This window comes from Haloechinothrix halophila YIM 93223 (assembly GCF_000504245.1).
Lineage (GTDB): Bacteria > Actinomycetota > Actinomycetes > Mycobacteriales > Pseudonocardiaceae > Haloechinothrix_A > Haloechinothrix_A halophila.
Map to the genome: position 1 here is coordinate 4,035,859 of NZ_KI632509.1, position 115,343 is coordinate 4,151,201.

The following is a 115,343-nucleotide window of genomic DNA, read 5'->3' on the forward strand; positions in this document are numbered from 1 at the left end:
ACTGACGGCGGTGACACCAGACGCCGTGCACGCCGCGGCGCGGCAGGCACACGACACCGCCGTGCTGATGACGCCGCCGGGCCACGCGCCACCGGAGGACAGATACGCGCCGGTACCGCTGGGTTCACCGGGCACCGTCGACGGCACGGTCCTGACGTCGTGGCGCTCGGCGACGTCGTCCGAGCAGCGCACCATCGGGCCGGACCAGGACGGCCACCTGCGGCTGGTCATCGGCCCGCGCGGGATCAGCGAGGTCGAAGGCCCGGTGTTCACCACGATCCCGTTCGCCGACTGCGGCGCGATGCTCGCGTGGCCGGACGGCGCACGCAGGCTGTACGGGACCGACGGGCTCGTGCTGCACGTCGAACCGAACATGTGGCGCGGCGGCGGCATCCTTCCCGAGCGCATTGACAACGGCGTCGACCCGGACGTGGTGATCCCGCTGCCCCCACGCGAGCCACAAGAGATTCCGCGCCCCACGGTGAGCGCCGTCGAGCGGATCGTCGCCCGCCTGAAGCGCCGCTGACCACGGCGCACACGACACCCACCGCACCCACGAAAGGACCGTCGTCCCATGTTCTCCCTGCTTCGAAGCCTGTTCCGCGCGTGGCGACTGGAGAGGTGGACCGCGATCGACATCAGGAAGGACCCCGAACTCGCGGCGGCAGCCCAGGCCGTGCGCTCCGGCGATCTGGCCACGGGCGTGCGTCAGCTCGCCGCCACCCGCGCCGACCACGAACGGCGCGCGGTCGAGCTCGACGTCCTCCGCGACGCCGCCGTCCAGCACGTCGATGAGCTGGCACGGCTCGCGGACCAGCAGCCGGACGACGCGGACCTCGCGCTGTGGCTGGGTGCCACGCGAATCGCACACGCATGGGACGTGCGCAGCAGTAAGAGGGCGTCCCAGGTCAGCAGGGAGCAGTTCGAGCAGTTCTGGCTGCTCCTCGGCGGCGCCCACGCACCGCTGATGTGCGCCGCCGAGCTACTCCCGAACGACCCGAACCCGTGGGACCAGCTGCAGTGGCGCGGACTCGGACTCCAGGTGGGACGACCCGAGCTGGACGAGGTCTGGCGCCAGCTCACCGAGCGCGGTCCGCGCTTCTACGGCGGTCACGCATCGCGGGTCCAAGTGCTGTGCGGCAAATGGGCAGGTAGCACTACGGAGGTGCTCGAATTCGCCGAGAAGGCTGCCGCGAACGCCGGTCCCGGCAGCCCGATCGCGGCGCTGCCCGTCGCGGCGCACCTCGAAGTCGCGATGGATCGGGACACCTTCCCGAACCACTTCCGGGACCCCGACGTGCAGGCGCAGCTCACCGGCCTGTCGGACGCCTGGTTCGAGCAGGCGGAACCGCACATCCGCACGCCCGAGGTCCACCATCTGTTCGGCGCCGCGCTGTACATGATGTGTGACTACGACCGCGCGGCGCGGCACCTCACGCGGGTCGACAGCCAGACCCTGCCCGCTTTCCTACCGTGGGCGTACGTGAACTACGTGCCCGGCAACGACTTCCTGACCGTCCGGCGGAAGCTGGGGCTGCGGTAGGCGCCGGTCAGCGCCGGACGCCCCCGGCGAGTTCTTCCGCGAGGGCACGGACCGCGCCCGTGCCCTCCTGCGCCGCCGTGACGAACGCCGAGCCGACGATGACGGCGTCCGCGAAGCTCGCGACCTCGGCCGCCTGGTCACCGGAGCGCACCCCGAGGCCGACGCCGATCGGCAGGTCGGTGTGGGCGCGTGTGCGCCGCACCAACTCGGCAGCGCCCGCGCCGACCGACTCCCGCGCGCCGGTCACGCCCATCACGGCGGTGGCGTAGACGAACCCGGACGACGACTTGACGGTACGGACGATACGTTCCTCCGACGACGACGGCGCGACCAGGAAGATCCGGTCGAGTTCGTGGCGCTCGGAGACGTCGAGCCAGTCCTCGGCCTCGTCGGGAACCAAGTCTGGGGTGATGAGGCCGTGGCCACCCGCCGCCGCGAGGTCGCGCGCGAAGGCGTCGACGCCGTAGTGGTGCACCGGGTTCCAGTAGGTCATGACGACCGCGTGGCCGCCGTGGTCGGTGACCGACTGGACGACGTCGAACGTCTGGCGCAGCCGGAAGCCGTTGCGCAACGCCGTGTCGGCGGCGACCTGGATCGTCGGGCCGTCCATGACGGGGTCGGAGTACGGCACACCGACCTCGACCAGGTCACAGCCGCCGTCGATCATCGCGGCAAGGAGTTCCTTCGACTCGGCCACGGTGGGGTACCCGGCAGGCAGGTACCCGATCAGCGCCGCCCTGTCCTCGGCCTTGACCTGCTCGAACAGCGTGTTGAGCCCGCTCACGAGTCCTCCACGTAGCCGAAGTGCTTCGCGGCGGTGTCCATGTCCTTGTCGCCACGGCCGGACAGGTTCACCACGATCAGCCCGTCCGGTCCCAGCTCGCGGCCCAGCACCAGCGCGCCTGCGAGCGCGTGCGCGGACTCGATCGCGGGGATGATGCCTTCGGTGCGGGACAGCAGCTGGAAGGCGTCCATCGCCTCGTCGTCGGTGACCGAGCGATACTCGGCGCGGCCGGTGTCTTTCAGCCAGGCATGCTCTGGCCCGACGCCTGGGTAGTCCAGGCCCGCCGAGATCGAGTACGCCTCAATGGTCTGGCCGTCGTCGTCCTGCAACAGATACGACCGCGCGCCATGCAGCACACCGGGTGTGCCGTGCGAGAGCGTCGCGCCGTGCTCGCCGGAGTCGATGCCGTGCCCGCCGGGTTCGAACCCAACAAGCCGCACGTCCGGGTCGTCGATGAAGCCGTGGAAGATGCCGATGGCGTTCGACCCGCCGCCGACGCAGGCGGCGACGGCGTCCGGCAGCTTGCCTGCCTGCTCCAGGATCTGGCGGCGGGCCTCCTCGCCGATGATCTTGTGGAAGTTGCGCACCATCACCGGGAACGGATGCGCCCCCGCCGCGGTGCCAAGCAGGTAGTGGGTGGTGTCGACGTTGCTGACCCAGTCCCGCAGCGCCTCGTTGATGGCGTCCTTGAGGGTGCGCGAGCCGGTGGTCACCGGGATGACCTCCGCGCCGAGCAGGTTCATCCGCGCGACGTTGAGCGCCTGTCGCTCGGTGTCGACCTGGCCCATGTAGACGGTGCATTCCAGGCCCATCAGCGCACACGCGGTCGCCGTGGCGACACCGTGCTGGCCAGCGCCGGTCTCGGCGATGACCCGCTTCTTGCCCATCCGCTTGGTGAGCAGCGCCTGGCCCAGCACGTTGTTGATCTTGTGGGAGCCGGTGTGGTTCAGGTCCTCGCGCTTGAGGAAGATGCGCGCGCCGCCCGCGTGCTCGGCGAACCGAGGTGCCTCAGTCAGCAGAGATGGCCGGTTGGCGTAGTCGCGGAGCAGCCGGGTGAACTCCTCGACGAACGCCGAGTCCCGCTGCGCCTTGTCGTACTCGGCGGCCAACTCGTCCAGCGCGCCGATGAGCGCCTCCGGCATGAACCGGCCGCCGTACGGGCCGAAGTGTCCCCGCTCATCCGGGTCGTGCGGCTTGCGCTGCTGCTCAGTCACCGCGCCGGCCTCGGACACGCCGGGTGCGAGCCAGCCGTCACCAGCTGCACCAGCGCCGACTTCGGGTCCTCGCTGGCGACGAGGCCCTCGCCGACCAGGACGGCGTCGGCGCCGTGGCCCGCGTAGGTCATCAGGTCGCCTGGCCCGCGCACACCGGACTCGGCGATCTTGAGCACCTCCGGCGGCAGGCCGGGGGCGAGACGGCTAAAGACGTCGCGGTCCACCTCGAGGTTGTGCAGGTTGCGGGCGTTGACACCGATGACCTGAGCGCCGCTTTCCAGCGCCCGGTCGGCCTCCTCGGCGTTGTGCACCTCGACCAGCGCCGTCATGCCGAGCGACTCGACGCGGTCCAGCAGCGCCGCGAGGGCGTTCTGCTCCAGCGCGGCGACGATCAGCAACACCACGTCGGCGCCGTGCATGCGGGCTTCGTGCACCTGGTACGGGCTGACGATGAAGTCCTTGCGCAGGATCGGGACGTCCACGGCCGCACGCACCGCGTCGAGATCCGCGAGCGAGCCGCCGAATCGGCGTTGCTCGGTCAGCACGCTGATCACCCGCGCGCCAGCGTCGGCATAGTCAGTGGCCAGAGCCGCGGGGTCGGGGACATCGGCGAGCTGCCCCTTGGACGGGCTACGCCGCTTGACCTCGGCGATGACGCCGATGCCTGGCTCCTTCAACGCGGCGATGGCGTTCCGAGGCTCGGGGGCCTTCGCGGCCCGCTGCTTGAGCTCGTCGAACGGCAACGCCTTCTCTCGCTCGGCCAGGTCCTCCCTGACCCCCGCGATGATGTCTTCCAGTGCGCTCACCGGGCGCCCTCACGCATTACCGGATCGGACACAGTGCTCGCAAGCTCGATCACAAAACCTTTCCCTTCCCGCCGCAAAGATGCTACCCCGCGCATTTCGGCCGATCCCCGCCCGGGGGTCGGGAGCGGACTAGGACCCCGACGTGGGATCCTCCCCATCCGACAGGGCGCGCCAGAGGTCGTCATCCGAGTCCTTGGCTGGGGATTTGCCGCCGGGAGCGGAGTACTTGGCACCGAGCCGGGGCATCCGGCGCCCGCGCGCCAGCAGCAGCACTCCCGCCGCGAGCAACAACGCCGCCCCCGCGAGCGCAGCGGCCGGACCGGCGAGCGTGCGCTCCGGCTCGCCAGTGACGTCATAGCCCGGTGCTGGTCCCGACCACGCGACGTCGTAGGCGCCTCCGCTCAGGGTGAGCCACAGCACCACCAGTCCCGCCGCGCCAAGCACCACCCCGAGCACCCGCCGCACCTGCCCGGGCAGTGCCAGCACGGCGGCCACGGCGGCCAGCGTGAGCACCGCGAGCCGCACCAGCCAGGTGACCAGGTCCGCTCCGGTGAGGTCGTCGGCAAGACGGCCGTCGATGGTCAGTCCAGCGGGCACCTCGATCCAGGTCAGCCGGGAGGAGCCCCACAGCGCGAGCGCGCCGAGCAGCAGCACCGCGATGGTGACCAGCAGGCTCCGCTTGGCGGACCGCGTCGCGGCTGAGCCGTCGCTGTCAGCGCTGCCGGTGCTGCCGACCCCTGAGCCGTCGGTGCCGCCACGGCTGTCAGGGCTGTCAGGGCTGTCAGCCACGGGGATCTCGCATGGTCGCGGCGGCGGCGACGGCCGAGAGCACCGTGCGGGCCTTGTTCAGCGACTCGTTGTCCTCGTAGTCCGGGTCGGAGTCGGCCACCACTCCCCCACCTGCCTGCACGTAGGCGGTGCCATCGCGCATCAGCGCGGTGCGGATCGCGATGGCGGTATCGGCGTCACCGGCGAAGTCGAAATAGCCGACGACGCCGCCGTACAGGCCGCGCCGAGTGGGTTCGAGCTCCTCGATCAGCTCCATCGCCCGCACCTTCGGCGCGCCGGTCAGTGTGCCTGCCGGGAAGCAGGCGGCTACGGCGTCGAACGCGGACTTGTCGTCGGCGAGCTGCCCGGTGACGGTGGAGACGATGTGCATCACGTGGCTGTAGCGCTCGATGGCGAAGAAGTCCACCACGTGCACGGTGCCCGGCTTGCAGACCCGGCCGAGGTCGTTGCGGCCGAGGTCGACCAGCATCAGGTGCTCCGCCCGCTCCTTGTCGTCGGCGAGCAGATCCTTCGCCAGCAGCGCGTCCTCGTCTGGGTCCTGTCCGCGCCACCGGGTGCCCGCGATGGGGTGGGTGGTCGCGCGACCGTCGCGCACCGTGACCAGCGACTCCGGGCTGGAGCCCACGATGTCGAACGCGATCTTGGTGCCCTCGGTATCGAAGCCGTCGAGCCGCAGCAGGTACATGTACGGGCTCGGGTTGGTGTTGCGCAGCACGCGGTAGACGTCGAGCGCATCGGCGTCGGTGGTCATCTCGAACCGCTGCGAGGGCACCACCTGGAACGCCTCACCCGCGTGAATCGCCTCCACCGCCTCCAGCACGGCCTTGTGATAGTCCAGCTTGTCGCGGCGGCGGGTGAACTCGGGCACCGGCCGCTCGAACATCGCCGTGGTCGGCGGGGCCTGGGTGGTCAGCTGCTCGGTCATGTCGTCGAGCCTGCGCACGGCGTCCTCGTAGGCAGCGTCCACCCGCTCTGGCGAGTCGTCCCAGTTGACGGCGTTGGCGATGAGCGTGACCGTGCCCTCGTGGTGGTCGAACGCGGCGAGGTCGGTCGCGAACAACATGATCAGCTCGGGGATGCGCAGGTCGTTCTCGGCCAGCTCCGGCAGCCGTTCCAGCCAGCGCACCGCGTCGTAGCCGATGTAGCCGACGAGCCCACCGGTCAGCGGCGGCATGCCTGGCAGCGGCTCGGTGTGGAGGATGTCCAGGGACTCGCGGAGGACGTCAAGCGGGTTGCCCTCGGTGGGCAGGCCGACCGGCGGGGTGCCCAGCCAACACGCCTGGCCATCACGCACGGTGAGTGCGGCAGGGCTGCGCACGCCGATGAACGACCACCGCGACCACGACTCGCCGTTCTCGGCCGACTCGAACAGGAATGTGCCCGGCCGGTCCTGTGCGAGTGTGCGGTACAGCGCGATCGGCGTCTCCGCGTCGGCGAGCAGGGTCCGAACCACGGGGATGACCCTGCGGGACGGCGCGAGCGAAGCGAACTCCGCCTTGCTCGGGCTCACCTCGCCCAGGGCGGGACCGGTACTGACCATAAGCGTCATTCTGCCGTCAACTGGCAATCGCCAACGTGTCGGGTGGCGGCATACCAGCGTCGCGTGGTGGCTGACAGGCGCCGCACTCCCGATGCGCGATGATGGACACCGTGAGCGAACAGTCGACAACGGCGAGCGCAACGGGCAGCAAGCGACGTGGACGGCGCCCCGGTGGCAGCGACACCAAGGGCGCGCTGATCGACGCGGCACGCGAGGTGTTCGCCGAATCGGGCTACGACGGCGCCACCGTACGGGGTATCGCGCAGCGCGCCGGGGTCGACGCCGCCATGGTCAACCACTGGTTCGGCAGCAAGGAGGGCTTGTTCGCGGAAGCAGTGCTGCGGCTACCGTTCAGTCCGAAAGACCTGGTCGCTCAGCTGCTCAACGGCGACCAGGACACGCTAGGCGAGCGGATCGTCCGCACGTTCGTCACCACATGGGACGAAGCGGGCGGCGGCACGTTCGCCGCGATCGTGCGCAGCGTGACCAGCCACGAACAGGCCATACACCTGCTGCGGGACTTCTTCATCCGCTACATCTTCAGCGAGGTGTTGCGCTCAACCGGCTCCGACCAGCAGCTTTTCCGCGCCACGCTGGCGGCGTCGCAGATGATCGGGCTCGGCATGGTCCGCTACGTCGTCCAGTTCGATCCGCTGGCCTCGGCGGACATCGACACCGTCGTGACCGCCATCGCCCCGACGTTGCAGCGGTACCTGACCGGCGAGATCGACTGAGGGCGCAGAAACTCGAACAGCACAGTGCAAATCCAGCGAACTGTTACACTTTCTCGCGAAAAGTATAACTCCCTGCGGGAGCTAGGCGATGACGTTCCAGTTTCTCGGCCCCGATCCCATCGAAACCCAGCTCCGCGAGGTGCTGAGTGCACTTGCGGCAGGCCACGCGCCCCGAGACATTGAACTTCTCAATGTCGACGTGAAGGAGGAACCCGCCAGACGGGACTCTCACGGTGGTGTCCTCCCTGGCGAGCGTCAGAACGACGCTGCGGCTCGCTACTTCGCAGGCGAACTCGCATGTCTGGCGAACACACCCGGAGCCGGTGCTCTCATCGTCGGTGTCGCCGATGACGGCACTCGGATTGGCACGAACCTCGACGCACAATGGCTGCGCCCCCGCATCTACCAGTTGAGCACGCAACGCCTCACCGTAGATATCAACGAAGTCGACCTGGACGGCACACGACTTCTAGTGCTACGCGCCCCAGAAGCAATCGAGCCGATTCGGTGGAAAGGCCGCATCCATTGGCGTGTCGATGACCATTGTGTCGAGGTCGACGCGGCCACCTGGATGGCAGGGCGGCTCCACCGAAGTGGGTTCGACTGGTCCGCGCAGCCATCCGGGCACCGGATACAGGATATTCGTCCCAGCGCGATCGAAGCTGCACGCAGGTACCTCACGGAAGCCCGCAACGACCCTGGCGCTCAAGCACTCTCCTCCGCCACGGACACCGACCTTTTGCGGCGACTCAACGTCGTTGACGGTAATGACGTTCTCACCAATGCCGGCGCGCTCTTGTTTGTCACCACACCCTCAGCTGCCATCGACTTCATCCGCCGCGACTATCCCGGAGCGAGCAGCACGATCAGGATCCGCGAGGAAGGACCGCTGCTTACCCAGTTGGCCGCTGTCGAGATCGCGGCACTCGCATCGAACCGCACTGTGCATGTGCCATCAGGACTAGTACAAGGCCAGGTCCGAGCGATCCCGCCGTCGGCGGTGCGCGAGGCGATCGTCAACGGTGTCATACACCGGGACTGGGCCAGTCCCGCGCCGACCGTGGTCGAGCACGTCGGCGACACTCTGACTGTCACATCGCCGGGTGGATTCATCGGCGGCATCTCCCCTGCCAATATCATCACGCATCCATCCGCCCCTCGCTATCGTTGCCTCGCCGAAGCCACTGCCGCACTGCGACTCGCGGAGCGCGAAGGGATCGGCGTGGACCGGATGGTCGCTGACATGCTTGCTCTCGGCCACCGTGCCGTCGAGATCGCCGAACTCACCGGGCCGTATGTGCGTACGGTGCTGCTCGGCGGCGATCCCGACCAGGACTGGACCGAGTTCCTCGCGGACTGCGAGCCCGCAACCCTCGGCAAAGACCTCGATATGCTGCTGATGCTGGACCAGCTTGTGCATCGCGGGTGGATCGACGCTGAACACGCTGCTCCCGTAATTCAGCGTGGTATCTCGGAAACGAATGCCGCCATCGACCGACTCGCCAACGCCCGCTACCGCGGGCACGCCATCGTCGCTCCGATAGCCGGAGTTCCTGACAGCAACTCACCCGCGTGGCGGCTGTCTGACTCGGTCCGCACCAGACTTCGACCTCGGTTGATGTCACTTCTCACTGGCCCTGGACGCACAAAGATGATCCTCGACTGGGCACATGCTCGCGGCAGAGTCTCCACCACGGAAGTTGCCGACCTCGCCAATGTCGCGCAGAACTATGCTGGCAAACTCCTTGGTTCCCTCGAACGAAACGGAGACCTCGTTCCAGGTAGGCCCAACCGCACCGGCCGAGGCTTCTTTTTCCGTCCGGTAACCGCCGAGTCCCCCGACGACTGACCGAAGCTGAGGCTCACTCCCGGGGCAGCAGCACCCGCTCGTCGGTGTCGAAGCAGGTGGCGGCCCCCGTGTGGCAGGCGGGACCGGTCTGGTCGACCCGCAGCAGCACCGCGTCGCCGTCGCAGTCGATGCGCACTTCGCGCACGTGCTGAGTGTGTCCCGAGGTCTCGCCCTTGACCCAGAGCTGTTGCCTGCTGCGGGAGAAGTACGTCGCGCGGCGGGTGGTCAGCGTGCGGTGCAGCGCCTCGTCGTCCATCCAGGCCAGCATCAGCACGTCGCTGCTGGTGTCGTCCACCGTGATCGCGGCGACAAGCCCGTCCTCGGTGCGCTTGAGCCGCGCCGCCAGCTCGGGGTCCAAGCCGGAGTCCTTCGCCGAGCTCACCGGACGACCACTCCCGCCTCACGCATCGTCGTCTTGACCTCGCCAATCGACAGCTCGCGGAAGTGGAACACGCTCGCCGCGAGCACCGCGTCCGCACCCGCATCGACCGCGGGCGGAAAGTGCGCCCGCTCGCCAGCACCGCCACTGGCGATCACCGGCACCCGAACCGCGTTGCGCACCAGCCGGATCAGCTCCACGTCGAACCCCGCCTTGGTGCCGTCGGCGTCCATCGAGTTGAGCAGGATCTCGCCGACGCCAAGCTCCTCGCCACGCGCGGCCCATTCAACGGCGTCGATACCGGTGCCCTTCCGGCCGCCGTGAGTCGTGACCTCGAACCCGGACGACGTCGGCTCGCCACCTTCAGGCACGCGGCGCGCGTCGACCGAGAGCACGATGCACTGCGAGCCGAATCGGCGAGATGCCTCACGCAGCAGTTCGGGGCGTGCGATCGCGGCGGTGTTGATGCTGACCTTGTCAGCGCCGGCTCGCAGCAACCGGTCGACGTCGGAGGTGCTGCGGACGCCGCCACCAACGGTGAGTGGGATGAACACCTGCTCCGCGGTGCGCCGCACCACGTCGTAGGTGGTCTCGCGATCGCCGGATGACGCGGTGACGTCCAAGAACGTCAGCTCGTCCGCGCCCTCGGCGTCGTAGAGCCGCGCCAGCTCGACCGGGTCACCCGCGTCCCGCAGATTCTCGAAGTTGACGCCCTTGACGACCCTGCCCGCGTCGACGTCAAGACACGGGATCACCCTTACCGCGACGGACATGCCCTGAGCCTACTGGCGCACCCGTGCCTGGATGCGCGGGCGGGGTCTCGGCATACGCTTGATCACACCTGGCAGCGATTGGCACTGAAGGGCGGCGTGCATGGCGAAGGCGGGACGGCGACCCGGCCAGACCGAGACCCGCGAGCAGATTCTGGCAGCGGCGCGCGGGCTGTTCGCCGAGCACGGCTTCGACGCGACGACGATCCGCGCCATCGCGGCCGAGGCCGGGGTCAACCCCGCGCTGATCCACCACTTCTTCGGCGCCAAGGACCAGGTGTTCGTCGCGGCGCTGGCGCTGCCGGTCAATCCGGTGGATGTCATCGGCAAGGCGCTCGAGGGGCCCCGCGCGCAGGTCGGCGAGCGGCTCACCCGGTTCTTCCTCAGCGTCTGGGGCAACGAAGACTCCCGGCAGCCGTTCCTCGCGCTGCTGCGCTCGATCGCGTCGAACGAGAACGCCGCCCGCATGATGCGCGAGTTCCTGCACCGCACGGTGATTCGCCCGATCGCGGCAGAGCTGGGCATCAGCGAGCTGGCCATGTCTGCCACGTCGTCCCACCTCGTCGGGATCGCGATGCTGCGCTACGTAGTCCGGGTGGAGCCGCTGGCCTCGGCCAGCGACGACGAGGTGGTGGCCACTGTCGCGCCGGTCATCCAGCACTACTTCGACTGATGCGGGCTTCGGTCGCTGAGAGTGTCGGTGCCTGCGCCTAGCGTGCTGGCATGGTCTCGCAACTGCATGAGGTGCTCGTGGAACTGTTCCACCGGCGGCCAGAGCTGGCGGCAGAGCTACTGGCAGCGGCCGACGGAGTGACCGTGCCGCCGTTCGATCAAGCGAGACTGGAGGCATGCGAGCTGACGGACCTCGCACCAACGGAGTACCGCGCTGACACGGTGGTGTTGTTGTCAGCCCGAGCAGGTCCAGCGTTGGCAGTGGTGGTGGAGGTTCAGCTCTCGCGAGACCAGGGGAAGCGCTGGTCATGGCCGGTGTACCTACCGACACTGCGGGCCCGGTTGCGGTGTCCGGCAGTGCTGCTGGTGCTGTGCGCCAGCGACAGGGTCGCCGAATGGTGCGGCGCGCCAATCGAGGTCGGACATCCCGGGTATGCGCTACGGCCACTGGTGATCGGACCGCACGGGATCCCGCTGGTCAACGATCCCTCGCAAGCGTCTCAGAATCCAGAGCTCGCCGTATTGTCGGCGATGGCGCACGGCGGCGACCCGGGCGGCGAGAAAGTGCTGTCCGCGTTGCTCGCGGGTTTGCAAACGGTCGATGACGACCTTGCCAAGCTGTATGCTGATCAGGTAATGGCGGCGCTGCCTACGGCGGCGCAAGCCTGTTGGGAGGACATGATGGCGATCGGGACCTACGAGTACCAAAGCGACTTCGCCCGCCGGTACTATGGCCAGGGCCGCGCCGAGGGCGAAGCCAACGCGCTATTCGCAGTGCTGGAAGCGCGAGGTATCGCTGTTCCCGACGATGCACGTGCCCGGATCACCGCGTGCACCGACATCGAGCAGCTCGAAACATGGGTTCGCCGCGCCGTCTCCGTCAACTCTGTCGAGGAGCTCTTCGGGGCATAGCCCACTCCAATGCTTTGCGGGCTGAGCAGGGCTCCCTGCTCAGCCCGCAGGTGTTGCGCGATCTGAGCCCGATTCGACGTCGTCTGTCCTGTTCTCGCGACAACATGCCTGGCGAAGCCACGGTACGGGTCGCAGACCAGCGTCCCGGCGACACCACACCACAGCACCCCCGCTTGACAGCGCCATTCAACACGCGCAGAATTAAACGCATGACTAATTCCGCTGTCGTGGTCAATGATCTCCGCGTCAAGCGCGGCGGCCGCGACGTCCTCAAGGGCATCACCTGCGAGATCCCACGCGGCACCGTCACCGGGCTGCTCGGCCCGAGCGGATGCGGCAAGACCACCTTGATGCGCTCACTGGTCGGGGTGCAGATCGTCGAGGGCGGCGAGATCACCGTGCTCGGCAGGCCGGCGGGCCACAAGGACCTGCGCAGCCGCATCGGCTACGCGACCCAGAACCCGGCGGTCTACCCCGACATCACCGTCACCGAAGCGCTGACCTACTTCGCGTCCGTGCTGCGCGCGCCGGCCGACGACGTCGCCCGAGTGATCAACGAAGTCGACCTGACCTCGCACGCCGACGCGATCATCGGCCAGCTCTCCGGCGGCCAGCTCAGCCGCGCTAACCTCGCCGTCGCGCTGCTGGGCAGCCCCGAGCTGCTGATCCTGGACGAGCCCACCGTCGGCCTGGACCCGGTGCTGCGCGACGAGCTGTGGGAGCTGTTCACCGGACTCGCCGAACGCGGCGTGACGCTGCTTGTCTCCAGTCACGTCATGGACGAGGCCAGCCGCTGTGCGCACCTGCTGCTGCTCCGCGAGGGCGAACTGCTCGCCGCCCACTCCCCCGCCGAACTGCGCGAGAACACCGGCGAAGCCGACCTGGAACGCGCCTTCCTCCGACTGATCAAGGACACCGTGCGATGACCGTCATGAATCCCGCCATCACGCTCGCCACCACGCGCCGCATCCTCACCCAGCTGCGCCACGACCATCGCACGCTGGCACTAATGATCATCATGCCGTCGGTGCTGCTCACGCTGCTGCGCTACGTGTTCAACGACGAGCAGATGTTCAACAGAGCCGCGCCAGCACTACTGGCGGTGTTCCCGTTCGCGATCATGTTCATCGTCACCTCGATCACGACGCTGCGGGAGCGGACAACGGCCACGCTGGAGCGGCTGATGACGATGCCGCTGGCCAAGCTGGATCTGCTGTTCGGCTACGCGATCGCATTCGGGCTGATCGCGATCGTGCAGGTCGCCGTCGCCACCACGGTCTCGGTGAGCTGGCTCGGACTGAGCATCACCGGCTCGGTGTGGCTACTCGGCGCCATCGCGGTGCTCGACGCGCTGCTCGGCGCCGCTCTCGGGCTGTTCGCCAGCGCCTTCGCCCGCACCGAGTTCCAGGCGGTGCAGTTCATGCCAGCGTTCGTGATGCCGCAGGTGTTGCTGTGCGGGCTGTTCTCGCCGCGCGAGGAGATGGCGACCGTGCTGGATTGGATCTCCGACGTCATGCCGCTGTCGTATGCGGTTGACGCGCTCACCCAGGTCACCCACTCGACCGAGGTCGACGGCACGCTGGTGAAGAATTTGCTGATCGTGGCGGGGTGCACGCTGGCGGCGCTGGTGCTCGGGGCGGCCACGCTACGACGCAGGACACCGTGAGCCGTTAGCCTGGCGCCATGTCCACCGCGTTACGTCGCCTCGCCGACGAGAAGTACGTCCAGCTGACCACCTTCCGCCGCAACGGCACGCCGGTACCGACGCCGATCTGGGCGGTCGCCGATGACGGCGAGTTGTTCGTCTGGACCGAGCGGAACTCCGGCAAGATCAAGCGCATCCGCAACAACCCGCGCGTCGAGGTCACCGCCTGCGACCTGCGCGGCAAGCGCACCCACGGTGAGAAGGTGTCCGGCACGGCACGGCTGCTCGACGACGCCGAGACCGACCGGGTGCGTAAGCTGCTCGGCCGCAAGTACGGGGTGCTCGGATTCCTTGGCGTGGTGGGCAGCATCGTGCGCGGCGGCAAGAAGCGCACCATCGGCGTCGGGATCACGCTGGAGGACTGACGGCGAGCGCGGGCGGCGTCGCGCCCGGCATTCGGCACCACACCTCGGGCGGGCCTGCCGGGGCGTTACCGGACGGCTGCCAGCGCCTCCGGCAGCGTGAACGCACCCGCGTACAGCGCCTTGCCGACGATCGCGCCCTCGACGCCGTCACCGGTCAGCTTCGACAGGGCCACCAGGTCGTCGACGCTGGACACCCCGCCGGAGGCGATCACGGCGGCGTCGGTGCGGGCACACACGGCGGCGAGCAGGTCCAGGTTCGGTCCGCGCAGCGTGCCGTCCTTGCTGACGTCGGTGACGACGTAGCGCTGCGCGCCGTCGGCGTCCAACCGGGCCAGCGCGTCCCAGAGATCCCCGCCGTCGGTGGTCCAGCCACGCGCGGCGAGCCGGTGCCCCTCTGGCGTGATCCGTACGTCGAGGCCGATGGCGACCCGGTCGCCGTACTCCGCGACCACCCGCGACGTCCACGCCGGGTCCTCCAGCGCGGCGGTGCCGAGGTTGACGCGCCGCGCGCCGGTCGCGAGCGCGGCTTCCAGCGAGGCGTCGTCGCGGATGCCACCGGACAGCTCAACGTGGACGTCGAGCCTGCCGACGACCTCGGCGAGCAGTTCCCGGTTCGAGCCCTTGCCGAACGCGGCGTCGAGGTCGACCAGGTGGATCCACTCGGCGCCGTCGCGCTGCCAGGACAGGGCGGCGTCCAGCGGCGCGCCGTAGGTGGTCTCGGTTCCGGCCTCGCCTTGCACCAGGCGCACGGCCTGGCCATCGGCGACGTCAACAGCGGGGAGCAGCGTCAAAGTCACGGTGTCTCACTCTAGGCGAGTGGTCTGCGTTACGAGAGAGTGCCCAGCCAGTTGCGAAGCACCTGGGCACCGGCGTCGCCGGACTTCTCGGGGTGGAACTGGGTCGCGCACAGCGCTCCGTTCTCCACGGCGGCGACGAAGTCCTCGCCGTGGTGCGCCCAGGTCACCTTGGGTGCCTGCCCGGTCAGCCCGGACTCCAGCTCCCAGTTGCGGGCGGCGTAGGAGTGCACGAAGTAGAACCGGGTGTCGGCGTCGAGCCCGGCGAACAGCACCGAGTCCTCCGGGGTACGGACGATGTTCCAGCCCATGTGTGGCAGCACGTCGGCGTGCAGGCCGTCCACGACGCCGGGCCACTCGCCAAGGCCATCGGCCTCGTCGCCGTGCTCGACGCCGCGTTCGAACAGGATCTGCATGCCGACACAGATGCCGAGCACCGGCCTGCCGCCAGCGAGACGCTTACCGACGATCTTGTCGCCACCGACATCGCGCAGGCCGGCGATGCAGGCGCTGAACGCACCGACACCAGGCACGACGAGGCCGTCAGCGTTCAGCGCGGCATGCGGATCGGACGTCACCTCGACGTCGGCGCCCGCGCGCAGCACGGCACGCTCGGCGGAACGGAGGTTGCCCGACCCATAGTCCAAGATCACGACTCGTGTCACGCTTCCAGCCTACTTCCCGTGTCTGGCCGCGGCGGACACCGGCAACATGGCGAGGGCGAGCACGCCGAGCGCGCCGAACGCGACCGGGTAGCTCGTCGTGGCGACCACCGCTCCGACAGCGACCGCGCCGGCGCCCTGACCTGCGTCGAAGGCGACGTTCCACGCCACGCTGGCGTGCGCGGGCGAGACCCGCGCGAACATGAGCACCAGCGAGTCGTTCTGCACGACGCCGAACCCGGCACCGTAGACGGCGACGCAGCCCGCCGCGACGATCATGGCCGCCGTCGTCGCGATGCCGCTGCCAGCGGCGAATCCGAGCAGGCCCGCAGCGACGGCCGCCAGCCCTGCCAGCAGCAGCCTGCCTGGTGTCGCGGCGCGGTCGCCCCACATACCGGCGAGCCATCGGCCACTCAGCGCCGTGGCGGACATCAGCAGCAGCGCGGCCGAGCCGAGCACGGGGATGTCGGAGAAGACCAGCGGAAGGAACGTGACCATCGCCCCGAACGCGATCGACCCGGCCAGCATCGGCAGCCACGGTCGCCACACCAGCGCAGCGGCAGCGGTGGCCTGCTGGTCGTGGGCGGGTTCGTCGCGCTGGCCATGGGGCAGCACCACCATCGGCGCGACGGCGAGCAGCGGGAACGCGAAGCCCGCCGCGAACACCGGCGTGAATCCGGCGTACTCCGCGATGGCGGTACTCGCGGGCAGGCAGACCAGCAGCGGGACGCCAACGGCGAGGCCGTAGAGCCCGGAACCGCGTCCGAGCGAGCCCGCGGGCAGCAGTTCCGCGATCAGCGCGCTGCCACACACCGTGACGATGCCGAACCCGAGGCCCCGCACGCCGGAGATCGCCAGCACCGGCTGCCACGTCGTCGACAGCGCGAGCAGCGGCACCGGCACCCCGATCAGCAGTGCCCCGGCGATCGACATCGCGCGGTAGCCGAAGCGGCGCACCAGGCCGGTCATCAGCAACTGTGCCAGCACCGTCGTCGCCATGAACACGCCGGTCGATGCACCCGCGGCGAACTCACCGCCGCCGTTGCGCACCACCCACAACGGCACCACAGACACCAGCAGCGAGAACCCGGCAAACAGCCCAATCGAGGCAAGCAACAGCGCGAGGAAACGGCCGTCGCGCAACGGCGACGGGGCGTCCGGCTGGCTCAGCGATGTGGTGGGCACATCTCAGTCCTACACCGACACGCAATCGAGTATTCCGCCGACTGAGACACGAGAGTGCGTCGTGTCCCCCGCTCCCGACGCCGTGTGTGACGCCAGCCGCACGGTCAGGGGCCATTTCAGCTCGAACTTCGACTTAACTGGAGGTCATGGCTAAGCTGGGTGACGTGACGGCACTCGCGCATCATCTCACGATCGGACAGGTCGCCGAACGCAGCGGCGTCCCGCACACGACGTTGCGATTCTACGAGGATCGCGGCCTGATCAGCGCCGAACGAACCACGGGCAACCAGCGCCGTTACCCACGGGCCACGCTGCGCCGGATCGCGTTCATCCGATCCGCGCAGCGCGTCGGACTCAGCCTGGACGACATCGCGGAGGCGCTGTCGACGCTGCCCGCGCACGGCGCACCCACCAAGGCGGACTGGACCAAGCTGTCCAAGCGCTGGCGCAACGAGCTCGACACCAGGATCGACGCGCTGCAGCGGCTCCGCGACAGCCTCACCGGCTGCATCGGCTGCGGCTGCCTGTCGCTGCGGGCATGCGGACTGTTCAACCACGAGGACCAACTCGCGGAGTACGGCCCAGGCGCGCCGAAGTTGAAGGCCGCGTCCGAAGGCGGGATCTAACGCCGCCGAGGCCTGCCGAGGGCACGCCGTCCGGCGTCGAGCAGCGCCGCGCGGAGGTGGTCGTCATCGAGGTCGGCCGCCTCGGGCGCCCCTCCGGTCCCTGACATGCCCAGCACCGCGACCAGCGTGGCCACCCGGGCCTCGGGTGTCGGGTCCGGCCCGACCAGCACCGCCATCATCCGCTCGGCGACACCGCCGTATTCACGCACCGACGCCTCGACGATCCGCTTCAGCCCCGGGTCGCCGTTGAACAGCCGTACCAGAGTCCGGTGACGGATGATCACGTCGACCAACCCGTCGAGCATCGTGTCGACCCTGGCGCCCTGCCGTCGCTGCGCCTCGGCAGCGGTGACGGCAGCCCTGAGGTCGCGCAACCCCGGCTCAACGACGGCAAGTGCGATCTCATCCTTGGTCTTGAAGTAGTAGTACACGGCAGCCTTGGTGACACCGAGCGCGTCGGCGATCTGCTGCAGCGACGTGCCCTCGACGCCGTGCTCGGCGTACAACCCGAGCGCCGTGCCGAGCAACCGCTCCCTGGTGTCAACCGCCTCGGTCATGACAGCCTCCTCACCTGCAGAATCCCGATACCACTGCCCGTGCGTCTGGTCACACGCTAGCCGAACGGCTTGTCGACTACTAGCCGAACGGCTAGCGTCGAATGTGATATTGCTTCGCAATTTCTGCCGCACGACACCCGCGATCGGAGACAGCTGTGGCCGCCTTCCTGCACCAGATTGGACGTTTTTCGTTCCGGCACCGCATTGTGGTAACCGCGGCCTGGATCCTGCTGCTGACCGTGGTCGGGGCGACGTCGGCGACGCTGGCGGGCACGATGACCAATGCCGTCTCCATTCCAGGCACCGAGTCGCAACAGGCCATCGACCAGCTTGAAGAGCGGTTCCCGCAGGCAGCGGCAGGAGCGACGGCGCGTGTCGTCATCGCCGCCCCCGAGGGCGAGACGCTCACCGACCCGGCCAACACCCGCGCCGCGCAGGCGGTACTGGCCCAAGCGCGCGACGCCGCGGGAGTGGTCGACGTCAGCGATCCGTTCGCCAGCCGATCACTGTCACCGGACGGCCGGATCGCGCTGGCGCGGGCGACCTACGACGTCCAGCCGTTCGAGGTCACCGACGCCCAGCGTCAGGAACTGCTCGACGCGGCACAGCCGGGCCGCGACGCGGGGCTGCGGGTCGAGTTCGGCGGTGACGTCATCGCGGGCGCGCCGGAGACCGAGCCGACCGAGGTCATCGGTGTCGCGGTCGCCGCGGTGGTGCTGGCGATCACCTTCGGCTCACTGCTGGCCGCGGGACTACCGCTGCTCACCGCGCTGATCGGCGTCGGCGTGGGCATGGCTGGTATCACGACCGCGTCCGGCTTCCTCGAGCTGAACGCGAACACGCCGGTGCTGGCGCTCATGATCGGGCTCGCGGTCGGCATCGACTACGCGCTGTTCATCGTGTCGCGCTACCGGCACGAGCTGGGCAACGGGCGCACGCCGGAACAGGCCACCGCGCACGCGGTGGGCACGGCGGGCTCGGCGGTCGTGTTCGCTGGGCTGACCGTGATCATCGCGCTTGCCGGTCTGACCGTCGTCGGCATCCCGTTCCTGGGTGAGATGGGACTCGCGGCCTCGCTGACCGTCGCGGTCGCCGTGCTCATCGCCGTGACACTGCTGCCAGCGGTGCTGGGGTTCGTGGGACACCGCGTGCTGGTGCGACGCATCCCCGGCCTGCGCACACTCGGCCAGCCCACCGGTGACACGATGGGACAGCGCTGGGCACGGTTCGTCGCGCGACACCGCTGGCCAGTGCTGCTCGCGACCATCGGGGCGCTCGCCGTGGTAGCGATCCCCGCCGCGAGCATGCAGCTCGGCTTGCCGGACGACAGCATGGCCGCGCAGGACTCCACCCGGCACGCCGCCTACGACCTGGTCAGCGAGGGCTTCGGCGAGGGAGCGAACGGGCAGCTCACCGTCGTCGTCGACACCGCGAACGGCGACACTGGCGCGGTGCGGCAGGCCGCCGCCACGATCGCGGAGCTGGACCACGTCACCGCCGTGACGCCACCGCGGACCAACCCGGCAGGCGATCTCAGCGTGTTCAGCGTGACCCCGGAGACCGGCCCGAGCAGCCAAGCGACGCACGACCTGGTGACCGCGATCCGCGACACGGCCGACGGGCTACGCGAGTCAACCGGCGCCGAACTCACGGTGACCGGGCAGACCGCGATGAACATCGACGTCTCGCAGAAGCTGTCCGACGCGCTGCTGCCCTACCTGGCGCTGATCGTCGGGCTGGCGTTCGTGCTGTTGATGCTGGTCTTCCGCTCGATCGCGGTGCCGGTGAAGGCGACGCTCGGCTTCCTCGGGTCGGTCGCGGCGACGTTCGGCGCCGTCGTCGCGGTGTTCCAGTGGGGCTGGCTGACCGACCTGCTCGGCGTCGACGCGACCGGGCCGATCATGAGCATGCTGCCGGTACTGCTCATCGGCGTGCTGTTCGGGCTCGCGATGGACTACCAGGTGTTCCTGGTGACGCGGATGCGTGAGGAGTACGTACACGGCTCGGCCCCGACCACGGCCATGGTGACCGGGTTCCGGCACGGTGCGCGCGTCGTCGTGGCCGCCGCACTGATCATGATCAGCGTGTTCGCCGGGTTCGTGTTGTCGTCCGAGACCCTGATCCAGTCGATCGGGTTCGCGCTGGCGTTCGGCGTCGCGGTGGACGCCTTCGTGGTGCGGATGACGCTGGTGCCCGCCGTGATGTCGCTGCTGGGTCGGGGCGCCTGGTGGCTGCCGCGCTGGCTGGACAAGGTGCTGCCCACCGTCGACGTCGAAGGCGAAGCGCTGGCGGAGCCGCAGGCCGAGCGACGGGAGCCCGCGCGGGTGTGAGGGGCTTGCCCGGCTTCGCCAGGGATATTGCACGATATGCGCCAGATTCGTCGGCGTTTGTCTGATTATCACAGACATTTGCCCGGCGAAGTCGGCATGCCAACGTCCACAAGCCCCATTCCAGCGAGATCATCCCGTATGCCGCAGTCGCATCTTCCAGACGAGCCGCACCCACCTGATCTCGGCGCGTTCCGCGACGGTAGCCGCATACGTTTGCGGCTCAGGCGCATGGCACGAATGGAAGGAGTCCGGCGAAGCCGACGTCTGGGAGCCGACGACCACTGACGGCATGACGTTGTAGATGCGTCGTACGCAAACCGCTACAGCGAGAACCACCACACGGCCGCGCCGCCCGCGGCGAGAACGGCGGCGGCGAGCAACACCATCGCTATGCCTTTCGCCGTCTTCCAGGTCGTGTAGACCCCGCCAAGCAGGAAACCCGCGAGCGCGATCAGCCCGATGACGACAACTTCGGATGGCACGGCGACGCTCCTCCAGCAGCTCGACTCTGACGTGCCGCGCAGCTTATCCGGGGCGCACCGCGCTTACAGCACGCCCTTCGTCGACGGGATGCCGCCAAGCCGCTCGTCCGGCTCCGTCGCCGCCCGCAGCGCCCTGGCCACCGCCTTGTACTGCGCCTCGGCCATGTGGTGCGGGTCCCGGCCGTGCAACACGCGCACATGCAGCGCGACCTGCGCGTGGAACGACAGCGACTCGAACACGTGCCGAGTGAGCACGAACGGGTAGTTCCCGCCGATGGTGAACGACTCGAATCGCTCCGGCTCACCGAGCTGCACGCAATACGGCCTGCCGGAGACGTCGATGGCGGCGTGCGCCAGCGTCTCGTCCATCGGCACCCAGGCATCACCGAACCGCCGGATGCCGCGCTTCTCGCCCAACGCCTCGCGGATCGCCTGGCCCAGCACGATCGCGGTGTCCTCGACGGTGTGGTGCGCGTCGATGTGGACGTCGCCGGTCGCGCTGACCCGCAGGTCCAGCGCGCCGTGCACGCCGAACGCGGTGAGCATGTGGTCGTAGAACGCGACGCCGGTGTCGATCTCGACCTGCCCGGTGCCGTCGAGGTCGACCTCGACGATGATCGACGATTCCTTGGTGGTGCGCTCCACCTTGCCGATCCGGCTCACGGTACAACCTCCTTGCTCGCCGCCAAAAACGCGTCGTTCTCCTCCGGCGTCCCGATGGTCACCCGCAGGTAGCCGGGAATGCCTACGTCCCTGATCAGTACACCAGCGTCTACATACGACCGCCACGCGGCGGGCGCGTCCTCGAATCGTCCGAACAGGACGAAGTTGGCATCGCTGTCTACCGGCTCGAAACCCAGGTCGCGCAACGATGCCACGACCCGGTCGCGTTCGGACACCAACGTCGCCACCGAGGCCAGCGTCTGTTCACCGTGCGCCAACGAGGCCCGCGCGGCGGCCTGGGTGAGCGCTGACAGGTGATACGGCAGCCGCACCAACTGCAGCGCGTCGACCACGGCGGGCGCGGCGGCCAAGTAGCCCAGCCTGCCACCCGCGAACGCGAACGCCTTGCTCATGGTCCGCGACACGATCAACGTCGCCGGGTACTCGGCAAGCAGTTCCACCGCGCTCGGCTGCCGGGAGAACTCCGCGTACGCCTCGTCCACGACGACGATGCCGCGCGCGGCATCCAGTACCGCCCGCAGGTCCGCCAGCGGGATCGAGCAGCCGGTCGGATTGTTCGGGCTGGTCACGAACACGACGTCCGGGTCGTGCCGCGCGATGACCTCGGTGGCGACCTCGGCGTCCAGCGTGAAGTCGTCCCTGCGGGGCGCCGGCAGCCACTCGGTGCGCGTGCCCGACGCCAGGATCGGGTGCATCGAGTACGACGGTTCGAAGCCCAGCGCCGTCCGGCCCGGCCCGCCGAAAGCCTGCAACAGCTGCTGCAGCACCTCGTTGGAACCGTTGGCGGCCCAGATGTTGCGGGTGGTCAGCGGCACGCCGGTCGCCCCGCTGAGGTACGCCGCGAGGTCGGCGCGCAGGTCGACGACGTCCCGGTCCGGGTATCGGTGCAGCTCCCGCGCGGCCCGCTCGGTGGCGGCAGCGACATCCGCGACCAGCGACGGCGGCGGCGGGTAGGGGTTCTCGTTGGTGTTCAGCCGCACCGCGACGTCGAGCTGCGGCGCACCGTACGGCGTCTTGCCGCGCAGCGCATCGGCCAGCGGCAGATCATCCAGCGTGACGTCGTCCATCAGCGCACCTCACCGCCGAATCGCGCCTGCACGGCCTCGCCGTGCGCGGGCAGGTCCTCGGCGTTGGCGAGCGTGACCACCTTGTCGGCGACCGCGCGCAGGGCGTCCTGCGAGTAGTCGACGACGTGGATGCCGCGCAGGAACGTTTGCACCGACAACCCGCCGGAGTGCCGCGCGTAGCCGCCGGTGGGCAGCACGTGGTTGGACCCGGCGCAGTAGTCGCCGAGTGAGACCGGCGCGTACGGGCCGACGAAGATCGCGCCCGCGTTGCGCACGCGCGCGGCGACGGCGCTCGCGTCGGCGGTCTGAATCTCCAGGTGCTCGGCCGCGTAGGCGTCCACGACGCGGATGCCGTCGTCGACGCTGCTCACCAGCACCGTGCCGGACTGCGCACCCCGCAGCGCCGTCGTGACGCGCTCGGTGTGTTTGGTGGCGGTGGCCCGGCGTGCCAGCTCGGCGTCGACGTCGTCGGCCACCCGCTCGGACGTCGTCACCAGCACGCTTGCGGCCATCGGGTCGTGCTCGGCCTGGCTGATCAGGTCGGCGGCCACGTGCGCCGGGTCGGCGGTCTCGTCGGCCAGAATCGCGATCTCGGTCGGCCCCGCCTCGGAGTCGATGCCGATGAGCCCGCGCAACATCCGCTTGGCCGCGGTCAGGTAGATGTTGCCCGGCCCGGTGACCATGTCCACCGGCTCCAGCTCGGCACCGTCGGTGTCCGTGCCGCCGTAGGCCAGCAGCGCGACGGCCTGCGCTCCCCCGACGGCCCACACCTCGTCCACGCCGAGCAGCGCGGCGGCGGCCAGCGTCGTCGGGTGCGGCCTGCCGCCGAACTCGGCCTGCGGCGGCGAGCAGACGACCAGCGAGCCGACACCCGCGGCCTGCGCGGGGACGACGTTCATCACGACGCTCGACGGGTACACGGCGAGCCCGCCCGGCGCGTACAACCCGACCCTGCCGACCGGCACCCACCGCTCGGTGACGGTGCCGCCGTCGGCGACGGCGGTGGTGACGTCGGGGCGGCGCTGGTCGGCGTGCACGGCACGGGCGCGGGTGATCGCCTCGTCCAGCGCGGCCCTGATGGCGGGGTCGAGCGCATCCAGCGCGGCCTTCAGCTCGGCGTCGGGCACCCGGACGGTACTCGGACGGACCTTGTCGAAGCGTTCGGTGTAGTCAAGAGCCGCCTCGACGCCCCGGTCGCGGACGTCCTCGACGAGCGGGCGCACCTGATGCACCGCCGCGTCCACGTCGACGTCGGCGCGCGGCAGCGTGGCGCGCAGCTCGGCGGCGGAAGGGACACGGCGTCGCAGGTCGGTGCGGTTGAGCATGCCCTAAGGGTACGGGGCGCCCTGACAGGCATACTGCATGGCAGGAGGTGAGGTATGCCCCACGTCGCATTGTGTCAGGTGACGTCGACGCCGGATCCCGCCGAGAACCTGGAACTGGTGCGCTCTGGTGTCCAGCGGGCGGCGGACGCCGGGGCGTCCGTCGTGGTGTTCCCCGAAGCGACGATGGCCCGGTTCGGCACGCCGTTGCGCCCGCTCGCGGAGCCGCTGGACGGGCCATGGGCGTCTGAGGTGGCACGGATCGCCGAGCGCGCCGGGGTGCTGGTAGTCGCGGGCATGTTCACTCCGGCCGACGGAGACCGGGTGCACAACACACTGCTGATCACGGGTCGCGGCCACCACACCGGCTACGACAAGATCCATCTGTACGACGCGTTCGGGTTCTTCGAGTCCCGCACCGTGGCCGCGGGTGAGAAGCTCGTGACCGTCACCGTCGACGACGTCACGCTCGGCGTCGCCACCTGCTACGACGTGCGGTTCCCCGCGCTGTTCCAGGAACTGTCGGATGCGGGCGCGTCGGTGGTGTTGCTGCCCGCGTCGTGGGGCGCTGGCGAAGGCAAGCGCGAGCAGTGGGAGCTGCTGGTGCGCGCCCGCGCGCTGGACTCGGGCTCCTGGGTGTTCGGCTGCGATCAGGCGGACCCGGTGGCGAGCGGCATCACGGACGAGGACGTGCGCCGTGCCCCCACGGGCATCGGCTTCTCGCTGGTGGCCGACCCATTCGGCCGCGTCCGCGCTGGGCTGGACGCCGGGCCGGAGACCCTGGTGATCTACGCCGACCCGGACCTGGCGGACAAGTCCCGCCGCGCCACCGGGGCGCTCGCCAACCGGCGGTCTGTCGGCTGAACCCGCATATCCCACCGTGCGGGTCTGCCGGATGCGGCAGTGCCGAAGGGAACATCCGCGGTGCGGCGCGGGTTGGCACTGGCGAGTCATGACCCACGACGAGGAGGACGAGTGACCGACGCACGAACGACAGCACCAGGTGGGGTGTTCCAGCTTGGGGGTGACCTCCCGGTCCACCGTCTCGGCTACGGCGCCATGCAGATCACGGGGCCTGGTGTGTGGGGCGAGCCAGCGGACCCCGATGGCGCGATCGCGGTGCTGCGGCGCGCGGTGGAGCTTGGCGTGAACTTCATCGACACCGCGGACTCGTATGGGCCGTATGTCAGTGAGGACCTCATTCGCCAGGCGCTGTACCCCTACGCTGACGATCTCGTGATCGCCACGAAGGGCGGTCTGGTTCGGACCGGGCCGAGCGAGTGGGTTCCGGTGGGCCGTCCGGCCTACCTCAAGCAGGAGGTCGAGATGAGTCTGCGCCGTCTCGGCGTCGAACGCATCGACCTCTACCAGTTGCACAGGGTCGATCCTGAGGTTCCGCTCGCCGACCAGGTCGGCGCCCTCAAAGAGCTCAAGGACGCCGGCAAGATTCGCCACATCGGGTTGTCCGAGGTCGATGCCCAGCAGATCAAGGAAGCCTCGGTGGTGACCGAGATCGCGAGCGTGCAGAACCTCTTCAACCTCACCGACCGTCACCACGAGGATGTCGTCGACGCGGCCACCGACATGGGCATCGCGTTCATCCCGTGGTTCCCCATCGCCACCGGGGAACTCGCACAACCAGGCAGCGTGCTGGAGACGGCAGCGCGCGAGCACGACGCCACCCCGGCACAGCTGGCGCTGGCCTGGCTGCTGCGTCGCTCGCCGGTCATGCTGCCGATTCCGGGCACGAAGTCAGTGACACATCTCGAGGAGAACATCGCGGCCGCGGACCTCGACCTCACCGACGACGAATTCGCCTCGTTGTCCGCTCTGGGTGGCTGAGCGTCCGGACCGGCCGGGTGGGTCCGCCCACCCGGCCGGTCGCGGTCGATCGGACCAACGCGCTGCTGACGCCACACCCGGACGCCGCCCGCAGCGCGGGACAGCGGAGAGCTAGCGCAGATCCATGCCGAGATCGAGTGCGGGCGATGAGTGGGTGAGCGCGCCGACGGCGAGATAGTCCACGCCGGTCTCCGCGTACGTCCTGGCGATGTCGAGACGCAGGCCGCCGGATGCCTCCAGCCGGGTCTTCGGTGACACCGCGTCGCGCCGTCGTACGGCTGCAACGCAGTCCGACGGCGCGAAGTTGTCCAGCAGGACCTCGTCCGCGCCCGCCGCCAGCGCCTCGTCCAGCTGCACCAGGGTGTCGACCTCCACCTCGCACGCCAGCGCTGGCGTGCTCTCCCGCGCCGCCGCCAGCGCAGCGGACACCGACCCGGCCGCGACGACGTGGTTGTCCTTGATCAGCACCGCGTCACCGAGTCCCATCCGGTGATTGACCCCGCCTCCGGCGCGGACCGCGTACTTCTGCAGCAGCCGCAGGCCGGGCAACGTCTTGCGGGAGTCGCGGATAGCGCAGCCAGTGCCGTCGACGGCGGCGACCCACGCGGCGGTGGCCGTCGCGATGCCGGACAGGTGGCACAGCAGGTTCAGCGCCGTGCGCTCGGCGGTGAGCAGACCTCGCACCGGCCCTCGCACCACCAGCGCTGGCTCACCCACCGCGAGCGACGCGCCGTCCGGCCGCATGTCGAGCAGCTCATAGTCCGCGCCGAGCACAGCGTCGAAGACCACCAGCGCCACCGGCGCGCCCGCGAGCACGCCGACAGCACGAGGCGTCACCTCGGCGACGGCACGCGCGCCGACGGGCACCGTGGCGTCCGTGGTGGCGTCAGGGCCGTACCGCAAGTCCTCGTCAAGCGCCGTCCGCACCACGCGCAGCGCGTCATCGACGTCGAGTCCAGCGTCGGTGAGCAGGGTCGTGGTGCGGTCGGCCACGGCGTTCATCCGCATCCCACTCACGCCGCGCCACTCGCGAGCGCGGGCGCCAGCACCGCCGGAGCACCGCTGGCGTCGAGCCGCACGCGCAGGCTCCGTTGCCACTGGACGTCGTCCCGCTCGGCGAAGTCGGTGCGCACGTGGCATCCCCGCGACTCGGTGCGTTCGGCCGCCGCGACGAGCAGCGCGTCCGCGAGCAGCGTCAGCGCGGCGTCCTCGACGGCGCGGTGACTGTCCAGCACTCGCTCCCGGCGGGCCGCGGCGATCCGGGTGGCCGCCCCGGACAGCCCCTCGGCGTCCCTGCCGATGGCGGCATGGCGACTCATCAGCCGCTGCACCAGCCCCCGGTCCGCGATCGGCGCGGACACCGCGGCGTCCCCGGGCGTGGCGCGGGTCAGCGGAGCCAGTTCTCCCGCCGCGAGATCCATCGCCACGGCTTCAGCCGCCCGCTCCCCCACGACGAGGCCCTCGAGCAGGCTGTTGGATGCCAACCGGTTCGCGCCGTGCAGGCCGGTGCGCGCGACCTCCCCCGCCGCGTACAACCCGGGCACCCCGGTGCGTCCTTCGGGTGACGTCGCGACGCCGCCGCAGGCGAAGTGCGCGGCGGGCGTCACCGGAATGGGCTCCCGCGCCGGATCGACACCCACCCGCGCGCACGCCGCGTGCACGGTGGGAAACCGCCGCGCGAAGCCGTCGATACCAGTGGCGTCCAGGTACACGTGGTCGACGCCCGCAGCGGCCGTCCAGCGGGTGATCGCGGCGGAGACGACGTCACGCGGCGCGAGGTCACCCAGCGGATGCACGCCAGCCATCACGCGCTGACCAGCGGCGTCAACGAGCACCGCGCCCTCGCCGCGCACCGCTTCGGTCACCAGCGGGCACCGGCCCCGCGCGCCCTTCGTGTACAGCACGGTCGGGTGGAACTGCACGAACTCCAGGTCAGCCGCCGCCGCGCCCGCTCGCAGCGCGAGCGCGAGCCCGTCGCCGGTGGCGATCTCCGGGTTGGACGTCGCTTGGTAGAGCTGTCCGAACCCGCCGGTGGCCAGCAGCACCGCCCTGGCACGCACCACGCCGGGTGTGCCATCTGGGTCGAGCAACACCAGCCCACCGACACAACCGGTCGGCGTGCGCAGCGTGTCCACCGCGATGTGGCGTTCCAGCACGGGCACGCGCTGCCTGCTGACGCCGGCGGCGAGCGCGCGCTCCACCTCGGCGCCGGTCGCGTCACCACCAGCGTGGATCACCCGGAACGCGCTGTGCCCACCCTCGCGGGTGCGGGCCAAGCTGCCGTCGGCGGCGCGGTCGAACACGGTGCCGCGCGCCCGCAACCGGGCGACGGCGGCGGGTCCGCCCGCGACGATGGAGCCGACGACGTCCTCCTCGCACAGCCCGCCGCCTGCCGCGAGGGTGTCCGCGACGTGGTCCGCGACGGAGTCACCGGTGGCCAGGTCCACCACCGCGACGCCGCCTTGCGCCCAGCGGGTGTTGCTGTCGGTGATGGCGGCCTTGGTCACCACGAGCACGGACAGTCCGAGCTCGCGGCCGCACAACGCGGCGGTCAGGCCGGCGACACCAGTGCCGACGACGACCAGATCGGCCGTCGCCTCCCACGTCGGCGACAGCGAAGTTTTCGCCTCTGGGGCACCAACTCCGTCACCGAGCGTGGTCATTCGCCACCGCCAGGCTGACCGATCGCGATCATCCGCTCCACCGAGGCGCGGGCGCGCCGCGCGGTCTCGAGGTCGACGTGCACCTCGTCCACACCCTCGCGCAGCGACCGCAGCAGCGCTGCCGGGGTGATCATCTTCATGTACCGGCAGGACGCCCTGTCGTTCACGGCGGCGAAGTCGATCTCCGGTGCGGCCTTGCGCAGCTGGTGCAGCATGCCGATCTCGGTCGCGACCAGCACCGAACTCGCGTTGGTTGACCGTGCCTGCTTCACCATGTCTCCCGTGGAGAGGATCTTGACCTTCTCGGCGGGCACCGTGCCCTCGCCTGCCAGGTAGAGGGCGGAGGTGGCACAGCCGCACTCGGGGTGGATGAACAGGTCGGCGTCCGGGTTCGCCGCGGCGCGCTCGGCCAGTTCGGGGCCGTTGATACCGGCGTGCACGTGGCACTCGCCCGCCCAGATATGCAGGTTCTCGCGGCCGGTCTCCCGCTTGACGTGCGCGCCGAGGAACTGGTCCGGCGCGAACAGAACGTCCTGGTCAGCGGGGATGGATGCCACCACGTCGACCGCGTTGGACGAGGTGCAGCAGATGTCGGTCTCCGCCTTCACGTCGGCCGTGGTGTTCACATAGGACACGACGACGGCACCGGGGTGCTGGGACTTCCACTCCCGCAACTGCTCGGCGGTCAGCGAGTCGGCCAGCGAGCAGCCCGCGCGCTCGTCCGGGATCAGCACGGTCTTGTCCGGGCTGAGGATCTTGGCGGTCTCGGCCATGAAGTGCACGCCGCAGAACACGATCGTCGACGCTTCCGACTCGGCGGCGATCCGGGACAGCGCGAGCGAGTCGCCGGTGTGGTCGGCGATCTCCTGGATCTCTGGCAGCTGGTAGTTGTGCGCGAGCAGCACGGCGTCTCGTTTCCGAGCGAGGCGGCGCACCTCGTCCGCCCATGCCGCGTCCGCGTCGACGCCACCGTACGGCGTGAGGTCAGGGGCCGTATCCGTCAGCGTCTCGGTCATGACTACTCCCTGTGTTGCGTCAGCCTCGGTTTTCGCCTTAGGATCGAAAACGTGCACAGTCATATTAACACCCGAGCTCCCCTCGCACACGAGGTTCTGTGCGCGGTACTGCACGTGCGATCGAACACACTTCGGGTGCTGCTGTGGCAGCGCGCCCTCGATCCGCACATCGGGCGCTGGTCGTTACCCGGCGGTAGGCTGCGCGCCGACGAGGACGTCGAAACCTCCATTCGCAGGCAGCTGGCGGAGAAGGTCGACATCCGCGAACTGCGCCACGTCGAGCAGCTCGCGGTGTTCAGCGCGCCGGACCGGGTGCCTGGTCCGCGCGTGGTGGCCACGGCCTTCCTCGGGCTGGTGCCCAGCGACGCCGACCCCGTCGTTCCGGAAGACACCGCGTGGCACGACGTCGACGACTTGCCTCGCACCGCATTCGACCACGAGGCGATCGTGCTGCGCGCCCGCGACCGGCTGCGCTCGAAGCTCAGCTACACCAACATCGGCTTCGCGTTGGCGCCGGATGAGTTCACTCTCTCCGCGCTGCGCGACATTTACTCCGCCGCGCTCGACCACAAGGTCTCGGCGACCAACCTGCAGCGGGTGCTCTCCCGCAGGGGCGTGCTCAAGCCGACCGGTACCACCGCCCCACCGGGCCGATCGGGCGGGCGCCCAGCCGCGCTCTACACCTTCACCGACACCACGATGCAGGTGACCGACCCGTTCGCGGTACTCCGTCCGCCCGGGGCACGGTGAGGAACGGGGAACACGCCGTCAGGAACGGGGAACACGACCACCCAGCGAACCTACCGGATCCGACGTAGCGTGATGCGCGTGCCCGCCGACAGTCCTTCCGATCGGTCCCGGGAACAGCTACCGCTGTTTCCGCTGCACACGGTCCTGCTGCCCGGCGTGCACCTGCCGCTGCACGTCTTCGAACCCCGCTACCGACAACTCGTCGATGACGTAGTGCACGGCGTCGTCCCTGACCGCGAGTTCGGCGTCATCGCGATCCGCAACGCCCTGGTGAGCGACGTCGACCGCGTCGGACAGCTGCACCCCGTCGGGTGCACCGCGCGGCTACGCGAGGTCAGCGCCACCAGCAGCGGCGGGTTCGACATCGTTACCACCGGCTCACGCCGTTTCCTGCTGCACGAGCTGACACCGAGCGACACCCCATACTTGATGGGCGAGGTCGAGTGGCTGCGGGACGAACCCACGCTCGACCACGACGGCACCACGGCACAGACGCTGGCCGAGGCGGCACGGACCGCGCACGAGCGCTACTGCGACGCCGCCTGGCACGATGACGACTGGTCGGCGCCCTCGACGTCGACCGACGTGGCAGACCTCGCGTATCTGCTCGCGGCGGACTGCCTGCTCCCGCTGGCGGAACAACAGGCACTGCTCCGCCAGACCGACCCGCTACACCGGCTGCGACTCGTCACCGCGTTGCTCTCCAGGGAAGCGGGGTTCGTCTCCGCGCTGCGCGCCGTTCCGGTGCCGCACGAGCAGCTGGACGACATCTCAGCGGCCGCCAAATTGAACTGAGGCTGGCCTGACCTCGCCCACAGCTTCTGTAGCGGCTCAGACGAACACGACGTACCGCGACACCTCAGTCGGTGGGCTCACCGGAGGCTGCCGACTGACTCTCCGATGCCGACCCTCGGTTGCTGAACTTGTCGCGCACTTTTCCCGCGACATCGGTGACCGCGGTGCCGACATCGGCGAACACCTTCGTCAGCGGGTCCGCCGACTCGGACCACGACGTCTGGTACGAGCGCGCCGCGGCCTTGATGTCGTCTCGCCATGCCGAGTGGGGCTCGTCGTCGTCCCTGCGCGGGTACTCTCCTGCCAGCATCGCCCGATACTCGTCCGAGCCCGCCCACTTCTGCAGCTCGGCAGCACGCACCACGGCCAATGGGTGTGCCATGCTCTCCAGGCTGCGTAGCTTCAGCAGACTGTCGCGCAGGTCGTCGACTCCCTCGTATTCCTCGGCTTGCCGCAGGAAGGATGGGATGTCGATCGTGTCGGGGTCGATCCCACCCGCGAGCTGGATGTGCAACCGCAGCGCCGCGGCGGGATTCTGGCCGCACAGCAGACCCGCTCGGTCGCACGACAGCTCCGCTTTGCGGAACCACTCGTGCAGCGCGGCCAGTACCGCGCGCAGGCCGATACCGCTGATGGGATTCCATGACAGGCTGCGTTGCAGCTCCACCAAGTGAATCATCATCGTCCGGTACACCGCGTGGCCGGACAGCACGTGGCCCATCTCGTGCCCGATGGCGAACCGCAGCCCCTCGGCGTCGGCCATCTCGACCAAGCCCGTCGTGAGCACGATGAACGGTTCTTCCAGGCCAATCGTGTACGCGTTCGGGTTGGGATCGCGCATGACGTACACCGTGGGCACGGTGGGCAGGTCGAGCGTGGCGGCACACTCGTTGCGCAGCCGGTCAAGCTCGGGGTACTGCTCGGGGCCGACGCGGATCGTCGAGGAGAGCGCGCTCAACCGTAGGCCCCGCTCAGTGAAGAACCCGAACAATGCCTTGAGCACCTGGGCGAAGCCAGGCACCGTCCGCAGGGTCGCCAGCGCTCCCCTGTCGACCGGATGCTCGTACGCCCGTGAGCTGATGCCGGGAAAGCTCACCCGCTCGACTCGCCGCACGTCCTCGTTCACGATCGCCCCTCTCACTCGTCGTCCCCCATCAGACGCGGCTACGCCAGCCGACGTCCCAGGTCGTCCTCACCATTCCAGGCGGCGAGCAGTGCGTACACCAGCGCCACCGCGAGCGGCTGCACGATGATCACCCACTGCGAGCTGATCTCAGGGGCGAGCGTGATGACGTCGCCGATCTCGGGCCGCCCGCTGATCGCGTACTCGTCGCCGAGGAACGCGGTACCCATGAGCGTCCCGAGCCAGCCGGACAGCAACGAGCCCGCGACGGCGGCCAGCATGACGACCGGTCCCCGCCGTTCCCGCAGCAGCCACGTCAGCGCGCCGAGGAACAGCCCTGCCCCGAGCAGCAGCAACGCGAAGATCACCAGCGCGTCGAAGGAGTGCCAGCTTTCCAGGTCTATCGGGGTGGGCGTGCCGTCGCGGGTGATGACGGCTTGCTGCGGCGGCGCGAGGCGCGCCCACAACCAGCCGATCGGGATGCCCGCCATGCCGATCGTCGAGGCCACCGTCACCGAGGGCAACAGGTCGGCCTTGACGACGACCTTAGGGCGCTCGCGCTGGATCGGCAGGACCACGCGGGCCTCCTTGCACTCACGACGGGAATCGGTGGCTGGGTGACGACGTCGAGAGGACGACATCGGCTACCCAAGCAGGCTAGCGTGCCGTCGCCGGATCCTCACAGGAGGTCGTCTCGCCATGTCGGCTGCACCGTGCCGTCCACCCGCTCGGCGTAATCTGCACGATCATCCGGCGGGCGCACTGCGCACAGAAGCGCGGCGGTTCGAGCGTGCTCTGCGGGGTGGCGCACCGCGCGTGGTCGGCGTCCGCGACACCTTTGCCGCAGTGCACGCAATACAGCGCTGTCATGTTTAAGAGCTTAGATGGTGTCGGAAAGCGCCTTGATGGGCATCTTCAGCTCGCCGAGCATGTCCAGATCGGCCTGAGCTGGCCTGCCAAGGTTGGTCAGGTAGTTGCCGACGATGATGGCGTTGATGCCGCCGAGCATGCCCTGCTCCGCGCCGAGGTCGCCCAGCGTCAGCTCCCTGCCGCCCGCGAAGCGCAGCATGGTGCGCGGCATGGCTAGCCGGAACGCCGCGACGATGCGCAGCGCGTCGGGCCCCTCGATCGTCTCGTAGTGCTCGTATGGGGTGCCCTGCTGCGGGATGAGGAAGTTCATCGGCACCTCGTGCGGCTCCAGCTCGGCGAGCTGCACCGCGAACTCGGCGCGCTGCTCGTCGCTCTCCCCCATGCCGACGATGCCGCCACAGCAGACTTCCATGCCCGCGTCCTTGACCATCTGGAGCGTCTCCCACCGCTCCTCCCAGCTGTGGGTGGTGACCACATTGCCGAAGTTGGAGCGGGCGGTCTCCAAGTTGTGGTTGTAGCGGTGCACGCCCATCTCGACCAGCTCGTCGACCTGCTCCTGCGTGAGCATGCCGAGCGAACAGGCGATCTGGATATCGTTACCGTCCTCGCGAATCGCGTTGATGCCGTCCCTGACCTGCGACATCAGCCGCTTGTCCGGCCCGCGCACTGCGGCGACGATGCAGAACTCGGTCGCGCCGGTCTCGGCGGTCTCCCGCGCGGCCTTGACCATGCCGGGGATGTCGAGCCACGCGGCACGTACCGGCGTCGGGAACAGCCCGGACTGCGAGCAGAAGTGGCAGTCCTCGGGGCAGCCGCCGGTCTTGACGCTGACGATGCCCTCGACCTCGACCTCGGGGCCGCACCAGCGCATCCGGACATCGTGGGCGAGCGCCAGCAGATCCTGGAGCTGTCCGCCGGGCAGCCGCAGCACCTGAAGCACCTGCTCCTGGCTCAGGCCGACGCCGCGTTCGAGAACCTGCTCGCGGGCGACGGCGAGAATGTCGTTGTCACCTACGGCGGTCTCGACCTGGTGTGGTGCTGCGGTCACGTCAACTCCTTCGCATGGTGCGCGGCGGCAAAGCCTGAACAGTCTCCCCCACGGACGTTCGCTCGTACAGCGACACGGGTCACAGTGGCGTCCCCAGATCGGGGTTCGGTAGCCCGGCCGCGAACAGTTCCGGGTCGAATCGTCCGCCGAACCAGGGTGACAGCCCCCGCTCGGCCGCCGCGAGAAACCCGCCCGGCGACAGCTCCCCGATGTGCTCGTCCAGCAGCCCGAGCAGCGGCGCCCCTGCCACGACGGGCAGGTCGGTGACGTTGCAGATCTCGGCGAGCCCTGGTTCGGCTGGCCACGAGCCAACGACGACCCCGGCGACGTTGAGCCCACGCCGGGTGGCGACCTCGGCGGTGAGTGCGGTGGCGTTGAGCGTGCCGAGCCCGGCGCGCGCCACCACCACAACCGGAGCGGCGAGCGACCAGGCCACGTCAGCCATGCTGCCGCCCTTGTCGTCGAGGCGCACCAGCAGCCCGCCAGCACCCTCGACCAGCACGAGGTCGTGGCTCGCGTTGAGGTCGGCGGCGGCTTCGGCCACCTCGGCGGGCGTGACGTACTCGATGCCGCTGCGGCGCGCTGCCGTGTCCGGCGCGAGTGGGTCGGGGTAGCGGCGCAGCTCGCGGGTGGTGATCTCGCCCGCGAGCCCTCTGACGACGTCGACGTCGCCGGGCTCGCCGTCGCTGACGCCGGTCTGCGCTGGCTTGATGACGGCGACGCGATGCCCGTGCTCCACCGCGATGGCCGCGATGGCCGCGGTCACCACGGTCTTGCCGACCTCGGTGTCCGTTCCGGTCACGATCAGCACGCTCACGATCGGACAGGCTAGTGGGTCCTCACGCCGCGTCGGCCACCGCCACCATGGCTGCCGTGATCGCCGCCAGATCGTCGTCCGTGGCGATGTAGGGCGGCATGGCATAGACGTTGTCGCGGAACGGCCGCAGCCATACGCCGTGCTCGGTCGCCACCTTCGTCGCCACCGCCATGTCGACGTCGTGGTCGAGCTGGATCACCCCGATCCCGCCGAGCACCCTGACGTCGACGACCCGCGCCAACTCCCGCGCCGGTGTCAGCCCACGCTCCAGTCCGGTGGCCAGCCGCCGCAGATCGGCGCGCCAGTCGCCGGAGAACAGCAGTCCGATGGAGGCGTTGGCGACCGCCGCGGCGAGGGGGTTGGCCATGAACGTCGGGCCGTGGGCGAGCACCGGCAGTTCCCCGCGCGAGATGCCCTCGGCGACGCGGGGCGTGCAGAGCGCGGCGGCGCTGGTGAGGTAGCCGGCGGTCAGCGCCTTGCCGAGACACAGCACGTCCGGCGTCACCCCGGCGTGGTCGGCGGCGAACAGCTCACCCGTCCTGCCGAAGCCGGTGGCGATCTCGTCGAAGACCAGCAGGACGTCGTTGGCGTCGCACGCATCGCGGAGCACGCGCAGGTACTCCGGGTTGTGGAACCGCATCCCGCCCGCGCCCTGCACGACCGGCTCCACGATCACGGCGGCCAGCTCGTCGGCGTGACGTTCGATCGCCTCGGTGAGCGTGCGCACGTAGTCCGGGTCGACGGGTTGGTCGAACCCGCTCGGCGGAGCGGGCACGAACATCTGCTCAGGCAGCACGCCGCGCCACAGCGAGTGCATGCCGCCCTCGGGGTCGCAGACGCTCATCGGGTGGAAGGTGTCGCCGTGGTAGCCGCCGCGCCAGGTCAGCAGCTTCTGCTTGCTGTCGCGGCCGAGCGAGCGCCAGTACTGCAAGCACATCTTGAGGGCGACCTCGACCGACACCGACCCCGAGTCGCACAGGAAGACGTGCTCCAGCCGACCGGGCGTGATGTCGACGAGGGTGCTTGCCAGCCGCACGGCGGGTTCGTGGGTGAGGCCGCCGAACATGACGTGGCTCATCGACTCGGCCTGCTCGCGCAGTGCGGCGTCGAGCACCGGGTGGCCGTAGCCGTGGATGGCGGCCCACCAGGACGACATGCCGTCGATGAGTTCTCTGCCGTCCGCCAGCGTCAAGCGCATGCCGCTCGCGGACCGGACCACGAGCGGGGCCACGGTGCCCGGCATGGGCCCGTACGGGTGCCAGACGTGGGCCTTGTCGAGGGCGAGCAGCGTCTCGGTGTCCATCGGGCGATCCATACGGCTATCTTCCTACGTCTCGCGCGCCCGATCAGTCTGCCCCGGTGACCGCGACGCCGTGTGAGCGGTGTATTCAGCGCCGGAACAGCGCTGGCTCCCCGCTGAGCAGCCCGGCGAGCCGGTGCGCGAGCTGGTCCCAGCGCCAGTTGTCCCGCACCCAGGTCCTGCCAGCCTCGCCCATGCTGCGGGCGCGGGCGGGGTCGGCCAGCAACGCGGCGAGCGTGTCGGTCAGCTGCCGGACGTCTCTTCCGTCGACGACGTGGCCGGTGACCTCGTCGAGCACGGTCTCCGGCGCTCCGCCGGAGCGACCGGCCACCACCGGCAGCCCGGTCGCGGATGCCTCGAGGTAGACGATGCCAAGTCCTTCGACGTCGAGCCCCTTACCCCTGGTGCGAGCGGGCATCGCGAAGACGTCGCCCGCAGCGTAGTGCGCCGGTAGCTCGGGCCATGGCACCGAACCGGTGAGCACGACGTCGTCGGCGACGCCATGTGCCTCGGCCAGCTGCCGCAGCCGCTTCCGGTACGGCCCGCCCCCGACGAGCAGCAGCGCCGCGTCCGGCACCCTGCGCCGGATCTCCGGCAGCGCGCGCACCAGCATGTCCTGTCCTTTGCGTGGCACGAGGCGGGAGACGCACACGATCGTCGGCCTGCTGACGAGCCCATGGCGGCGGCGAATCTCCTCGCCAGCGCCGGCATCGGGCCGGAACACGTCGGGGTCCACGCCGGAAGGCAGATACTCCAGCCCTGCCAGCGGTCCGAACGCGCTCGCGAACCGTTGCCTGGTGTACTTGCTGACGTAGGTGACGACGTCGCAGCCGGTGCCGATGCGCCGTAGCGCACCCCTGGCCCCTGGCAGCATCGACCAGCCGACCTCGTGGCCATGGGTGCAGGCGATGACCCGCTCCGCTCCTGCCCGCCGCAGCGCGGGCGCGAGCAGAGCGAGTGGTGCTGCCGCGCCGAACCACACCGCGCCCAGCCGCCGAGTGCGCAGCAGATCACTCGCGGTGGCGAGCACGTCAGGGGTGGGCAGCATGAGTGACGTGGGATGCCGGACGACCTCGAACGGCTGCCGCGCGTCGAAGTCGGTGTGCCGCGCGCCATCGCGGTCCCACAGCGGCGCGTAGACGACGAGTTCATCGGCGTTCAGCCGAGACGCGAGCGCGTGCAGGTAGGCCTGGATGCCACCGGGGCGCGGCGGGAAGTCGTTGGTGACGAGCAGGGTTCGGCGCACCCCGTGAGGCTAACGCCGTGGCGCGCGCCGCGGCATCGCCACCCACGCCGACGGACACCGGGTGGCGTGCCGCCACGAACAGCAGAGCGGCCGCCGACACATCCGCGGTGGATGCGCCTGCGGCCGCTTTGCTTCGGTCAAGACCCGTGGGGTCAGGCGTAACGGCGAGCGCCGCTGTACTCGTCCCACATGACCGGGGCGACCTTGACGACGTCGCCTTCCTGTGGGGCGTGCACCATCTTGCCGTCGCCGATGTACATGCCGACGTGCGAGACGGGCTGGTAGAAGAACACCAAGTCGCCCGGTTGCAGTTGCGCCTGCGTCACCGGGGTGCCCGATGAGGCCTGCGCCGAGCTGGACCGGGGGATCGAGATACCAGCCTGCCGGTACGACCACGACGTCAAGCCGGAGCAGTCGTACGCGTCAGGGCCTTCCGCGCCGTACACATACGGATCACCGCGCTGACTCATGGCCGCGTCGACGGCGTTCTGTGCGGCGGGACCGGGCGCGACGATGTTGGTCGGCGGGGCGGTGTGCTCGCCGTAGGAAGCCTGCTGTGCCGCCTGTTCCTCGGCGTTCAGCTGCTCGTAGGCCTGCTTCGCCTTCGCGATCTGCTCATCGAGCGCGCGCTTGCGCGCGGTGATGTCCGCCTTGTGCTTCGCGGCGGCATCCCGGGACTCGCGAGCACGTTTGCGCGCGTCCTTAGCGAGGCGCTTGGCCTTCTCCGCCTGGTCAACGGCCGCGGCAAGCCGCTCGATGGCGTCGTTCTTCTTCTCGGCGAGCACGTTGATCGCCGCCGAGCGCTCAAGGAACTCATTGGTCGAGTTGCCGCTGAGCGCCAGCGACATCGAATCGAGGTGCCCGCCGGTGTAGGTCGCGCCGGCGAACTTGTCGACGACCTTGTTGTACTTCCGCTTCTCCGTACGCGCTTGCCGCAGCGACTTCGCCGACTTCTTCATATCGGCGTTGGCCTTCTTGAGCTGCTTCTGAGCGGCCGTGAGCGCGTCCTGAGCCTTGAGGTGTTCCTCGTTGAGCTTTTCTGCCTTGCGCTTCAGCTCGTTGTACTGCTGCAGCGCTTCTGAGGCGTTGTCGGGGAGGGGGGCGGGGTCTGCGCCGGCGGGGGCACTGAAGGTCACCAGGGCCAACACCGTAGCGATGGCCAGTGCACCTGACGCCACGCGCTTCAGTCGAAGCGACTTCACGTCGCGCGCTACTCCTTCATGGTCGGTCGCATGTCCGGGAACCGGACCGGGCACGAGGTCGGGGGCCCTCCTGCCGGTCTGGCCTTCGTGGACTGTCGTCCACAGCCGGCCGTCGGCGTGCTCTACCGCAAGACACTGGGTATCTCGTGTCCTGGCGGCACCGCAGGGGTGCTGCGATGCTGCGGCGAGCCCGGGGCAGCCCTGGGGCAGGACTGTCCGTGCGACAACCACACGGTGCCGCCTCCTGTGGTGGCGACTGCGGGGCCGTGAGGTCTCGGCTAGGTTACGAAACTCAGCAAGCCTCGTCCACCATCATTGCGCCGTTTGGCGCAGGACAAACATCGAATCTCACCTGGACCAGCGCTAATTAGCGGTCTGTGATAAGTGCGATACCTGCGCTTCTTATGTTCACTCGACCGCTCAACGATCCGATTGACCGCTTGTCGATCTGACCACGCTGCGTGAACCCGGAGGCGCGATGCCGGACGCTCGCCCGGCAGGCCGTGACCGACAGCACGGGCCCGCGGCGGCCACTGCGCGGCGACCCGCCGTGACCTTGGCGTAACCCGGCGGCGAACCCGCGCGCACGGTCAGCCCGCCTGCTGTCGCAGCCCTGCCGCGTAGCCGGTGTCGCGCTCCGCCACCGCACCAGCAACGGCCATGGTGTCTGGACCGCTCTCGGCGTCCGGCGACTCAACGAGCCGCAGCCGGGGCAGCATCCCGCCGTCGGTCAACGCATCGATGGCACGCCGTTCGGTCTCGTCCCACTCCACCCGAGGCGGCGCACCCAGCAACACGCTGACCACGCAGTCGGAGCACGCGGACGGCCGGACGACGCATTGGTCGCAGTCGATGAGCACGGCGGACGTCGATTCGCTCATGGCAGGCCCTTTCGGCTCGGTGGCTGTTCCACGGCCACCGTAAGGAGCACCACCGACATAATCGGCCCGGTCAACGGGCCGCACGTCGCCGTGATCACCCGGTCGAAGGTTGCCAGTCCCGTCAGCGTCCGACGTACTCCCAGTGCCACGGCTCTTCCCTGCCGCCGCCTTGCCGGGCCCAGGACGGGTGGATCCAGCCGAACGCGGGAGCATTCGCCTGCATCCAGCGGTGCGCGGCGGTGCCGAACGACTCCACGCCGCCGCACATGTCGATCGCGATGCCCCAGCCGTGATTACTGGTTCCCGGCACGGCGGCCAGCGACGGCTTCCTGCGGTACAGGTCGACCTGCGCGGGGAACGAGCGGTACGAGTCGGTCACGCACAGGCCACTGCCGGTGTCCGCGGCGTGCGCGCGCGACATCGCGGCGAAGGACTGCGCGGCGTCACACCGGAGCGCGTGGCTACCGATCCCGATGCCGCACAGCGCCGACGACGGGATCAGGCCATTCGGGTAACCGCCCCATGCGCCGGTCGCGCCGGGGTGACTGTGCCCGCCGCCCGACTCGGACGACGTCCGCAGCGGCAGCTCAACCCCACCGCAGCGCCAGGTCAGCTCGCCGTCGTCTCGCTTCGGCACCCGACGCTTCTTCCCGTCCCCGAGCGACGGCCGGGTGACACCGAGCAGCGTGCCCGTACCGGGCAGGTCGGTGACGGCCACCGTCGCGAGCCTGCCGTCGGCGGCGAGCATCGTCTCGTCGTCGAGCGCGATCCCGACGTGCTGCACGCCGTACTTCGCTGGCCCGGCGAACACCAGGTCGCCCGGCTGGACGTCGTCGACCGGCACCCGCCTGCCGGTCGCGTACTGTCGCGCCGCGCGCCGGGGCTGGTCGAGGCCAGCGTCCGAATAGACGGCGTTGACAAGCCCGTCGCAGGAGTACGACGTCGGCCCGGTGCCGTGCTCGCGCGGCACGTAAGGCTTGCCGAGCGCGTCGATGGCGTCGCTGACCGCGTCGATGGTCTGCTTCGGCAGCACCAGCAGCCGGTCGCCGCCGGACATTGGATTGCTGGCCTGCGCGACACCGCGCTGCGGGTCACCGTCGTCACCCCGTAGCGGATCGAGTCCCGGCGGCAGCGTGTCCGGATCGCGCAACGCCGAGGCCCGAGGCGGCGTGATCCCTGCCTTGTCGAGCCGGTTGAGGTAGCGCTGCCAGTTCTTCTTGGTCTTGCGGTTGCGTTCGGCCTGCTGCTTTTGCTGCGCGGCAACCGCTTCATTGGCCGTCGCGATCGGGTCACGCAGCTCACTGGAGACGGCGTCGGCACGGTTGGTCGCATCGTCACTGCGTCCCACCAGCTCGTTCTCGCGCTCGGCCGCCTCGCTCTCGAGCCGCGACGCCTCGGCTTCCGCGGCCTCGGCCGTGCGCAGCCTGTCGAGCGCTTTGGTCAGCTTCTTGTCCTGGCCATCACGCAGGTAGCTCACGATCGAGCTGCCCGCGAGCATTTCCTTCGGGCCAGACGCCGAGAGCAGCAGGCTCAGTTCGTCGGGTCGTCCCATCGCGATGTAGGCGGACCGGGACAGCTCGTCGATCTCGTCGCGCAGCGCGACCAGCGCCCGCTCGGCGGACTTCCGCTCCGCACGCGCCTCGCTCAGCTGGCGTCGCGCCGCCCGTAGCCGATCCCGTGCCGACGAGATCTTGTTCGCCAGCTCCCCCAGCTCGCGCTGCACCTGGTTGGCGGTCTGCTGCAACGTCGCGACCTCGCTGTCCGCGAACGCCTCCCCCGGCCTCGGATCGGGCACGCCCGCACCGGGCGCGACGCCCGCCTCGACGCGCGGCGGGCCGGGATCGGTGGGCGCCTCGTCCTGCGCGTGGGCCGTATTAGCCGTGGGAACGGCGAGCAAGCCCAGCGCCAGCGACACCACGGACGCCCGCACGACACCCCGGATCATCGCCTGCCGAGGCCACCGCCCCATCAACGCCTCCTTTTCCGCCCCCACGACGCCCGGCACGAACGCCCTGTTACACATAACTCGATCCAGACCGGCATGTGACGCCACGCGCCGATATCAATATGGTTGCGATCGAGCATCGCGCCTCAGACCTTGCCCAGCTCGTCGAGCAGGACGGTCGGCGGGAGCACGAACGCGCCCTGCCTGCCAACGGCGGTGATGATCTCCCGATCCGCGGTCGCCACGATCAGCGGCCGCCCCTGCGGTTCCCGTTCCACCATGTCGGTGATGACGTCGTCCGCGGGTACCCCGTTGGCACTGAACAGCACCCGAACCCCGCGCACGTTCGCCGAAGGCACGGCGACCACCCCCGCTCCGTCGAATACCACCGTGATCTCCACCGATGTCCGCGCGGCCAGTGCCGCGAGCTGGCGCACCAGCCGTTGCCGCTGCTCGGCGAGCACCAGCTCCGGGTAACCGGTCTTGGTCACGTTGTAGCCGTCGATGATCAGGTGCGCCCCGGCCAGCGTCAACAGCCGATGCAGCCCGGCGGCGTCAGCCACCGCGCCGCCCTGTCGCATGGCCGTCGCGTTGTCAGCGTTATCCACGGTGTCCGCTGGGCGCTGCCCGTGGTCAGCGGCGGTGCCCGCGACGTTCAGCTCCGCGCGCAGGCCGCTGGCGGCGCCGTCGAGGGTGTCCAGCAGCAGTGCCAGCCGCACCTCATCCGCCTCGCGGGCCTCCCGAGCGGACTGCCGCGCGCGTTCCGCGTCGGCTTCCGCTCGCTCGGCACGCGCGCGCTCCGCCTCGGTCCGCCTGCGCTGCTTGGCGAGCTGCTCGGCGAGCTCGTCCCGTTCGGAGGCGGCCGCGGTTCCCTTCCCCTCGAGTTCCTGGCGCGCTTCGCGCTCGGCGTCGCGCAGCCGCCGCAGCTCGACGCCGCGTTCCCTGAGCCGGTCCCGTAGTCGTTCCAGTTCCTCGGAACGCTCGGCTCGCGCCAGCTGGGTGGCTTCCCGCTCCGCCTTGAGTTCGTCGCGGACCTGCTCCAGTTCCGCTTCGAGCCGTTCGATCCTGGCCAGCGCGGCGTCTCGCTCCGCGCGCAGGCTCACCTGCTCGCCGCGTTCGGCGACGGTCGTCAGCAACGCACCGGCCTCCTCCGCGTCAAGCAGTACCGCGGCGGCCGCAGCCGTCACCGGATCCTCGGCGGCGATGTCGAGCGCGGCGGGCCGGTTCTCGCGCGCCCATGCGACGACGGCCGTGCGGAACGGACGCGACTCCCGCAATGACGCCAGCAGCGGTGCGGCGGCCACCCGCCCCCGCTTCGCGGGCGCGAACCGGACCACCGGCCGCAGCCGCTTCGGCACGTCGGGCTCGCTCAGCTCACCGAGCGACGCGGCGGCCAGCTCAACCAGCCTGCCGCGTACCGGCTCTGGCAGCGCGCCCCAGTCAGCGGGCACGCCGCGGGCACGTCCCTGCCCATGGTTGTCCGCTTCGTCTGACACTAGCCCAGCGTAACCGGCGCGGTGTCTACCCAGCGTGAGTCGCCGCACAGCGGATCGCGACACGCCGGAGTGAGACGTTCGAACAGACTGTCGGTCCGCATGCCTACAGTGCCAGCCGTGAGCGTCCAGCTGACCTTCGACGAACTCGGCACCCCGCTGCGCGAGACAACCTTCGTCGTGTTCGATCTGGAAACCACCGGCGGCAAGGCCGGATCGGACGGCATCACCGAAATCGGCGCGGTCAAGGTCCGTGGCGGCCAGGTGCTCGGCGAGTTCGCCACGCTCGTCGACCCTGGCCGCGCGATCCCACCGCAGATCGTGTCACTGACCGGGATCACGCAAGCGATGGTGTCCAACGCACCCGCGCTTGACGAGGTGCTGCCCGCCTTCCTCGAGTTCGCGGCGGGGTCCGTGCTCGTCGCGCACAACGCGCCGTTCGACACCGGGTTCCTGCGCGCCGCGTGCGCCCAGCACGGCTACCACTGGCCGAAACAGAGCGTGGTGTGCACGGTACGGCTCGCACGGAGGGTGCTCGACCGGCAGGAGACGCCGAGCTGCCGGTTGTCGGCACTCGCCGCACTGTTCGGTGCCAGCACGATGCCCACCCACCGCGCGCTGGATGACGCCAAGGCCACCGTGGATGTCTTGCACGCCCTGCTCGAGCGGGTCGGCTCGGTCGGCGTGCAATCGCTTGAGGAGCTGCTGGACTATCTGCCGGAAGTCACCCCAGCACAACGGCGCAAGCGCGGCATGGCAGCGAATCTGCCGGAGACACCAGGCGTGTACCTGTTCCGGGGGCCGAACGACGAGGTGCTCTACGTCGGCACGGCATCGAACCTGCGACGCAGGGTGCGGCAGTACTTCACCGGCTCGGAGAGCAGGGGCCGGATCAGGGAGATGGTCGCGCTCGCCGAGCGGGTCGACGGCATCGAATGCTCGCACGCGCTGGAAGCGCAGGTCAGGGAACTGCGGCTGCTCTCGGCGCACAAGCCTGCCTACAACCGGCGTTCGCGCAACCCCGGCAAGTTCTGGTGGGTCGCGCTCACCGACGAGGCGTTTCCCCGGCTGTCGGTGGTGCGCACGCCGAGGGACGGCGCGCTCGGGCCGTTTCGCTCCCGCAGGGCCGCCGCCGATGCCGCCGCGTCGCTGTCCTCGGCGGCCCGGCTGCGGACCTGCACCGACCGGATTCCCGCCACGGGCCAGCGCGGCTCGCCGTGCGCGTTGGCTGAGCTCGGCCGTTGCGGCGCGCCGTGCGCGGGACAGCAATCCACCGCGGAGTACGCGCCGCTGGTCGGCCGCGTCAGCTCGCTGATCGCGGGCACCGACGGCGATCTCCTGCGCACCGCCGCCGACGAGCTGGACACGCTGGCGAGCGCGGAACACTTCGAGCTGGCGGCGAACCGCAGGGACGAACTCGCCGCGCTGGTGCGCAGCGTGGCGTCGGCGCACTCAATGACGGCGCTGGCGGCGATCGAGGAACTGATCGCCGCCTCCCCCGACGGCTCGGACGGCTGGGAGTTCGCGGTGATCCGGCACGGCAGGCTCGCCTCGGCGGGTGTCGCGCGGCGCGGCACCGCACCGATGCCCGTCGTCGAGTCGCTGGTCGCGAGCGCGGAGACGGTCATCGCCGGGGAGGGACCGCTGCGCGGCGGCTCGCCCGAGGAGATCTCGGTGCTGCTGCGCTGGCTGCACCGGCCGGGCGTGCGGATCGTGCGCACCACGCAGCCGTGGGCCGAGCCAGCCCGCGCCGCCGGCGGCTGGGGCGACTGGCTGGAGCGCGTCTCGCAGGCGCGGGCGCTGGAAACGGCGTCCTGACGCGGTCGGCCGCGCTCACGAGTCCCTGCGAAGCCCCAGTCATGCCGGTTAACCCATCCGGCGGCTGCGCCCGCCGGTGAATCGGCGCAGCCGCCTGCGCCCACATATACGAACAATATTCACTTTCTCCGATGCGCCCCGTACGGTGATGTCGATCACAGAACCGGCGTTTCGTCGGTTGTCCACCCACCACGAGGGGGCGTCATGATCACCTCACCCTGCTACCACCCACTGAGACGCGCGAGCGTGCTCGTGCTCGGCGTGCTCGTCCTGGTCGCGGCGTTGTTCCTAGGCTCGCCGCCGTCTGCGGCGGCCGCCGCACCGGCGAGCCAGACCATCAAGCCGCTGCCACCGGAACTGGAGAAGATCCGCAAGGAACGCGCCATCGATCGGTACGGCGACCCGCAGATCCGACCGCTGGCCGAGCGCGACACCGCCGTCGTCAGCATGGGCGACAGCGAGATCTCCGGCGAAGGGCAAGGCCCGTACGAGACCGGCACCAACGGCGACGACGACGGAGACGGCGACGAGAACTGGTGCCACCGCGCCAAGCACGCCGCCATCCACCGCACCGGCATACCCGTCGACGTCACTCGCAACCTTGCCTGTTCCGGCGCGGCCACCAAACACCTCATCGAGGGCAGCGGCGCGCAGCAGTGGGACGAGCTGAACCAGGGCGACAACCTGGCGATCACCGCCCGTAACCTCAACGTCGAACTCGTCTGGATCGTGGCGAGCGCCAACGACTCCGGCGGCATCGAGTTCGGCCCCGTCGTCACCGACTGCACGATCCGGCGCATCCTGTTCCTCGGCAACTGCTGGCCGGACTACACCGACACCGTCCAGGCGCGCGTGACGGTATCCGGCGACAACCTGGCCACGGCTGTCACCAGCGTGAAGCAGACCATGACCGACGCCGGGTACGCCTCGAACGACTACCAGCTGGTCGTGATGAGCTACCCGGGTCCCGCGAGTCCCGACGTCGAGGACAACCCGGACTTCCCCGGCTGGTACCGAGGCGGCTGCCTGCTCTATCTCAAGGACATGGCGCTCGGCCGCAACAAGGTCGTCCCGCTGTTCGAGCGGGCCATCCGCGACGCCGCCGAGCAGACCGGAGTGCGCTACCTCGATGCCAGCAGGCTGTTCCACGGCCATGAGCCGTGCACCCAACGCACCTGGGTGACCGGCGTGAAATCCAACGGCGGCGACCCCGCCGACAGCAACACGTACCGGCAGTCCTGGCACCCCAACGCGCGCGGCCACGGCGCGTTCGGCAAGTGCATGGGCGCGTTCTACTCCCAACCGGCGCTGCCGACAGCGACATGCGTCGACCCCGGAAGCACCAACGACGTCGCGCTCTACGGCGGGCAGCTCGAGTTCCGGCAGCTGCGCAACCTGGCGTCCGGGCTGTGTGTCGACTCGGAGGGTTACTCCACGCGCAACACCTATGACCTGTTGCAGTGGACCTGCCACGGCGGGCGCAACCAGGGCTGGTGGCTCGACCCGACGCGCGACACCCTGCACATCGAGCTGACGCACGACCGGTGCGCCGACGTCGAGGACAGTCTCGCGGCCGGGCACGAGCTGGTGGTCTACAACTGCCACGGCGGGCAGAACCAGACGTTCACGCTGGACGAGGGCCTGATCCGCTCGACAGCGAAGCCGGGACTGTGCGCCGCCGTCCCTGGCACGTCGAAGGGCGCCCGGTTGCGGATGGTGTCCTGCGATCGATCCGACTCGCGCCAGCTGTGGTGGGTTGAGCCCAAGACCGGTGACACCGGCTACGGCTACAAGGACTGGATGCCCAGCAGCGCCTACTGAGGGGTTGGTAGGTCGGTGTCGCGAAGGCGTCATCGGGATGCCCGGGTGTCACGGATGACGCCCTTCGCGACACCTCAGAACCACGGCACACCACATACGAAGGCGGGCGGAGAACGCCGTGTTCTCCGCCCGCCTTCGTATGCTCGTTACGCGGTCAGCTCTCGCGACCGCCCGTTGGCGCCTCGATCTCGGCCTGGCCGTCGCCGCTGGCCTCGTCGCCGCTGACGGCATGACCATTGCCAGCCTGAACCGCGTGCTGCGCGGCCTGTGCCCGCTCCAGCGCGGCGGTCTCCTCGGGCGGGTCCGGGGTCAGCAACGACCCAGGAACGGCCTTGCCCGCGGAGCCGAGCTCGTTCATCTTCTTCGGCACCGGAGCGCCCTGGTACTCCAGCGGAACCGGGTGGCCGTGCTCGTCGACCGGCCCCAGCGGCTGGTGCACCTCGATGAACTCACCGTGCGGCAGGCGCTTGATGATGCCGGTCTCGACACCGTGCTCAAGCACCTCACGGTCGGCTCGCTGCAAGCCGAGGCAGACTCGATAGGTGACGTAGTAGGCAAGCGGTGGCAACACCAGAATCCCGATGCGCCCGATCCAGGTCATCGCGTTCAGCGAGATGTCGAAGGTGTAGGCGAAGATGTCGTTGAACCCGGAGACCTCCAGCACCACCATGAACGCGATCGCCATGGCGCCGATACCGGTCCTGACCGGCACGTCACGCGGACGCTGCAGGAGGTTGTGGTGCGCGGTGTCCTTCGACAGCTTCCGTTCGATGAACGGATACGCGATCAACAGTCCGAACAGGACCGGCATCCCGACACCGCCCGCGAAGAACACCGGCGGAATCGTGTAGTCACCAAGATAGAGTTCCCACGCGGGCCAGATCCGCAGAATGCCGTCAGCCCATGCGAGGTACCAGTCCGGCCACACACCGGCCGAGACCTGCGACGCGTTGTACGGGCCGATGTTCCACACCGCGTTGATCTGGAAGACACCGGACATCAGCACGATCACACCGGTGACGGCGGCGAAGAACGCACCACCCTTGAGCGCGAACACCGGCATGATCCGCACGCCGACGACGTTGGTCTCCTTGCGCCGGACGCCGGGGAACTGGGTGTGCTTCTGGTACCAGACCAGGCCGAGGTGCACCGCGATCAGCGCGAGCATGATGCCCGGCACGATCAGGATGTGCAGCGTGTACAGCCTCGGGATGATTTCCGTTCCGGGGAACTCCCCGCCGAACAACGCCCAGTGCACCCAGGTGCCCATCACCGGCACCGAGAGCGTGATACCGGACAGTGTCGCTCGAACACCGGTACCGGAGAGCAGGTCGTCCGGCAGCGAGTAGCCGAAGAAGCCCTCGAACATACCCAGGATCAGCAGCAGCGCGCCGATGACCCAGTTGGCCTCACGCGGACGACGGAACGCACCGGTGAAGAACACCCGCAACAGGTGCGCCGCCATCGCGGCCACGAAGATCAGCGCGGCCCAGTGGTGGATCTGCCGGATGAACAGACCGCCCCTGACCTCGAAGGAGATGTCGAGCGTGCTCGCCATGGCCCGCGACATCTCGACACCCTGCAGGTTGGTGTAGACACCGTCGTAGACGACCTCCTCCATGGAGGGATCGAAGAACAGCGTCAGGTACACGCCGGACAGCAGCAGGATGATGAAGCTGTAGAGCGCGACTTCACCGAGCAGGAACGACCAGTGCGTCGGGAAGACCTTGTTCATCTGGTGCCGCAGGCCCTTGGCGGCGTGGTAGCGCTTGTCGACCTCTTCCGCCTGCGCCGCAGCGATCTTCTGCGGCAGCGGGTCGCCCTTGGTGGGCGTCGTCAGCTCACTCATGACTTGCGCTCCCAGAATCCCGGACCGATCGGCTCGATGAAGTCGTGCTTGGCCACCAGGTATCCCGTCTCGGGATCCAACGTGATGGGCAGCTGCGCCAGCGCCCTCGTCGCCGGACCGAACACCGGCTTCGCATACTGCAGCGCGTCGAACTGCGACTGGTGGCACGGGCAGAGGATCCGGTTCGTCCGCTGCTCGTACAGCGAGGTCGGACACCCGACATGGCTGCAGATCTTGGTGTAGGCGTAGAAGTCGCCGTAGTTGAAGTCCTCCTGGCCCTCGCGCTTGACGACCTTCTCGGCGTCCTGCGGGCGGAGTCGAATCAACATGACTGGATTGTCCGACCGCTTCAGCGCCACGGACAAGGCGTGCTCATCGCCACGCTCGCTCTCCTTGAACGGAAAGACGGTTTCCATCGAGCCCGCGTCGAGATCCTCCGGCCGGACGAGCACGACCTCGTGCGGCGTGCCGGTGTAGCGGCGCAGGAACACCTTCTGGCCAGGCTCCTCCGGCTGCCAGCCGGTGTGGTACAGCCCTTCCTTGCTGCCGGAGTTCTTGTGCGGGTTCTTGATTAACCCGACCAGCGGCAGCAGCGCGGCACCGAGGCCGAGCATGCCGACACCGAAGCCAGCGCCACGCTTGATCGCCGAGCGGCGCGCGACGGTGCTGCGGTTGCCCGCGTCGGCCAGGTGCGCCGCGAACGTCTGCCGGTGCACCTCGTCCGAGCCCGCACCCATGTTGTCGTCACGCTGCTGGACGGCGACCTCGTGCGGGATGAACTTCTTGGTGTACTGCAGGATCCCGATCGCGAACGCCAAGATCGAGACGCCCATCGTGACACCCAGCACCGGGGTGTACAGGCTGTACCAGAAGTGCTCGGAGCTTTCCGTCGCCGGCGCGTACTCCCAGGGCCACCAGATCATCGCGACCAGGAACGCCAGACCGGACACGCCCGCGAGCGTGAACCACAGCGCGATCCCGCGCTCGGCGCGCTTCTCAGCGCGGGTTCCCTTGACTGGCCACGGGTCCGGGTACTCGGCGAGCTCGACACCGTCGAGCTTGCCGCCGAGCGCGACCAGCTGGTCGCGGTCCATCTCGGCGAGCTCGGCTTCGGTGGGAAGCTGCTGCTCGTTACCGCTACTCATGACCTGCCCTCGATCCAATCCACAGCGTCGCACCGACGATGGCGCCGATGCCGACGATCCACGCGATGACACCTTCCGATGCGGGGCCCCAACCGCCGAGCGAAGCGCCGCCCGGGTTGTTGTCATCGGCGACCGAATTCACGTACGCGATGATGTCCTTCTTTTCCTCCGGGCTGAGCTGCCGGTCGGAGAACTTCGGCATGTTCTGCGGCCCGGACAGCATCGCGGTGTAGAGCTGTTCTTCGTTGGCGGGCGCCAACGGGGGCGCGAACTTACCTGACGAGAGCGCTCCGCCCTTGCCGGTGAAGTTGTGGCAGGAGGCGCAGTTCAGCCGGAACAGCTCCGAACCACGGGCCGGGTTGTCGCCGACCAGCGCCTCGCCGGACTCCGATGGCCGCTCGGTGCCGCCACCGTGCGCCTGGATGTACGCGCCGAGCGCGTCGATCTCCTCCGGCGTCAGCTTGACCGGCTTGCGGGTAGCCTGCGCCTCCTGGCGCACCATCGGCATGCGGCCGGTCGACGTCTGGAAGTACACCGCGGCTTCGCCGACGCCGATGAGGCTCGGACCACGGCCCTCGACGCCATCGAGGTTCGCCCCGTGACACGTGATGCACGTGTTGTTGTAGACCTTGGCGCCCTCCCGCAGCAGCGCGGAGTCACCCTGCGCCTGTGCGGTCTGGGGCTCCGGCACGAACAGGGCGTAGAGGCCACCAGCGGCCATCAGTGCGATACCGAGCGCGAGCAGACCGGCGATGCGGCGCCTGGCCTTGCTGCCGGAGCGAACTCGGAACTTCCTAGGGGTCATGTCTGCGGCAACCTTGCTGTCAGTTCGAGGGTGTCACGCTGTCTGGTCTTCAGTGGCGGTCACGGCACGATGTAGATCACCGCGAACAGCCCGATCCAGACGATGTCGACGAAGTGCCAGTAGTAGGAGACCACGATGGCCGATGTCGCCTGGGCCGGTGTGAACTTACTCATCCTGGTGCGCATGAGCAGGTACACGAACGCGATCAGTCCGCCGATGACGTGCAGCCCGTGGAAGCCTGTCGTCATGTAGAAGACGGTGCCGAACGGCCCGGACGGGATCGTGACGCCCTCGTTGACCAGCTGGACGTATTCGTATCCCTGGCCTCCGACGAAGACGGCACCCATGATCAACGTGAGCATGTACCACCGGCGCAGCCCGAACACGTCACCACGCTCAGCGGCGAACACGCCGAGCTGGCACGTGAACGACGACGCCACCAGGATGATCGTGAAGGGCAATGCGTAGGGAATGTCCAGATGGATCGGTTCCCCGGTCGCATCGTTGATCGGTGGCCAGACTCCGTCGTCGTTCTGCGCCTTGACGGTGAAGAACATCGCGAAGAGTCCAGCGAAGAACATCAGTTCACTGGACAGCCAAACGATCGTGCCGACGCTGACCATGTTGGGGCGGTTCAGCGAGTGCACGCGCTGGCTGATCGTGGGCGCTGCCGTAGTCACGTCTGGCATTATGGCTTCTCACCTCCCGCGCCGCGCTCCCGGGTAGGACCATAGGTGATCAACTGTGCGGTAACGCTGGCCCTTACCTCGGCAAACCTGACTCCAGATAGAGTCAGCGGCGGCAGTCAACGACACCCTGACTGGGGAATGAAGACGGAGGGCCAACCCGCCATGAGCAGCGAGCCGTTGAAAATCCTGGTGCTCAGCCACCGTGCCGACGTCCGTGAGGCAATCATCACAGCGATCGGCCGCAGGCCCGCCGCGGACATCGGCCGGGTGAGCTACATCGAGGCCACGACAGTGGCCGATGTGCTCGCTGAGATGGACTCCGGCACCGTTGACCTGGCGATTTTCGACGGCGAGGCGCAGCCGACCGGCGGCATGGGGCTGGCGCGGCAGCTGAAGAACGAGCTGAGCGAGTGCCCGCCCATCGTCGTCTCGGTGCGGCGCGCCGACGACAAGTGGCTCGCCACCTGGTCACAGGCCGACGCGGTGCTGGTGCACCCGCTCGACCCGATCGCCGCCGCCGAGACCGTGGCCGACGTGCTCCGTAACCGGCTGCCGACCACGACATCCCAGTAGGAGGACTCGTGAGCTCCCACACCTGGCCCGCGCTGCTGGACCGGCTCATCGCAGGCACCGACCTCACAGCGGAGGACACCGCGTGGGCGATGGCGCAGATCATGGCGGGCGAGGCGACGCCGTCGCAGATCGCTGGTTTCGCTGTCGCCCTGCGAGCCAAGGGTGAGACACCGAGCGAGGTCATCGGCCTCGCCGACACCATGCTCGCCCACGCGTACCGGGTCGAGGTGCCCCGCACGGCGGTGGACATCGTTGGCACCGGTGGCGACCGCTCCGGGTCGGTGAACGTCTCCACCATGAGCGCGATCGTCACGGCGGCGGCCGGGGTACCGGTCGTCAAGCACGGCAACCGGGCGGCATCGTCCAGTTGTGGCGCGGCCGACGTCCTCGAGGCGTTGGGGATCGTGGTGAACCTCTCACCCGATGCGGTGCGTGACTGCGTCGCCGAGGTCGGAATTGGGTTCTGTTTCGCACCGACGTTCCACCCCGCGCTCCGGCACGCAGGGCCCACCCGCAAGGAACTCGGCGTCCCGACAACGTTCAACCTGCTCGGGCCGTTGACCAACCCGGCGCAACCGAGCACGGGACTCGTCGGCTGCGCCTACGCGGACAAGCTCGAGGTACTGGCGCGGGTGTTCGCAGGTCGTGGCGCGAGTGTGCTGGTCGTCCGGGGCGACGACGGACTCGACGAATTGACAACGACTACGACCAGCACGGTCTGGCGGGTCAGCGATGGTGACGTCCAGCGCACCTCGGTCGATCCGGAGGCGTTCGGCATCCCTCGCGCGTCGATAGCCGATCTGAAGGGCGGCTCGGCCGAGATGAACGCCACGGTGGTGCGGGACCTGGTGGCGGGCTCGCGCGGTCCCGTGCGCGACGCCGTCGTCCTCAACGCGGGCGCGGCGATCGCGTCCTACCGGGGCTTCTCGGCCTCGTTGGACGACGACTTGCGCGCGGGCATGGCGACCGCTGAAGAAGCGCTCGACTCCGGCAAGGCGGCCACGCTACTGGACAGTTGGGCGCGGGTATCCACGTCGCTGGCGGAGTAGCTCACGTCTCGTCGCAGCGCCGTGTCCCGCGTTCTGGACGCCGTGTCCCGCGCCCAACCCGTCGTGTCCCACGTTGCCGTTGGCGCCCCCTCGTGTGGATCTTGAGGCGTTCTGGTGATCCGGATCGCCACGATGCCTCAAGATCCGCCCGTTGCGGACGTCGCCACATCCTTCGCAGCGCTCAATCCGCGCGGGCGAACGTGCTGCGGTAGTGGCTCGGGCTGGTGCCACGCAGCCGGGCGAACTGGTGCCGCAGCGCTGCCGCTGAGCCGTAGCCGCAGGCCACGGCGATGTCGTCGACACCGAGTCCGGTGGTCTCCAACAGGTGCTGGGCGCGATCCAGCCTGCGCTCGGTAAGCCAGCGATGCGGTGTCGATCCGGTCGCCGCCGCGAAGCGTCGCAGGAACGTCCGCTCGCCGAGCCCGCTGCGCTGTGCGAGCTCCGTGACGGTAATCGGCTGGTCCAGCCTGCGCTCGATCCACTCGAGCACTTCAGCCACCACGGCGTCGTCGCTCACATCCGACGGCACGGGCGCGGCGACGAACTGCGCCTGCCCTCCGGTGCGGTGCGGCGCGGTGACCATGCGCCTGGCCAGCGCCGTCGCCGCGTCCACTCCCCGTGTCTTGCGGACGAGATGCAGGCACAGGTCGACGGCGGCGACGGTGCCCGCGCTGGTCAGCACGCCGTCGTCCTCGGCGTACAGCGCGCTCGGATCGACCTTCGCGCGCGGGAACGTCCGCCGGAACTGCTGTTCGTAGAACCAGTGGACGGTGCAGTGCCGGTCGTCGAGCAGGCCAGCGTAGCCGAGCGTGAACACCCCGGCGCAGAACCCGGCGACCAGGGCGTTCCGGTCGTGCGCGTCGGTCACGACGTCCAGCACCTCGGCGGGCGGCGGCTCGGACCGCGGCGCGCACGTGGGGATGATCACGAGATCGGCTTCGCGCGCCACGGACAGCGGTGCGAGCCCGCCCAAGGTGAACGACGACCAGCTCGCGACAGCCTCCCCACCCGGTGAGCAGACGGCGAACTCCCAGCCCTCGATGCCGTCGGCGGTGCGATCGGTGCCGAAGACCTCGCAGGCGACACCCAGCTCGAACGGCGAAACCTCACCCGCCACCACGACGGCCACCCGATTCACCGTGTCTGCCACCTGAATAGTGTCACATCTTTTATTGTCGATGTCATTTCTGACTCTCGCTGGGACGCGGCTGGCCGGGCAGGCTGATCGGCATGACAACGACTCACGCCACCAACTCCCCTGGCACGACACCGAAATCGTCCGCATCACGAACGTCGCGGACCCCACTGGTGCAGTGGACGGCCGCGATGGCGCTGTCCGGCACCATCGGCGCCGTCGTCGTCGAAAGCGGTGCCGACGCTCCCGCCGCGGCATTCGCGCGCTGCCTGGTCGGCGGTCTGCTGCTGATCGTGTGGAGTTCGGCGCGCGGCTGGCTGGTGCCGACGCTGCGTGGCCTGAGCACGCGCGAGCTCGGCATGATCGTGCTCGGCGGCGTGCTACTGGTGCTGAACTGGGTGCTGCTGTTCGCGTCCTACGCGCTGTCGTCGATCTCGGTGGGCACCGTCGTGTACCACACGCAGCCGTTGCTGCTGGTCGGATTGGCCGCGGTGCTGCTGGGCGAGCGCGTCACCCGCGGCCACCTGACGCGCGCGATGATCGCCTTTGGCGGCGTCGTGGCGATCTCGCTCGGCGCGGAAGGCGATGCCGGCCAGCCGGTGCGGCTGTCCGGCATCGCCTTGGCACTGGCCGCAGCGACGCTGTACGCGGGGGCGACGTTGATCGCCAAGCAGCTTTCGCACCTGCGTCCGCACGTGGTGGCCGCCGTGCAGCTGGCGACAGGGACGGTGTTGCTCGCACCCGCGCTGCTGTTCACGCCGCTGCCGGAGGACACGGCGGGACTCGGCTGGCTGCTGTTGCTGGGAACGGTGCACACCGCGGTCATGTACGTGCTGATGTACTCGAGCGTCGGACGGCTGCCAACCGGAACCGTCGCGGTGATCTCGTACCTGTACCCGGTGGTGGCGGTAATCGTGGACAGCCTCGCCTACGGGCACCGGGGCACGCTGATCGAAGGCGCGGGGATGCTGGCGATCCTGCTGGCCGCACTGGCGCCCCGGCGACGGGCGTGAGCGTGGCACACGGCGTCAGGAGCGAGGGACACGACGTCCGGGACGCGGGACACGGCGGCACTGGGGCCGCCGTCGCGTCACTCCGAGTGGCCAGCGGCTGGGCTGCCCCGGTGGTACTCGAACACCAAGCCACCGATGGTGATCAGCAGCAGGACGACGCCAATGACCAGCAGCCACACCTCGAAGTACGCCAGCGCGATACCGGTGATGGCGGCAGCGGCGGCGAGCGCGACCGGCCAGTAGCTGCCGGGACTGAAGAAGCCCAGCTCGCCAGCGCCGTCGCTGACCTCGGCGTCGTCGTGATCCTCGGGGCGCTGCTCGATACGGCGGGCGATGAACCGGAAGTAGCTGCCAGCGAGCAGAGCGAGGCCGCCGGTGAGGATCAGCGCGACCGTGCCGATCGGCTCAACGCCGTCACGGGTCATCAGGCCGGTCATCACGGCGTACACGATGGCGATGAAGAACGCGAAGATCGTGACGATCTCGAAAATCCTCGCTTCGACCTTCATCTGGCCGTCACCCTCTCGCCTCTCAGTGCTGCTGTCGCTGCTGTTGTTGCTGTTGGTTCAGTGCGGACGGTCACCGGGTCAGCCCACCGCCGACCCGGCCGTGCGGTCGGTCGCGAACGGACGGGTCGTGACCGCGAACGGCTGGCACAGCTCGCCGCAGTTCATCTCGTCCAGCGCCTCGGACGCGGTGTACGCCACCTGAGTGTCCGGGTTGACCTGCTTGCGCAGCCGGATGTACTCGTCGTACTTCTCTGGGGAGAGCGCCCTGACCTCGAAGTTCATCACCGAGTGGTAGGTGCCGCACAGCTCGGCGCAGCGGCCGACGAACGCGCCTTCCTTGTCGATGCTGGTGATCTGGAAGGTGCTGTCCTGGTTGTTCTTCTCCGGGCGCGGCATCACGTCGCGCTTGAACAACAGCTCAGGCACCCAGAACGAGTGGATGACGTCGGTGGCTTCCAGGTTGAACTGGATCCGCTTGTCGGTGGGCAGCACGAGCAGCGGAATCTCGGTGGAGCTGCCGACGGTGCTGACGGGCTCGCCCTCGGGCGTCTGCTCGTCGGGGTAGCGGAACTCCCAGTTCCACTGGAAGGCGATCACGTCGACGGTGACGTCGGGGTCCTCTTCCTCGGCGAGGACGCTGACCTCGGTCGTCGCGGTGAAGAAGAACAGCACGCAGACCATGATCGTGGGCAGTACAACTGCGAACAGCTCGAGCGGGACGTTGTACTGGAACTGCCGCGGCAGCTCGTCGTCGTCCTTCTTCTTGCGGTGGAAGGCGACCGACCAGAAGATCAAGCCCCACACCAGCACACCGACAGCCAGCGCCGCGAGCACCGTCCAGGTCCAGAGCTCACGCATCTGCTCAGCTTCCGGAGTAACCCCGACCGGCCAGCCGAACCGGAGCACCTCGTCGACCGAGCAGCCACTCACCGTGACGGCGACAGCCCCGGCCAGCGCGGCAATCTTGCCCGCCCTCGACCATCGTGATGCCGGGACATGCCTCTTCCGACCCACTGCGTCACGCCTCCTCGACATGGTTCACTCACGACGCTTTGTCGTCGAGCGGAGCCTATCCGAACTAACCCGCGTAAAGCGCGCCGGGGCGGCACGGCTCACGTTCGACAGCCGGGCATACTGGGGTCCCACCAGGAAGAATCGGCACGACTATGAGGTGTTGCAGCACGTGTGTGGCCTGCTCGGACTGATCTGCGCTAGCGAAGACGACGCCACGGCGGCACGGCCGGCCGTCAAGACCGCGTTGCACTGCCAGCGCCACAGAGGTCCCGACGAGAGCGACACCTGGGCCGATGCCGAGGTCGTCTTCGGCTTCAACCGGTTGGCCTTCATCGACGTCGAGCACTCGCACCAGCCGCTGACCTGGGGACCGCCCGAGTCGCCGCAGCGCTACACGCTGAACTTCAACGGCGAGATCTACAACTTCCGTGAGCTGCGGGAACGGCTCACCAGCGAGCACGGCGCGGTGTTCAACACCGAAGGCGATGGCGAGGCCATCCTGGCCGCGTACCACTACCTCGGTGAGGCGGCCGTCTCGGAACTGCGCGGCATGTTCGCGTTCCTGATCTGGGACGCCGAGCGCAAGGTCGTCTTCGGCGCGCGGGACCCGTTCGGCATCAAGCCGCTGTTCTACGCGGCTGGCACAAGGAACGGAGCCTCTGTCACCGCGTTCTCCAGCGAGAAGAAGAGCCTGCTCGAACTGGCAGCCACCCTCGGCACCGGCGACACGCTGGACAGAACCGCGCTGCAGCATTACCTCACGCTGCAGTACGTACCGGAGCCGGAAACGCTGCACGCCGACGTGCGCCGCCTCGAGTCGGGTTGCTCGTTCACCGCCGCTCCCGGCGGCGAGGTGAAGATCACGCGGTATTTCTTCCCGGAGTTCACCGCGCGGCAGGTGGCTGGCGAGGCGGAGTCGGCCGCCCTGCACAAGCGGATCACCGATGTGATGCGCGACTCGGTCGCCAAGCACATGATCGCCGACCCGGACATCACCGTCGGCGCGTTCCTGTCCGGCGGCATCGACTCAACGGCGACGTGCGCGCTGGCCAAGGAGCACAACCCCAACCTGATCGCGTTCACCACCGGTTTCGAGCGCCAGGGCTACTCCGAGGTCGACGTCGCGGCGGAGTCGGCAGCGGCGATCGGCGTCAAGCACGTCGTCCGCACGGTTTCGGCCGACGAGATGATGGAGGCACTGCCGCTGATCGTCTGGTACCTGGACGACCCGGTCGCCGACCCCGCACTGGTGCCGCTGTGGTTCATCGCGCGCGAGGCCCGCAAGCACGTGAAGGCTGTGCTGTCCGGGGAAGGTGCCGACGAGTTGTTCGGCGGCTACACCATCTACCGCGAGCCAATCTCGCTGCGCGCGTTCGAGAAGATGCCCGGTGCGCTGCGGCGCGCGCTCGGCACGGTGTCCACCAAGATCCCGGAGGGCACCCGAGGCAAGGACCTGCTGCGGCGCGGCGCGCTGCCGCTCGAGGAGCGTTACTACGGCAACGCCCGCATCTTCCGCGATGACCAGCTGCGCGGCGTGCTGCGGAGCTACATCGAAGGCGTCGGGCACGCCGACGTCACGGCTGGGCCGTACGAGATCTCGCGGGGCTGGGACCCGGTGGCACGGATGCAGCACGTCGACCTGTTCACCTGGCTGCGCGGCGACATCCTCGTCAAGGCCGACAAGATGACCATGGCGAACTCGCTCGAGCTGCGGGTGCCGTTCCTTGACCGCGAGGTGTTCCGGGTCGCCGCCGACATCCCGTTGAGCGAGAAGATCACCTCGGAGACGACGAAGCACGCGCTGCGCAAGGCGTTGTCCGAGATCGTGCCGCCGCACGTGCTGAACCGCCGCAAGCTCGGCTTCCCGGTGCCGATCCGGCACTGGCTTCGCGACGAGATGTACGACTGGGCGCGCGGCATCATCAACGACTCCCGCACCGAGCAGTTCCTGGACAAGCAGGCGGTGCTGCGGCTACTCGACGAGCACAAGTCGGGCACGCTGGACCACAGCCGCCGCATCTGGGCGCTGCTGATGTTCATGCTCTGGTACGGCATCTTCATCGAGGGCCGCATCAAGCCGGAGATTCCGGAACCGCAGTACCCTGTGCGGCTGTAGTCCCGCCGTGCGGCCTCGGGGCCAGGGCCTCCAGTGCGCCGTGTCCCCCGCTCCCGACACCGTGTCCCCCGCTCGCGACGTCGTGTCCCCCGTTCGGAACGTTGTGTCCCCTGCTCTCGACGTCGAGCCGTTCTGGAACCGAAGTTGATCAGCTTCCTGCGGCGTAGGACCACGAGACCCGGTCATTTCGGGCGCCAGATGGTGCTAGCCCGCAGGAAGTAGATCAACTCTCACCGCTGGGACGTCGCCAGCCGCCTTGCGGCTTGCATCATTCGCCGCAAATTGGTCTTACCCCTTGACCTCTTACCTATTCGCTGGCTACGGTCCTGGTCATGGCGCTACGACGTGTCGACCGCAGGTCAGTGACCGACGAAGTCTTCGACCAGCTCCTCGCCGACATGATCGACGGCGAACTCGCCGCCGGCGAACCGTTGCCGAGCGAACGCAGGCTCGCGGAGGTGCTCGGCGTATCGCGACCCGCGGTGCGTGAGGCGATCCAGCGGATGACGCACGCCGGATTGGTGCAGGTCAAACAAGGTGGCGGCACCGTCGTGAAGGACTACCGCCAGCACGCGGGGCTCGACCTACTGCCACGCCTGCTCTCGCCGTCCGGCCAGCCGGATCCGAAGGTGGTGCGCAGCATCCTGGAGGCCCGGCTGCACGTCGGGCCGAAAATCGCGATGCTGGCAGCCGAACGTGGCGGCGCGCGGCTGGCGGCACCGCTGGCCGAGGCGATCGAGGCGCTCGACGCGGCGGCTGGAGACGCCGTCGCACAGCAACAGCACGCGCTGACGTACTGGGATCACGTCGTCGACGGCGCCAACTCGATCGCGTTCCGCCTGATGTTCAACGGACTCCGGGCGGCATACGAACCCGCCATCGGCGCGCTGACCACCGCCATGGCCGCCGAGGTCACCCGCGTCGAGAACTACCGCACCCTCGCCGACGCCATCGTGGCAGGCGATGCCGACGCCGCACGCACGGCCGCGCTGGACCTGCTGAGCCCGGCGACAACCGCGATGATGACCGTCCTCGATCGACTGGAGGAGCTATGACCAGCGAGGCGAAAGGAGCCACGAACACGGACATCGACGCCCGCGCGAAGGAGCGGCTGCGCTCGGACGAAGCGGCCATGACCGGCTCCCGTCGGAAGTCGCTGCCGCTCAGCGGGGCGTGGCGCGAGTTCTGGCGGCACCCGTCGCCGTGGTTCATCGGCACCACGCTGGTCGGGGCTCTCGTCGTGCGGTTGTTCGTCGGCGACTGGCAGCTCACCGACGCGATCCTGCCGGTGATCATGGTCGCGGCGTTCCCGTTCGTCGAGTGGATCGTGCACGTCGTGGTGCTGCACTGGAAGCCACGCACGATCGGCAAGGTCACCCTTGACCCGCTGGTTTCGCGCAAGCACCGCGAGCACCACACCGACCCGCGCGACGTGCCGCTGGTGTTCATCCCCTGGCCGGTGCTGGCATGGCTGCTGCCCGCCAACACCGCGATCGCGCTGTTCGCCTTTTCCCGGCTCGGCCTCGGCCTCACGTTCCTGACCGCTCTCGCCGCGATCGGCCTCGTCTACGAGTGGACGCACTACCTGATCCACAGTGACTACCGGCCGCGCTCTCGGATCTACCGTGCGATCTGGCGCAACCATCGGCTGCACCACTACAAGAACGAGCACTACTGGTTCACCGTGACGACGTCTGGCACCGCCGACCGGGTGTTCGGGACGTATCCTAAGCCCGGCGACATCAGCACCTCCCCCACGGTGAAGGCCCTCCACGCCAAGGAAACCACCACCCGCTGACGCCGTGTCCGACACTCACGACGCCGTGTCCGACACTCACGACGTTGTATTCGGCACTCGGGACGCTGTAGGCGTGCCACCAGCCTCCCGGCAGGTCATTCACGACGTGCCGGGAGTCTGAGATGGATAGCCGGAAACCGACCTCCGAAATATCTTGACTTCAAGTCAACTTGAGGTTTGACGATGGAATCATGACTGATTCCACGACACCGACCGCCGTTGTCACCGGCGGCTCACGCGGCCTCGGCCTCGCCACCGTCACCGAACTGGTGCACTCCGGCTGGCACGTCATCACCGGCGCACGCGACATCGACCGTCTCATCACCGCGACCGAAACCCTTCCCCCTGCGGCCGTGACCACCGTGCCCGGCGATGTCGCCGACCCCGCGCATCGGAGCGCGCTCGCAGCGGCGGCAGCCGAGCACGGGAAGGGCGCGTCGCTGGTCGTCCACAACGCGAGCGAGCTTGGCCCGAGTCCGATGCCCTCGCTCGCCACCTATCCGATCGAGTCGCTGGAACGGGTGTACGACGTCAACGTTCTCGCTCCCCTTGCGCTCACCCAACTCCTCCTACCGCAGTTGCGCGCCAACGCGGGCCACGTCGTCGCCATTTCGTCGGACGCGGCGACCGAGCCATACCCCGGATGGGGCGGTTACGGTCCGTCGAAGGCCGCGCTGGATCACCTGACCGCGATCCTCGGCGCGGAACATCCCGAACTGCGGGTGTACTCGTTCGACCCGGGCGACATGAACACGGCGATGCACCAAGCGGCCTTCCCCGGCGAGGACATCAGCGACCGTCCGGATCCGGCCACGGTCGTGCCCGCACTGCTGCGGCTGCTCCGCTCCGACCTGCCGAGCGGCCGGTACCGCGGGGCGGATCTGACCGAAGCGGCGCTGGCATGACGGCGGTATCGCTCGCACCGACGACCCGTTTCACGCTCCCGCCCGATGCGGAAGCGACCGAACCACCGGAACACAGGGGTCTCGCCCGCGACGGCATCAGACTCCTGGTCGCCCGGCCATCGTCGATCGAGCACACCCGATTTCGCGATCTGACCGACTACATCGGACCGGGCGACGTCGTCGTGGTGAACACCTCGGCGACGCTGCCCGCCGCCATCGACGGCACCCGATCGGACGGCACACACGTTCCGGTGCACGTGTCCACCCAGCTTGACGACGGCGACTGGGTCGTGGAGCTGCGCAGATCGGACGGGCACGGTCCCGATCTGGGCGTCAACCCCGGCGACGTCGTCACCCTGCCGGGCGGGACGCGGCTACGCCTGGTGTGGCCGTACCCGGATCCGGACGCGCTGCGCTCGCGGCTCTGGCGTGCCACGGTCACGCCAGACATCGACGTGGTCGAGCACCTGACGCGGTTCGGCCGGCCGATCCAGTATGGCTATGTCGACCAGCGTTTCCCGCTCGCGGACTACCAGACCGTGTACGCGAACGAGCCGGGCAGCGCCGAGATGGCCAGCGCGGGCAGGCCGTTCACGGCGGAGCTCCTGGTGCGACTGCTGGCGGCGGGGGTGTCGGTGATGCCGATCGTGCTGCATACCGGGGTGTCGAGCCCTGAGCTGCACGAACCGCCCACACCGGAGCGGTTCGCCGTGCCCGCCGCGACCGCGGAACAGGTGACGGCGGCGCACGCGGCGGGACGTCAGGTCGTCGCCGTTGGCACCACGGTCACCCGGGCGTTGGAGACCGCGGCGACAGCGGACGGCATCGTGTCGGCGGCCGAGGGATGGACCGACCTCGTGCTCGGTCCGGATCGTCCCGCGCGCGTCGTCGACGGCCTGATCAGCGGGCTGCACCCGCCGGAAGCCAGTCACCTGCTGCTTCTCGAAGCCGTTGCCGGAGCGGAGCTGGTGGGATCCGCCTACAACGCGGCCGTGTCGCAGCGGTACCTGTGGCACGAGTTCGGGGACTCGATGTTGTTCCTCCCGTAGCGGCGGTCGAAATGAGGAACACAGCGTTCAGAACGAAAGACACAGCGTCGGGAGTGCAGGACACAGCGTCCAGAACGTCAGACACGACGTCACGAGTGCAAGACACAGCGTCCGGAACGTCGGACACGATGCACTGGGGCGGCTATCCCGGCAACGCCGCGCCGATGTCGTCCGCTGCGTCGTCGCCGTAGGCGCGGCGGATGCGACCGAGGGCATGGGCACGGTCGAACGTCCACTCCTGGGTGCCGATCGTCTCCAGGACGAGCACCGCGATGAGCGAGCCGAGCTGCGCCGCACGCTCCAGGCTGAGCCCGTGGCGCAGCCCGGCGAGAAACCCCGCGCGGAAGCCGTCGCCGACGCCGGTCGGGTCGTACTTCGTGGTCTCCGGGGCCGCCGGGACGTGCAGGAACGTGCCGTCGGCGCCGACGAGTTCGACGCCCTTCTCCCCCAGTGTCGTAATCCGCATGCCGACGCGGGAGAGCACCTCGTCCTCGCTCCAGCCGGTCTTGCGCAGCAGCAGGTCGAATTCGTAGTCGTTGCTGAACAGCAGGTCAGCGCCATCGATGAACGCCCGCACCTGCTCGCCGTCCATCCGGGCGAGCTGCTGTGACGGGTCGACGGCGAACGGGTACTCGCGCTGACGGCACTCCTCGGCGTGGCGCAGCATCGCGGCGGGGTCGTCCGGGCTGATCAGCACCAGCCCGAACACGCCGAGTGGTGCCAGTTCGATGTTGCGTGCCTCGGCCATCGCCCCGGCATAGAACGTGCCGATCTGGCAGTTGTCCTCGTCGGTGGTGCAGACGAACCGCGCGGTGTGGGCGACCTCGGAAACATGCACGCCGGTGGTGTCGACACCGTTGCGGCGCAGCCACGCGCCGTAGTCCGCGAAGTCATCCCCGACCGCGCCGATCAGCATTGGTTCCGCGCCGAGCACACCGAGGCCGAACGCGATATTGCCGCCGATGCCACCCCTGCGGACGACGAGATCGTCAGCGAGGAACGACAACGACAACCGATGCAGCTGCTCCGCCATGAGCTGCTCCGCGAACCGGCCGGGAAAGTGCATCAGATGGTCGGTGGCGATACTGCCGCACACCGCGAGCCTGGCACCGGTGATGTCGAACTGTCGCGGCATAGCGAACTCCCGCCGTAGTAACTGTTCGGTAACCCCCCGATGGGGTTGTACCGGGCTCACCTGGGGAAACTACCCAGTGGTAAGGCTACCGAGGAACGCGCGTGCCGCCTACCGTCGATGTCGTGAGCACCGTCAAAGAACCCGAAACCTGGCAGCAGCTCATCGCTGACTGCGCCGACATCCCTCGCACGCTGAACCCGCACCCGGCAGTCATCCTGCCGCGTGCCGCACCGCAGTGGGAGGTCGACGAGAAGTGTGAGGCCCAGGTCGCCGACCTGGACGAGTACGTCTGAGGGCTCATTGAGCCGAGGGACCACCAAAATGACGTCGGGGCCGCGAGCCAGTTTGGCTCGCGGCCCCGACGTCATTCGTCAGATCAGTTGAAGGAGTCCCCGCACGCGCAGGAGCCGCCAGCGTTCGGGTTCTCGATGGTGAAGCCCTGCTTCTCGATCGAGTCGACGAAGTCGATGACGGCGTTGTCCACGTAGGGGGCACTCATCCGGTCAACGGCCACCTGCAGGCCGTCGAAGTCGCGGAACAGGTCGCCGTCCAGCGTGCGCTCATCGAAGAACAGCTGGTAGCGCAGGCCGGCACAGCCACCAGGCTGCACGGCGATGCGCAGGTGCATGTCGTCCCGGCCCTCCTGCTCGAGCAGGGCCTTGGCCTTGGCGGCTGCGGTGTCGGTCAGCACGACACCGTGCGTCTCCGCTCCAGTCTCGGTCTGCGCGCCGCTCTGCTCAGCAGTCGTCATGGCTCTCCCATCGAGGTTCGCGCGTATCCTGTCTGCCACACGTCCAACGCTGTGGCCGCGCGGTCTGTTCCACGCAATCGCTTCCTTCCCATGGTGACATACGACGCGCTGGCAGGAACAACTCTGTGACATATCGTGCCCGGCGACCTCATGCACCCTTGACACCATCGGTGCAATACGCTGATGTCGTGAGGTTTTTGCGTCGAAACAGCAGCTCATCGAACGAAGGCGCCGACGACACCGAGGACGTCGCCCTCGACCCCGACGCCACCGACGGCGAGACGTCGGCCGCGACCCGGTCCCACACGCCGAAAAAGGGACGTCCGACCCCGAGCAGGCGAGACGCCGAGGGCCGGCGGCGCGGCCCAGTCGCGCCGCCGCCGAAGACGACCCGCGAGGCGATCAAACGCAGCCGTCAGCAGCGCAAGACCAACCCGGTCAGCAAGGATGAGCGCAAGGCGCAGATGCGGGAGCGTCGCGAGCGCATGATGGCCGGTGACGAGCGGTATCTGCTGCCGCGCGACCGCGGCCCGGTCAAGGCGTTCGTGCGGGACTGCGTCGACGCGCGGCACAACCTGCTCGGGATGTTCATGCCGCTGGCGATCGTCGTGTTCGTCTCGTTGCTCATCCCGAGCCTGGTAGTGCAGCGGTGGGCAACCCTGTTGACCATGGCGATGCTGGCAGCGATGGCGATCGAGGGTGTCGTCAACGGCAGGCGCATCACACGGCTGGCCAGGGAGAATTTCCCGAAGGAGACCATCAAGGGCCGCTCCATCGGCTGGTACGCCTTCATCCGGGCGAGCCAGATCCGCAGGCTGCGCGTGCCGAAGCCGAGGGTGAAGCCGGGCGACCCGGTCAAGGTCTCATGAGCTCCTCCGGCGAGGACACACTCCGCTTCGCCGAGGTCAGCCCGCCGGACGGCAGTGCCCGCGCCGCGACACTGTGCCTCGCTGGCGCCGATAACACGGTGGCCTCGCCCGCTGGCCCACTCGGGCTCGGCGTGCTCACCACAGCCGCCGCATGGCTCGCCGGGTGCCAGGGCCAGTGCCCGCCCCGCCTGCCCTCGCGCACTCGCGTCGTCGTCTTCGCCGCCGATCACGGCATCGCCGCACGCGGTGTGTCCGCCCACGCGACCGGTACGACACGGAAGATGGTCACCGCGCTGACGTCGGGATCCGGCCCGCTGGCCACGGCCGCGGACGCGGTGGGCGCCGGGGTGCGGGTTGTCGACATCGGCCTCACCGACGGCGACGGCGAGCACGCGCTCGGGCACGGCAGCGAGCCCATCGACGTCGCCGACGCGCTGACCGAGGCGGACACGCTCGCGGCGGTACGCGCGGGAATCACCGTGGCCGACGCGGAGATCGACTCCGGCACGGACCTGCTGATCGCGGGCAGTCTCGGTGTCGGTGGTACCACCGCCGCCGCCGCTGTCATCGCCGCGTTGACCGGCACCGAACCGGTCGCCGTCGTCGGTCGCGGCTCCGGCGTCGACGATCACGGCTGGGCCGCCAAGACCGCCGCCATCCGCGACGCGCTGCGCCGCGCGAAACCCCACCTCGCCGACCCGCTCGCGCTGCTGCGCACAGCGGGTGGCGCGGACATCGCCGCGTTGACCGGATTCCTGGCGCACGCCGCCGCCAGACGAACGCCAATCGTGCTCGGCGGGCTGCCGGTGTGCGCCGCCGCGATGCTGGCCGAGGAACTGGCGCCCGGCACCCGCGAGTGGCTGCTCGCGGCGAGCACCAGCACCGAACCCGCGCACGACCTGGCGCTGGAACACCTCAACCGCGCACCACTACTGGACCTGCGGCTCGGTGGGGACGCCGACGCGGGCGTCGTCGCCACGGTGTCGCTGCTGACGACGACAGTGGGCGCCCTCGCCGACTGATCCCGGCGAGGGCGCCCACGGTTCAGGAGAGCGGGTACTGCCAGCCGTGCGGGTCCTCGCGCCTGCCGGTCTGGATGCCCATGAGCTCCTCGCGCAGCCGCATGGTCAGCTCGCCCGGCTCGCCGCCTGCGATGCTGAACTCGCCACCGGCGTGCTTGACGTGGCCCACCGGGGTGATCACGGCGGCGGTACCGCAGGCGAACACTTCGGTCAGTTCGCCGGACACGGCGGTCTTCTCCCACTCCTCTGCCGAGAACTTGCGCTCTTCGACCTCGTAGCCGAAGTCCCGAGCCAGCGTGATCACCGAGTCGCGGGTGACGCCAGGTAGCAGCGTGCCGGTGAGCTCGGGCGTGACGACCCGCGCGTCTTCGCCTGAGCCGAGCACGAAGAACAAGTTCATGCCGCCGAGCTCTTCGACCCACTCGTGGTTGGCCGCGTCGAGATAGACCACCTGGTCGCAGCCCTCCTCGACCGCCTTGGCCTGCGGCAGGAACGACGCGGCATAGTTACCGGCGCACTTGGCGTACCCGGTGCCGCCAGGCGCGGCCCTGCTGTACTCCGTCGACATCCACAGCTTCACCGGCTTCGGGCCACTGGCGAAGTACGACCCTGCTGGCGAGGCGAACAGCGTGTACTGGTAAGAGGTCGCCGGCCGATTCACGCCGAGGCCGATCTCGGTGGAGATGGTGAACGGCCGCAGATACAGCGACGCTCCTTCCGCGTCCGGCACCCACCGGCCGTCGACCGCGATCAGCTCCCGCAGCGAGGCCAGGAACAGTTCCTCTGGCAGTTCGGCGATCGCCAACCTGCGCGCCGATGTCCGGAAGCGGGCGGCGTTCATGTCGGGCCGGAAGGCCGCGATTGAGCCGTCCGGCTGCCGGTACGCCTTGAGTCCTTCGAAGATGGCCTGGCCGTAGTGCAACACGGATGTCGCGGGGTCGAGGGTGAACGGGGCGTAGGGCTTGACGGCGGCGTCGTGCCAGCCCTGCTCGGCACTCCAGCTGATGGTCACCATGTGGTCGGTGAATTGTGTGCCGAACCCCGGATTCGCCAATACCTCCGCAACGCGCTCCGGGGTCGCCGGGGACGGGCTGGGAGTGTGGGTAAATGGCATGGTGTTCGTCATGGGGGAACAGTATCGCTTGACGCGCGCGCACGGCACCGTCGGTTCCGTAAAAAGAATCCGGTCAGCATGTCACCGATCGTCAGTGTGGACGCGACGGCGAGCGCCGTTGGCGGTCCGAGCAGGGTCGCGGCAGCGGCGAGCGCGTACCCGGTGACGACGATGGTGGCGCGGCGTCCGGTTGCCGCGCGGGCGGCGGGTCCGGTGGCCGCCAGTTCCCGCCGCGCCGAGGCAAGCACCGCGAGCAGGGCTGGCACCGTCGCCAGCACCACGACGGTGTTGAACAGCGTGGTCAGCGCGGTGGCGTCGGCGGCGGCGAGCGCGTCCCGCAGCGAGGTGTTCGCCAGGCCGAGCCGCACCGGGCCAAGCTGGTAGAGCGCGGCGATCGACACCGCGATGGCGAGCGTGGTGCCCACGGCGAGCCGGACGAGCGCGCCCGCGCGGCTGCCGTGCGGCACGTCGTCCGCTGCGTCGAGCGGTCGCTGACGTGTGCCGTCGGGTGCCGCGCGCGGTTCCCGGCGCGCGCCGTCGATGCCGTCAACGCCGTCGAACAGTGCCACGAACAACACGGCGGTGAGCAGCACGCCGGGCAGCGCGGCCACCACCCCAGCCAGCGTGATCTGCTCACCACCGAGCCCACTCGCAGCGGTGTTCGCCGGAGCGGCGGGGGCGAGACCGAAGCACACCCCGACGAACACCATCGCCGCGGCGGCCAGCACCACGGCGAGCGCCCGCCGCAGGGTGTCCGGCACGTCCAGCCACCCGGCCACGACACCAGCGAGGACCACAAGTCCCGCCGCGGCCAGTTCCCGCTCCCCCGGCACCAGGTACGCCGCCGCCGTGCCCGCGATCATCGCGGCGAGGGCGAGTCGGGTCCCGGCGCGCAGGCCGCGACGAATGACACGTTCCCCGCCGTCAGCGCGGGGAAGACGTCGTTTTCCGCACGTGGCGACGATGCCACGATGCCGGGCGGCCCAGACGAATAGCGCGGCCAAGGCGATCCCCGCCGGAAAATACGGCCCCGCGACGGCGGCGCCAGCCGCGCAGGCGATGAGCAGACCAGCGCCGAGTATCACTACTGATCACCACCTGTTGTCGCCTCGTGACCACCGAGGTCATTAGCATGGCGCACGTTCACACTGATTCCGCTGCTACCCCGGCGGCCAACGACGCATGCGCGAGGAGCCACAAGTGACCGTGCCGAAGTTCGCCCTGATCGACAACACCGATGACGCCATCGCCAAGCGAAAGGCGGAGGTCATCATCATTGGCACCGTCAAGGCGGGCACATCCAACGGCGGCCCGGCACTCGCGACCGGTGCGGACGTCGTCGACGAGGCGTTCGACGGCGGTCTCCTCGACGCACTGACCTCACTCGGGGCCACCGGCAAAGCCGAGGAACTGGTCAAGGTTCCCGCGTTCGGCAAGCTGGGCGCCACCGCGATCTACGCCGTCGGCCTCGGCACGGCGGAGGACGGCGAGATCACGGCGCAACAGGTCCGGCTCGCGTCCGGCGCCGCGGCCCGCGCGCTGACCGACGTCTCCCGCGCCGTCACCACGCTGTCCGCCATCGACCTGCAGGCCGCTGTGGAGGGCACCGCGCTCGGCGCGTACAGCTTCACCGAGTACAAGTCCGAGCAGAACGGCGCGCCCGTCAGCGAGGTCGACGTCGTCGCCCCCGCCAGCGACGAGAAGGTCAAGGACGCCAAGAAGGCGCACGAGAAGACCGTCACGGCGGCGACCGCCATCGCGGAGGCCGTGATCATCGCGCGAGACCTGGTCAACACCCCGCCGAGCGACCTGTTCCCGGCATCCTTCGCCGACCGGGCCACCGCCCTCGCCAAAGAGCACGGCCTCGATGTCGAGGTGCTGGACGAGAAGGACCTGGAGCGCGAGGGCTACGGCGGCATCCTCGGCGTCGGCATCGGCTCATCGCGGCCGCCGAGGCTGGTGCGGCTGCACCACAAGGGCGACAAGAAGGCGAGCAAAGTCGCGCTGGTCGGCAAGGGCATCACGTTCGACACCGGTGGCATCTCGCTCAAGCCCGCCGCGGGCATGGACAAGATGACCTCTGACATGGCCGGAGCCGCCGCGATGCTGGCCACCGTGGTGCTGGCCGCCAAGCTGCGCTACCCGGTCGATGTCACCGCCTACCTGCCGCTCGCGGAGAACATGCCCTCGGCGACCGCCTACCGGCCAGGCGATGTGCTGCGGATGTACGGCGGCAAGACCGTCGAGGTCCTCAACACCGATGCCGAGGGCAGGCTGGTGCTGGCCGACGCGATCGTGCGGGCCTGCGAGGACGAGCCGGACTACCTGGTCGAGACGTCGACGCTGACCGGCGCGCAGGTCGTCGCGCTTGGCAACCGGACAGCCGGGATCATGGGCTCGGACGAGTTCCGCGACCGGGTGGCCACGCTCGCGCAGCGCACCGGCGAGGGCGGCTGGGCGATGCCGCTACCGGACGAGTTGCGCGGCGACCTGGACTCGACGCTGGCCGACCTGGCCAACGTGACCGGCCACCGCTGGGGCGGAATGCTGGTCGCCGGGGTGTTCCTGCGGGAGTTCGTCGCCGAGAACCTGCCGTGGGCGCACATCGACATCGCTGGCCCCTCGTACAACAGCGACAGCCCATGGGGCTACACCGGCAAGGGCGGCACCGGCGTGCCGGTGCGCACGCTCGCCGCCGTGCTCGCCGACATCGCGGAGAACGGCTGACACCGGCACATGCTGGGCGGGTTCGGTGAGCTCGGTCCCCGGTTCGCGCCGAGGGCCTATGCCGACGCCTGTGTGGCCGACGTCCTGCTGGGCGCACCGGCCACGCAGGCCACCGTCATCGGCGACGCCGCGCTGCTGCTGACATGTGTCGGCGACGGCGCGGCGGCCGACCGGCTCTGCGACCGGTGGCTGGCGTTGACGGAGCAGCCGGCCACCGATCTGCTCGCCGACGACGCCGCCGCGCGCGGATTCGCGCAGCTGTTCGCGGCGCGGCGCACGCATCCGGCATGGGCGGCAGGCCTGTCGCCGCTGGACGTCGACGCCGAGGCGGCGACGCATCGCACGTGGCTGGACCGCGCGGACTCCCCCATCGAACCCGGTAGCTTCGGCACGCTGACGGCGGCCCGCATCGCCGAAGGGCTCGCACAGCGGACAGTCGCAGAGCCGAACCCGCTGCGACGGCTCGCGGCCCAGGCCGAGGACGCGGCGGCCGAGGGCGACACGAGCCGGGCGATGGCGCTGCTCGCGGAGTGGTCCGACCGTGCGGGACCTCGCCCGAGGGTCGCCCAGCTCGCGGGCTGCCACCACCTCGCGCCGCTGCTGGCCGATGGCGCGCTGGCTGAACCGCTCGGCATCCATGATGGCTGGCCGGACGACTGCGCTGGCGCGCTGATCGCCGCACTCCGGCTCCGCCAACGGGACCACCACGGCGGCGCAGGCACCGCGGACGACGTCAGCATGGCTGAGCTGGTCCGCTGCGTCCTCGCCGCACGTCGCGCTGGTGCCGCCGAGGACGAACCGGCACCCACGGCGGAACCGCCAGCCACGGCGGACGCCATCGCGGCGGCCGAGCACCGCATCGGATACCGCCTGCCCGACGACTACCGCGACTTTCTCGCCACGACCGACGGCCTGCCCGCCGACGTCGTCTTCCCCCGGCTGCTGCGCGCGGACGAACTCCGCCCCAGCGAAACCGGCGTTGTCGTCATCAGCGACCGCACCGAGGATGGTCTCGTCACGTTGGTGCCACCGGGCTCGTCAGACGGCCGGTGGCGGGTGATCGAGGTCGACCTCGGTCTCGGGTCGACGGCGTATCCGAGCTTTACCGCCCTGCTCAGAGGGCATCTCGCGTTACTTGACGGTAACGATGCCGCCGCCGGACCGGACGGGACGCAACGCTAGGCTTCACCTGCTTCGCGTCTACGCCGCTGCAGAATTCTCTGCCGCTCGGTGTAGTCCCGCATCCGTTGCGGATAACCGACCTTGGCGACCTCATAGACCGGGATGGAGCGCTTGTGGCCGAACTTCTGCGCCTCCTCAAGGCTGCCGATCCGACGTCGCGTCCATTCGCCGTCGTGCGCGATGAGCACCACGGTCGTCTCGGTGACCGCCGTGCGCGGCTCGACGAACGCCTCGACACCCTTGCGGGCGCCGGCCCACTCGTCCAAGTGCGTGACGTCCGCCGAGGACGACTGGCGCAACGCCCCCGGACGCTTCTTCGCCCTGCGGCGCTTGCGCATCGAGTCGAACAGACCCACTCCGACCACTCCTACTCATCCGTCCTACACGATCATTGTGCCGCACCCCACGGCACAAGACGGCGGCTAAGTCGCCAGCGTGGCAAACGTAATGACAAGATGAGGTGAAGCAAGTCAAGCCCCGGCCACAACCCCTGGCTGGCGGTAGAACCACAACCGACGAGCGAGCTCTACGACAGGAGTTGAGACCGTGACCGAGACGTCCGCCGACCTCGTGATCCTGGGTGGCGGTTCGGGCGGCTATGCCGCGGCGTTCCGTGCAGCCGAGCTGGGCCTTTCCGTGATCCTGGTGGAAAAGGACAAGCTGGGCGGTACCTGCCTGCACCGAGGCTGCATCCCGACCAAGGCGCTGCTACACGCCGCCGAGGTCGCCGATTCCGCCCGCGACGGCGAGTCGCTCGGGGTCAAGACGGTCTTCGAAGGCATCGACATGGCCGGGGTCAACAAGTACAAGGACGGCATCGTGAGCCGCTTGTACAAGGGCCTGCAGGGCCTTGCCAAGGCGCACAAGGTGACCATGGTCGAGGGCGCAGGCACACTGTCCGGCCCCAACACCGTCGACGTCAACGGCACCAGCTACACCGGCAAGCACGTGCTGCTGGCGACCGGCTCGTACTCCAAGTCGCTGCCCAACCTCGATCTCAGCGGCAGGATCATCGCCAGCGAGCAGGCGCTCGCGCTGGACTACGTGCCGGAGAAGGTCGTCGTGCTCGGCGGCGGCGTCATCGGCGTCGAGTTCGCCAGCGTGTGGGCCTCGTTCGGCGCCGAGGTCACCATCGTCGAGGCACTGCCCCGGCTGGTGCCCAACGAGGACGAGTTCGCGTCCAAGCAGCTGGAGCGGGCGTTCCGCCGCCGCAAGATCGCGTTCAAGACCGGCATGAAGTTCACCGGCGCCACCCAGGACGAATCCGGCGTGAGCGTGTCGCTCGAGTCCGGCGAGACGCTGGAGGCCGACCTGCTGCTCGTCGCCGTCGGCAGGGGCCCGAACACCGCGGGGCACGGCTTCGAGGAGGCCGGGGTCTCGATGGACCGGGGCTTCGTGACCACCGACGACCGGCTGCGCACCAACCTGCCTGGCGTGTACGCCGTCGGCGACATCGTGCCCGGCCTGCAGCTGGCGCACCGCGGCTTCGCACAGGGGATCTTCGTCGCGGAGGACATCGCTGGCCTGAACCCCACCCCGATCGACGAAGACGGGATCCCGCGCGTGACCTACTCGCACCCCGAGGTCGCCTCGGTCGGGCTCACCGAGGACCAGGCCAAGGAGAAGTACGGCTCGGAGGTCACCACGTTCACCTACGACCTCGGCGGCAACGGCAAGAGCCAGATCCTCAAGACTTCCGGGGCGATCAAGCTGGTCAAGGCGCCGGACGGACCGGTCGTCGGCCTGCACCTCGTCGGCGACCGGGTCGGCGAGCTCATTGGTGAGGCGCAACTGATCTACAACTGGGAGGCTTTCCCCGAGGACGTCGCGCCGCTCATCCACGCCCACCCGACCCAGACCGAAGCGCTCGGTGAGGCTCACCTCGCGCTCGCCGGCAAGCCCCTGCACGTACACGGCTGACTGCCTCAGCCGCTGACAATCCGTCCAGTCCCTATCGTCCTGAGGAGTCAACAGCGATGGCCTTCTCCGTCACATTGCCGGAACTCGGTGAGAGCGTCACGGAGGGAACCGTCACCCGGTGGTTGAAGCAAGAGGGTGACACGGTCGCGGTCGACGAGCCGCTACTGGAGATCTCAACCGACAAGGTCGACACCGAGGTGCCGTCCCCCGTGGCGGGCACGGTCTCGCGCATCATCGCCAAGGAGGACGATACGGTCGAGGTCGGCGGTCAACTCGCCGAGATCGACGACGGCTCCGGCGGTGGCGGCGGTGGCGAAGCCGCCAGCGCCGCGCCAGCCGCGGAATCCGCACCCGCGCCGCAGCGGTCCGCACCCGCGGCGCAGGAGCCCTCGGCCCCCTCGGCGGAATCCGCTCCGCCCGCGCAGGAGCCGGCACCGGCTCCACAGCAGTCCGCGCCGTCGTCCGGCGCCAGCGGCGGCACTCCGGTGACGCTGCCGGAGCTGGGTGAAAGTGTCACGGAGGGCACCATCACGCGATGGCTCAAGCAGGTCGGCGACACCGTCGCGGTCGACGAGCCGCTACTGGAGATCTCAACCGACAAGGTCGACACCGAGGTGCCGTCGCCGGTGGCGGGCACCGTGCTGGAACACAGCGCGGCCGAGGACGAGACGGTCGAGGTCGGCGGTCAGCTGGCGATGATCGGCGATGCCTCGGCACAGGAGGCCCCCGCGCCCCAGCAGCAGCCCGCTCCCGCCCAGGAGCAACAACAGGCGGCTCCCGCTCAGGAACAGCAGGCAGCTCCGCCGCAGCAGTCCGCCCCCGCTCAGGAGCAACCAGCCCCGCAGCAGCCAGCGCCGCAAGAGCAGCCAGCTCCCCGGCACGCCGCGCCGGAACCGGCCGAGGAAGGCGACAAGAAGACTCCGTACGTGACGCCTCTGGTGCGCAAGCTGGCCTCCGAGCATGGCATCGACCTGAACTCGCTCAACGGCAGCGGCGTCGGTGGGCGCATCCGCAAGCAGGACGTCATGGCCGCGGTAGAGGCGAAGCAGGCGGAGCAGCCCGCTCCCGCCGCGGAGCCAGCGGCAGCAGCGGCTCCGAGCGCCCCTGCCGAGGCCGCGCCAAGCGCACCGTCGGCACCCAGTGCCCCGGCACCGGTTGACACCTCCGGTCTGCGCGGCACCACGCAGGCCGCCAACCGCATCCGCATGACCATCGCCAAGCGCACCAAGGAGTCGCTGCAGGGCTCCGCGCAGCTCACACAGGTGCACGAGGTCGACGTCACCAAGATCGCGCGGCTGCGGGAGCGGGCGAAGACGTCGTTCCAGCAGCAGGAAGGCGTGAAGCTGACGTTCCTGCCGTTCTTCGCCAAGGCGACGGTGGAGGCGCTCAAGCAGCACCCGAACGTCAACGCCTACCTCGACGAGGAAGCCAAGCAGATCACCTACTTCGACGACGAGCACCTCGCCATCGCCGTCGACACCGACAAGGGCCTGATCTCGCCGGTGCTGCACAACGCGGGTGATCTCAACCTGGCAGGGCTGGCGCACGGCATCGCCGATATCGCCGAGCGCACCCGCACCAACAAGATCAAGCCGGACGAGCTGTCGGGTGGCACCTTCACCATCACCAACCTGGGCAGCAACGGCGCGCTGTTCGACACACCGATCATCAACCAGCCGCAGTCGGGCATCCTCGGCGTCGGCGCGGTGGTCAAGCGCCCGGTCGTCATCACCGACGTCGACGGCAACGACACCATCGCGATCCGGTCGATGGCCTACCTCGCGCTGACCTACGACCACCGGCTGATCGACGGGGCGGACGCGGGCCGCTTCCTCACCACCATCAAGGACCGCCTCCAGGAAGGCGCATTCGAGTCGGAGCTGGGTCTGTAAGAGGCCGGTAAGAAGCTGGTAAGGACAACGCCGCGCGGGCACCATTCCCGGTGCCCGCGCGGTAACGCGTCAGCTCAAAGTCAACTCAAGCCGTCGCTCGTATCATCCGGTTACGTGCCGGTGATCCGTACGATGACCTGCTCGCTGTTTCTGGTGTAGCCCTCGTAGCTGAACGAGGTCCCTGTCCGCTCGACGTACTCGTGCCAAGCGCGGTGCTCGTGCTTGCGCCACCCCGGGTAGTTGAAGTACTCGTCGAAAACGACGATCGAGCCGACGTGCAACCGCGGGCCGACCAGGTCGAGCACGGTTCGCGTCGACGAATACAGGTCGGCGTCCAGGTGCAGGAAGTCCACTTCGCCGGGGTGTTCGGCGAGGAACCCGGAGAGGGTCTCATCGAACCAGCCCACCACCAGCTCGGCGCCATCGACCTCGGGCAGGCCATCGGTATCGAACGTGCCCGCGGGAAATCCAGAGCGCCAGTCCTCGGGGAGGCCCTTGAAGGAATCGAAGCCGTAGACATTCGTGCCGTTCCTGCGCCGGGCGATCGTCTGTAACGTCTTACCCGAGTACACCCCGAACTCAAGCGCCATTCCGGCCGTCGGCGCCATGTCCAGCGCGTGTTTCAAGGTGTCCATCGGCCGCGCGAAGGTGGGCACCGTCGGCATGGTGTCCTGTGCGAATCGGGCACTGTCGAGTGCCGCGTCGAGTTGCGCGACAGCACCCAGGTCGCGTCGGCCGCGCTGGTCGGTCCTGCGGATCGTGCCGACCACGTCGTCGATCGTGTGCTCAGCCGTCCGCTTCGCCTGGTCCCGGACCACCGCGCCAAGTTCACGCTGTAGCTCGCGACGTTGCTGGCGGATGACCTCCTCCAGGTCACGCCGATGACGGTCCGTGACCTCCGCAACGACACGCAGCAATCGCACCCGTGCCACCTCACGAATTCGCTTCAGCATTGGCACAACCCGTCGTGTTCATGGCACTGACCGGGGCCACAACCTCGGTTCCTGATGAAGGAGATGACAGCCCGCCTCCCGCCTTCGCGTCGCATGTGTCGAGGTAAATCGAGTGTCGAGGTAAGTCGAGGTAACTGGCGGCGGAGACCGCCCGAAGCTATGGCCCGACACCGTAGCAACGGCGTACCTAAAGGCTCCAAGTGGTCTAACATGTTCACCCGCAAGTACCAATTGTGGCGGTGACCGGGCTCTCCGCGATACAAGTAGCGCTGGGGATGGCCAGAACTCCGGCATCGTGTGCCCGAACCGGCGCCGCAGCCGGACCCTGCCGTTACAGTGATCACATGCGGATCGTGGTCGCGGGATCAACCGGGTTCATCGGCAGCGCACTCGTACCGGAGCTGGCAAGAGCGGGCCACCAGGTACGCAGACTGGTGCGCCGCGAGCCCACCGCGGACAACGAGTTCACCTGGGACCCGCCAGCGGGAACCATCGACGACACCGCCCTCGACGGCGTCGACGCGGTGGTCAACCTGTGCGGCTCCTCGCTGATCGGCCGCTGGAGCGCGGCACACAAGCAGGCGATCCGCGACAGCCGTATCGAACCGACCGAGGTGCTGGCAGAGGCCGTCGCACGCACGGGTGTGCCCGCCCTGCTCAACGCGTCCGGCATCGGCTTCTACGGCGACACCGGGGACGTCACCGTCGACGAGCAGGCAGGCCAAGGCGCAGGATTCATCGCCGAGGTCGTCGGCGACTGGGAGGCCGCGACCGCACCGGCCGCGGCGGCGGGCGCACGCGTCGTGCTGATGCGCAATGGGCTGGTGCTGTCCACCGATGGCGGCCTGCTGCGCATCCTCAAGCCGGTGTTCTGGCTCGGGCTCGGCGCGCGGCTCGGCGAGGGCAGGCAGTTCATGCCGTGGATCTCCCACCCCGACGCGATCGCCGCCATCCGCTTCCTCATCGAGCATGCCGAGGTCAGCGGACCGGTCAACATGTGCTCACCGCATCCGGTGACGAACCGGGAGTTCACTCACACATTCGGCAAGGCGCTCGGCCGTCCGGCACCGTGGTTCGCGCCGAAGGCCGCGCTGCGGCTCGCGCTGAGTGACGCAGCGGACGAGATGCTGCTCGCCGGCCAACACGCGATCCCCCGCAAGCTCACCGACGCCGGGTTCGAATTCCGCCACCCCCATCTGGACACCGCGCTCGCCGACGTGGTCTGAGCACCGTGGCGTGAGCACGCTCCCCACGTGCGGGGCAGGCGCGGTAACCTCGCCGTCGTGAGCTACGCACGAGCCAGTTGCCGGGCGACAACCGACCCCGTGGCGGTCGAGTCGATCGGCACCATCGAGTACACGGCGGCCTGGGAGCGGCAGCGCGAGCTGGCGACGGCACGCGCCGACGGCACCGGCCCCGACACCATGCTGCTGCTGGAGCACCCCTCGGTCTACACGGCGGGCAAGCGCACCGAGGCACACGAGCGCCCGCTCGATGGCACGCCGGTGATCGACGTCGACCGCGGCGGCAAAATCACCTGGCACGGGCCGGGACAGCTGGTCGGCTACCCCATCATCAAGCTGGCCGATCCCATCGATGTCGTCGACTTCGTGCGGCGGCTCGAGGAAGCGCTGATCGACGTCTGCGCCACGTTCGGCGTCGAAACCGGCAGGGTGCGCGAGCGCAGCGGCGTGTGGCTGCCCGCGGACGGCATGCGCCCGGAGCGCAAGATCGCCGCGATCGGCATCCGGGTGCAGCAGAGCGTGACGATGCACGGCTTCGAGATCAACTGCAACGCCAACCTCGGCGCGTTCGGCAGGATCGTGCCTTGCGGCATCGTCGATGCCGGGGTGACGTCGCTGAGCGCCGAGCTGGGCAAAGAGATCACCGTCGCCGAGGTGCTGCCAGTGGCACGCGACGCCGTGCTGGCCGCACTGGACGGCGACCTGCCGGTCAGCGACGACCGCTGGCTGCCAGGCCACGACGAGGAACCGGCGTCCGCACCGAGCTGAGATCAGACTGGACGCCGAGCTGATGCCTGCCTGAGACCGGCATCAGCTTCCGGACCCACACCACGCTGAACCGACCACGATCAGGGGGAAGCATGGGCAGCACAGCGTTGATCACCGGCGGCACCGGCGGGCTCGGCCAGGGCGTCACCGCCGCGTTCCTGGACGCGGGCTGGCGGGTGGTCGTGCCGTGGACCACCGAGGCCAAGCTGGAGCGGCTACCCAAGCACGAGAACCTCCACACCGTACGGGCCGACCTGCTCGAGGCCGACGACGCCAAGCGCGCTGCCGACCTCGCCGCATCGAACGGCGACGCACCGTTGCGCGCCGTGGTGAACCTGGTCGGAGGTTTCGCCATGGGCGGGCGAGTACACGAGACCGATATCGCCGAATTCGAGCACCAACTGCGGCTGAACCTGCGGCCGACGTATCTCACCAGCCAGGCCGCGCTGCCCCACCTCATCGCGAACGGCGGCGGCTCGATCGCCTGTGTGTCCAGCAGGGCGGCGCTGCGGCCGTTCTCCGGCGCCGCGGGCTACATCACCGGCAAGGCCGCGGTGCTCTCGCTGGTGGACGCGATGGCCGCCGAGTACAAGCGCGACAACGTGCGGGTCAACGCGGTGCTGCCCGGCGTCATCGACACCCCGGACAACCGCGCGAGCCAGCCAGACGCCGATCGCGGCAAGTGGGTCTCGCCCGCCGAGATCGGCCGTGTCCTGCTGTTTTTGTCGTCGTCGGATTCCGGTGTCGTCAGCGGCGCCCACGTGCCCGTCTACGGCACCGGCTAAGCCGCGAGAAAAGACGTCCCTAACACGCGGTAAATGTCAGGTTCACATTCTTCGACATTGCGTGGGCAACGATTTTTCGTGACGCTCGACCTGGGTATGTCGCGACGATCACAGCTCGCATACCGACGGAATCCGATGCTGTCGTGGTAGTTTTGTGATGTCCGGACATACATTCCGTATGACAATGCCACAGATCACAGAATCACCATTTCGTGCTGTGCGCCACTGTGAGGGAAAACAGTTATGAGCTGGAACGATTTCTACGCGCGCCGCGACATCATGCGTGACGCCATCGACCGGGCGGTCACCGACGACGGACGCCTGCCTTTCACCGAACTGGACGGCGCCGTCGAACTGTTCGGCACCGAGCGGCAGCTGCTGCTGGCGCTGTATCACCGCTGGACGCTGCTGCTCAGCGGAAAGCTGCGCGCCATGGCCGCCGCCCCTGAGGACGGTCACGCGCCCGAGGTCGACACCGACCTGGCCGACCGAGTGGGTGCCGCCTGGCGCGAGACCGCTGCCGAGCACGCGACGCTGCGCGCCGTGCTCGACACCGCCATCGAGACGGACCCGGAGGCGCTGCGGCCAGCATTGGAGGCCGAGCAGCGGATGCTCGCGTTCGCGGCTGGCCTCGCCGACCCCGGCGAGTCGATCGCGGACGCCACCCAGGTCGGCGCGTCGTTTCTCGCGCTGATCCGCCACGCGGGCGCGGTCCCGGCACGCGGACGCATTCGAGGCACACGGCGCGGGCTGTTCTCGGTCGCGAGCTGACGCACTGTTGCCACGACCTGCGTACCGACGAGTAGGCTCGAGCGCATGACTAGCGGATGGCACGAGTCTGACGTTCCCGATCAACACGACCGCACCGTGGTCGTCACCGGCGCCAACTCCGGCCTCGGCCTGCGCACGGCGGTCGTGCTGGCGAGCAAGGGCGCCCGCGTGCTGCTGGCGTGTCGCTCGCCCGAACGCGGCAAGGACGCGCTCGACGACGTCGCCAAGGCGGCGACCGGACCGAAACCCGAGCTGGTGCGCCTCGATCTGTCCAGCCTCGACTCCGTCCAGCAGGCAGCGGCGCATATCCGTGAGATGACCGGCGACGCACTGCACGTACTCGTCAACAACGCGGGGGTGATGGCGACACCGAAGGGCAGGACGGTCGACGGCTTCGAGACCCAGTTCGGCACCAACCACGTCGGTCACGCCGCACTGACCTGGCTGCTGCTGCCCGCCCTGCGCGGCGCTGGCACCACCGACTCCCCCGCCCGCGTCGTCACGGTGTCCAGCATCGCGGCGGCCAGGGGCCGCATCGACGCCGAGGACCCGCACTTCGAGCACCGCCGCTACGACCCCGCCAGCGCCTACGGCCAGGCCAAGCTCGCCAATCAGGTGTTCGCGATGGAGCTGGATGCCCGGCTGCGCGCGGCCGGCGAGCCGATCATCAGCGTCGCGGCGCACCCCGGCTTCACCGCCACCAACCTGACGTCGAACATGGCGGGCAGCTATCGCAATCCGGTGATCGCGGGCGCGCTGCGCGCGGGTAGCTGGGTCGGCGAGCGCGTGCTGGCACAAAATGTGCGCAACGGCACACTCCCTCAGCTTTACGCCGCGACCGCCGAAGACGTCACTGGTGGCGACTACATCGGGCCGGACGGGTTCCGGCAGCTGAAGGGGTCACCGACCCGGGTGAAGCCGCTGCGACCTGCGCGGGACCCGCAGACCCGGGAGTCGCTGTGGTCGGTGACGCAGCGACTGACCGGGATCGTGCCTGATCTCAGCTGAGTTGGTCGGTAGGGTGAAGCATGTGAGCGCACCCGCACCTGAGGGCAGGAAGCTGTTGCGACTAGAAGTCCGCAACAGCCAGACGCCCATCGAGAAGAAACCGTCCTGGATCAAGACCCGCGTCAAGATGGGGCCGGAGTTCACCGAGCTCAAGGGGCTGGTCCGCCGCGAAGGCCTGCACACCGTGTGCGAGGAGGCCGGCTGTCCCAACATCTATGAGTGCTGGGAAGACCGCGAGGCCACCTTCCTGATCGGCGGCGACCAGTGCACCCGGCGTTGCGACTTCTGCCAGATCGACACTGGCAAGCCGCAGCCGCTGGACACCGATGAGCCCCGCAAGGTCGCCGAGAGCGTGCAGGCGATGGGGCTGCGCTACTCGACGGTGACCGGTGTCGCCCGTGACGACCTCGAGGACGGCGGCGCGTGGCTGTACGCGGAGACCGTGCGACAGATCCACGCGATGAACCCCGGCACCGGTGTCGAGCTGCTGATCCCGGACTTCAACTCGAACGACGAGCAGCTCGCCGAGGTGTTCGGTGCCGCGCCGGAGGTGCTGGCGCACAACACCGAGACGGTGCCGCGCATCTTCCGCCAGATCCGGCCGGGCTTCCGCTACGCCCGCTCGCTCGAGGTGCTGACCAAGGCGCGCGAGGCGGGACTGGTGACGAAGTCCAACCTGATCCTCGGCATGGGTGAGACGCCGGACGAGGTCGTGCCCGCGATGCGCGATCTGTACGAGGCGGGCTGCGAGATCCTGACGATCACGCAGTACCTGCGTCCCAGCGTGCGGCACCACCCGGTTGACCGCTGGGTGAAGCCGGAGGAGTTCGTCGAGCACTCGCAGGCGGCGGAGGAGATCGGGTTCGCCGGGGTCATGGCGGGACCGCTGGTGCGGTCGTCGTACCGGGCCGGTCGGCTGTACGCGCAGACGAAGCGGCACCGGGGCGAGGAGCTGCCGGAGAACCTGGCACACCTGACCGAGGCCGGACCCGCCTCGCAGGAAGCGAGCGCGCTGCTGCGGCGGTAGGGCACGGGCGGCGAGCGCGCCGGCGGGCGGATACGCTGTTCGGCATCGGCGCGACTCGCGAGGAATCCTGGTGATCACTGACTTCCTGAACTGGCTGGCGGACCTGCCACCCGCACTGCTGCTCATCGGCGCTGGACTGTTGGTGTTCGGTGAGACCACGCTCGGGCTCGGCTTCATCGCCCCCGGCGAGACCGGCCTGTTCATTCTCGGCACCACGGCAACGTCGGTGCCGAAGTTCCTGCTGATGTGGGTGGTCACCACGGCCTGCGCCGTTCTCGGCTACACCGTGGGCTTCCTGCTTGGCAAGTACTTCGGGCCGAAGCTGCGGCAGACGAAGATGGTGCAACGCCACGGCGCCGACGCCTGGGACAACGCGGTCGGTTTCCTGCGACGCCGAGGCGCGATCGCGGTGATGATCGCGATCTTCCTGCCGGTGATGCGCACGCTGGTGCCCGCCGCCGCGGGCGCGGCGGGGCTGCCGTACCGCAAGTTCCTGCCCGCCGCCGGGATCGCGGGCACCGCATGGTGCGCGCTGCACATCGGCATCGGCGCCGCACTGGGCGAGTCGGCGAAGTGGCTGGAGAGCGCCATCGGCAAGGGCAGCTGGGTGGTGCTGCTCCTGCTGGTCGCGGTGTTCGGCCTTGTCATGCTGATCAAGCGGCGGAAGTCGGGCGCGTTGGCCGAGGCCGTCGGCGCGCAGCCGCCCGCAGCGAAGCCGGGCGCGACAGACGCGGAGTCGCCGGGGAGTGAGTCGGAGAACACGGCGTCGCGCTAGGCGCACAGCTGTTCACCAGTCTGGGGCGAGGTAGCACCCGACAACCGAACGTTCTTTCACATCCTGCGTGACCACTCGATCGGGTGGTCGTTGGTCCTTTCGTCACATACCCGGCACACGAAGGACCACCGATGACCTCGATGGCAGGCCGCCACTGGTTGAAGGCGGCGCTCGGGTTCGGGGTGGCGACTCTCCTCGCGGCGACAACGGCCACCACACCGGCGGCAGGCACGCCCGCGAACGAGGCGCCACCGAACCAGGCATTCGACTACACCCAGGTCAAACGACTGAGCGAGGACCGCTACGAGACGGTCAAGGAAACCTACGAGATCCCGATGCACGACGGCGTCGAGGTCTACATCGAGGTCACGAAGCCGAAGCAGGACAGCGAGTGGCCGGTGATCATGGAGTCGAGCCCGTACCACGGCACGCTCGCCGACCGCGAGGGCACGCGCATCCTGCCAGAGCCGCGCGACGATGACGGCAACCCCGTCGGGCTGACCGGCTACTTCGCCCCCAAGGGCTACGCCGTGGTGATCATGGACCTGCGCGGCACCGGACTGTCGGGCGGGTGTCTGGACCACCTCGGCCCGAACGACGCCAAGGACCTCAAGAACGTCGTCGAGTGGGCGGCGAGCCAGGACTGGTCGAACGGCAGGGTCGGCATGACCGGCCACTCCTACGTCGGGTCGACGCCGTCGCTCGCGGCGGCCACGAACCCGCAGGGCCTGGAGACCATCGTGCCCAGTGCGGGCCTCGCGCGGATGTACGACCACCAGTTCCAGGCGGGCGTGCCGTACTTCCTGCAGTGGGTCGGGCCGATGTTCGCCTACGAGCAACTCGCGCTGGAGCGGCACCTCCCCGGCGGTGAGAGCTTCGGCAAGAACCAAGAGGACACCGGCTGCGGGCTGCCGAGCAGCTCGCTGACCGCGGGTGAGGCGCAGCTGTCCGGTGAGTACACCCACTGGCACGCCGAGCGCGACTGGACCGCGGAGGCGACCAAGGCCGACCTGCCGGTGTTCATGGTGCACGGCGTCAACGACAACGCCGCCCGCGTCGCGGGCATGGAGTGGTTCACCGACCGCGGCGGCCGCGAGGGCGACAAGCTGTGGCTGGGCCAGTGGGACCACGGTTCCGGCTGCTGCCCGACGCGGCGCGGCATCCAGTGGACGTACGCGCTGCACGCCTGGTTCGACAAGCAGCTGATGCAGCGCAACGTCAAGACCGGCCCGGACGTGGAGATGTTCCTCTCCGACGGCACGTTCGAGGGTGCGCGCACCGGGGACCGCACCGAGATCCACACCGACAGCCAGTGGCCGCCAGCCAGCGCGGAGTTCCTCGAGCTGTACCCGACCGGTGAGGGTGAGCTGACCGGCTCCGCCCCGATGACGCCGGGGTCGGTGAGCTTCGCGGGTGACCCGTCCGGGTTCACCGATCCGCAAGGCACCGGCGGCGTCGAGTTCGCCACCGAGCCGCTGGAGCAGGACACGCTGTTCGGCGGGCAGCCGCAGCTCGACCTGGTCGCCTCGGTGACCGCGCCCCGGGTGCACCTGATCGCCACGCTCTACGACGAGTCGCCGCCCGCCGAGGACGGCACCGTCGAGCGGCGACGCATCAGCCAGTTCGCGATCAATCCTGAGCTGCGGTCGGGACTGTCGACCCCGGCTCCTGTGCTGCCCGGTGTGCCGTACGAGATGGAGCCGCCCGGGTTCGCGATGGCGCACGACCTGCGCGAAGGGCACCGGCTGGTGATGCGGGTGACGACGTCCGACCCGGACAAGGCGCCGACGTTCGCGACCGACCCCAGGATCACGGTGATGACCGGTCCGGACGCGACGGCGCTGCGGGTGCCGGTGGTCAGTGACCGTTCCCTGGTGACCGACGACGTGCCGTTCGAGCTGGACGCGCCGGAGGAGGCTGGTACGCCCCAGCCGACGCAGCGGGCCTCGGTCACCCCGGCCCTCGGCGGACCAGCGCGGACGCCGGGGACGGTGGCGTACTACGAGTTCGACGTCGAGGAGGACTTCGACAACGCGAACCTGCTCGTGGGCGCGGTGCCGTCGATGCCGGCCGATATCGACCTGTACGTGCAGCGGCAACAGGCCGACGGCACGTGGGGCGAGGAGGACCTGGCCAGCGGGACGTCCGGGTCACTGAACTCCGAGCAGCTGCGGATGCGGCGGCCAGCGCCAGGCCACTACCGCGTCGAGGTGCACAACTGGGCGGGTGCGCCCGCCACCCGAGTGGACCTCACGCTGCAGTTCCTCAACTCGGCGGGCGAGCCAGGCTCGGAGAGCTGAGGGCGGTTGCTCATGAAGGGCTTCTTACTCGCAGCTGACGCGAGTAAGAAGCCCTTCATCGCACTTCACCCTCCCCGCGCCAGCCGGGGAATCACGCCACCGGCCAGTACGTCGTCGACCTGCCGTACGGACAGCCGATGCCGCACGGTGTACGTCTCGTCCTTGGTCACGTTCCGCACGGTGAGATCGCAGCTGTCCGGCAGCGTGGCGCGCAGGTCGTCCATCGCGAGGACATCGCCAGCGTCGATGCGCTCGCGGTCGTCCGGCTGGGCGAATTCCAGCGGCAGGATGCCGAAGTTCACCAAGTTCTGCCAGTGAATCCGGGCGAACGACGTCGCCAGCACCGCGCGCAACCCGAGGTGGCGCGGCGTGATGGCGGCATGCTCCCGCGACGATCCCTGACCGTAGTTCGCGCCGCCGACGACGATGTGGCCGCCGGAGTCGACCCGTTCCCGCGCCCGCGACGGGTAGTCCGGGTCGATGATGGTGAAGGTGAAGTCCGCCAGTTTGTCCACGTTGGAGCGGAAGGGCAGCGCCTTCGCTCCGGCGGGTGAGATCGCGTCGGTGGAGACGTCGTCGCCCATGGTCAGCAGCACCGGCGCCTCGATCCGGTCCGGCAGTGGCGGGAAGTCTGGCAGCGCCGTGATGTTCGGCCCCTTGACCAGCACCTCCCGTTGGGCCTCGTCGGGCGGCAGCGGCGCTTCCATCATCTCGGTGTCCACCGAGGCCCGCTCGGGCAGCGCCAGCTTCGGATACGCCATGCCGAGCTTGTCCGCGAGGTCACGCGGGTCGATGATCTCGCCGGTCAGCGCGGCCGCGGCGGCGGTCTCCGGCGAGCACAGCCACACGGAGTCTTCCCTGGTCCCCGATCGCCCGGGGAAGTTGCGCGGGAAGGTGCGCAGCGAGTTGTGCCCCGTGGCAGGAGCCTGCCCCATGCCGATGCAGCCCATACACCCGGACTGATGGATCCGTGCGCCTGCCGAGATCAAATCGAACGTCGCGCCCATCTTGGTGAGGTCGGCGAAGATCTGCCGCGACGTCGGGTTGACGTCCAAACTCACGCCGTCCGCGGTCTGCCGCCCGCGCACCATGGCCGCCGCGATGGCGAAGTCGCGCAGGCCGGGGTTGGCGGACGACCCGATCACGACCTGCTGCACCGGATTGCCCGCGGCCTCCCGCACCGGGACGACGTTGTCCGGTGCGGAGGGCCGCGCGATCAGCGGTTCCAGCGCGCTCAGCTCGACCTCGTCGGTGACGTCGTACTCGGCGCCTTCGTCGGCGGCCAGCGGCACGAAGTCGTCCCCTCGGTCCTGGGCGCGCAGGAACTCGGCCACAGCATCGTCGCTGGGGAACACCGACGTCGTCGCGCCCAGCTCAGCGCCCATGTTCGCGATGACGTGCCGGTCCATCGCCGAGAGCCCCGCGAGCCCTTCGCCGTGGTACTCGATGATCCGGTTCACCCCGCCGGACACCGAGTGCCGCCGCAGCAGTTCCAGGATGACGTCTTTCGCCGACGTCCAGGGCGGTAGCTCACCGGTCAACCGGATGCCCCAGATCTCCGGCATCCGCAGATACACCGGGTGGCCCGCGATCGCCCGGGCGACATCGAGCCCGCCGGTGCCGATGGCGAGCATCCCCAGCGACCCGGCGGCCGGGGTGTGCGAATCGGAACCGACCATGCTCGCGCCGGGGAGGCCGAAGCGCTGCATGTGGGTGGGATGCGAGACGCCGTTGCCCGGCTTGGAGTACCAGATTCCGTAGCGGCGACAGGCTGAGCGCAGGAACGTGTGGTCCTCAGCGTTGCGTTCGTCGGCCTGCAACAGGTTGTGGTCGACGTACTGGACGCTGACGTTGGCCTGGGTGCGATCCAGCCCGATCGCCTCCAGCTCCTGCATCACCAAGGTGCCGGTGGCGTCCTGGGTCAGCGTCTGGTCGATTCTGAGTGCGATCTCCTCCCCAGGCGTCATCGTTCCCTCACGCAGGTGTGACTCGATCAGCTTCGCCGACAGCGTGCGTGCCATGGCGCCCGGGTACCCCACAGCCGCGGCGTTCAATCTCACGTCACGCGAGTGAGCCAACATCCGGCGGACGACGACTACCCGTAGCCCCGCGAGCCCGCCGCCGAACCCGAACACTGACCCCGCGTAAGCGTATGGCACCACCCCGTATTCCCTGAAACAAACCAGCGGTTTCGGCGGAACTTCAGGGTGGGGCTACGACCCGTCGAGGAGGCCAGTCCGGCATGGCACAGCTACGACCGTGGCGCGAGACTCGGGTGCTGCTGACCGGCGCGAGCGGGTTTATCGGCGCCCATGTACTACGCCGTCTCACCGTGCTCGACGCCGACGTCCATGCCACCAGCAGAATCCCGCCGTCCCACGGCGGCAGCGCGACCTGGCATACCGTCGACCTCACCGACGCGGGCGCGACGACCGCGCTGGTCCGCGGCATACGGCCGGATATCGTGCTGCACCTTGCCGCGACGGTCAGCGGCGCGCGGGACATCGGGATGGTGTCACCGACGCTGCGGACGAACGTCGTCTCGCCGGTCGTCCTGATGACCGCGCTCGCCGAGGATCCCCCTGACTCGGTCGTCTTCGCCGGGTCCATCGAAGAAGCCGCGCTGGGCGACCCGTCGGCATCGGCGTCCTCGCCGTACGCGCTGGCGAAGCTGGCGGCGACCGGGTACGCGACCATGTTCCACCGGCTCTGGAACCTGCCGGTGACGGTACTGCGGATCGCCACGGTCTACGGGCCTGGCCAGCCGGATCAGTCGAAACTGGTGCCGCACGTGATCACGACCCTGCTCGGGGGCGTGGCGCCCCGGCTGAGCAGGGGCAGCAAGCTGGTCGACTGGGTCTACATCGACGACGTGGTCACCGCGATCCTCACCGCGGCACAGAGCCCGCACGCCAACGGGCACGTCATCGAGATCGGCTCCGGTGAGCAGGTGTCGGTCACGCGCACCGTCGCCACCATCCGCGACATCCTCGGCACGGACATAACCGCCGAGTTCGGCGTGCTGCCTGACCGTCCATTCGACCACGACCAGCTCGCTCACCTCGACGAAGCGGCCAGGCTGCTCGACTGGCGGCCAGCCACCGGCCTCACCACGGGACTGCGACGCACCGTCGAGTGGTACCGGAGTCGGCGAAACACGATGTCGGGCAAAGAAAACCCGTAACGGAGCGAACAGGACGATCGACTTATAGACGACACTCGCGCACTCGCATCACACACATCGGGTCCCGCATTGACTCGAGGGAGGCGGCGTCGGCATGAAGATCAGCGTGTTCGGGCTCGGCTATGTCGGCTCAGTGTCGGCGGCATGTCTGGCGAGCCGGGGGCACGAGGTGGTCGGGGTCGACGTCAACCCGCGCAAGGTCGAGATGATCTCGCAGGGTTCCGCCCCCGTCGTCGAGGAACACATCGGTGAGCTGACCGCTGAGGTGGTCGGCACCGGTGCGCTGCGCGCCACCGTCGACGTTGACCAGGCGATCGGCGCGACCGAGATGTCGCTGGTGTGCGTCGGCACGCCGTCCTCGCCGAACGGCAGCCTGTCCACGGCGTACCTGGAACGAGTCGCCACCCAAATCGGCTGGGCGCTCGCCGACCACAGCCACCGCCACACCGTCGTGTTCCGGTCGACGATGCTGCCCGGGACCTGCGAGCACCTGCTGATACCGGCGTTGGAGAAGGCGTCAGGGCATAAGGCTGGCACCGACTTCGGCGTCGCCGTCAACCCGGAGTTCCTGCGCGAGGGCAGCAGCGTCACCGACTTCTTCGCGCCGCCGAAAACCGTCATCGGGGAGTTCGACCACGCCAGCGGTGACCCGGTCGCGAACCTGTATGAGGGCATTCCGGGCGACGTGTTCCGGGTGCCACTCGCCGTCGCGGAGATGATCAAGTACGCCGACAACGCCTTCCATGGGCTCAAGATCGGCTTCGCCAACGAGATCGGCGCGATCTGCCGGGCACTCGGGCTCGACTCGCACACCGTGATGGACGTCTTCCTGGCCGACCGCAAGCTCAACATCAGTCCCGCCTACCTGCGGCCCGGGTTCGCCTTCGGCGGCTCCTGCTTGCCGAAGGATCTGCGCGGTTTGGTCTACGCCGCCCGCTCGGCCGATGTCTCGGTACCGCTGCTCTCGCACGTGCTGCCCGCCAACGAGGAGCACCTGCGCCGGGCGTTCGACCTGATCGCGGCCACCGGGCATCGCAAGATCGGCCTGTTCGGGCTGTCGTTCAAGCCCGGGACGGACGACCTGCGTGAGAGCCCGCTGGTCGACCTCGCGGAGCGGCTGCTCGGCAAGGGCTTCGACCTGCGGATCTACGACCCCACCGTGACGATGTCGCGGCTGATGGGTGCCAACCGCACCTACATCGAGGAGCGGCTCCCGCACCTGAGCGAGCTGCTGTCCAGTTCAGCGAGCGAGGTCATGGCACACGCCGAAGTGTGCGTGATCGGCTCGACCGGCGAGGACGTCGTCGCCGCGCTGGACGACGCTGGCGACCGCCCGATCATCGATCTGGTCCGCCTGCCGGACGCCGATACGCGACGCACACAGAAGGGATACGTCGGCCTTGGCTGGTAAGTCGAGCAGAGCACGCAGGGCGCTGATCCTGGTCGAGAACCTCTCGGTGCCGTTCGACCGGCGGGTGTGGCAGGAATGCACCACGCTGCGCGACGCGGGCTGGGAAGTGCACGTCATCTGCCCTCGGGGCGAGAAGCAGGACACCGAGGCCGAGGTCGTGCTCGACGACGTGCGCATTCACCGCTATCCGCTGCGGCCAGCCACCGGCGGCCCGCGGGGCTACGCGCGGGAGTACGGGCTCGCGCTGGTGCACACGCTATGGCGGGCGCTGCGGCTGACCCTGCGGGTCGGCCGGTTCGATGTCGTCCACGCCTGCAACCCACCCGACCTGCTGTTCCTGGTCGGCGCGGCACTCAAGCTCACCGGCGCGCGGTTCGTCTTCGACCAGCACGACCTGGTGCCCGAGCTGTACCTGTCCCGGTTCGACCGGGGCGAGGACGCGCTCTACCGCGCGGTGTGCCTGCTCGAACGACTCACCTACCGCACCGCCGACGTCGTGATCGCCACCAACGAGAGCTACCGCCGCACCGCGATCGAACGCGGCGGCAAGGCGGCAGCGGGCGTCGTCGTGGTGCGCAGTGCCCCCGCGGTGGAGCGGTTCGAGCAGGTGCCGCCGGAGCCGGAGCTGAAGCGCGGCACGCCGCACCTGCTGTGCTACCTGGGCGTGATGGGCCCGCAGGACGGCGTGGACTACGCGCTGCGGGCGCTGGCGAAGCTGCGCGACGACTGCGACCGCACCGACTGGCACGCGGTGTTCGTCGGTTCGGGCGACACCTTCGACGCGATGGTGCGACTCGCCGACGACCTCGGCCTCGCTGACCGGGTGGAGTTCACCGGCCGCATCCCGGACGCCGAGCTGCTGCGCTACCTGTCCACCGCCGATGTCTGCCTGGCGCCCGACCCGCGCAATCCACTCAACGATGTCTCCACGATGAACAAGATCATGGAGTACATGGCGATGGCACGGCCCATCGTCTCGTTCGATCTCACCGAGGCGCGGGTGTCGGCGGGCGACGCCGCCGTATACGCCACACCCAACGATGAGCTGGACTTCGCCAAGCAGATCGCACGGCTGCTCGACGACCCGGACGCGCGGCAGCGCATGGGCGAGATCGGGGTGGCGCGGGTCAGCGGGCCCCTGTCGTGGCGAGAGTCGGCGGCGGCGTTGCTGGCGGCCTACGACCGCGCCGCGAACCGGATAAACGCTCGATAGCAGGTGCATTATTCACAACATGTACATCACGGCCGTGGATTGCCCGCCGGATTCCCGTAACGGTGCGACGTTTGGGACGACCTTCTTGTCGACACCCGTTCCTGGCAGCGACCGCTGCCGCTGTGGAGCGTGCCCGCCCACGTCAGTGAGGGGATCACGGCATTGAGTGACGAAGTCGTGCGACTGTCCATGATCGGGCAGGTGCTGCGCAGGCATTGGCTCGCGCTCGCCGCGATCGCCGTCACGGGCGCGCTCGTCGGAGCGGCGGCCTCGCTGGTGGTCTCCCCCGGGTATCAGACGACGAGCCAGGTTCTGCTGCGCGGCCTGCAGGTCGACAACGAGGTCGAGGCGCAGGCTCAGCTCGCCATCAGCTCGACCGTGTTGGACCGCACCGCGTCCGCGCTCGGCCAGGGCGCCACCGGCGCCGACCTGCGCGATGCGGTCGACGCCACGGTCTCCGATGGCGGCCTGCTGGAGATCACCGGTACCGCGAGCACCCCGCAGGCTGCGCAACAGCTGACCGACCAGGTCGCCGCCGAGTACGTCACGTTCGCCAACGAGCTGCTCACCACGACCACCGACGCATCGGACCAGGTGCGGCTGGAACGCCTTGAGTCGCTGCGCCAACAGGTCGAGACCACCAACGACCGGATCGACCAGTTGCACGGCGCGGCGGCGCGGGGCGATCTGACGCTGGATGCGGTGCGCGCTCGTACGCAGCTTGAATCACTGCGCACGGATCTGGCCGACGCGATGGCCCAGCTGGAGGAGGCGGCGGCGACATCGAGCGGGCAGGAACCGCTGATCATCGGTCCCGCTCCCGTCCCGACGAGCAAAGCCCCACCCACCATGACGCACCTCGCCGCGGGCGGTGCGGGAGTGTTCCTACTGCTCGGCGGCTTCGGGTTCCTCTTCGCCGCACGCGGCGACACCCGGTTGCGGGAGAGCGGCGAAATCGGCGCCGCCCTCGGGGCGCCGGTGACCGGCACGGTCGCGGTGCCGGACGAGCGCCCCCGGCCACAGCTGCTGTGGTGGCGTTCGCGCGGTCAGCCAGCCACCGACGACGATCCGGCGGAGGACCCGCAGGTCCGCCGCGTGCTCGCCCGGCTCGCCTCGGGCGACGACCTCCGGATATTGCTGATCGCGGCGGACGACGACCCGCTCGCGCGTCGCGCGGTGGCACGGCTCGCCATCGCTGCTGGCGCCGACGACACGCGGCACGCCGCGCTGCGGATCGCCCATATCGACCCCACGGCACCGGTGCTGGACGATGTCAGCGATGACGTCGGCAGCGCCCTGCTCGTACTCAGCCCCGGCAGTCGCACCGGCTGGGAGCTGGTCGGCATCGCGCTCGCCTGCGCCGACGCCGGGCACCCGCTGGCGGGATCGGTGCTGGCACAGCGTGTGGTACTCACCCCGCCGACACAAGCAGCCCAGGCAGCGGCAGCCCAGGCGGCCCAGCCAGCGCACGCGGGCACGGATGCGGAGCACGACCAGGCCGAAGACGCCGAGCAGCGGGACAACGTCGAAGGCACCGAGGCCGACGGCGGGGCAGCCGAGCACCCCGGCACCGCTGAACAGCCACACGCTGACGCCACTGACGCCCCTGACGCCCCTGACGCCCCTGACGCCCCTGACGGCGAAGACCAGGCGGCCGCGGCCGACCAGGCCAGCCCCACCGCCAAGGCCCGCAACCGCGAGCGAAAAGCCGCCCGCGACTCGATGGCGGAGTCATCATGACGGCCCAGGAGAGCACCCGGCCCACGCCGCTGCTTGACCTGCAGCAGCTCGTCGTCACGCTACGCTGGCGCAAGCGGGTGTGGCTGTCCTGCGCGCTGCTCGGTCTGATCGCGGGCACGCTGCTGGCGGTGTTCCTGCCACCCCCGCCGACCGCGGTCACCCGGCTGCTGCTCGTGCACGAGAACGACCAGCCCACCGACAGCGGCACCCTGATGGAGACCGACATCGCACTGCTGGACACAGTGCGCATCGCCGAGGCGACGCTGCAGCGGCTCGGCTCCGACACGGACCCCGCGGCGTTCCGGAAGTCCTACGAGGCCGAGGGATTGACGAACAACGTCGTCGAGTTGACCGTCACCGCCGACTCCGGCGAGAACGCTGAGGCCAGGGCGCAAGCACTCGCCGAAACCGTCATCGCAGACCACATCCGGCGTGCGAAGGAGAACGCGGAAGCCGAGGCACAGGCACTGCGCGACCGGCGCAAGCAAGCCGAGGAGGAGCTGGCACGAGTCGATGACGCGATCGCGGCCGCTCCGGACGACACGGGCCAGAACCCGGCAGCCCTCGGATCGCTGTACTCCCGCAGGGCCGAGATCGCCGCCCAGGTGGCCGACCTCAGCAGACGCGCGACCGAAGCCAGCATCGGCGCGCCCCAGGTCGCGGTGGGCACCGGCATCGTCGACGAGCCCCGGCTGGTCGAGCGCTCGGCGCCGATGACGCTGGCCAGCTACGGCGGTATCGGGCTGGTGCTCGGTCTCGCCGTTGGACTCGCCCTCGCCGCGGCGGCCAGCGTCGTCCGGGACCGGCCGGTGCTGCGCCGCGACATCGCCGACAATCTCGGCGCGTCGGTGCTGGCGCAGGTGCCGATGTGGCGCAGGGGCCCTGCCCGGCTGCTGCACGGTCCCCGCAAGGCCGAGCGCGCCAGGATCGCGGCGACGCTCGTACGGGCGGTGGACGACGAGGACATCTCCCCCGCACCGGTGTCCGTGCTTGAGCTTGGCTGCGCGCCTACCGCCGCCGAGCTGGCCGCCGATACCGCGCTCGCACTGCGACGTCCCGTCATGCTCGTCGACGACCTGCGCAAGCGCCAGCTCACCAAGCTCGCCGGACGTGGTGGCGACACGGTGCGCATCGTGTCAGGCGCGGACTACCTCAGCGGCGCGGTCCAGCCCGGCCAACGGGAGCAGTGCCTCGGCGTCGGCTCGGTCGCGCCCGGCGCGACGTGGACCGACCTCGCCGCGCTCGGCACGCAAACGGTGCTCGTCGTCCGGGCCGGACACGCCACATCGGAGTGGCTGCACACCGTCGCACGGCAGCTCGCAGCGGCCGGCGTCGCGGTGATCGGTGTGGTCCTGGTCGAGCCGTACCCGAAGGACCGCACCGACGGCACGCTGTGGGACGGCGTGCACACCGCACTCAGGGGACGGCTGCGGGCAGCGGAGCGAACGGCCCTGCCGCACGACCCGAACCCAAGCACGAACGGGCGGACGCCCGCCCGCGCGCCGGAAGACGTGGAGGTGTAGCGCGGTATGTGCGGCATCGCGGGCAGCTATCTGTGGCCGGACGGCGGGCCGCTCACCGACCGGCTCACCAAGGTCATCGCCCACCGGGGTCCTGACGACACCGGCAGGTACAGCCACGCGGCAGGCGACGGCGAGGTCCACTTCGGACACGCGAGGTTGTCGATCATCGACCTGTCCGAGACAGGGGCCCAGCCGATGGTCGCCGAGGGCCTCGCGCTGACCTACAACGGCGAGCTGTACAACGCGCCCGAGCTGCGCGCGAAGCTGACGGCGCACGGCGCACGGTTCCGGGGCACGTCGGACACCGAGGTGCTGCTGCGAGCGTGGCGGCACTGGGGCACCGACTGCCTGCCGATGCTGCGCGGGATGTTCGCGTTCGCGGTGTTCGACGAGCGCACCGGCGAGCTCACCCTCGCCCGCGACCAGCTCGGCATCAAGCCGCTGTACCTGCTGCGGCGCGGCGGCGGACTTGTGTTCGCCTCCGAGCTGAAAGCCCTGGTAAGCCAACTCGGCGACACGCTGCGCATCGACGAAGCCGCGCTGGTCGCGTCACTGCTGTACTACTGGGTGCCGGACAGCCGCTGCGCGTTTACCGAGGCGGAGAAGCTGCCGCCGGGCAGCTGGCTGCGACTGCGGCCGGACGGCAGCGCCGCACGCGGCACGTACTTCTCGCTGCGGGACGTGGCAGACACTGCGGACGCGGCCGAGGCGGAAGCGGCGGCAGGCGGGGCGGATCACCCCGACCTGGGCGCGGTGATCGCCGAGTCCACCCGCGCGCACCTGCTCTCGGATGTCCCGGTGGCGACGTTCCTCTCCGGCGGCCTCGACTCCTCCTACCTGACCGCGCTGGCGGCCAAGCAGCAACCGGGCATTTCCGCTTACACCATCGGGTTCCGCGCGGAAGACGCGAAGTTCGAGGCGATGCCGGACGACCTGCGCTACGCGCGCCAGGTGGCCGAACGCTACGGCGTCGACCTGCACGAGATCGAGATCGCACCCGACGTCCTCGACCTGCTGCCCCGCATGACGTATCACCTGGACGAACCCATCGGCGATCCCGCCGCGATCAACACGTTCCTGATCTGCTCAGCCGCGCGCGAGGCTGGGATCAAAGTGATGCTGTCCGGGATGGGCGCCGATGAGCTGTTCGGCGGCTACCGCAAGCACCTGGCGAACCTCATCGCCCGCCGCTACCAGCGCGTGCCCGCCGCACTGCGACGTCCGGTGCACGCGGCGGTGGATCGGCTGCCGGTCGCCTCCGCGCGCAGGGGCTACCGCTCGGTGCGGTTCGCGAAGCGGTTCCTGTCGTTCGCTGACCTGCCGGAAGAGACCGCGTTCCGCCGCAGCTACACGCTCTACGACCGCACCGAGCTGCTCGATCTGATCAACCCGGATCTCGCCCCCGCCGTCGACGACGTGCTGACCGAGCACGCCGACACCTATCACGACACCGCGCTGACCGACGTCGTCAACCGGATGTGTCTCGCCGACGCCAGGATGTTCCTGCCCGGCCTGAACCTCGGCTACACCGACCGATCAAGCATGGCGGCGTCGACTGAGGTACGGGTGCCGTTCGTCGACGTCGAGGTCGTCAAGGCCGCATTCCGCATTCCAGGCAGGGAGAAGATCGCGGGAGGCCAAGGCAAGCTCGCGTTGAAGCGCGCGGCGGCCGAGATTCTGCCGCCGGAGATCGTCTACCGGCCCAAAGGCCTGTTCAGTGCGCCGTTGCGGGCGTGGATGAGCCGCGACCTCGCGCCGCTGGTGCGGGAAGTGATCCACGATGGCGCGCTGGTGTCGTCGGGCTTCCTGCGCCGCGACGCGCTGGAGCGTCTGGTGCGCGAGGACGCGACCGGCAGGGAAGACCGGAGTAAACACCTCTGGCACATCCTGACGCTGGAGTACTGGTACCGCGCAGCGACCGAGGCTGGGGCGAGCCGGATGCGGACATAGCGACTCGGCGATGGCGGTGTCCGCGACCGGGACGACGTGAGGAGCGAGTGAGTGAAGCAAGTCGTGCAGAACTACAAGAGCGGGGAGCTCACCCTGCTCGACGTGCCCGCCCCGGCGTGCAGGCCCGGCGGAGTGCTTGTCAGGACGGCGTTCTCGTTGATCTCGACCGGCACCGAGCTGATGAAGGTCTCCGAGGCGAGCATGTCGCTGCTCGGCAAGGCGCGGGCACGGCCGGACCAGGTCGCGAAGGTGATGCAGAGCGTGGCGTCGAACGGCATCGGCGCCACCTACCGGAAGGTCACCAATCGGCTCGACTCCTACACACCACTGGGGTACTCACTCTGCGGAGTGGTCGAGGAAGTCGGCCCTGGCGTCGACGACGTCGCTGTCGGGGATGTGGTGGCGTGCGCGGGCAACGAGCACGCACTGCACGCCGAACTGAACTGGGTGCCGAAGCACCTCTACTCCCCCGTGCCCGCACGGGTGGCGCGCGAGCACGCCGCGTTCGGCACCGTCGGCGCGATCGCGATGCAGGGCGTGCGCCGCGGTGAGCCGCAGCTCGGCGACGTCGCCCTCGTGGTCGGGCTCGGACTGATCGGCCAGCTCGTGGTGCAGCTGCTGATCGCATTGGGCGCGCGGGTCATCGGCGTCGACCCCGATCCGGAGCGGTGCGCGCTCGCCGAACGCCTCGGCGCGCTCGCCTCCGGCGCGCCCGGCTCCGACGTCGTCGACACCGCCGTCACCACTGCCACCGACGGGCACGGCGTCGACCAGACGTACCTCGCTGCGGGCGGGAGCAGCAACGAGCCGGTCGAGCTGGCCGCGCGGCTGAGCAGGGACAGGGGCACGGTGGTCGACATCGGCAAGTGCGGGCTGAACCTGCCGTGGAACGCCTACTACGAGAAGGAACTCGACGTCCGATTCTCCCGGTCGTATGGGCCTGGCCGCTACGACCCGTCGTACGAGCTTGACGGGCACGACTACCCGATCGGCTACGTGCGCTGGACCGAGCGCCGCAATCTGGGGTGCTTCCTCGACCTGCTGGCCACCGGCAGGATCGACGTCGCGCCGCTGATCACCCACGTCAGGGACTTCACCGACGCCGAGGACACCTACCGCGCGCTGAACGACGGCGAGCTGCGCGCGCTCGCCGTGCTGTTCCGGTACCAGGAGGCGGAGCAGGCGCCCATCGCGAAAGCGCCGGTGGCCGCCAATGAGGATGGCGCCGCGGGTGCGACCCTGACGGCGGCTCCGGCGGGAAACGGCGCGACGAAGGGCATTGCTGTCGCAGCTGACGTCGGCGACAAGCCCGTCATCGCACCCGCCGCGGGCCACCCGGTCGGTCTCGGTTTCATCGGGGCGGGCAACTACGCCTCATCGATGCTGCTGCCGCACCTGGTCGAGCGCGACGACGTCGCGCTGCGGCGGGTGGTCACGACGTCCGCGCTGTCCGCGGCCAACGCGCAGCGCAAGTTCGGCTTCACCAAGGCGGACACCGACGTCGACACGGTGCTGAGTGATGACGCCACCGACGCGGTGTTCATCGTGACCCGCCACAGCTCGCACGCCGCCCTGACTTGCCAGGCACTGCGCGCTGGCAAGGCCGTGTTCGTGGAGAAACCCCTCGCCCTCAGTGAGTCCGAACTGGACAACGTGCTGACCGCCATCGCGGAATCCGGCAACGACCGGCTGCAGGTCGGGTTCAACCGCCGGTTCGCGCCGCTGCTGCGCAAGGCCAAAGCCCGGTTCGGCCGCAGGCTTGGCCCCGCCACCGTGCGGTACCTGATCAACGCGGGCAGCCTCGAAGCGGGCAGCTGGTACGCACGCACCGACTTGGAAGGCACCCGGTTCGCTGGCGAGGGCGGGCACTTCATCGACACCGTCAGCTGGCTGCTCGACGCCGACCCGACGTCGGTCTACGCCTGTGCGGGTCCGCACGGGCGGGACCCGCAGATCACGCTGCGCTACCCCGACGACTCCACCGCCGTGATCAGCTACACCACGTCTGGTTCGGCCAGTTTCCCCAAGGAGACACTCGACCTCACCGCTGACGGCAGGGTGCTCGCCTTCGACGACTTCGTGCGCGCCTCGGTGTACGGCCGCTACCGCTCGCGCAGCCCTCGGATGCCGGGCGGCAGGGACAAGGGACAGGCGGCCGAACTGGCGGCCTTCGTCGACGCGGTCGCGACCGGCTCACCGATGCCGGTGCCGGTGACGTCGCTGGTCACTACGACGCGGGCGACGCTTGCCGTCGAGCAGAGCCTGCGCACCGGCACACCGGTGACGGTGGGGCCATGACCACCCCTGGCTGGTACCTGCGGCGGCTATCGGCGATGGGTCCCGCCGAGATCGCCGGGCGTGCCATCGATGCCGCCCGCAAACGCGGCTGGCGCCGCATCGCCGCGCACCCGCCCGCACCCGCACTGCTGGCGGAGCGCCGGTTCGCGACACCGCTCCCCCACGGCGCGCTCGACGACGCATCGGACGCCGCGCGGTACCACCTGCTGACGACGGCGGAGCGGCTGTTCGACGGCCACGCGGAGTACTTCGGCGCCGGACGCGACGACCTGGTCAGCCCGGACTGGTCGGTCGACCCGAAGACCGGCAGGCGCGCCCCCGCGGACGCCTACGCGTTCGACGTGCCGTACCGCGATGAAGCGGTGATCGGCGACATCAAGCAGATCTGGGAGCCATCGCGGCATCAGCACCTCACCGTGCTCGCCGCAGCGTACGCGGTGACGGGTGAGTCGCGCTACGCCGAGCGGGTCGCCGATCACCTCAAGTCGTGGTGGTCGGCCAACCCGCCGCTACGCGGCGTGCACTGGGTGAGCGGCATCGAGCTGGGCATCCGCCTGCTTTCCTGGGTGTGGGTGCGGCGGCTGCTCGACGGCTGGGCGGGCGCGGCCGACCTGTTCGAGCGCAACGACGTTGCGCTGCAACAGATCTGGCACCACCAGCGCTGGCTCGCGGCGTTCCCCAGCAGAGGCTCGTCGGCGAACAACCACGCGGTCGCCGAAGCGGCGGGGCAGCTCGCGGCCTCATGCGCGTTCGACTGGTTCGCGGAGTCCGCGACGTGGCGCGCGCACGCTGCCCTCGCGCTGGACCGGCACCTGCGCGCCAACACGTTCGGCTCCGGGCTGAACCGTGAGCTCGCCACCGAATACCACGGGCTGGTGCTCGAACTCGGCCTCGCCGCGGCGCTCGAGGCGGACGCCGCCGGGGTGACGCTGCCCGCGACGACATGGCCGGTATTGCTGCGCATGACCGACGCGCTCGCCGCGATCGTCGACGTCCGGCTGCGCCCGCCCCGCCAAGGGGACGCCGACGACGGGTACGGCGTGGTCCTCGACGGCGACGCCACCGACCGGTGGGCTTCGCTGCTCGCCACCGGCAGTGTCCTTTTCGGACGTCCGAGTTGGTGGCCGGAAACCGCCACGCGCGACGTCCGCACCGCCGCGCTGACCGCACTCGCGCGGACGAGCTCACCGAGCCACCCCGCGCCGCTTCGCCCGCTGGACACTCCTCGCCCCGCCAGCCGACCCGATCACCTCGCCGACGCGGGACTCACCCTGTTGCGCTCCCCCGAGCACGAGACACCCGAGCTGTGGTGCCGGTGCGACGCGGGCCCACACGGCTTCCTCGCCATCGCCGCGCATGCGCACGCCGACGCACTGTCGGTGGAGGTTCGTCACGACGGCGTCGACGTCCTCGCTGACCCCGGCACGTACTGCTACCACAGCGAACCCGCATGGCGGGCCTACTTCCGATCCACCATCGGCCACAACACGCTGCGGCTGGACCGCACCGACCAGTCGACGTCCGGCGGGCCGTTCCTCTGGACCCGCCACGCCCGGAGCCGGGTGCTGCGCGCCGACACGCACGGCGATGTGGCCCGCTGGCACGGTGAGCACGACGGCTACGCACGGCGTGGGCGTCGGCACCGGCGCGGCGCCACCCACCGGCGCACCGTCACCCTGGACCGCACCGCCCGCAGGTTCACCATCACCGACGACGTCGACAGCGCCCGGCCGCACCACTGCGAGCTCGCGTTCCACCTCGGACCCACGATCGACGCCGACCTCGCGGACAGCACCGCGCGGCTGCGCTGGACCGCGGACGGCACCGAGCGCACCGCAACGCTCGACCTCCCGCCGGAGCTCGTCTGGAGCGAGGCCACGGGCGAGAACGCCCCGCCACTCGGCTGGTACTCCCCCGGCTTCGGCCGCAAGCAGCCCACCACCACGCTGCTCGGCACCGGCAGCACCGGCACCCCCACCGACCCGACGGCGCCCACGACCTTCACCACCGTGCTCACCTTCCACAACTGACGGAGGCAGCTATGACCACTCGACCGAGGACAGCGGCCCGTCGCGCCGTGCTCGTCCTCGGCGTGCTCGCGATCGTCGCGTCGGCATGCACCGGGCCGCAGGCCGACGAACCCCCGAAGCCAGGCGAGGGCGCCGCGGTCTGCGGTAGCACGCAACGCGGTCCGGCGCAGCCACCGGACGACGCGGTCGTCGTCGACCCGGATGTCCCGGCCGATCTGACCACGGCGACCCAGGAGAATCCGGCAGGTACGACATTCTGGCTCGCCACGGGTACCCATATCCTCGGCAACGGCGAATACGACCAGGTCGCGCCCAAGAACGGCAATACCTACCTCGCCGCCCCCGGCGCGATCCTCGATGGCCGCGAGACCAACCGCTACGCCTTCACCGGCAAGGCCGCCGACGTGACCATCACGCATCTGACCGTGCGGGGCTTCGTGCCACCGGTCAACGAGGGTGTGGTCAACCACGACTCCGGTGCGGGCTGGACGCTGGAGCACAACACCCTGGCCGACAACGCGGGCGCGGCGCTGATGGCGGGCGACAAGCAAGTCATGCGCGGAAACTGCTTCCGCGACAACGGCCAGTACGGCCTCAACGCCTGCTGCGGCGAGATCACCGACGTCACGCTGGAGCGCAACGAGTTCGTCGGCAACAACGTCGACGACGTCGAAGCCGACAACCCCGGCTGCGGCTGCACCGGGGCGATGAAGTTCTGGGACATCGACGGCGCCGACATCATCGGCAACTGGATCCACGACAACCGCGGCCCCGGCATCTGGGCCGACACCAACAACAACGATTTCCTGATCGAGGGCAACCTCATCGAGGACAACGACGGCGCCGCGATCATCTACGAGACCAGTTACAACGCGGTCATCAAGGACAACACGATGCGCCGCAACGCATGGGTCACCGGACGCGAATTCGCTGACAACTCGGACAACTTCCCGGTCGCGACGATCTACATCTCCGAGTCCGGCGGCGAGCCGCGTGTGCCTGCCCGCACTGACCAGATCGAGATCACCGGAAACACGCTGGAGAACAACTGGTCCGGCATCACGCTGTGGGAGAACGCCGACCGGTTCTGCAACTCGGCGGCCAACACCTCAACCGGCGCGTGCACGCTGCTGGTCGATCAGCCGAAACGCTGCTCACGGCCCGGCATCACCGACCAGCCGCTGTACGACGACTGCCGCTGGAAAACCCAGCGCGTCGACATCCATCACAACCAGTTCGTGCTCGACCCCGACGTCGTGGGCTGCCGGGTGCTGTGCGCGCGAATGGCGGTGTTGGCGAACTTCGGCACGTTCCCGGACTGGTCGCCCTACCAGGGCGACGTCGTGCGGGAGGCGATCACGTACGAGCAGGACAACCGCTGGCACGCCAATGACTACCGAGGCCCGTGGACGTTCCTCGCGTTCGACACGAACACCTCGATCACCTTCACGCAGTGGCGCGCCGCGCCGTACCAGCAGGACGCGGGCAGCACGTTCGCGCCGGTGAGCGAATGACCCACACGGCATGACCACGCGGGCCCGACCACCCAGGAGCAGGCGATGAACGAAACCGACGTCCAGTCGTTCTGGAACGCCCACCCGTGCGGCGACCACATCGTCGGCGGGCTGCATGGCGCGTTCGCCGACGACTACGCCCGCTTCTTCACCGCGTACGACGCCTGGCGCTACGGCCGCGAACGCCACATTCCCGGCTGCCTTGACCGGATCGACTGGCGCGACAAGCGGGTGCTGGAGATCGGACTCGGTCAGGGCGCGGAGTCCGAGCAGCTCATCCGGCGCGGCGCGACGTGGTCCGGCCTCGACCTCACCGAGGAGTCGGTGCGCAGGGTCGAGGCACGCCTCGCGGTGCGCGACCTGCCGCACGACGATGTGAAGCAGGGTTCCGCCGTCGCGATCCCGTGGCCCGACAACAGTTTCGACATCGTCTTCAGCCACGGGGTGCTGCACCACATCCCGGACATCCATACCGCGCAGGCCGAGATCCACCGGGTACTCAAGCCTGGCGGGCTGCTTGTGGCGATGCTCTACGCCCGCAGGTCGCTGAACTACCAGATCAGCATCCGGCTGATCCGCAGGGCGATGCTCGCCGCCGCCTACCCGCTGCGCCGCACCCGGCTCGCCTCGCGATCGTCGATGCTGCGGCAACACCTGGCGAACGCCGAGCGCACCGGGCTGCGGGAGTATCTGCGACTGGACACCTTCACGCACCGCAACACCGACGGCCCGCTCAATCCGTACGCGAAGGTGTACTCGCTGACCGAGGTCGCACGCGACTTTCCCGCTTTCGATGTCGCCGACTCGTACCAGCGCTACCTGCACGCACCGCCGCTGCCGGTGCACCGGCTACCCGGCGAGCGCGCGCTCGGCTGGCACCTGTGGGTGCACCTGCGCGCGAGACCGGCCACCGAGGCAGGCGCGCCATGACCACGCTCAAGCCACACCTGCCGTTCAGGAACGCCGGGGGCAACCACGGCGCTGACGGCACCGGCGATACCGGCAACACCGCGGCCCGCGGCACGCCGCCGCTTGTCGGCGTGGCGTGGGCGCTGCTGATCGTCAACACGCTCGGCTCGCAGGGCCCCGAGACACTGGTGGCGATCCCGCGCCCAATCGCCCAGGCGGTGACGATGGGGTCGCTGCTCATCGCGTTCACGCTCGCGCTGCTGCTCAACCCCCGGCTGCGGGTCCGGCCGAGCGCGTTCCTGCTGCTACTCACCCTGCTGCTGGTGCTGAGCATCATCGCGAGCGCGCGCATCGACTCCGGGTTCGGCGCGCTGATGCGCTGCGCCCGGCTGGCGGTGTTCCTGGCGACGCTGTGGCTGCTGAGCTACTGGTGGCAAGGCACGGTGGCGTTCGTCAGATATCACATCAGGACGTTCGCGGTGGTGCTCGCCGTGGTCGCCACCGGTCTCGTCGTCGCGCCCGGCCTCGCGCTGCCGGCAGACTACGGCGGACGCCTCGTCGGCGCGCTGTGGCCGATGCCGCCGCCGCAAATCGGCCAGTACGCCGCGATCGTCGCCGGGCTGACACTGTTGCTCTGGCTCGGCCGCCGCACCACGGTGTCGAGCGTGCTGGTGTTCGCGGTGCCCGCGATCGGCCTGTTACTGCTCACCCACACCCGCACGGCGACGTTCGCGCTACTCGCCGGGCTGGCGCTGGCGGCGCTGTCGCTGGTGCTGACGACGTCACGTGCCCGTAAGGCCGCCCTCGGCACCGGTATCGGCGGCGCGATCGCCGCGTTGGCGTTCTGGCCGGTCATCCAGGCGTGGATCCGACGCGGCCAGGACGCGGAGAACTTCACCAGCCTGACCGGGCGGGAGAAAGTGTGGGACGCGTTGCTCGCGGACAACCGCACCACTACCGAGCAGTTCTTCGGCGTCGGGCTCACCGACAAGTCGTTCAACGGCCTGCCGATCGACAACGGCTGGCTCGCCGTCTACCACGAGCAAGGCCTGGTCGGACTCGCGCTGGTGTTCGCGTTCCTCGCCACGCTAGCGGCGGTGGCGGTACTGCGGCCGCCCTCCATCGAGCGGGCCTGCGCCATCTTCCTGATCACCTACTGCCTGGTCGCCTCCTACGCGGAGGTCGGGCTTGGCGACGCATCGCCGTACCTCCTGCACCTCGCGGTGGCCGCCGCGCTACTGATACCAGGCCGGAACGGCACCACCCAACACGGCGCCGCACCTGTCACACCGCGCACCACACCCCGAACGTCCCAGTACAACGCCGCACTTCCAGATAATCGGTCGTAGAGATCATTCAGGACGTAACGGAATCGCCCGCGGGGACGAACTCCAGACGACGCCACAGTGCGAAGCACCACAGTGCACAAGCACAGTGCGGATTTTTCAGGGGCACAAGCAGGGGGACGGCCGCGTCGTCAAACCTGGCTACGACGCCGACGATTCGAGAGGTGAGGTATCCGTGAGCCGACAAGGCGTACTTCTCGATCGCGACGGCACCATCATCGTCGACCACGGCTACGTCGGCTCTGTTGACCGGGTGGAGTTCATCCCCGGCTCGATCGAGGCGATCGCCGCGCTCAACCGGGCGGGCATCCCAATCGCGGTCGTCAGCAACCAGGCCGGTGTCGCGCGCGGCTACTACGACATCGACGACGTCCATCAGGTGCACAAGCACCTGATCGCCGAACTCGCGCGCAAGGACGCACACGTCGACATTTGGTTGTTCTGCCCCTACCACCCGGACGGCAAGGTGGCGGCGTTCGCACGCGCCAGCGCTGATCGTAAGCCCGCACCCGGCATGGCGCTCGCCGCCGCCGAGGCGCTGGACCTCGACCTGACCGCGTCCTGGGTGGTCGGTGACGCCGCCTGCGACATGGGCCTCGCCGACGCCGTCGGGGCGCAGCCGCTCTACGTCGGCCCGCCGGACGCCGCGCTGAATGGCGTGCGGTCGTTCCCGGACCTGGCGCGCGCCACCGAGCACATCCTGGCCAGCGGCACCGTGCCCAGACAGGCCCGCAGCACACCGCGGCGGTTCCCCACGCACCGGTTCGACAGCGCGGACGCCTACGGCGGCGCGTACGTCACCGAACTGGACCGCGCGGTCCGCAGCGTCGACCGCGCCCAGCTTGGCAGCGCGGCACAGATCCTGGACACCGCATACCGCACCGACCAGGCGGTGTTCGCGTGCGGCAACGGCGGATCAGCCTCGATCGCCAACCACCTGCAGTGCGATCACGTCAAGGGCGTGCGCAACGGCACCGATCTGACCACCAGGGTCTACAGCCTGTCCACCAATATCGAAGTCCTCAGCGCCATCGCGAACGACCACGGCTACGAGCGGGTCTTCGAATACCAGCTGCAGTCGCACGCGAGGCCAGGCGACGTGCTGGTCGCGATCTCGTCGTCCGGCGGCTCGCCGAACATCGTGCGCGCGCTGGAGTGGGCCATCGCCAACGACATGCCGACGATCGCGCTGACCGGATTCGACGGCGGCGCCGCACGACGTCTCGCCACCGCGTCGATCCACGTCGACGCCCACAACTACGGAATCATCGAGGATGCGCACCAGGCGTGCATGCATCTGCTTGCCCAATACGTTCGACAATCCCGGATGGCTGCTGATGTTGTTGCGTCCCAGACATTCTGACGGCATGCGCGTCGCGATCAACCTGCTCACCGACGATCCGGCGAACCCGTCAGGGGCGCACTGGTTCTGGACGCGGGTCATTCCCGAGATGGCCAGTCGCCTCACCGGCGACGAGCAGCTGCACCTGCTGGTGAGCCCGACGTCCCGCGCCTCGCACACCGGCTACGGCCCCGGCGTGCACCACGTCACGTTCCCGTGGTCGAACGAGCGTCCGCCGCTACGCACCGCCAGCGAGCACCTGTACTCGCCGCTGCGGCTGCCGCTGTCCGGCATCGACGTCTTCAACACGCTGCTCGCGCCGATCGTGCGCCCCGCGCCGGGGCTGGTGGTGCACTTCAAGACGTTGCACGCCTACACCGCGCCCGAGTCAGTACGCCCGTCCGCGCGGCTGTACCGGCGGCTGAGCTACCCCCGCACCGCGCGGGTGGCCGACGCGATCGTCATCAACTCGGAGAGCCTGCGCCATGAGGTGACGCGCTACCTCGACGTCGACCCCGCCAAGCTGCACCTGATCCCGGAGGCGGTGGACCACGAGCTGTTCCGCCCCGGCGATCCCGAGCACGCCAGGCACACGCTGCGGCTGCGCTACGGCATCACGCGGCCGTTCGTCCTGTTCGTGTCCTCGCTGTGGCCGTACAAAAACTGCGCCGGACTGCTGCGTGCGTTCGCCGCTGCCAAGCCGGAGCTTGGCGACCGGCAGCTGGTGATCGTCGGGCCTGGCCGCGATGGCCCGCACGCCGCCGAACTCGGCGAGCTGGCGGCCGAGCTGGGCATCAGCGACGACGTGGTGTGGGTCGGCGGGGTGCCGATCACCGAGACGGTGCTGTTCTACCGCGCGGCGGACGTGTTCGTGTACCCGTCGTTCAACGAGACGTTCGGACTGCCGATCCTGGAGGCCATGGCGACCGGCTGCCCGGTGGTCACGTCGAACATCAGCGCCATGCCGGAGACGGCGGGCGGCGCCGCGCTGCTGGCCGATCCGTCCGATCCGGAAGCGATCGGGCAAGCGATTCTGGAGGCCTGCGGACCGGCCCGTGACGGCCTGCGGGAGAAGGGGCTGCTGCGGGCGAGCGAGTTCTCCTGGGCGCGCACCGCGGAACGCACCCTCGACCTCTACCGCGCGGTGTACGCGCGGCGGGGTGGTCGGCGATGAGGATTCTGGTCACCGGTGGCGCCGGGTTCATCGGCTCGCACACCTGCGACCGGCTGGTCGCGGCTGGCCACGACGTCATCGTGCTGGACACCGTCGCCGCACCGGTACACCCCGGCGCTACGCCGCAGTACCTCACGCCGGGGGTCGAGCTGTTCATCGGTGACGTTCGTAACCGCGAGTTGCTGGCGAACCTGCTGCGACGGGTCGACGCGGTGTATCACTTCGCGGCGCACCAGGACTATCTGCCGGACTTCGCGTCGTTCACCGACGTCAACGTGACCGCGACGGCGCTGCTGTACGAGATCATCGTCGCGGAGCGGCTGGACATCCAGCGGGTGGTGCTTGCGTCCTCGCAGGCCGCGCTGGGCGAAGGGCTCTACGTCTGCGCCGAGCACGGCGAGCAGGTACCGGACATGCGCCCGGAGTCGCAGCTCGCGGCGGGCCGGTGGGAGCACACCTGCCCGGTCTGCGACGGCGAACTGCGGATGCTGCCGACACCGGAACGGGTCACGAACCCGCAGAACCCGTACGGCATGTCCAAGCTCGCGGGCGAACGCATGGCGCTCAATCTTGGCCGCCGTTACCGCGTCCCGACGGTCGCGCTGCGCTACAGCATCGTGCAGGGGCCCCGGCAGTCGGTGTACAACGCCTACTCCGGCGCGTGCCGCATCTTCTGCCTGCACTACGCGCAGGGCAGCACACCGGCGTTGTATGAAGACGGCCAGGCGATCCGCGACTACGTCAACATCGACGACGTCGTGGACGCGAACCTGCTCGCGCTCACCGACGAGCGGGCGGTGGGCAGAGCGTTCAACGTCGGCGGCGGCACCGCGTACACGACTCAGGAGTTCGCGGAGATCGTGCGGGCACAGTACGGCTCGGACGAGCCCGCCCGGATCACCGGCGAGTACCGGTTCGGCGACACCCGCCACATCCTGTCCGACATCGACGCGCTACGGGCGCTCGGCTGGTCACCCCAGTACACCCCGAAGGACTCGGTCGCGCGGTACGCCGAGTGGCTGGCGGGCAAGGACGGCCTGGACGACGTCCTCAGCCACGCGACGGCGACGATGCGAGAGCTCGGCGTGGTGCGGCCGGTACGGGAGCGCGACTCATGATCATCACACAGACGCCGTTGCGGATCGGCCTCGTCGGCGGCGGCACGGATCTGCCGAGCTACTACCGCGAACACGGCGGCAGGGTGCTCAACGCGGCGATCGACAAGTACGTCTACGTGATCGTCAAGCAGCGCTTCGATGACGACATCTACGTCAACTACTCGCGCAAGGAGATCGTCTCCCGGGTGGAGGACCTGCAGCACGAGCTGGTGCGCGAGGCGCTGCACATGACCGGCGTCCGGGGCGGCATCGAGCTGACCACGCTGGCCGACATCCCGGCCGCCGGGTCGGGGCTCGGCTCGTCGTCCGCGGTGACGGTCGGGCTGCTGCACGCGCTGTACGCCTACCGGGGCACCCAGGTGTCGGCGGAGGAGCTGGCCGAGCGCGCGTGCACCATCGAGATCGACCGCTGCCGCAAACCGATCGGCAAGCAGGACCAGTACGCGGCGGCGTTCGGCGGGTTGTGCGACATCCACTTCGGGCGGGGAGACCGGGTGGTGCTGGACGAGTTGGCACTGGACCCTGTGCTGCGGCGGCAGCTGCAAAGCGAGTTGTTGCTGTTTTTCACCGGCATCACCCGCGACGCCAATGTGATCCTCGGCGAGCAGAACGCCAACATCGGTGACCGGCTGCCGCAGCTCAACCTGCTGCGCGACCTCGCTACGGAGGCGGCGGACGGGCTGCGCGCCGGGGAGGTCAGCGCACTCGGCATCGCGCTGCGCAAGAGCTGGGAGGCCAAGCGGAGCCTCGCCTCCGGCGTCTCGAACCCGCAGATCGACAAGGCCATCGAGGACGCGTTGGCGGCTGGCGCGTCTGGCGCGAAGGTCACCGGAGCTGGCGGCGGCGGATTCCTGCTCGTGACGTGTCCGGTGGAACACCAAGCCGCGGTGCGCGAGCGGCTGTCGAGGATGAAAGAGCTGCCGATCAAGCTGGAGCCGCTGGGTTCCCGGGTGATCTTCAACGTCCATCGCGACATCTGGAGCTGAGCCCGATGCCTCGGCGGCTGTGCCCGGAGGGCGCCTACCCGTTCGCGCTGCCCGCGATCGCGGCGTACCGGCTACCGGGCTCGCGGCTGACACTCCCCCGCGAGCCGCTGGAACCGTCGGCGTGGCAGGACGTGCTGCGCGGCGCATGGCGGCACCGACTGACCGGTGCGCTCGCTGCTGCCGTGCACGAGGGCGCCATGGCCGCGACCGGCGCACAGATCAGTGAGGCCGTCGCCGAGCACCGCACCGCGCAGCTCAGGGTGCTGCTGCTGGAGCGGGAACTGGCCGCGATCGTGCGGCGGCTGACGGGCGCTGGCGTGGCCACCAGGGTGCTCAAGGGCCCCGCCTACGCCCGGCTGGACTACCCGGACCCGGCGCTGCGATCGTTCCACGACATCGACCTACTGGTGCGACCAGCCGACATCGACCACGCGGCCGCCACGATGCGCTCGGCCGGGTACCGGCGCACGCTGGCCGAGCCGAGACCTGGCTTCGACCGGCGGTTCGACAAGGGCATGACGCTGATCCCGCCGGCGGGCTATGAGCTGGACATCCATCGCACGTTCGTGCTTGGGCCCTGGGGCGTACTGATGGACCTGGACGAACTGTGGCGCGACGAAGGCGAATCGCTGACGGTCGCGGGGCACCCGGTGACGGCACTGTCGCTGCCATACCGGCTGCTGCACGCCTGCTACCACGCCGCGCTCGGTGACTGGCCACTCCGGCTGGGCTCGCTGCGCGACGTCGCGGAACTGCTGCGGAAGGTGGAATCGTCCGGCGGTGTCCACGCCAACACTGCCGGGCACCTCAGCGTTATCCAGCGCACCGATCCGGCACGCACCGTACGGGCGATCGCGGCGCGCTGGGGTGTGGAGGCCGTGCTCGCGGCGGCCGTCGCCGACACCACCCGGCTGCTTTGCCTTCCCGCGACCGGGCCGCTGTCGTCCTGGGCACGGGACTACACACCGAGCAGACAGGAAGAAGCCTGGCTCGCGCTGCACACCACCGACACCAAGACGTTCGCTGCCCAGGCGCTCGCCACGGTACGGGTGCTACCGCGCTGGCGCGACAAGCTCGCCTACATCCACGCGCTCGCTCTGCCCGACCGCGGCTACACCGACGGACGTCATTCCTCCCGCCTCCGCCGCTTCGCTTACGCCCTCCGCCAGGCACACCAGGGCCGCGCGGTCTCGCGCCGTGTCCCCCACTCCTGACGCCGTGTCCGACGCTCAGGACGCTGTGTCCTGCACTGCCGACGCCGTGTCCGACGCTCAGGACGCCATGTCCTGCACTACCGACGCCGTGTTCGTCTTCGACGTCACCTCACAACGCATCAGCACCCGTTAGCAGCGAGCGTGAGTTGCTCGGTGAGCATCGTGGTGCGAAGTCGATCAGCGTCCCTGCCGCTAGGACCTGTTTAATCGGACACAGGGGACAAAATGTGACACTACGAAAGGGGAGGTGCCCACCACGCCGCAACTCGCCGTTGGGAACGCATGACTCATCGTCGAGAGTGCAGGACACGGCGTCCTGGGTGTCGAACACAACGTCCCGAGTGCAGGACATGGCGTCCTGAGTGCAGGACACGGCTTCGAGCGCGGGAGCCGCGCCCGCTTACGAGAACGTGATGTCGCCGAAGAGGGTTCCTGCGGCGAAGTCGGCATCAAGCAGACTGCCTTCGGCCTGGCCGAGCGTCAGCTCAGCGACCGTCCCCAACTCCTCGATCTCCGGGGCAACATATTCTTTGCGCATCGTCCGACCCCTTCCGCTGGCACTGTCCGAGAACACGCGCGTGCGTCCCGACACATGAGCGCGCATCGTGTCTCACACAATGAAATTCGCACCGGACAACAAGGACGTTACGCTCTTTCCCAGATATTCGCGCATCGCCGTCATTCCTTCCCCGCCCAGATATTCTCGTGCGATGCCCCTGTTCGGCACCACACGCACCCCGGCGACGGCACCTCGGCTGGTGGCGACCGCCGCGAGAGAGGTCGTGCGCGCCGACCGAGCGGGCACCGTCGTCGCCACGCTGTACCAACTCATCGGCGCCGCCGCAGCGCTCGGCGTCGTGGGCGCGGGCAAGCTCACCTTCGACGCGCTGCTCACACCGGAGGACGCGCGGCTCGGCCTCACCCCAGCACTGCTCGCGCTGGCGTTTCTGACCGCGCTCTCCGGCGCGATCGGACCGCTGCAGGCGCAGCAACACCGCCTGCTCGGCGAACGGGTGTCGCAGCGCGTGTGGAACCGCCTGCTCGACGCCACCGCCCGCGCCGACTTGCTCAGTTACGAGGCCACCGGCTTCGCGACCAACCTGGAACGAGTCCAGCAAAACGCCCTGACTCGCCCGTTCGCGGTAACGACCTCGCTGCTCGGTCTCACTGGTGGCCTGCTCGGCGTGGTCACGATCTCCACGGCGCTCATCAGCATCGAGCCGTTGCTGGTGCCGGTCCTGCTCACGGCTGGTGTGCCCGCCGTGTTGCTCTCACGCTGGGCGAGCCGGAGCGAGTTCAGCTTCGCGACCCGGCTGACCGCGCTGTATCGCCGCCGCAACTATCTGCGGCAGCTGCTGACCCAACGTGGCTATGCGGCTGAGCTGCGAGCCTTCGACTCCGCGCCACGGCTGCGCCGCCACCACAGCGCACTGAACGCCAGCGTCGCCACCGAACTGCGAGGCCAGGTGCGCAGGCGGCAGTTGATCGCGGCGATGACCACGCTGGGCATGGCCGCCGCGCTCGCCATCGCCCTGCTCGCCATCGTCGAACTGGTGCGCCGCGGCAGGATCGACCTCGCCACCGCGGGCGCGGCCGCGATCGCCGTCCGCCTGCTCTCCACCCAGCTCACCACGCTGTTCACCGCGATCGGCGGGCTGATCGAGTCCGCGCCATTCCTGGCCGACCTGGAACGCTTCATCGCCGCCGTGCCCACCATGTCACCGGACGGCACCCGGCGCCCGCTGCGCGACCGGGTCACGCTGACCGGCGTCAGTTTCCGCTATCCGAGCCAGCAACGCCCCGCCGTCGATGACGTCGACCTCACCATCCGCGCCGGGGAGGTAGTGGCGCTCGTCGGCGAGAACGGTTCCGGCAAAACCACCCTCGCCAAGATCGTCGCTGGTCTCTACGACGCGGACACCGGCACCCGGCAGTGGGACGGCGTCATCGCCGACCCTGCCGACCTCCGGGCGTCGGTATCGGTGATCTTCCAGGACTTCGTGCGGTACCAGTTCTCGCTGCGCGAGAACATCGCCATCGCTGACGACGGCCGCGGCGACCCCGCCGCGGTGACCGACGCGGCGCGCAAGGCCGGAGTACTCGACTCGGTGCCGTCGCTCCCCGATGGCATGGACACAGTGCTCGGCCGCGACCTGGACGAGGGCGTTGACCTGTCCGGCGGCCAATGGCAGCGGGTCGCGCTGGCGCGGGCGCTATACCGCACCGCCGACCTTGTCGTGCTGGACGAACCGGCCGCCGCGCTCGACCCACGCACCGAGCACGCGCTGTTCACCGACGTGCGTGCCACCCTGGACGGGCGTGCGGCGCTGTTGATCTCCCATCGGTTCTCCAGCACCCGCATGGCCGACCGCATCTACGTGATGGACGAGGGCAGGATCATCGAGTCCGGCACACACGACGAACTGATGGCACACGACGGCCAGTACGCCCAGCTCTACCGGCTCCAGTCGGCGGCCTACCGCTGAACGGGAGCGGCCACGACGTTCCGCAGCGCGGGTAGCACGCTGTCGAACGGCGCGTCCCATGGGATCGTCGCCGTCACGACGGGCACCTGCTCGACCAGGTCGGCAAGCCCTTGGAACGACGTCGCCAGTGAAGCCTGTTCACACCAGCCAAGTACCCGAGGGAACCGGCTCAGCAGCAACAACGCCCGCACCGGGGCCAGTCGTTCCACGACCAGTTCGCTGGCACTCCTGCTAGGACGCGGCACAACGCACAACGCCAGCGGCACCGGTCCCGCTGATACGTCGTCGAACCGCATCGCGAGCCTGCCGTCGGCGGTGTGGCGAACGGTGGCGCCGTCGGCGAGCCGGTGCGCGCCAGGACGCAGCCGAGTCTCCACACTGCCCGGATAGACGCGCATGGCGGATCCGTGCCGTTCGATGCGGAGCACGTCGTCGGCGAGGAGCGTGCAGCCATCGCGGCACAGCGCGGTCGCCAGCGTGGACTTGCCCATGCCGGACGCCCCGACGAACGCGATCGCCACATCGCCGTCGCGCACGGCACTGGCATGCACCACGACGTGTCCCCGCAGCAGCAGATGCAGCGCCAGCACCATTCCGGTGGCGAGCACGGGCAGGTATCCCTCGTCCACGCCGGGGTGCGGGTGTGCGGTGACCTCGGCGAACTCGTGGTCACCGGTGAATTCGCACAACCCTGGATATCGAAGCACGATACCGGCGTCGGGCCGGGCGATGCCGTAGCGCAGTGCGCCGTCGGCGTCGGTCAGCGTCGCCACGGGCGTGCCCTCGGGCGGTTCGGCACGCACTGGACGCCGGTTGCCGAGGCGCAACGCCAGATCCGGCTCGGCGGCGCCGCCGGGTGGCAGCGGGAGTTCGATGTCGCTGACGACGTCGAGACCGTGGGCGCGGTATCGGTGCGTCACGACGGCGCTCCATTCGCTGTGCCGAGGGCCGCGTAGCCCGCTGACGCTGGGTCGAGGGCGACGCCGTCGATTTCGAGCCACGCGTGGGCCGCGAACACGGCGTCCTCGCGGCGAACGCCGATCCGCAGCACGGGGTCGAGCTGGCGTAATCGGTGGCCCAGCAGCAGGCACCGCCGCAAACAGGTGTCCCCTGCTGGCCACGCCGACGCGACAGCACAGCACGCCCGCACCGGCGTTTTGGTGCGGCGCGGCAAGACGACGTGCCCGGCGCGGGGCTGGCGGGCGCTGGTGAGGTCACTACGCAGGCCGAGGCGGGCACACGCAGTGTCGACACCACCGGTACGCAGGCACACCTCGATCACAAGCAGTGTGACGACCGCCCGCGCCGCCTCGACGCCGAAACGGGCCGCCCGACGGAGTGGCCGGAGCTGGCTCATGGTGTCACCGTCGAGGCGAGCCAGGCCTGCTGCAGTAACAGTGCGGTGCCTGCCGGTGGTTGTGCGGAGAGCCAGGCGGCCCGGAGCGCATCCGTGTCGATCAGCTGGTGGTCACAGCCAGTGCCGTCCCATGCGCGGGCGAACTCCCGCGATGACGCGCCGAACCGGGATGCGTTGAACGTTGCCTTGTCGGTGCGACGCAGCACGGCATCCGGGAGAAGCCCGTCGGCGAGCAACATGGTGCCTGCGGTGCGGGTGAGCCCACGCCACCGGCCGCCGAACGCCGCGTACGAGTTGATGAACCGATCGTCTGCCAACGGTTCCACCAGCGTGCAGTCGTTGCCGCGGGCCACGACGGCTCGGGTCCGTTCGCCGACCGCGACCGCGCGCGACGCCCGGGCCGCGAGCACACTTCGGTCCCAGCGCAGCGGTTGCCGCGCCGTGTGTCGTGCGGTCGCGCGTTGTGCCGCACGCCGGTGTGTAGACCGCAGCCAGTGTGGGGCGGCGGCCACGTGGCTGGCGACGACGTACCGCAACGGCGATGGCGCGGCACTCGCTGCCACCACTGTCCAGTCCGTGCGGGAGAGTCCCCTGCCGCGTCGCCGCAGGGCCGCGCGCAGCACCGCGATCCGATGACCGCTGAGCACCTCGTCTCCCCCATTGCCCGTGACGAGACTGCCACCTGCCGCGTGACCGGTGAGGACGATGGTGTTGGCCAACGCGGCTGGGTATACCGGGCCGCCGTGAGCGCGCAGGACGGGTGCCATGACGGTGCCGATGAGGTCAAGTTCGGTGGTGATGTTCTTGCGTACCCACTCGAACCGCAGCCCGCTGTCGCGCAGGTGCGTCACGACCGCGTCCTGCCACGTCGACTCGTCGGCATGGGGATCGTTCGGATAGCGCAGGGTGAGCGCGATTGGCGGTGCGTGTCCTTCTCTCGCCGCCAGATCGGCCGCGACGGCGAGCAGCAGCGACGAGTCCCTGCCGCCAGAGAAGGCCACGACACACGGTTGGCGCAGCAATGCCGGACGCAACGCGGCGCGCAACGCATGCACGGGGTCTGGATCGACGGTGAGCAGGTCCGCAGGCGATGGCCGCGCTGGCGATGTCCCCCGAGGTAGCGACCCGACCGGGTGTCCGATGGCGACCTCGGCCGGTGCCAGTTTCGGCAAACCGGTTGGTCCATCCCGCGGCGTGTCGTCGTGGGCGAGCAGCACAGCCGGTTCCGTCACTGCACTAGACCTTCGTCGCGCAGGCGTGCGATGAAGGATTCGACGTCGCGTCGGGCCACGGCGTGGTCGACGTCGTACTCGGTGACGATGGTGTCGACGAGGTCGTCCACCGACGTGTCCTCCGCGAGCAGCTCGAACAGGCGGACGCCGACGCCTTTGATCGTGAAGTACCGCGACCTCGGCAGGTTGAGCACGATCGTCTCGTCACCGATCGTGCGGGCCGAAGTGTCAGCCAATCGAACGCGCATGATGCCCCCTTGTCCAGCGCAAGCGCGAGGTCATACCTAGGTTCGCCCCGGAACGGTGACCTGTTACGCCGGAGCACTGGACTACCGGTTAGAAGGGTGGTGGTCCGGGTTCGCTCGGCGGCGCTGGGTCTGGTTCGGGTTCGGCGATGCGGGGTGCCCGGCGTCGGTACTTGCGGCCGGTCGGGGTGGTGATGGTCAGCGTGTCCTCGTTGAACTCGAAGTGCCAGCCCGGCCGATCCTTCAGCCGGTGGTGGCGGCGGCACAGGCAGGCCAGGAGCTTCGCGTCGGTGGTGCCATGACGGTGCCATTCGATGCTGTGGTCGGTATCGCAACGCCGAGCAGGCCGGTTACACCCCGGCACGAGACACCGCTGGTCCCGGGCGCGCACATAATCACCCAACTGTGCGGGTGGTTTGTAGCGGCGACGCCCCATCTCCAGGAGCTGTCCCGTCGGCGGGTCGGTGAGGAGACGTCGCCACGTGCAGCGGGGATCGGCGGCCATCTCGCGGGCGATCTCAGCCGGAATCGGCCCATAGCCCTCCAGATCACCCGGCAGATCCCGTACCCCGAGCAGCGTCGTCACGGGAACGGTCACCTGGATCTGCACCCGCCGGTAGCTCTCCCGCGTACCGAGCAGCAGTTCGGTGAACACATCGGCACGGATCGCATCCAGACTGCGCTCATCACGACGCGAGTTGTTCGACTTCGCGATCGCATCAATCCGCCCATAGATCGCCGCCGCGGTCTCAGCCGGCAGGTAGGCACACAGATCCGC

At 69.3% G+C, this 115,343-nt stretch carries 107 protein-coding genes (2 of these 107 only partly in view); 58 read left to right on the forward strand and 49 right to left on the reverse strand.

Annotated features, from left to right (window positions below; translation table 11 throughout):
• Together AMYHA_RS18410 and AMYHA_RS25960 are read left to right on the forward strand one after the other, a co-directional pair.
• Window positions 1–526, forward strand: the end of a protein-coding gene (locus tag AMYHA_RS18410) for a M16 family metallopeptidase (protein ID WP_051400066.1). 1,013 nt of this gene lie to the left of the window's left edge; 526 of the gene's 1,539 nt are visible here — the last part of the coding sequence; its start codon lies beyond the left edge, outside the window; its stop codon occupies window positions 524–526.
• A gap of 48 nt (window positions 527–574) precedes the next feature.
• A complete protein-coding gene (locus tag AMYHA_RS25960; protein ID WP_051400067.1) occupies window positions 575–1,543 on the forward strand; it encodes a hypothetical protein in 969 nt (322 codons plus the stop codon).
• 7 nt (window positions 1,544–1,550) lie between these two features.
• On the opposite strand, the gene trpA is transcribed toward AMYHA_RS25960, so the two are convergent.
• The 5 genes from trpA to AMYHA_RS18440 all read right to left on the reverse strand — a co-directional run bounded on the left by trpA (window position 1,551) and on the right by AMYHA_RS18440 (window position 6,676).
• Window positions 1,551–2,327, reverse strand: a complete 777-nt coding sequence (gene trpA / locus AMYHA_RS18420) for a tryptophan synthase subunit alpha (protein ID WP_034272970.1) — start codon at window positions 2,325–2,327, stop codon at window positions 1,551–1,553.
• Window positions 2,324–3,541, reverse strand: coding sequence for a tryptophan synthase subunit beta (trpB, locus tag AMYHA_RS18425; RefSeq protein ID WP_407919891.1), 1,218 nt, complete (start codon window positions 3,539–3,541; stop codon window positions 2,324–2,326). The genes trpA and trpB overlap by 4 nt, the downstream gene beginning before the upstream one ends.
• Window positions 3,538–4,347, reverse strand: a complete 810-nt coding sequence (trpC, locus tag AMYHA_RS18430; RefSeq protein WP_034272976.1) for an indole-3-glycerol phosphate synthase TrpC — start codon at window positions 4,345–4,347, stop codon at window positions 3,538–3,540. Before trpC ends, trpB begins: the two co-directional genes overlap by 4 nt.
• Window positions 4,348–4,476: 129 nt before the next feature.
• Window positions 4,477–5,136 (reverse strand): Trp biosynthesis-associated membrane protein, encoded by a 660-nt coding sequence (locus AMYHA_RS18435; protein ID WP_084037361.1) that lies wholly within the window; start codon window positions 5,134–5,136, stop codon window positions 4,477–4,479.
• On the reverse strand, window positions 5,129–6,676 hold the full coding sequence (locus tag AMYHA_RS18440; protein WP_034272978.1) for an anthranilate synthase component I: 1,548 nt from the start codon (window positions 6,674–6,676) through the stop codon (window positions 5,129–5,131). The genes AMYHA_RS18435 and AMYHA_RS18440 overlap by 8 nt, the downstream gene beginning before the upstream one ends.
• A 101-nt stretch (window positions 6,677–6,777) precedes the next feature.
• On the opposite strand from AMYHA_RS18440, the gene AMYHA_RS18445 reads away from it, so the two are divergent.
• Together AMYHA_RS18445 and AMYHA_RS18450 are read left to right on the forward strand one after the other, a co-directional pair.
• On the forward strand, window positions 6,778–7,410 hold the full coding sequence (locus tag AMYHA_RS18445; protein ID WP_231104969.1) for a TetR/AcrR family transcriptional regulator: 633 nt from the start codon (window positions 6,778–6,780) through the stop codon (window positions 7,408–7,410).
• 88 nt (window positions 7,411–7,498) lie between these two features.
• Window positions 7,499–9,259, forward strand: a complete 1,761-nt coding sequence (locus tag AMYHA_RS18450) for an RNA-binding domain-containing protein (RefSeq protein WP_051400068.1) — start codon at window positions 7,499–7,501, stop codon at window positions 9,257–9,259.
• A 13-nt stretch (window positions 9,260–9,272) separates the two neighbouring features.
• Here AMYHA_RS18450 and hisI read toward each other — a convergent pair whose 3' ends face one another.
• Both hisI and hisF read right to left on the reverse strand, forming a co-directional pair.
• The gene (hisI, locus tag AMYHA_RS18455; protein WP_196776931.1) at window positions 9,273–9,641 is read right to left on the reverse strand and encodes a phosphoribosyl-AMP cyclohydrolase; all 369 of its coding nucleotides are present in this window, start codon (window positions 9,639–9,641) and stop codon (window positions 9,273–9,275) included.
• Window positions 9,638–10,411: an imidazole glycerol phosphate synthase subunit HisF gene (gene hisF / locus AMYHA_RS18460; RefSeq protein WP_034272981.1), complete on the reverse strand. Its 774-nt coding sequence runs from the start codon at window positions 10,409–10,411 to the stop codon at window positions 9,638–9,640. The genes hisI and hisF overlap by 4 nt, the downstream gene beginning before the upstream one ends.
• A 100-nt stretch (window positions 10,412–10,511) precedes the next feature.
• Here hisF and AMYHA_RS18465 point away from each other — a divergent pair, with 100 nt between their 5' ends.
• The 5 genes from AMYHA_RS18465 (at window position 10,512) to AMYHA_RS18485 (ending at window position 14,062) form a co-directional block, all read left to right on the forward strand.
• The gene (locus AMYHA_RS18465) at window positions 10,512–11,081 is read left to right on the forward strand and encodes a TetR/AcrR family transcriptional regulator (RefSeq protein ID WP_034272983.1); all 570 of its coding nucleotides are present in this window, start codon (window positions 10,512–10,514) and stop codon (window positions 11,079–11,081) included.
• A 356-nt stretch (window positions 11,082–11,437) separates the two neighbouring features.
• The gene (locus AMYHA_RS27635) at window positions 11,438–11,992 is read left to right on the forward strand and encodes a hypothetical protein (RefSeq protein WP_196776932.1); all 555 of its coding nucleotides are present in this window, start codon (window positions 11,438–11,440) and stop codon (window positions 11,990–11,992) included.
• 209 nt (window positions 11,993–12,201) lie between these two features.
• On the forward strand, window positions 12,202–12,918 hold the full coding sequence (locus AMYHA_RS18475) for an ABC transporter ATP-binding protein (protein WP_034272988.1): 717 nt from the start codon (window positions 12,202–12,204) through the stop codon (window positions 12,916–12,918).
• 5 nt (window positions 12,919–12,923) lie between these two features.
• Complete coding sequence (locus AMYHA_RS18480) at window positions 12,924–13,658, forward strand: ABC transporter permease (protein ID WP_034277860.1); 735 nt, start codon at window positions 12,924–12,926, stop codon at window positions 13,656–13,658.
• A 17-nt stretch (window positions 13,659–13,675) separates the two neighbouring features.
• Complete coding sequence (locus AMYHA_RS18485; protein WP_034272991.1) at window positions 13,676–14,062, forward strand: PPOX class F420-dependent oxidoreductase; 387 nt, start codon at window positions 13,676–13,678, stop codon at window positions 14,060–14,062.
• A gap of 65 nt (window positions 14,063–14,127) precedes the next feature.
• On the opposite strand, the gene priA is transcribed toward AMYHA_RS18485, so the two are convergent.
• The 3 genes from priA to AMYHA_RS18500 are packed head-to-tail and all read right to left on the reverse strand — an operon-like array spanning window position 14,128 to window position 16,703.
• Window positions 14,128–14,859 carry a bifunctional 1-(5-phosphoribosyl)-5-((5-phosphoribosylamino)methylideneamino)imidazole-4-carboxamide isomerase/phosphoribosylanthranilate isomerase PriA gene (gene priA / locus AMYHA_RS18490; protein ID WP_034272994.1) on the reverse strand — a complete coding sequence of 244 codons (732 nt, stop codon included), beginning with the start codon at window positions 14,857–14,859 and terminating at the stop codon, window positions 14,128–14,130.
• Between the two features lie 29 nt (window positions 14,860–14,888).
• Window positions 14,889–15,521, reverse strand: coding sequence for an imidazole glycerol phosphate synthase subunit HisH (gene hisH / locus AMYHA_RS18495; protein ID WP_034272998.1), 633 nt, complete (start codon window positions 15,519–15,521; stop codon window positions 14,889–14,891).
• A gap of 9 nt (window positions 15,522–15,530) precedes the next feature.
• Entirely contained in the window at window positions 15,531–16,703 is a 1,173-nt protein-coding gene (locus AMYHA_RS18500; RefSeq protein WP_051400069.1) for an MFS transporter, read from the reverse strand.
• Window positions 16,704–16,867: 164 nt separating this feature from the next.
• Between AMYHA_RS18500 and soxR the strand changes: the two genes are divergently transcribed.
• Window positions 16,868–17,329, forward strand: a complete 462-nt coding sequence (soxR, locus tag AMYHA_RS18505) for a redox-sensitive transcriptional activator SoxR (RefSeq protein ID WP_034277864.1) — start codon at window positions 16,868–16,870, stop codon at window positions 17,327–17,329.
• Here soxR and AMYHA_RS18510 read toward each other — a convergent pair.
• Window positions 17,326–17,886, reverse strand: coding sequence for a TetR/AcrR family transcriptional regulator (locus tag AMYHA_RS18510; RefSeq protein ID WP_034273000.1), 561 nt, complete (start codon window positions 17,884–17,886; stop codon window positions 17,326–17,328). The two genes, soxR and AMYHA_RS18510, sit on opposite strands and share 4 nt — an antisense overlap.
• A gap of 155 nt (window positions 17,887–18,041) precedes the next feature.
• Here AMYHA_RS18510 and AMYHA_RS18515 point away from each other — a divergent pair, with 155 nt between their 5' ends.
• Complete coding sequence (locus tag AMYHA_RS18515; RefSeq protein ID WP_034273003.1) at window positions 18,042–20,216, forward strand: MMPL family transporter; 2,175 nt, start codon at window positions 18,042–18,044, stop codon at window positions 20,214–20,216.
• 320 nt (window positions 20,217–20,536) lie between these two features.
• Here the strand turns inward: AMYHA_RS18515 and AMYHA_RS27450 are convergent, their stop codons facing one another.
• The 4 genes from AMYHA_RS27450 to hisD form a co-directional block, all read right to left on the reverse strand.
• Window positions 20,537–20,698, reverse strand: coding sequence for a hypothetical protein (locus tag AMYHA_RS27450; protein WP_169732955.1), 162 nt, complete (start codon window positions 20,696–20,698; stop codon window positions 20,537–20,539).
• A gap of 63 nt (window positions 20,699–20,761) precedes the next feature.
• Window positions 20,762–21,361 carry an imidazoleglycerol-phosphate dehydratase HisB gene (gene hisB, locus AMYHA_RS18520; RefSeq protein ID WP_034273006.1) on the reverse strand — a complete coding sequence of 200 codons (600 nt, stop codon included), beginning with the start codon at window positions 21,359–21,361 and terminating at the stop codon, window positions 20,762–20,764.
• Window positions 21,358–22,449, reverse strand: coding sequence for a histidinol-phosphate transaminase (locus AMYHA_RS18525; protein ID WP_034273009.1), 1,092 nt, complete (start codon window positions 22,447–22,449; stop codon window positions 21,358–21,360). Before AMYHA_RS18525 ends, hisB begins: the two co-directional genes overlap by 4 nt.
• Entirely contained in the window at window positions 22,449–23,774 is a 1,326-nt protein-coding gene (gene hisD / locus AMYHA_RS18530) for a histidinol dehydrogenase (protein ID WP_034273012.1), read from the reverse strand. Before hisD ends, AMYHA_RS18525 begins: the two co-directional genes overlap by 1 nt.
• A 54-nt stretch (window positions 23,775–23,828) precedes the next feature.
• Here hisD and AMYHA_RS18535 point away from each other — a divergent pair, with 54 nt between their 5' ends.
• Window positions 23,829–24,635 (forward strand): carbon-nitrogen hydrolase family protein, encoded by an 807-nt coding sequence (locus AMYHA_RS18535; protein WP_034273015.1) that lies wholly within the window; start codon window positions 23,829–23,831, stop codon window positions 24,633–24,635.
• 111 nt (window positions 24,636–24,746) lie between these two features.
• Window positions 24,747–25,613, forward strand: a complete 867-nt coding sequence (locus tag AMYHA_RS18540) for an aldo/keto reductase (protein ID WP_051400070.1) — start codon at window positions 24,747–24,749, stop codon at window positions 25,611–25,613.
• A 111-nt stretch (window positions 25,614–25,724) separates the two neighbouring features.
• Here the strand turns inward: AMYHA_RS18540 and nadC are convergent, their stop codons facing one another.
• Genes nadC through nadA form a run of 3 tightly spaced genes read right to left on the reverse strand, consistent with a single transcriptional unit; the run spans window position 25,725 to window position 29,292 of the window.
• Window positions 25,725–26,615 (reverse strand): carboxylating nicotinate-nucleotide diphosphorylase, encoded by an 891-nt coding sequence (gene nadC / locus AMYHA_RS18545; protein WP_034277870.1) that lies wholly within the window; start codon window positions 26,613–26,615, stop codon window positions 25,725–25,727.
• Window positions 26,616–26,626: 11 nt separating this feature from the next.
• Window positions 26,627–28,276, reverse strand: coding sequence for an L-aspartate oxidase (locus tag AMYHA_RS18550; protein WP_034273018.1), 1,650 nt, complete (start codon window positions 28,274–28,276; stop codon window positions 26,627–26,629).
• On the reverse strand, window positions 28,273–29,292 hold the full coding sequence (gene nadA, locus AMYHA_RS18555) for a quinolinate synthase NadA (RefSeq protein ID WP_034273020.1): 1,020 nt from the start codon (window positions 29,290–29,292) through the stop codon (window positions 28,273–28,275). The genes AMYHA_RS18550 and nadA overlap by 4 nt, the downstream gene beginning before the upstream one ends.
• A 114-nt stretch (window positions 29,293–29,406) precedes the next feature.
• Here nadA and AMYHA_RS18560 point away from each other — a divergent pair, with 114 nt between their 5' ends.
• Window positions 29,407–30,042 (forward strand): NUDIX hydrolase, encoded by a 636-nt coding sequence (locus AMYHA_RS18560; RefSeq protein ID WP_034273022.1) that lies wholly within the window; start codon window positions 29,407–29,409, stop codon window positions 30,040–30,042.
• 72 nt (window positions 30,043–30,114) lie between these two features.
• Window positions 30,115–30,837 (forward strand): LON peptidase substrate-binding domain-containing protein, encoded by a 723-nt coding sequence (locus AMYHA_RS18565; protein WP_034273024.1) that lies wholly within the window; start codon window positions 30,115–30,117, stop codon window positions 30,835–30,837.
• Between the two features lie 64 nt (window positions 30,838–30,901).
• Here the strand turns inward: AMYHA_RS18565 and AMYHA_RS18570 are convergent, their stop codons facing one another.
• The 11 genes from AMYHA_RS18570 to AMYHA_RS18615 all read right to left on the reverse strand — a co-directional run bounded on the left by AMYHA_RS18570 (window position 30,902) and on the right by AMYHA_RS18615 (window position 42,765).
• Entirely contained in the window at window positions 30,902–31,963 is a 1,062-nt protein-coding gene (locus tag AMYHA_RS18570; protein WP_034273026.1) for a M48 family metallopeptidase, read from the reverse strand.
• 38 nt (window positions 31,964–32,001) lie between these two features.
• On the reverse strand, window positions 32,002–32,538 hold the full coding sequence (locus tag AMYHA_RS18575; protein ID WP_051400071.1) for a DUF2567 domain-containing protein: 537 nt from the start codon (window positions 32,536–32,538) through the stop codon (window positions 32,002–32,004).
• Between the two features lie 79 nt (window positions 32,539–32,617).
• Window positions 32,618–32,830, reverse strand: coding sequence for a biotin synthase auxiliary protein BsaP (bsaP, locus tag AMYHA_RS26580; RefSeq protein WP_084037363.1), 213 nt, complete (start codon window positions 32,828–32,830; stop codon window positions 32,618–32,620).
• Between the two features lie 10 nt (window positions 32,831–32,840).
• A complete protein-coding gene (gene bioB, locus AMYHA_RS18580) occupies window positions 32,841–33,878 on the reverse strand; it encodes a biotin synthase BioB (RefSeq protein ID WP_051400072.1) in 1,038 nt (345 codons plus the stop codon).
• Window positions 33,879–33,957: 79 nt separating this feature from the next.
• A complete protein-coding gene (gene bioD, locus AMYHA_RS18585) occupies window positions 33,958–34,695 on the reverse strand; it encodes a dethiobiotin synthase (RefSeq protein ID WP_034273029.1) in 738 nt (245 codons plus the stop codon).
• Window positions 34,696–34,717: 22 nt separating this feature from the next.
• A complete protein-coding gene (locus AMYHA_RS18590) occupies window positions 34,718–35,998 on the reverse strand; it encodes an adenosylmethionine--8-amino-7-oxononanoate transaminase (RefSeq protein WP_034273031.1) in 1,281 nt (426 codons plus the stop codon).
• An 85-nt stretch (window positions 35,999–36,083) separates the two neighbouring features.
• On the reverse strand, window positions 36,084–37,241 hold the full coding sequence (locus tag AMYHA_RS18595) for a glycosyltransferase family 4 protein (protein WP_034273034.1): 1,158 nt from the start codon (window positions 37,239–37,241) through the stop codon (window positions 36,084–36,086).
• Window positions 37,242–37,393: 152 nt separating this feature from the next.
• Window positions 37,394–38,443, reverse strand: a complete 1,050-nt coding sequence (locus AMYHA_RS18600; protein ID WP_034273036.1) for a C40 family peptidase — start codon at window positions 38,441–38,443, stop codon at window positions 37,394–37,396.
• A 590-nt stretch (window positions 38,444–39,033) separates the two neighbouring features.
• A complete protein-coding gene (locus AMYHA_RS28005) occupies window positions 39,034–39,324 on the reverse strand; it encodes a hypothetical protein (protein WP_169732956.1) in 291 nt (96 codons plus the stop codon).
• Between the two features lie 121 nt (window positions 39,325–39,445).
• The gene (locus AMYHA_RS18610; protein ID WP_231104807.1) at window positions 39,446–41,293 is read right to left on the reverse strand and encodes a D-alanyl-D-alanine carboxypeptidase family protein; all 1,848 of its coding nucleotides are present in this window, start codon (window positions 41,291–41,293) and stop codon (window positions 39,446–39,448) included.
• Between the two features lie 122 nt (window positions 41,294–41,415).
• Window positions 41,416–42,765, reverse strand: coding sequence for an NYN domain-containing protein (locus AMYHA_RS18615; protein ID WP_231104809.1), 1,350 nt, complete (start codon window positions 42,763–42,765; stop codon window positions 41,416–41,418).
• A gap of 99 nt (window positions 42,766–42,864) precedes the next feature.
• Here AMYHA_RS18615 and AMYHA_RS18620 point away from each other — a divergent pair, with 99 nt between their 5' ends.
• On the forward strand, window positions 42,865–44,580 hold the full coding sequence (locus tag AMYHA_RS18620) for a DEDD exonuclease domain-containing protein (protein ID WP_034273043.1): 1,716 nt from the start codon (window positions 42,865–42,867) through the stop codon (window positions 44,578–44,580).
• Window positions 44,581–44,784: 204 nt separating this feature from the next.
• Window positions 44,785–46,401, forward strand: coding sequence for a ricin-type beta-trefoil lectin domain protein (locus tag AMYHA_RS18625; RefSeq protein ID WP_084037364.1), 1,617 nt, complete (start codon window positions 44,785–44,787; stop codon window positions 46,399–46,401).
• Between the two features lie 154 nt (window positions 46,402–46,555).
• Here AMYHA_RS18625 and qcrB read toward each other — a convergent pair whose 3' ends face one another.
• Genes qcrB through ctaE form a run of 4 tightly spaced genes read right to left on the reverse strand, consistent with a single transcriptional unit; the run spans window position 46,556 to window position 50,889 of the window.
• Window positions 46,556–48,250 carry a cytochrome bc1 complex cytochrome b subunit gene (gene qcrB / locus AMYHA_RS18630; RefSeq protein ID WP_051400073.1) on the reverse strand — a complete coding sequence of 565 codons (1,695 nt, stop codon included), beginning with the start codon at window positions 48,248–48,250 and terminating at the stop codon, window positions 46,556–46,558.
• Window positions 48,247–49,395 (reverse strand): cytochrome bc1 complex Rieske iron-sulfur subunit, encoded by a 1,149-nt coding sequence (gene qcrA / locus AMYHA_RS18635; protein ID WP_034273046.1) that lies wholly within the window; start codon window positions 49,393–49,395, stop codon window positions 48,247–48,249. The genes qcrB and qcrA overlap by 4 nt, the downstream gene beginning before the upstream one ends.
• The gene (qcrC, locus tag AMYHA_RS18640) at window positions 49,388–50,200 is read right to left on the reverse strand and encodes a cytochrome bc1 complex diheme cytochrome c subunit (RefSeq protein ID WP_034273050.1); all 813 of its coding nucleotides are present in this window, start codon (window positions 50,198–50,200) and stop codon (window positions 49,388–49,390) included. Before qcrC ends, qcrA begins: the two co-directional genes overlap by 8 nt.
• Before the next feature lie 59 nt (window positions 50,201–50,259).
• A complete protein-coding gene (gene ctaE, locus AMYHA_RS18645) occupies window positions 50,260–50,889 on the reverse strand; it encodes an aa3-type cytochrome oxidase subunit III (RefSeq protein ID WP_034273054.1) in 630 nt (209 codons plus the stop codon).
• Window positions 50,890–51,051: 162 nt separating this feature from the next.
• Between ctaE and AMYHA_RS18650 the strand changes: the two genes are divergently transcribed.
• Both AMYHA_RS18650 and trpD read left to right on the forward strand, forming a co-directional pair.
• Entirely contained in the window at window positions 51,052–51,462 is a 411-nt protein-coding gene (locus AMYHA_RS18650; RefSeq protein WP_034277885.1) for a hypothetical protein, read from the forward strand.
• A gap of 8 nt (window positions 51,463–51,470) precedes the next feature.
• Window positions 51,471–52,511 carry an anthranilate phosphoribosyltransferase gene (gene trpD / locus AMYHA_RS18655; protein ID WP_034273057.1) on the forward strand — a complete coding sequence of 347 codons (1,041 nt, stop codon included), beginning with the start codon at window positions 51,471–51,473 and terminating at the stop codon, window positions 52,509–52,511.
• A 181-nt stretch (window positions 52,512–52,692) separates the two neighbouring features.
• Here trpD and AMYHA_RS18660 read toward each other — a convergent pair whose 3' ends face one another.
• Entirely contained in the window at window positions 52,693–53,661 is a 969-nt protein-coding gene (locus AMYHA_RS18660) for a GlxA family transcriptional regulator (protein ID WP_231104812.1), read from the reverse strand.
• Between the two features lie 80 nt (window positions 53,662–53,741).
• Here AMYHA_RS18660 and AMYHA_RS18665 point away from each other — a divergent pair, with 80 nt between their 5' ends.
• A complete protein-coding gene (locus AMYHA_RS18665; protein WP_084037365.1) occupies window positions 53,742–54,659 on the forward strand; it encodes a DMT family transporter in 918 nt (305 codons plus the stop codon).
• 77 nt (window positions 54,660–54,736) lie between these two features.
• On the opposite strand, the gene AMYHA_RS18670 is transcribed toward AMYHA_RS18665, so the two are convergent.
• Window positions 54,737–55,168: a cytochrome c oxidase subunit 4 gene (locus AMYHA_RS18670; RefSeq protein ID WP_034273061.1), complete on the reverse strand. Its 432-nt coding sequence runs from the start codon at window positions 55,166–55,168 to the stop codon at window positions 54,737–54,739.
• A 78-nt stretch (window positions 55,169–55,246) separates the two neighbouring features.
• Complete coding sequence (gene ctaC / locus AMYHA_RS18675) at window positions 55,247–56,203, reverse strand: aa3-type cytochrome oxidase subunit II (protein WP_051400075.1); 957 nt, start codon at window positions 56,201–56,203, stop codon at window positions 55,247–55,249.
• 148 nt (window positions 56,204–56,351) lie between these two features.
• Here ctaC and asnB (AMYHA_RS18680) point away from each other — a divergent pair, with 148 nt between their 5' ends.
• From asnB (AMYHA_RS18680) to AMYHA_RS18700, 5 genes are all read left to right on the forward strand, one after another.
• Entirely contained in the window at window positions 56,352–58,298 is a 1,947-nt protein-coding gene (asnB, locus tag AMYHA_RS18680; protein WP_034277892.1) for an asparagine synthase (glutamine-hydrolyzing), read from the forward strand.
• A gap of 332 nt (window positions 58,299–58,630) precedes the next feature.
• Complete coding sequence (locus tag AMYHA_RS18685) at window positions 58,631–59,353, forward strand: FadR/GntR family transcriptional regulator (RefSeq protein WP_034273065.1); 723 nt, start codon at window positions 58,631–58,633, stop codon at window positions 59,351–59,353.
• Complete coding sequence (locus AMYHA_RS18690; protein WP_157362237.1) at window positions 59,350–60,096, forward strand: sterol desaturase family protein; 747 nt, start codon at window positions 59,350–59,352, stop codon at window positions 60,094–60,096. The genes AMYHA_RS18685 and AMYHA_RS18690 overlap by 4 nt, the downstream gene beginning before the upstream one ends.
• A gap of 191 nt (window positions 60,097–60,287) precedes the next feature.
• Window positions 60,288–61,001, forward strand: coding sequence for an SDR family NAD(P)-dependent oxidoreductase (locus tag AMYHA_RS18695; protein ID WP_157362240.1), 714 nt, complete (start codon window positions 60,288–60,290; stop codon window positions 60,999–61,001).
• On the forward strand, window positions 60,998–62,050 hold the full coding sequence (locus AMYHA_RS18700) for an S-adenosylmethionine:tRNA ribosyltransferase-isomerase (RefSeq protein WP_034273068.1): 1,053 nt from the start codon (window positions 60,998–61,000) through the stop codon (window positions 62,048–62,050). The genes AMYHA_RS18695 and AMYHA_RS18700 overlap by 4 nt, the downstream gene beginning before the upstream one ends.
• A gap of 142 nt (window positions 62,051–62,192) precedes the next feature.
• Here the strand turns inward: AMYHA_RS18700 and AMYHA_RS18705 are convergent, their stop codons facing one another.
• On the reverse strand, window positions 62,193–63,185 hold the full coding sequence (locus AMYHA_RS18705) for a carbohydrate kinase family protein (RefSeq protein WP_157362242.1): 993 nt from the start codon (window positions 63,183–63,185) through the stop codon (window positions 62,193–62,195).
• Window positions 63,186–63,307: 122 nt separating this feature from the next.
• Between AMYHA_RS18705 and AMYHA_RS27455 the strand changes: the two genes are divergently transcribed.
• Window positions 63,308–63,478 carry a hypothetical protein gene (locus AMYHA_RS27455; RefSeq protein ID WP_169732957.1) on the forward strand — a complete coding sequence of 57 codons (171 nt, stop codon included), beginning with the start codon at window positions 63,308–63,310 and terminating at the stop codon, window positions 63,476–63,478.
• Between the two features lie 83 nt (window positions 63,479–63,561).
• On the opposite strand, the gene AMYHA_RS18715 is transcribed toward AMYHA_RS27455, so the two are convergent.
• Window positions 63,562–63,936, reverse strand: coding sequence for a HesB/IscA family protein (locus AMYHA_RS18715; protein WP_034273072.1), 375 nt, complete (start codon window positions 63,934–63,936; stop codon window positions 63,562–63,564).
• A 188-nt stretch (window positions 63,937–64,124) separates the two neighbouring features.
• On the opposite strand from AMYHA_RS18715, the gene AMYHA_RS18720 reads away from it, so the two are divergent.
• Both AMYHA_RS18720 and AMYHA_RS18725 read left to right on the forward strand, forming a co-directional pair.
• Window positions 64,125–64,805 (forward strand): DUF3043 domain-containing protein, encoded by a 681-nt coding sequence (locus AMYHA_RS18720; RefSeq protein ID WP_034273074.1) that lies wholly within the window; start codon window positions 64,125–64,127, stop codon window positions 64,803–64,805.
• Window positions 64,802–65,827, forward strand: coding sequence for a nicotinate-nucleotide--dimethylbenzimidazole phosphoribosyltransferase (locus tag AMYHA_RS18725; protein ID WP_051400076.1), 1,026 nt, complete (start codon window positions 64,802–64,804; stop codon window positions 65,825–65,827). The genes AMYHA_RS18720 and AMYHA_RS18725 overlap by 4 nt, the downstream gene beginning before the upstream one ends.
• A gap of 22 nt (window positions 65,828–65,849) precedes the next feature.
• Here the strand turns inward: AMYHA_RS18725 and AMYHA_RS18730 are convergent, their stop codons facing one another.
• A complete protein-coding gene (locus tag AMYHA_RS18730) occupies window positions 65,850–66,953 on the reverse strand; it encodes a branched-chain amino acid aminotransferase (protein ID WP_034273077.1) in 1,104 nt (367 codons plus the stop codon).
• On the reverse strand, window positions 66,950–68,026 hold the full coding sequence (locus tag AMYHA_RS18735; protein ID WP_034273081.1) for a hypothetical protein: 1,077 nt from the start codon (window positions 68,024–68,026) through the stop codon (window positions 66,950–66,952). The genes AMYHA_RS18730 and AMYHA_RS18735 overlap by 4 nt, the downstream gene beginning before the upstream one ends.
• A 115-nt stretch (window positions 68,027–68,141) precedes the next feature.
• Between AMYHA_RS18735 and AMYHA_RS18740 the strand changes: the two genes are divergently transcribed.
• Both AMYHA_RS18740 and AMYHA_RS18745 read left to right on the forward strand, forming a co-directional pair.
• On the forward strand, window positions 68,142–69,668 hold the full coding sequence (locus AMYHA_RS18740; RefSeq protein WP_034273083.1) for a leucyl aminopeptidase: 1,527 nt from the start codon (window positions 68,142–68,144) through the stop codon (window positions 69,666–69,668).
• A gap of 9 nt (window positions 69,669–69,677) precedes the next feature.
• Window positions 69,678–70,850, forward strand: coding sequence for an SMI1/KNR4 family protein (locus AMYHA_RS18745; RefSeq protein WP_051400077.1), 1,173 nt, complete (start codon window positions 69,678–69,680; stop codon window positions 70,848–70,850).
• On the opposite strand, the gene AMYHA_RS18750 is transcribed toward AMYHA_RS18745, so the two are convergent.
• Complete coding sequence (locus AMYHA_RS18750; protein ID WP_034273085.1) at window positions 70,847–71,215, reverse strand: hypothetical protein; 369 nt, start codon at window positions 71,213–71,215, stop codon at window positions 70,847–70,849. The genes AMYHA_RS18745 and AMYHA_RS18750 overlap by 4 nt on opposite strands.
• A gap of 181 nt (window positions 71,216–71,396) precedes the next feature.
• Here AMYHA_RS18750 and lpdA point away from each other — a divergent pair, with 181 nt between their 5' ends.
• Together lpdA and sucB are read left to right on the forward strand one after the other, a co-directional pair.
• The gene (gene lpdA, locus AMYHA_RS18755; RefSeq protein ID WP_034273088.1) at window positions 71,397–72,770 is read left to right on the forward strand and encodes a dihydrolipoyl dehydrogenase; all 1,374 of its coding nucleotides are present in this window, start codon (window positions 71,397–71,399) and stop codon (window positions 72,768–72,770) included.
• Between the two features lie 56 nt (window positions 72,771–72,826).
• Window positions 72,827–74,662 (forward strand): 2-oxoglutarate dehydrogenase, E2 component, dihydrolipoamide succinyltransferase, encoded by a 1,836-nt coding sequence (gene sucB / locus AMYHA_RS18760; protein ID WP_034273090.1) that lies wholly within the window; start codon window positions 72,827–72,829, stop codon window positions 74,660–74,662.
• A gap of 110 nt (window positions 74,663–74,772) precedes the next feature.
• Here sucB and AMYHA_RS18765 read toward each other — a convergent pair whose 3' ends face one another.
• Window positions 74,773–75,585, reverse strand: coding sequence for a class I SAM-dependent methyltransferase (locus AMYHA_RS18765; RefSeq protein WP_231104813.1), 813 nt, complete (start codon window positions 75,583–75,585; stop codon window positions 74,773–74,775).
• A gap of 374 nt (window positions 75,586–75,959) precedes the next feature.
• Between AMYHA_RS18765 and AMYHA_RS18770 the strand changes: the two genes are divergently transcribed.
• The 8 genes from AMYHA_RS18770 to AMYHA_RS18805 all read left to right on the forward strand — a co-directional run bounded on the left by AMYHA_RS18770 (window position 75,960) and on the right by AMYHA_RS18805 (window position 84,293).
• Window positions 75,960–76,841 (forward strand): TIGR01777 family oxidoreductase, encoded by an 882-nt coding sequence (locus AMYHA_RS18770; RefSeq protein ID WP_034273094.1) that lies wholly within the window; start codon window positions 75,960–75,962, stop codon window positions 76,839–76,841.
• Window positions 76,842–76,898: 57 nt separating this feature from the next.
• Window positions 76,899–77,627 carry a lipoyl(octanoyl) transferase LipB gene (gene lipB / locus AMYHA_RS18775; RefSeq protein ID WP_034277906.1) on the forward strand — a complete coding sequence of 243 codons (729 nt, stop codon included), beginning with the start codon at window positions 76,899–76,901 and terminating at the stop codon, window positions 77,625–77,627.
• Between the two features lie 92 nt (window positions 77,628–77,719).
• Window positions 77,720–78,412 carry an SDR family NAD(P)-dependent oxidoreductase gene (locus AMYHA_RS18780; RefSeq protein ID WP_034273096.1) on the forward strand — a complete coding sequence of 231 codons (693 nt, stop codon included), beginning with the start codon at window positions 77,720–77,722 and terminating at the stop codon, window positions 78,410–78,412.
• 243 nt (window positions 78,413–78,655) lie between these two features.
• Window positions 78,656–79,183 (forward strand): hypothetical protein, encoded by a 528-nt coding sequence (locus AMYHA_RS18785; RefSeq protein WP_051400078.1) that lies wholly within the window; start codon window positions 78,656–78,658, stop codon window positions 79,181–79,183.
• A 45-nt stretch (window positions 79,184–79,228) separates the two neighbouring features.
• Window positions 79,229–80,191, forward strand: a complete 963-nt coding sequence (locus AMYHA_RS18790) for an oxidoreductase (RefSeq protein WP_034273098.1) — start codon at window positions 79,229–79,231, stop codon at window positions 80,189–80,191.
• Between the two features lie 13 nt (window positions 80,192–80,204).
• Window positions 80,205–81,218: a lipoyl synthase gene (gene lipA / locus AMYHA_RS18795; protein WP_034273102.1), complete on the forward strand. Its 1,014-nt coding sequence runs from the start codon at window positions 80,205–80,207 to the stop codon at window positions 81,216–81,218.
• 64 nt (window positions 81,219–81,282) lie between these two features.
• Window positions 81,283–81,993, forward strand: coding sequence for a DedA family protein (locus AMYHA_RS18800; protein ID WP_051400079.1), 711 nt, complete (start codon window positions 81,283–81,285; stop codon window positions 81,991–81,993).
• Window positions 81,994–82,124: 131 nt separating this feature from the next.
• Window positions 82,125–84,293, forward strand: coding sequence for a CocE/NonD family hydrolase (locus AMYHA_RS18805; protein ID WP_034273104.1), 2,169 nt, complete (start codon window positions 82,125–82,127; stop codon window positions 84,291–84,293).
• A 65-nt stretch (window positions 84,294–84,358) separates the two neighbouring features.
• Here AMYHA_RS18805 and AMYHA_RS18810 read toward each other — a convergent pair whose 3' ends face one another.
• Complete coding sequence (locus AMYHA_RS18810) at window positions 84,359–86,314, reverse strand: aconitate hydratase (RefSeq protein WP_034273108.1); 1,956 nt, start codon at window positions 86,312–86,314, stop codon at window positions 84,359–84,361.
• 221 nt (window positions 86,315–86,535) lie between these two features.
• Here AMYHA_RS18810 and AMYHA_RS18815 point away from each other — a divergent pair, with 221 nt between their 5' ends.
• The 17 genes from AMYHA_RS18815 (at window position 86,536) to AMYHA_RS28230 (ending at window position 109,378) form a co-directional block, all read left to right on the forward strand.
• On the forward strand, window positions 86,536–87,477 hold the full coding sequence (locus tag AMYHA_RS18815; RefSeq protein ID WP_034273110.1) for an NAD-dependent epimerase/dehydratase family protein: 942 nt from the start codon (window positions 86,536–86,538) through the stop codon (window positions 87,475–87,477).
• Between the two features lie 94 nt (window positions 87,478–87,571).
• Window positions 87,572–88,888, forward strand: a complete 1,317-nt coding sequence (locus tag AMYHA_RS18820; protein WP_034273114.1) for a nucleotide sugar dehydrogenase — start codon at window positions 87,572–87,574, stop codon at window positions 88,886–88,888.
• Window positions 88,878–90,101 carry a glycosyltransferase family 4 protein gene (locus tag AMYHA_RS18825; RefSeq protein ID WP_034273116.1) on the forward strand — a complete coding sequence of 408 codons (1,224 nt, stop codon included), beginning with the start codon at window positions 88,878–88,880 and terminating at the stop codon, window positions 90,099–90,101. Before AMYHA_RS18820 ends, AMYHA_RS18825 begins: the two co-directional genes overlap by 11 nt.
• A gap of 162 nt (window positions 90,102–90,263) precedes the next feature.
• Window positions 90,264–91,841, forward strand: coding sequence for a YveK family protein (locus AMYHA_RS18830; RefSeq protein ID WP_157362244.1), 1,578 nt, complete (start codon window positions 90,264–90,266; stop codon window positions 91,839–91,841).
• Window positions 91,838–93,364 (forward strand): Wzz/FepE/Etk N-terminal domain-containing protein, encoded by a 1,527-nt coding sequence (locus tag AMYHA_RS18835; RefSeq protein ID WP_051400081.1) that lies wholly within the window; start codon window positions 91,838–91,840, stop codon window positions 93,362–93,364. The genes AMYHA_RS18830 and AMYHA_RS18835 overlap by 4 nt, the downstream gene beginning before the upstream one ends.
• Window positions 93,365–93,370: 6 nt before the next feature.
• Window positions 93,371–95,314, forward strand: coding sequence for an asparagine synthase (glutamine-hydrolyzing) (asnB, locus tag AMYHA_RS18840; protein ID WP_034273119.1), 1,944 nt, complete (start codon window positions 93,371–93,373; stop codon window positions 95,312–95,314).
• Window positions 95,315–95,365: 51 nt separating this feature from the next.
• On the forward strand, window positions 95,366–97,612 hold the full coding sequence (locus AMYHA_RS18845; RefSeq protein ID WP_196776934.1) for a bi-domain-containing oxidoreductase: 2,247 nt from the start codon (window positions 95,366–95,368) through the stop codon (window positions 97,610–97,612).
• Window positions 97,609–99,642, forward strand: a complete 2,034-nt coding sequence (locus tag AMYHA_RS18850) for an alginate lyase family protein (RefSeq protein ID WP_034273122.1) — start codon at window positions 97,609–97,611, stop codon at window positions 99,640–99,642. The genes AMYHA_RS18845 and AMYHA_RS18850 overlap by 4 nt, the downstream gene beginning before the upstream one ends.
• Before the next feature lie 11 nt (window positions 99,643–99,653).
• On the forward strand, window positions 99,654–101,156 hold the full coding sequence (locus tag AMYHA_RS18855; RefSeq protein ID WP_034273125.1) for a right-handed parallel beta-helix repeat-containing protein: 1,503 nt from the start codon (window positions 99,654–99,656) through the stop codon (window positions 101,154–101,156).
• A gap of 45 nt (window positions 101,157–101,201) precedes the next feature.
• Window positions 101,202–102,086: a class I SAM-dependent methyltransferase gene (locus AMYHA_RS25965; RefSeq protein ID WP_051400082.1), complete on the forward strand. Its 885-nt coding sequence runs from the start codon at window positions 101,202–101,204 to the stop codon at window positions 102,084–102,086.
• A 110-nt stretch (window positions 102,087–102,196) separates the two neighbouring features.
• A complete protein-coding gene (locus tag AMYHA_RS18865; protein ID WP_157362579.1) occupies window positions 102,197–103,414 on the forward strand; it encodes an O-antigen ligase domain-containing protein in 1,218 nt (405 codons plus the stop codon).
• 172 nt (window positions 103,415–103,586) lie between these two features.
• Window positions 103,587–104,774, forward strand: a complete 1,188-nt coding sequence (locus AMYHA_RS18870; protein ID WP_034277926.1) for an HAD-IIIA family hydrolase — start codon at window positions 103,587–103,589, stop codon at window positions 104,772–104,774.
• A 4-nt stretch (window positions 104,775–104,778) separates the two neighbouring features.
• Window positions 104,779–105,927 carry a glycosyltransferase family 4 protein gene (locus AMYHA_RS18875; RefSeq protein ID WP_034273128.1) on the forward strand — a complete coding sequence of 383 codons (1,149 nt, stop codon included), beginning with the start codon at window positions 104,779–104,781 and terminating at the stop codon, window positions 105,925–105,927.
• On the forward strand, window positions 105,924–107,045 hold the full coding sequence (locus AMYHA_RS18880; protein ID WP_034273132.1) for an NAD-dependent epimerase/dehydratase family protein: 1,122 nt from the start codon (window positions 105,924–105,926) through the stop codon (window positions 107,043–107,045). The genes AMYHA_RS18875 and AMYHA_RS18880 overlap by 4 nt, the downstream gene beginning before the upstream one ends.
• Complete coding sequence (locus AMYHA_RS18885; protein ID WP_034273134.1) at window positions 107,042–108,031, forward strand: GHMP family kinase ATP-binding protein; 990 nt, start codon at window positions 107,042–107,044, stop codon at window positions 108,029–108,031. Before AMYHA_RS18880 ends, AMYHA_RS18885 begins: the two co-directional genes overlap by 4 nt.
• Before the next feature lie 5 nt (window positions 108,032–108,036).
• Entirely contained in the window at window positions 108,037–109,245 is a 1,209-nt protein-coding gene (locus AMYHA_RS18890; protein WP_034273136.1) for a nucleotidyltransferase family protein, read from the forward strand.
• A 4-nt stretch (window positions 109,246–109,249) separates the two neighbouring features.
• Window positions 109,250–109,378: a hypothetical protein gene (locus AMYHA_RS28230; protein ID WP_269189765.1), complete on the forward strand. Its 129-nt coding sequence runs from the start codon at window positions 109,250–109,252 to the stop codon at window positions 109,376–109,378.
• A gap of 267 nt (window positions 109,379–109,645) precedes the next feature.
• On the opposite strand, the gene AMYHA_RS27165 is transcribed toward AMYHA_RS28230, so the two are convergent.
• A complete protein-coding gene (locus tag AMYHA_RS27165; protein ID WP_157362246.1) occupies window positions 109,646–109,783 on the reverse strand; it encodes a lasso RiPP family leader peptide-containing protein in 138 nt (45 codons plus the stop codon).
• A 172-nt stretch (window positions 109,784–109,955) separates the two neighbouring features.
• Here AMYHA_RS27165 and AMYHA_RS18895 point away from each other — a divergent pair, with 172 nt between their 5' ends.
• Window positions 109,956–111,731 (forward strand): ABC transporter ATP-binding protein, encoded by a 1,776-nt coding sequence (locus AMYHA_RS18895; RefSeq protein ID WP_034273139.1) that lies wholly within the window; start codon window positions 109,956–109,958, stop codon window positions 111,729–111,731.
• Here the strand turns inward: AMYHA_RS18895 and AMYHA_RS18900 are convergent.
• The 5 genes from AMYHA_RS18900 to AMYHA_RS18920 form a co-directional block, all read right to left on the reverse strand.
• Window positions 111,722–112,651, reverse strand: coding sequence for a hypothetical protein (locus AMYHA_RS18900; protein WP_034273141.1), 930 nt, complete (start codon window positions 112,649–112,651; stop codon window positions 111,722–111,724). The genes AMYHA_RS18895 and AMYHA_RS18900 overlap by 10 nt on opposite strands.
• The gene (locus tag AMYHA_RS18905) at window positions 112,648–113,088 is read right to left on the reverse strand and encodes a lasso peptide biosynthesis B2 protein (protein WP_051400084.1); all 441 of its coding nucleotides are present in this window, start codon (window positions 113,086–113,088) and stop codon (window positions 112,648–112,650) included. The genes AMYHA_RS18900 and AMYHA_RS18905 overlap by 4 nt, the downstream gene beginning before the upstream one ends.
• Window positions 113,085–114,320: an asparagine synthase-related protein gene (locus AMYHA_RS18910; protein WP_231104815.1), complete on the reverse strand. Its 1,236-nt coding sequence runs from the start codon at window positions 114,318–114,320 to the stop codon at window positions 113,085–113,087. Before AMYHA_RS18910 ends, AMYHA_RS18905 begins: the two co-directional genes overlap by 4 nt.
• Entirely contained in the window at window positions 114,317–114,568 is a 252-nt protein-coding gene (locus tag AMYHA_RS18915; RefSeq protein WP_034273143.1) for a PqqD family protein, read from the reverse strand. Before AMYHA_RS18915 ends, AMYHA_RS18910 begins: the two co-directional genes overlap by 4 nt.
• A gap of 88 nt (window positions 114,569–114,656) precedes the next feature.
• Window positions 114,657–115,343, reverse strand: the 3' portion of a protein-coding gene (locus AMYHA_RS18920; protein ID WP_157362248.1) for an HNH endonuclease signature motif containing protein. It continues 669 nt past the right edge of the window; 687 of the gene's 1,356 nt are visible here — the last part of the coding sequence; the start codon falls outside the window, past its right edge — the gene reads right to left on this strand; its stop codon occupies window positions 114,657–114,659.

Coding starts and splice junctions, on each gene's coding strand:
- AMYHA_RS25960 (WP_051400067.1), top strand. CDS start 575: ATGTTCTCCCTGCTTCGAAGCCTGTTCCGCGCGTGGCGACTGGAGAGG.
- AMYHA_RS18440 (WP_034272978.1), bottom strand. CDS start 6,676: ATGGTCAGTACCGGTCCCGCCCTGGGCGAGGTGAGCCCGAGCAAGGCG.
- AMYHA_RS18445 (WP_231104969.1), top strand. CDS start 6,778: ATGGACACCGTGAGCGAACAGTCGACAACGGCGAGCGCAACGGGCAGC.
- AMYHA_RS18450 (WP_051400068.1), top strand. CDS start 7,499: ATGACGTTCCAGTTTCTCGGCCCCGATCCCATCGAAACCCAGCTCCGC.
- hisF (WP_034272981.1), bottom strand. CDS start 10,411: ATGTCCGTCGCGGTAAGGGTGATCCCGTGTCTTGACGTCGACGCGGGC.
- AMYHA_RS18465 (WP_034272983.1), top strand. CDS start 10,512: ATGGCGAAGGCGGGACGGCGACCCGGCCAGACCGAGACCCGCGAGCAG.
- AMYHA_RS18475 (WP_034272988.1), top strand. CDS start 12,202: ATGACTAATTCCGCTGTCGTGGTCAATGATCTCCGCGTCAAGCGCGGC.
- AMYHA_RS18480 (WP_034277860.1), top strand. CDS start 12,924: ATGAATCCCGCCATCACGCTCGCCACCACGCGCCGCATCCTCACCCAG.
- AMYHA_RS18485 (WP_034272991.1), top strand. CDS start 13,676: ATGTCCACCGCGTTACGTCGCCTCGCCGACGAGAAGTACGTCCAGCTG.
- AMYHA_RS18510 (WP_034273000.1), bottom strand. CDS start 17,886: ATGACCGAGGCGGTTGACACCAGGGAGCGGTTGCTCGGCACGGCGCTC.
- AMYHA_RS18525 (WP_034273009.1), bottom strand. CDS start 22,449: ATGGACGACGTCACGCTGGATGATCTGCCGCTGGCCGATGCGCTGCGC.
- hisD (WP_034273012.1), bottom strand. CDS start 23,774: ATGCTCAACCGCACCGACCTGCGACGCCGTGTCCCTTCCGCCGCCGAG.
- AMYHA_RS18535 (WP_034273015.1), top strand. CDS start 23,829: ATGCCCCACGTCGCATTGTGTCAGGTGACGTCGACGCCGGATCCCGCC.
- nadC (WP_034277870.1), bottom strand. CDS start 26,615: ATGAACGCCGTGGCCGACCGCACCACGACCCTGCTCACCGACGCTGGA.
- AMYHA_RS18550 (WP_034273018.1), bottom strand. CDS start 28,276: ATGACCACGCTCGGTGACGGAGTTGGTGCCCCAGAGGCGAAAACTTCG.
- nadA (WP_034273020.1), bottom strand. CDS start 29,292: ATGACCGAGACGCTGACGGATACGGCCCCTGACCTCACGCCGTACGGT.
- AMYHA_RS18565 (WP_034273024.1), top strand. CDS start 30,115: ATGCGCGTGCCCGCCGACAGTCCTTCCGATCGGTCCCGGGAACAGCTA.
- bsaP (WP_084037363.1), bottom strand. CDS start 32,830: ATGACAGCGCTGTATTGCGTGCACTGCGGCAAAGGTGTCGCGGACGCC.
- AMYHA_RS18590 (WP_034273031.1), bottom strand. CDS start 35,998: ATGGACACCGAGACGCTGCTCGCCCTCGACAAGGCCCACGTCTGGCAC.
- AMYHA_RS28005 (WP_169732956.1), bottom strand. CDS start 39,324: ATGAGCGAATCGACGTCCGCCGTGCTCATCGACTGCGACCAATGCGTC.
- AMYHA_RS18610 (WP_231104807.1), bottom strand. CDS start 41,293: ATGGGGCGGTGGCCTCGGCAGGCGATGATCCGGGGTGTCGTGCGGGCG.
- AMYHA_RS18620 (WP_034273043.1), top strand. CDS start 42,865: ATGCCTACAGTGCCAGCCGTGAGCGTCCAGCTGACCTTCGACGAACTC.
- AMYHA_RS18625 (WP_084037364.1), top strand. CDS start 44,785: ATGATCACCTCACCCTGCTACCACCCACTGAGACGCGCGAGCGTGCTC.
- qcrB (WP_051400073.1), bottom strand. CDS start 48,250: ATGAGTGAGCTGACGACGCCCACCAAGGGCGACCCGCTGCCGCAGAAG.
- qcrA (WP_034273046.1), bottom strand. CDS start 49,395: ATGAGTAGCGGTAACGAGCAGCAGCTTCCCACCGAAGCCGAGCTCGCC.
- qcrC (WP_034273050.1), bottom strand. CDS start 50,200: ATGACCCCTAGGAAGTTCCGAGTTCGCTCCGGCAGCAAGGCCAGGCGC.
- ctaE (WP_034273054.1), bottom strand. CDS start 50,889: ATGCCAGACGTGACTACGGCAGCGCCCACGATCAGCCAGCGCGTGCAC.
- AMYHA_RS18650 (WP_034277885.1), top strand. CDS start 51,052: ATGAGCAGCGAGCCGTTGAAAATCCTGGTGCTCAGCCACCGTGCCGAC.
- AMYHA_RS18665 (WP_084037365.1), top strand. CDS start 53,742: ATGACAACGACTCACGCCACCAACTCCCCTGGCACGACACCGAAATCG.
- AMYHA_RS18670 (WP_034273061.1), bottom strand. CDS start 55,168: ATGAAGGTCGAAGCGAGGATTTTCGAGATCGTCACGATCTTCGCGTTC.
- ctaC (WP_051400075.1), bottom strand. CDS start 56,203: ATGTCGAGGAGGCGTGACGCAGTGGGTCGGAAGAGGCATGTCCCGGCA.
- AMYHA_RS18685 (WP_034273065.1), top strand. CDS start 58,631: ATGGCGCTACGACGTGTCGACCGCAGGTCAGTGACCGACGAAGTCTTC.
- AMYHA_RS18690 (WP_157362237.1), top strand. CDS start 59,350: ATGACCAGCGAGGCGAAAGGAGCCACGAACACGGACATCGACGCCCGC.
- AMYHA_RS18695 (WP_157362240.1), top strand. CDS start 60,288: ATGACTGATTCCACGACACCGACCGCCGTTGTCACCGGCGGCTCACGC.
- AMYHA_RS18700 (WP_034273068.1), top strand. CDS start 60,998: ATGACGGCGGTATCGCTCGCACCGACGACCCGTTTCACGCTCCCGCCC.
- AMYHA_RS18705 (WP_157362242.1), bottom strand. CDS start 63,185: ATGCCGCGACAGTTCGACATCACCGGTGCCAGGCTCGCGGTGTGCGGC.
- AMYHA_RS18715 (WP_034273072.1), bottom strand. CDS start 63,936: ATGACGACTGCTGAGCAGAGCGGCGCGCAGACCGAGACTGGAGCGGAG.
- AMYHA_RS18725 (WP_051400076.1), top strand. CDS start 64,802: ATGAGCTCCTCCGGCGAGGACACACTCCGCTTCGCCGAGGTCAGCCCG.
- AMYHA_RS18730 (WP_034273077.1), bottom strand. CDS start 66,953: ATGACGAACACCATGCCATTTACCCACACTCCCAGCCCGTCCCCGGCG.
- AMYHA_RS18745 (WP_051400077.1), top strand. CDS start 69,678: ATGCTGGGCGGGTTCGGTGAGCTCGGTCCCCGGTTCGCGCCGAGGGCC.
- sucB (WP_034273090.1), top strand. CDS start 72,827: ATGGCCTTCTCCGTCACATTGCCGGAACTCGGTGAGAGCGTCACGGAG.
- AMYHA_RS18770 (WP_034273094.1), top strand. CDS start 75,960: ATGCGGATCGTGGTCGCGGGATCAACCGGGTTCATCGGCAGCGCACTC.
- AMYHA_RS18780 (WP_034273096.1), top strand. CDS start 77,720: ATGGGCAGCACAGCGTTGATCACCGGCGGCACCGGCGGGCTCGGCCAG.
- AMYHA_RS18785 (WP_051400078.1), top strand. CDS start 78,656: ATGAGCTGGAACGATTTCTACGCGCGCCGCGACATCATGCGTGACGCC.
- AMYHA_RS18790 (WP_034273098.1), top strand. CDS start 79,229: ATGACTAGCGGATGGCACGAGTCTGACGTTCCCGATCAACACGACCGC.
- AMYHA_RS18805 (WP_034273104.1), top strand. CDS start 82,125: ATGACCTCGATGGCAGGCCGCCACTGGTTGAAGGCGGCGCTCGGGTTC.
- AMYHA_RS18810 (WP_034273108.1), bottom strand. CDS start 86,314: ATGGCACGCACGCTGTCGGCGAAGCTGATCGAGTCACACCTGCGTGAG.
- AMYHA_RS18815 (WP_034273110.1), top strand. CDS start 86,536: ATGGCACAGCTACGACCGTGGCGCGAGACTCGGGTGCTGCTGACCGGC.
- AMYHA_RS18820 (WP_034273114.1), top strand. CDS start 87,572: ATGAAGATCAGCGTGTTCGGGCTCGGCTATGTCGGCTCAGTGTCGGCG.
- AMYHA_RS18835 (WP_051400081.1), top strand. CDS start 91,838: ATGACGGCCCAGGAGAGCACCCGGCCCACGCCGCTGCTTGACCTGCAG.
- asnB (WP_034273119.1), top strand. CDS start 93,371: ATGTGCGGCATCGCGGGCAGCTATCTGTGGCCGGACGGCGGGCCGCTC.
- AMYHA_RS18850 (WP_034273122.1), top strand. CDS start 97,609: ATGACCACCCCTGGCTGGTACCTGCGGCGGCTATCGGCGATGGGTCCC.
- AMYHA_RS18855 (WP_034273125.1), top strand. CDS start 99,654: ATGACCACTCGACCGAGGACAGCGGCCCGTCGCGCCGTGCTCGTCCTC.
- AMYHA_RS25965 (WP_051400082.1), top strand. CDS start 101,202: ATGAACGAAACCGACGTCCAGTCGTTCTGGAACGCCCACCCGTGCGGC.
- AMYHA_RS18875 (WP_034273128.1), top strand. CDS start 104,779: ATGCGCGTCGCGATCAACCTGCTCACCGACGATCCGGCGAACCCGTCA.
- AMYHA_RS18880 (WP_034273132.1), top strand. CDS start 105,924: ATGAGGATTCTGGTCACCGGTGGCGCCGGGTTCATCGGCTCGCACACC.
- AMYHA_RS18885 (WP_034273134.1), top strand. CDS start 107,042: ATGATCATCACACAGACGCCGTTGCGGATCGGCCTCGTCGGCGGCGGC.
- AMYHA_RS18890 (WP_034273136.1), top strand. CDS start 108,037: ATGCCTCGGCGGCTGTGCCCGGAGGGCGCCTACCCGTTCGCGCTGCCC.
- AMYHA_RS27165 (WP_157362246.1), bottom strand. CDS start 109,783: ATGCGCAAAGAATATGTTGCCCCGGAGATCGAGGAGTTGGGGACGGTC.
- AMYHA_RS18895 (WP_034273139.1), top strand. CDS start 109,956: ATGCCCCTGTTCGGCACCACACGCACCCCGGCGACGGCACCTCGGCTG.
- AMYHA_RS18905 (WP_051400084.1), bottom strand. CDS start 113,088: ATGAGCCAGCTCCGGCCACTCCGTCGGGCGGCCCGTTTCGGCGTCGAG.
- AMYHA_RS18915 (WP_034273143.1), bottom strand. CDS start 114,568: ATGCGCGTTCGATTGGCTGACACTTCGGCCCGCACGATCGGTGACGAG.